The sequence below is a fragment of the Limnohabitans sp. Rim28 genome (genome assembly GCF_000293865.2).
In the GTDB taxonomy this organism is placed as follows: Bacteria; Pseudomonadota; Gammaproteobacteria; order Burkholderiales; family Burkholderiaceae_C; genus Limnohabitans_A.
The window spans coordinates 1-113835 of the sequence record NZ_ALKN02000009.1 but is presented as its reverse complement, the minus strand read 5'-3'; the positions used below and the strand labels follow the sequence as shown (position 1 = coordinate 113835).

At 58.7% G+C, this 113835-nt stretch carries 115 protein-coding genes (1 of these 115 only partly in view); 74 read left to right on the top strand and 41 right to left on the bottom strand.

The genetic code is table 11. From position 1 onward, the window contains the following. From B472_RS11670 to B472_RS17440, 6 genes are all read left to right on the top strand, one after another. A protein-coding gene (locus B472_RS11670) for a tripartite tricarboxylate transporter substrate binding protein (protein ID WP_019427110.1) crosses the window boundary here: on the top strand, positions 1-66 show its 3' portion. 915 nt of this gene lie to the left of the window's left edge; the window shows 66 of its 981 coding nt (coding positions 916-981); its start codon lies off the left edge, out of view; it ends in the stop codon at positions 64-66. Between the two features lie 9 nt (positions 67-75). Next, on the top strand, positions 76-1146 hold the full coding sequence (locus B472_RS11665) for an Ldh family oxidoreductase (RefSeq protein ID WP_040505944.1): 1071 nt from the start codon (positions 76-78) through the stop codon (positions 1144-1146). Positions 1147-1183: 37 nt separating this feature from the next. Beyond that, positions 1184-1582 carry a cupin domain-containing protein gene (locus B472_RS11660; RefSeq protein ID WP_019427108.1) on the top strand — a complete coding sequence of 133 codons (399 nt, stop codon included), beginning with the start codon at positions 1184-1186 and terminating at the stop codon, positions 1580-1582. Between the two features lie 107 nt (positions 1583-1689). Beyond that, positions 1690-2733 carry a tripartite tricarboxylate transporter substrate binding protein gene (locus B472_RS11655; protein WP_019427107.1) on the top strand — a complete coding sequence of 348 codons (1044 nt, stop codon included), beginning with the start codon at positions 1690-1692 and terminating at the stop codon, positions 2731-2733. A gap of 20 nt (positions 2734-2753) precedes the next feature. Then, a complete protein-coding gene (locus B472_RS11650; protein WP_019427106.1) occupies positions 2754-3725 on the top strand; it encodes a D-2-hydroxyacid dehydrogenase family protein in 972 nt (323 codons plus the stop codon). Positions 3726-3930: 205 nt separating this feature from the next. Then, the gene (locus B472_RS17440) at positions 3931-4059 is read left to right on the top strand and encodes a hypothetical protein (RefSeq protein ID WP_019427104.1); all 129 of its coding nucleotides are present in this window, start codon (positions 3931-3933) and stop codon (positions 4057-4059) included. 342 nt (positions 4060-4401) lie between these two features. Here B472_RS17440 and B472_RS11640 read toward each other — a convergent pair whose 3' ends face one another. The 3 genes from B472_RS11640 to B472_RS11630 are packed head-to-tail and all read right to left on the bottom strand — an operon-like array spanning position 4402 to position 8254. Then, positions 4402-6030, bottom strand: a complete 1629-nt coding sequence (locus tag B472_RS11640) for an acyl-CoA synthetase (protein ID WP_019427102.1) — start codon at positions 6028-6030, stop codon at positions 4402-4404. Positions 6031-6034: 4 nt separating this feature from the next. After that, positions 6035-7402: an APC family permease gene (locus tag B472_RS11635; RefSeq protein ID WP_019427101.1), complete on the bottom strand. Its 1368-nt coding sequence runs from the start codon at positions 7400-7402 to the stop codon at positions 6035-6037. A gap of 39 nt (positions 7403-7441) precedes the next feature. Continuing rightward, positions 7442-8254 carry a cyclopropane-fatty-acyl-phospholipid synthase family protein gene (locus B472_RS11630; RefSeq protein ID WP_238147438.1) on the bottom strand — a complete coding sequence of 271 codons (813 nt, stop codon included), beginning with the start codon at positions 8252-8254 and terminating at the stop codon, positions 7442-7444. A gap of 639 nt (positions 8255-8893) precedes the next feature. Here B472_RS11630 and B472_RS11625 point away from each other — a divergent pair. The 4 genes from B472_RS11625 to B472_RS11610 all read left to right on the top strand — a co-directional run bounded on the left by B472_RS11625 (position 8894) and on the right by B472_RS11610 (position 14668). Next, positions 8894-10936, top strand: coding sequence for a spermidine synthase (locus B472_RS11625; protein WP_133176088.1), 2043 nt, complete (start codon positions 8894-8896; stop codon positions 10934-10936). 148 nt (positions 10937-11084) lie between these two features. Beyond that, positions 11085-12071, top strand: coding sequence for a tripartite tricarboxylate transporter substrate-binding protein (locus B472_RS11620; RefSeq protein WP_026039563.1), 987 nt, complete (start codon positions 11085-11087; stop codon positions 12069-12071). Between the two features lie 292 nt (positions 12072-12363). Beyond that, the gene (locus B472_RS11615; protein WP_019427096.1) at positions 12364-13716 is read left to right on the top strand and encodes an amidohydrolase family protein; all 1353 of its coding nucleotides are present in this window, start codon (positions 12364-12366) and stop codon (positions 13714-13716) included. A 61-nt stretch (positions 13717-13777) separates the two neighbouring features. Continuing rightward, entirely contained in the window at positions 13778-14668 is an 891-nt protein-coding gene (locus tag B472_RS11610; RefSeq protein WP_019427095.1) for an NAD(P)-dependent oxidoreductase, read from the top strand. Between the two features lie 199 nt (positions 14669-14867). Here B472_RS11610 and B472_RS11605 read toward each other — a convergent pair whose 3' ends face one another. Beyond that, positions 14868-15797, bottom strand: a complete 930-nt coding sequence (locus tag B472_RS11605; protein WP_026039562.1) for a LysR family transcriptional regulator — start codon at positions 15795-15797, stop codon at positions 14868-14870. Between the two features lie 134 nt (positions 15798-15931). On the opposite strand from B472_RS11605, the gene B472_RS11600 reads away from it, so the two are divergent. The 9 genes from B472_RS11600 (at position 15932) to B472_RS11560 (ending at position 22866) form a co-directional block, all read left to right on the top strand. Then, positions 15932-16762, top strand: coding sequence for an intradiol ring-cleavage dioxygenase (locus B472_RS11600; RefSeq protein WP_019427093.1), 831 nt, complete (start codon positions 15932-15934; stop codon positions 16760-16762). 54 nt (positions 16763-16816) lie between these two features. Further along, entirely contained in the window at positions 16817-17911 is a 1095-nt protein-coding gene (locus B472_RS11595; RefSeq protein WP_019427092.1) for a C4-dicarboxylate TRAP transporter substrate-binding protein, read from the top strand. A 146-nt stretch (positions 17912-18057) separates the two neighbouring features. After that, a complete protein-coding gene (locus B472_RS11590) occupies positions 18058-18618 on the top strand; it encodes a TRAP transporter small permease subunit (protein WP_019427091.1) in 561 nt (186 codons plus the stop codon). Beyond that, positions 18611-19930, top strand: coding sequence for a TRAP transporter large permease (locus tag B472_RS11585; RefSeq protein ID WP_019427090.1), 1320 nt, complete (start codon positions 18611-18613; stop codon positions 19928-19930). The genes B472_RS11590 and B472_RS11585 overlap by 8 nt, the downstream gene beginning before the upstream one ends. A 17-nt stretch (positions 19931-19947) precedes the next feature. Next, positions 19948-20253: a YciI family protein gene (locus tag B472_RS11580; RefSeq protein WP_026039560.1), complete on the top strand. Its 306-nt coding sequence runs from the start codon at positions 19948-19950 to the stop codon at positions 20251-20253. 12 nt (positions 20254-20265) lie between these two features. Beyond that, complete coding sequence (locus B472_RS11575; RefSeq protein WP_019427088.1) at positions 20266-20568, top strand: Dabb family protein; 303 nt, start codon at positions 20266-20268, stop codon at positions 20566-20568. A 20-nt stretch (positions 20569-20588) separates the two neighbouring features. Further along, positions 20589-21206: a nuclear transport factor 2 family protein gene (locus tag B472_RS11570; RefSeq protein ID WP_019427087.1), complete on the top strand. Its 618-nt coding sequence runs from the start codon at positions 20589-20591 to the stop codon at positions 21204-21206. A gap of 35 nt (positions 21207-21241) precedes the next feature. Continuing rightward, positions 21242-22249 (top strand): tripartite tricarboxylate transporter substrate binding protein, encoded by a 1008-nt coding sequence (locus B472_RS11565; protein WP_019427086.1) that lies wholly within the window; start codon positions 21242-21244, stop codon positions 22247-22249. Between the two features lie 29 nt (positions 22250-22278). Then, positions 22279-22866: a malonic semialdehyde reductase gene (locus B472_RS11560; RefSeq protein WP_019427085.1), complete on the top strand. Its 588-nt coding sequence runs from the start codon at positions 22279-22281 to the stop codon at positions 22864-22866. A gap of 76 nt (positions 22867-22942) precedes the next feature. On the opposite strand, the gene B472_RS11555 is transcribed toward B472_RS11560, so the two are convergent. Next, the gene (locus B472_RS11555; protein WP_026039558.1) at positions 22943-23227 is read right to left on the bottom strand and encodes a hypothetical protein; all 285 of its coding nucleotides are present in this window, start codon (positions 23225-23227) and stop codon (positions 22943-22945) included. 74 nt (positions 23228-23301) lie between these two features. Here B472_RS11555 and B472_RS11550 point away from each other — a divergent pair, with 74 nt between their 5' ends. Further along, a complete protein-coding gene (locus B472_RS11550) occupies positions 23302-24021 on the top strand; it encodes a pseudouridine synthase (RefSeq protein ID WP_019427082.1) in 720 nt (239 codons plus the stop codon). Here the strand turns inward: B472_RS11550 and B472_RS11545 are convergent. Continuing rightward, positions 24011-24835: an alpha/beta fold hydrolase gene (locus B472_RS11545; protein WP_019427081.1), complete on the bottom strand. Its 825-nt coding sequence runs from the start codon at positions 24833-24835 to the stop codon at positions 24011-24013. The genes B472_RS11550 and B472_RS11545 overlap by 11 nt on opposite strands. Before the next feature lie 110 nt (positions 24836-24945). On the opposite strand from B472_RS11545, the gene B472_RS11540 reads away from it, so the two are divergent. The 6 genes from B472_RS11540 to ntrC all read left to right on the top strand — a co-directional run bounded on the left by B472_RS11540 (position 24946) and on the right by ntrC (position 31698). Further along, positions 24946-25884, top strand: coding sequence for an EI24 domain-containing protein (locus B472_RS11540; protein ID WP_019427080.1), 939 nt, complete (start codon positions 24946-24948; stop codon positions 25882-25884). 32 nt (positions 25885-25916) lie between these two features. Beyond that, positions 25917-26732 (top strand): molybdopterin-binding protein, encoded by an 816-nt coding sequence (locus B472_RS11535; RefSeq protein WP_026039557.1) that lies wholly within the window; start codon positions 25917-25919, stop codon positions 26730-26732. A gap of 273 nt (positions 26733-27005) precedes the next feature. Continuing rightward, the gene (gene glnA / locus B472_RS11530) at positions 27006-28421 is read left to right on the top strand and encodes a type I glutamate--ammonia ligase (RefSeq protein WP_019427078.1); all 1416 of its coding nucleotides are present in this window, start codon (positions 27006-27008) and stop codon (positions 28419-28421) included. A 122-nt stretch (positions 28422-28543) separates the two neighbouring features. Further along, on the top strand, positions 28544-29098 hold the full coding sequence (locus tag B472_RS11525; protein ID WP_019427077.1) for a hypothetical protein: 555 nt from the start codon (positions 28544-28546) through the stop codon (positions 29096-29098). After that, on the top strand, positions 29095-30156 hold the full coding sequence (gene glnL, locus B472_RS11520; protein ID WP_019427076.1) for a nitrogen regulation protein NR(II): 1062 nt from the start codon (positions 29095-29097) through the stop codon (positions 30154-30156). The genes B472_RS11525 and glnL overlap by 4 nt, the downstream gene beginning before the upstream one ends. Positions 30157-30192: 36 nt before the next feature. Continuing rightward, positions 30193-31698 carry a nitrogen regulation protein NR(I) gene (ntrC, locus tag B472_RS11515; protein ID WP_026039555.1) on the top strand — a complete coding sequence of 502 codons (1506 nt, stop codon included), beginning with the start codon at positions 30193-30195 and terminating at the stop codon, positions 31696-31698. Positions 31699-31739: 41 nt separating this feature from the next. Here ntrC and B472_RS11510 read toward each other — a convergent pair whose 3' ends face one another. Continuing rightward, complete coding sequence (locus B472_RS11510; protein WP_019427074.1) at positions 31740-32030, bottom strand: 2Fe-2S iron-sulfur cluster binding domain-containing protein; 291 nt, start codon at positions 32028-32030, stop codon at positions 31740-31742. A gap of 158 nt (positions 32031-32188) precedes the next feature. Here B472_RS11510 and B472_RS11505 point away from each other — a divergent pair, with 158 nt between their 5' ends. Continuing rightward, positions 32189-33088 carry a DMT family transporter gene (locus tag B472_RS11505; protein WP_192877867.1) on the top strand — a complete coding sequence of 300 codons (900 nt, stop codon included), beginning with the start codon at positions 32189-32191 and terminating at the stop codon, positions 33086-33088. 4 nt (positions 33089-33092) lie between these two features. Here B472_RS11505 and B472_RS11500 read toward each other — a convergent pair whose 3' ends face one another. The 4 genes from B472_RS11500 to B472_RS11490 form a co-directional block, all read right to left on the bottom strand. Beyond that, positions 33093-33770, bottom strand: a complete 678-nt coding sequence (locus B472_RS11500) for an RluA family pseudouridine synthase (RefSeq protein ID WP_019427072.1) — start codon at positions 33768-33770, stop codon at positions 33093-33095. 39 nt (positions 33771-33809) lie between these two features. Continuing rightward, complete coding sequence (locus B472_RS17230; RefSeq protein ID WP_019427071.1) at positions 33810-33950, bottom strand: hypothetical protein; 141 nt, start codon at positions 33948-33950, stop codon at positions 33810-33812. 115 nt (positions 33951-34065) lie between these two features. Further along, entirely contained in the window at positions 34066-34704 is a 639-nt protein-coding gene (locus B472_RS11495; RefSeq protein WP_019427070.1) for an NAD(P)H-dependent oxidoreductase, read from the bottom strand. An 89-nt stretch (positions 34705-34793) separates the two neighbouring features. Then, on the bottom strand, positions 34794-35324 hold the full coding sequence (locus tag B472_RS11490) for a pseudouridine synthase (RefSeq protein WP_019427069.1): 531 nt from the start codon (positions 35322-35324) through the stop codon (positions 34794-34796). Positions 35325-35413: 89 nt separating this feature from the next. Between B472_RS11490 and B472_RS11485 the strand changes: the two genes are divergently transcribed. After that, positions 35414-36130 carry an SOS response-associated peptidase family protein gene (locus B472_RS11485; RefSeq protein ID WP_019427068.1) on the top strand — a complete coding sequence of 239 codons (717 nt, stop codon included), beginning with the start codon at positions 35414-35416 and terminating at the stop codon, positions 36128-36130. A 41-nt stretch (positions 36131-36171) separates the two neighbouring features. Here B472_RS11485 and argH read toward each other — a convergent pair whose 3' ends face one another. Then, the gene (gene argH, locus B472_RS11480) at positions 36172-37620 is read right to left on the bottom strand and encodes an argininosuccinate lyase (protein ID WP_019427067.1); all 1449 of its coding nucleotides are present in this window, start codon (positions 37618-37620) and stop codon (positions 36172-36174) included. 23 nt (positions 37621-37643) lie between these two features. Beyond that, a complete protein-coding gene (locus B472_RS11475; RefSeq protein WP_019427066.1) occupies positions 37644-37913 on the bottom strand; it encodes a hypothetical protein in 270 nt (89 codons plus the stop codon). A gap of 130 nt (positions 37914-38043) precedes the next feature. On the opposite strand from B472_RS11475, the gene hemC reads away from it, so the two are divergent. The 4 genes from hemC to B472_RS11455 are packed head-to-tail and all read left to right on the top strand — an operon-like array spanning position 38044 to position 42181. After that, a complete protein-coding gene (hemC, locus tag B472_RS11470; protein WP_019427065.1) occupies positions 38044-38961 on the top strand; it encodes a hydroxymethylbilane synthase in 918 nt (305 codons plus the stop codon). A gap of 14 nt (positions 38962-38975) precedes the next feature. Then, positions 38976-39824 (top strand): uroporphyrinogen-III synthase, encoded by an 849-nt coding sequence (locus B472_RS11465; protein WP_019427064.1) that lies wholly within the window; start codon positions 38976-38978, stop codon positions 39822-39824. Next, positions 39821-40879 carry a uroporphyrinogen-III C-methyltransferase gene (locus B472_RS11460; RefSeq protein ID WP_019427063.1) on the top strand — a complete coding sequence of 353 codons (1059 nt, stop codon included), beginning with the start codon at positions 39821-39823 and terminating at the stop codon, positions 40877-40879. The genes B472_RS11465 and B472_RS11460 overlap by 4 nt, the downstream gene beginning before the upstream one ends. A gap of 6 nt (positions 40880-40885) precedes the next feature. Then, positions 40886-42181: a heme biosynthesis HemY N-terminal domain-containing protein gene (locus tag B472_RS11455; RefSeq protein ID WP_019427062.1), complete on the top strand. Its 1296-nt coding sequence runs from the start codon at positions 40886-40888 to the stop codon at positions 42179-42181. A 125-nt stretch (positions 42182-42306) separates the two neighbouring features. Here the strand turns inward: B472_RS11455 and B472_RS11450 are convergent, their stop codons facing one another. Then, on the bottom strand, positions 42307-45288 hold the full coding sequence (locus tag B472_RS11450) for an Rne/Rng family ribonuclease (RefSeq protein WP_019427061.1): 2982 nt from the start codon (positions 45286-45288) through the stop codon (positions 42307-42309). Between the two features lie 590 nt (positions 45289-45878). Between B472_RS11450 and B472_RS11445 the strand changes: the two genes are divergently transcribed. From B472_RS11445 to B472_RS11430, 4 genes are read left to right on the top strand one after another with little or no spacing between them, the layout of a single operon-like run. Further along, a complete protein-coding gene (locus B472_RS11445) occupies positions 45879-46895 on the top strand; it encodes an RluA family pseudouridine synthase (RefSeq protein ID WP_050995454.1) in 1017 nt (338 codons plus the stop codon). Then, entirely contained in the window at positions 46867-47535 is a 669-nt protein-coding gene (locus B472_RS11440) for an HAD family hydrolase (protein ID WP_019427059.1), read from the top strand. Before B472_RS11445 ends, B472_RS11440 begins: the two co-directional genes overlap by 29 nt. A 12-nt stretch (positions 47536-47547) precedes the next feature. Continuing rightward, positions 47548-47913, top strand: a complete 366-nt coding sequence (locus tag B472_RS11435; RefSeq protein ID WP_019427058.1) for a Rieske 2Fe-2S domain-containing protein — start codon at positions 47548-47550, stop codon at positions 47911-47913. A 2-nt stretch (positions 47914-47915) separates the two neighbouring features. Further along, positions 47916-48932 (top strand): S49 family peptidase, encoded by a 1017-nt coding sequence (locus tag B472_RS11430; protein WP_019427057.1) that lies wholly within the window; start codon positions 47916-47918, stop codon positions 48930-48932. Positions 48933-48951: 19 nt separating this feature from the next. Here B472_RS11430 and B472_RS11425 read toward each other — a convergent pair whose 3' ends face one another. Beyond that, a complete protein-coding gene (locus B472_RS11425) occupies positions 48952-49725 on the bottom strand; it encodes an SAM-dependent methyltransferase (protein ID WP_019427056.1) in 774 nt (257 codons plus the stop codon). Continuing rightward, positions 49722-50288, bottom strand: a complete 567-nt coding sequence (locus tag B472_RS11420; RefSeq protein ID WP_019427055.1) for a Maf family nucleotide pyrophosphatase — start codon at positions 50286-50288, stop codon at positions 49722-49724. The genes B472_RS11425 and B472_RS11420 overlap by 4 nt, the downstream gene beginning before the upstream one ends. A 104-nt stretch (positions 50289-50392) precedes the next feature. Between B472_RS11420 and B472_RS11415 the strand changes: the two genes are divergently transcribed. The 19 genes from B472_RS11415 to B472_RS11325 all read left to right on the top strand — a co-directional run bounded on the left by B472_RS11415 (position 50393) and on the right by B472_RS11325 (position 67213). Beyond that, positions 50393-50941, top strand: a complete 549-nt coding sequence (locus B472_RS11415; protein ID WP_019427054.1) for a DUF177 domain-containing protein — start codon at positions 50393-50395, stop codon at positions 50939-50941. 123 nt (positions 50942-51064) lie between these two features. Further along, a complete protein-coding gene (gene rpmF / locus B472_RS11410; RefSeq protein ID WP_005794249.1) occupies positions 51065-51247 on the top strand; it encodes a 50S ribosomal protein L32 in 183 nt (60 codons plus the stop codon). 108 nt (positions 51248-51355) lie between these two features. Then, positions 51356-52420 carry a phosphate acyltransferase PlsX gene (gene plsX / locus B472_RS11405; protein WP_019427053.1) on the top strand — a complete coding sequence of 355 codons (1065 nt, stop codon included), beginning with the start codon at positions 51356-51358 and terminating at the stop codon, positions 52418-52420. Continuing rightward, positions 52417-53394 carry a beta-ketoacyl-ACP synthase III gene (locus B472_RS11400; protein ID WP_019427052.1) on the top strand — a complete coding sequence of 326 codons (978 nt, stop codon included), beginning with the start codon at positions 52417-52419 and terminating at the stop codon, positions 53392-53394. Before plsX ends, B472_RS11400 begins: the two co-directional genes overlap by 4 nt. 77 nt (positions 53395-53471) lie before the next feature. After that, positions 53472-54422: an ACP S-malonyltransferase gene (fabD, locus tag B472_RS11395; RefSeq protein ID WP_019427051.1), complete on the top strand. Its 951-nt coding sequence runs from the start codon at positions 53472-53474 to the stop codon at positions 54420-54422. After that, entirely contained in the window at positions 54419-55162 is a 744-nt protein-coding gene (gene fabG / locus B472_RS11390) for a 3-oxoacyl-ACP reductase FabG (protein ID WP_019427050.1), read from the top strand. The genes fabD and fabG overlap by 4 nt, the downstream gene beginning before the upstream one ends. A 61-nt stretch (positions 55163-55223) precedes the next feature. Continuing rightward, the gene (gene acpP / locus B472_RS11385; RefSeq protein WP_019427049.1) at positions 55224-55460 is read left to right on the top strand and encodes an acyl carrier protein; all 237 of its coding nucleotides are present in this window, start codon (positions 55224-55226) and stop codon (positions 55458-55460) included. 6 nt (positions 55461-55466) lie between these two features. Then, positions 55467-56711, top strand: coding sequence for a beta-ketoacyl-ACP synthase II (fabF, locus tag B472_RS11380; RefSeq protein WP_019427048.1), 1245 nt, complete (start codon positions 55467-55469; stop codon positions 56709-56711). 14 nt (positions 56712-56725) lie between these two features. Continuing rightward, a complete protein-coding gene (locus B472_RS11375) occupies positions 56726-57220 on the top strand; it encodes a hypothetical protein (RefSeq protein WP_019427047.1) in 495 nt (164 codons plus the stop codon). Positions 57221-57298: 78 nt separating this feature from the next. Then, positions 57299-58771: a DegQ family serine endoprotease gene (locus B472_RS11370; RefSeq protein ID WP_040505954.1), complete on the top strand. Its 1473-nt coding sequence runs from the start codon at positions 57299-57301 to the stop codon at positions 58769-58771. 493 nt (positions 58772-59264) lie between these two features. Further along, positions 59265-61073, top strand: coding sequence for a translation elongation factor 4 (lepA, locus tag B472_RS11365; protein WP_019427045.1), 1809 nt, complete (start codon positions 59265-59267; stop codon positions 61071-61073). Continuing rightward, entirely contained in the window at positions 61073-62038 is a 966-nt protein-coding gene (gene lepB / locus B472_RS11360; protein WP_019427044.1) for a signal peptidase I, read from the top strand. Before lepA ends, lepB begins: the two co-directional genes overlap by 1 nt. A 1-nt stretch (position 62039) precedes the next feature. Then, positions 62040-62750 (top strand): ribonuclease III, encoded by a 711-nt coding sequence (gene rnc, locus B472_RS11355; RefSeq protein ID WP_019427043.1) that lies wholly within the window; start codon positions 62040-62042, stop codon positions 62748-62750. Between the two features lie 125 nt (positions 62751-62875). Continuing rightward, positions 62876-63802 carry a GTPase Era gene (era, locus tag B472_RS11350; protein ID WP_026039551.1) on the top strand — a complete coding sequence of 309 codons (927 nt, stop codon included), beginning with the start codon at positions 62876-62878 and terminating at the stop codon, positions 63800-63802. 12 nt (positions 63803-63814) lie between these two features. Next, positions 63815-64564 (top strand): DNA repair protein RecO, encoded by a 750-nt coding sequence (gene recO, locus B472_RS11345; RefSeq protein WP_019427041.1) that lies wholly within the window; start codon positions 63815-63817, stop codon positions 64562-64564. Next, a complete protein-coding gene (locus tag B472_RS11340) occupies positions 64561-65322 on the top strand; it encodes a pyridoxine 5'-phosphate synthase (RefSeq protein ID WP_019427040.1) in 762 nt (253 codons plus the stop codon). The genes recO and B472_RS11340 overlap by 4 nt, the downstream gene beginning before the upstream one ends. Next, positions 65319-65747, top strand: coding sequence for a holo-ACP synthase (acpS, locus tag B472_RS11335; protein WP_019427039.1), 429 nt, complete (start codon positions 65319-65321; stop codon positions 65745-65747). Before B472_RS11340 ends, acpS begins: the two co-directional genes overlap by 4 nt. 35 nt (positions 65748-65782) lie before the next feature. After that, positions 65783-66868: a beta-N-acetylhexosaminidase gene (gene nagZ, locus B472_RS11330; protein ID WP_019427038.1), complete on the top strand. Its 1086-nt coding sequence runs from the start codon at positions 65783-65785 to the stop codon at positions 66866-66868. An 18-nt stretch (positions 66869-66886) separates the two neighbouring features. After that, positions 66887-67213 carry a hypothetical protein gene (locus B472_RS11325; protein ID WP_019427037.1) on the top strand — a complete coding sequence of 109 codons (327 nt, stop codon included), beginning with the start codon at positions 66887-66889 and terminating at the stop codon, positions 67211-67213. Positions 67214-67272: 59 nt separating this feature from the next. On the opposite strand, the gene lysS is transcribed toward B472_RS11325, so the two are convergent. Together lysS and B472_RS11315 are read right to left on the bottom strand one after the other, a co-directional pair. Beyond that, complete coding sequence (gene lysS, locus B472_RS11320; protein ID WP_019427036.1) at positions 67273-68826, bottom strand: lysine--tRNA ligase; 1554 nt, start codon at positions 68824-68826, stop codon at positions 67273-67275. Positions 68827-68962: 136 nt separating this feature from the next. Beyond that, a complete protein-coding gene (locus B472_RS11315) occupies positions 68963-69610 on the bottom strand; it encodes an LON peptidase substrate-binding domain-containing protein (protein WP_040505953.1) in 648 nt (215 codons plus the stop codon). 60 nt (positions 69611-69670) lie between these two features. Between B472_RS11315 and B472_RS11310 the strand changes: the two genes are divergently transcribed. Then, positions 69671-70219: a YggT family protein gene (locus tag B472_RS11310; protein ID WP_019427034.1), complete on the top strand. Its 549-nt coding sequence runs from the start codon at positions 69671-69673 to the stop codon at positions 70217-70219. Positions 70220-70299: 80 nt separating this feature from the next. Here B472_RS11310 and accD read toward each other — a convergent pair whose 3' ends face one another. The 6 genes from accD to asd form a co-directional block, all read right to left on the bottom strand. Then, on the bottom strand, positions 70300-71172 hold the full coding sequence (gene accD, locus B472_RS11305; RefSeq protein WP_019427033.1) for an acetyl-CoA carboxylase, carboxyltransferase subunit beta: 873 nt from the start codon (positions 71170-71172) through the stop codon (positions 70300-70302). Positions 71173-71226: 54 nt separating this feature from the next. Then, a complete protein-coding gene (trpA, locus tag B472_RS11300; RefSeq protein ID WP_019427032.1) occupies positions 71227-72036 on the bottom strand; it encodes a tryptophan synthase subunit alpha in 810 nt (269 codons plus the stop codon). Between the two features lie 9 nt (positions 72037-72045). Next, the gene (trpB, locus tag B472_RS11295) at positions 72046-73329 is read right to left on the bottom strand and encodes a tryptophan synthase subunit beta (RefSeq protein ID WP_019427031.1); all 1284 of its coding nucleotides are present in this window, start codon (positions 73327-73329) and stop codon (positions 72046-72048) included. Between the two features lie 85 nt (positions 73330-73414). Then, positions 73415-74122 (bottom strand): phosphoribosylanthranilate isomerase, encoded by a 708-nt coding sequence (locus B472_RS11290; protein ID WP_019427030.1) that lies wholly within the window; start codon positions 74120-74122, stop codon positions 73415-73417. Beyond that, entirely contained in the window at positions 74119-74904 is a 786-nt protein-coding gene (truA, locus tag B472_RS11285) for a tRNA pseudouridine(38-40) synthase TruA (protein WP_026039549.1), read from the bottom strand. Before truA ends, B472_RS11290 begins: the two co-directional genes overlap by 4 nt. 78 nt (positions 74905-74982) lie before the next feature. Beyond that, positions 74983-76113, bottom strand: coding sequence for an aspartate-semialdehyde dehydrogenase (gene asd / locus B472_RS11280; RefSeq protein ID WP_019427028.1), 1131 nt, complete (start codon positions 76111-76113; stop codon positions 74983-74985). 310 nt (positions 76114-76423) lie between these two features. Between asd and B472_RS11275 the strand changes: the two genes are divergently transcribed. Then, positions 76424-77299, top strand: a complete 876-nt coding sequence (locus B472_RS11275; protein ID WP_019427027.1) for a bile acid:sodium symporter family protein — start codon at positions 76424-76426, stop codon at positions 77297-77299. Continuing rightward, positions 77280-79034 (top strand): amidohydrolase family protein, encoded by a 1755-nt coding sequence (locus tag B472_RS11270; protein WP_019427026.1) that lies wholly within the window; start codon positions 77280-77282, stop codon positions 79032-79034. The genes B472_RS11275 and B472_RS11270 overlap by 20 nt, the downstream gene beginning before the upstream one ends. Positions 79035-79115: 81 nt before the next feature. Here the strand turns inward: B472_RS11270 and leuB are convergent, their stop codons facing one another. The 10 genes from leuB to B472_RS11220 all read right to left on the bottom strand — a co-directional run bounded on the left by leuB (position 79116) and on the right by B472_RS11220 (position 88613). Then, positions 79116-80201 (bottom strand): 3-isopropylmalate dehydrogenase, encoded by a 1086-nt coding sequence (gene leuB / locus B472_RS11265; RefSeq protein ID WP_019427025.1) that lies wholly within the window; start codon positions 80199-80201, stop codon positions 79116-79118. Between the two features lie 17 nt (positions 80202-80218). Beyond that, positions 80219-80872 carry a 3-isopropylmalate dehydratase small subunit gene (gene leuD / locus B472_RS11260; protein ID WP_019427024.1) on the bottom strand — a complete coding sequence of 218 codons (654 nt, stop codon included), beginning with the start codon at positions 80870-80872 and terminating at the stop codon, positions 80219-80221. A 20-nt stretch (positions 80873-80892) separates the two neighbouring features. Further along, entirely contained in the window at positions 80893-82314 is a 1422-nt protein-coding gene (leuC, locus tag B472_RS11255; RefSeq protein ID WP_019427023.1) for a 3-isopropylmalate dehydratase large subunit, read from the bottom strand. 276 nt (positions 82315-82590) lie between these two features. Further along, positions 82591-83889 (bottom strand): citrate synthase, encoded by a 1299-nt coding sequence (locus tag B472_RS11250; protein ID WP_019427022.1) that lies wholly within the window; start codon positions 83887-83889, stop codon positions 82591-82593. A gap of 42 nt (positions 83890-83931) precedes the next feature. Next, a complete protein-coding gene (locus tag B472_RS11245) occupies positions 83932-84240 on the bottom strand; it encodes a succinate dehydrogenase assembly factor 2 (protein ID WP_019427021.1) in 309 nt (102 codons plus the stop codon). Then, positions 84240-84944, bottom strand: coding sequence for a succinate dehydrogenase iron-sulfur subunit (locus tag B472_RS11240; RefSeq protein ID WP_019427020.1), 705 nt, complete (start codon positions 84942-84944; stop codon positions 84240-84242). Before B472_RS11240 ends, B472_RS11245 begins: the two co-directional genes overlap by 1 nt. A 62-nt stretch (positions 84945-85006) precedes the next feature. Beyond that, a complete protein-coding gene (gene sdhA / locus B472_RS11235) occupies positions 85007-86812 on the bottom strand; it encodes a succinate dehydrogenase flavoprotein subunit (RefSeq protein WP_019427019.1) in 1806 nt (601 codons plus the stop codon). Positions 86813-86863: 51 nt separating this feature from the next. Beyond that, the gene (gene sdhD, locus B472_RS11230) at positions 86864-87232 is read right to left on the bottom strand and encodes a succinate dehydrogenase, hydrophobic membrane anchor protein (protein WP_019427018.1); all 369 of its coding nucleotides are present in this window, start codon (positions 87230-87232) and stop codon (positions 86864-86866) included. Between the two features lie 35 nt (positions 87233-87267). Then, positions 87268-87699 (bottom strand): succinate dehydrogenase, cytochrome b556 subunit, encoded by a 432-nt coding sequence (gene sdhC / locus B472_RS11225; RefSeq protein WP_019427017.1) that lies wholly within the window; start codon positions 87697-87699, stop codon positions 87268-87270. A gap of 128 nt (positions 87700-87827) precedes the next feature. Then, positions 87828-88613: a GntR family transcriptional regulator gene (locus B472_RS11220; RefSeq protein WP_026039547.1), complete on the bottom strand. Its 786-nt coding sequence runs from the start codon at positions 88611-88613 to the stop codon at positions 87828-87830. A gap of 236 nt (positions 88614-88849) precedes the next feature. Here B472_RS11220 and B472_RS11215 point away from each other — a divergent pair, with 236 nt between their 5' ends. The 9 genes from B472_RS11215 to B472_RS11175 all read left to right on the top strand — a co-directional run bounded on the left by B472_RS11215 (position 88850) and on the right by B472_RS11175 (position 100230). After that, positions 88850-89833, top strand: a complete 984-nt coding sequence (locus B472_RS11215) for a malate dehydrogenase (protein WP_019427015.1) — start codon at positions 88850-88852, stop codon at positions 89831-89833. Beyond that, a complete protein-coding gene (locus B472_RS11210) occupies positions 89830-90861 on the top strand; it encodes a CoA ester lyase (RefSeq protein WP_116798667.1) in 1032 nt (343 codons plus the stop codon). Before B472_RS11215 ends, B472_RS11210 begins: the two co-directional genes overlap by 4 nt. Continuing rightward, on the top strand, positions 90858-91622 hold the full coding sequence (locus B472_RS11205) for a hypothetical protein (RefSeq protein ID WP_238147436.1): 765 nt from the start codon (positions 90858-90860) through the stop codon (positions 91620-91622). Before B472_RS11210 ends, B472_RS11205 begins: the two co-directional genes overlap by 4 nt. Positions 91623-91654: 32 nt before the next feature. Further along, complete coding sequence (gene acnB / locus B472_RS11200; RefSeq protein WP_019427012.1) at positions 91655-94246, top strand: bifunctional aconitate hydratase 2/2-methylisocitrate dehydratase; 2592 nt, start codon at positions 91655-91657, stop codon at positions 94244-94246. Positions 94247-94421: 175 nt separating this feature from the next. Next, positions 94422-95444, top strand: coding sequence for a S9 family peptidase (locus B472_RS11195; protein ID WP_019427011.1), 1023 nt, complete (start codon positions 94422-94424; stop codon positions 95442-95444). 148 nt (positions 95445-95592) lie between these two features. Further along, positions 95593-96555 (top strand): MBL fold metallo-hydrolase, encoded by a 963-nt coding sequence (locus B472_RS11190; protein ID WP_019427010.1) that lies wholly within the window; start codon positions 95593-95595, stop codon positions 96553-96555. A gap of 163 nt (positions 96556-96718) precedes the next feature. Continuing rightward, positions 96719-97714 carry an aldo/keto reductase gene (locus tag B472_RS11185; RefSeq protein WP_019427009.1) on the top strand — a complete coding sequence of 332 codons (996 nt, stop codon included), beginning with the start codon at positions 96719-96721 and terminating at the stop codon, positions 97712-97714. A 54-nt stretch (positions 97715-97768) separates the two neighbouring features. Beyond that, the gene (locus B472_RS11180) at positions 97769-99004 is read left to right on the top strand and encodes an FAD-dependent monooxygenase (protein ID WP_019427008.1); all 1236 of its coding nucleotides are present in this window, start codon (positions 97769-97771) and stop codon (positions 99002-99004) included. Next, complete coding sequence (locus B472_RS11175; RefSeq protein ID WP_019427007.1) at positions 99001-100230, top strand: lytic murein transglycosylase; 1230 nt, start codon at positions 99001-99003, stop codon at positions 100228-100230. The genes B472_RS11180 and B472_RS11175 overlap by 4 nt, the downstream gene beginning before the upstream one ends. Before the next feature lie 28 nt (positions 100231-100258). Here the strand turns inward: B472_RS11175 and B472_RS11170 are convergent, their stop codons facing one another. After that, positions 100259-101188, bottom strand: a complete 930-nt coding sequence (locus B472_RS11170) for a LysR family transcriptional regulator (RefSeq protein ID WP_019427006.1) — start codon at positions 101186-101188, stop codon at positions 100259-100261. Positions 101189-101331: 143 nt separating this feature from the next. On the opposite strand from B472_RS11170, the gene B472_RS11165 reads away from it, so the two are divergent. The 6 genes from B472_RS11165 to B472_RS11140 all read left to right on the top strand — a co-directional run bounded on the left by B472_RS11165 (position 101332) and on the right by B472_RS11140 (position 106394). After that, positions 101332-102300, top strand: coding sequence for a tripartite tricarboxylate transporter substrate binding protein (locus B472_RS11165; RefSeq protein ID WP_019427005.1), 969 nt, complete (start codon positions 101332-101334; stop codon positions 102298-102300). A gap of 11 nt (positions 102301-102311) precedes the next feature. After that, entirely contained in the window at positions 102312-103013 is a 702-nt protein-coding gene (locus tag B472_RS11160; RefSeq protein ID WP_019427004.1) for an aspartate/glutamate racemase family protein, read from the top strand. Positions 103014-103025: 12 nt separating this feature from the next. Then, positions 103026-103985 (top strand): tripartite tricarboxylate transporter substrate binding protein, encoded by a 960-nt coding sequence (locus tag B472_RS11155; RefSeq protein WP_019427003.1) that lies wholly within the window; start codon positions 103026-103028, stop codon positions 103983-103985. Continuing rightward, entirely contained in the window at positions 103978-104871 is an 894-nt protein-coding gene (locus tag B472_RS11150; RefSeq protein WP_157951975.1) for an amidohydrolase, read from the top strand. The genes B472_RS11155 and B472_RS11150 overlap by 8 nt, the downstream gene beginning before the upstream one ends. After that, positions 104868-105575: an HpcH/HpaI aldolase/citrate lyase family protein gene (locus B472_RS11145; protein ID WP_019427001.1), complete on the top strand. Its 708-nt coding sequence runs from the start codon at positions 104868-104870 to the stop codon at positions 105573-105575. The genes B472_RS11150 and B472_RS11145 overlap by 4 nt, the downstream gene beginning before the upstream one ends. A gap of 132 nt (positions 105576-105707) precedes the next feature. Continuing rightward, a complete protein-coding gene (locus B472_RS11140; protein ID WP_019427000.1) occupies positions 105708-106394 on the top strand; it encodes a dihydrodipicolinate synthase family protein in 687 nt (228 codons plus the stop codon). A gap of 173 nt (positions 106395-106567) precedes the next feature. Here B472_RS11140 and B472_RS11135 read toward each other — a convergent pair whose 3' ends face one another. From B472_RS11135 to B472_RS11110, 6 genes are all read right to left on the bottom strand, one after another. After that, positions 106568-108835: a xanthine dehydrogenase family protein molybdopterin-binding subunit gene (locus tag B472_RS11135; protein ID WP_019426999.1), complete on the bottom strand. Its 2268-nt coding sequence runs from the start codon at positions 108833-108835 to the stop codon at positions 106568-106570. Continuing rightward, on the bottom strand, positions 108832-109299 hold the full coding sequence (locus B472_RS11130) for a (2Fe-2S)-binding protein (protein ID WP_026039544.1): 468 nt from the start codon (positions 109297-109299) through the stop codon (positions 108832-108834). Before B472_RS11130 ends, B472_RS11135 begins: the two co-directional genes overlap by 4 nt. Before the next feature lie 86 nt (positions 109300-109385). Next, positions 109386-110681 (bottom strand): kynureninase, encoded by a 1296-nt coding sequence (kynU, locus tag B472_RS11125; RefSeq protein ID WP_019426997.1) that lies wholly within the window; start codon positions 110679-110681, stop codon positions 109386-109388. A 24-nt stretch (positions 110682-110705) separates the two neighbouring features. Further along, positions 110706-111014 carry a YkgJ family cysteine cluster protein gene (locus tag B472_RS11120; protein WP_019426996.1) on the bottom strand — a complete coding sequence of 103 codons (309 nt, stop codon included), beginning with the start codon at positions 111012-111014 and terminating at the stop codon, positions 110706-110708. Position 111015: 1 nt separating this feature from the next. Further along, entirely contained in the window at positions 111016-111984 is a 969-nt protein-coding gene (gene argF / locus B472_RS11115; protein WP_019426995.1) for an ornithine carbamoyltransferase, read from the bottom strand. Beyond that, the gene (locus B472_RS11110) at positions 111981-113183 is read right to left on the bottom strand and encodes an aspartate aminotransferase family protein (RefSeq protein ID WP_019426994.1); all 1203 of its coding nucleotides are present in this window, start codon (positions 113181-113183) and stop codon (positions 111981-111983) included. Before B472_RS11110 ends, argF begins: the two co-directional genes overlap by 4 nt. A gap of 187 nt (positions 113184-113370) precedes the next feature. On the opposite strand from B472_RS11110, the gene B472_RS11105 reads away from it, so the two are divergent. Beyond that, positions 113371-113691 (top strand): DUF3579 domain-containing protein, encoded by a 321-nt coding sequence (locus tag B472_RS11105; RefSeq protein WP_026039543.1) that lies wholly within the window; start codon positions 113371-113373, stop codon positions 113689-113691. Positions 113692-113835 lie beyond the last annotated feature (144 nt).

Genomic DNA, 113835 nt, shown 5'->3' with positions numbered 1-113835 from the left:
GCGACCCGCACCCAATTTGAGTTGTACCGCAAACTGATCCAAGAAAAAGGCATCCGTGCTGAGTAAGATTTTTCAATGAGTTCTTCTGTTCATATTTCATTGAGTGCGCTTCAATCCTTTATTGAAGCCGTCTTTATCAGTCAAGGTATTCCCAATCAGGATGCCAGTTTGATTGCACAGCTGATGGCTGAGGCTGACTTGCAAGGATCAGACGGACACGGTGTCATCCGTTTGCCTCAATACATCAAGCGAATACGCGCAGGCGGCATCAATAAAAATCCCACCATTCGCGTGGTTCAAGAACGGGCTGCCATGGCCGTTTTGGACGGTGACAACGGCATGGGGCACTTGGTGGTTTCGCAGGCGGTTGATTTGGCCATCCAAAAAGCCCGCGAAACGGGTGTGGCATGGGTCAGCACGCGATTCAGCAACCATGCCGGCCCCGCTTCGATTTATTCGCGGCGCCCTCTGCAGCACAACATGCTGGGTCTGTACTTTGCCGTTGGCAACGCCAATCATTTGCCGCCATGGGGTGGTACAGACATGTTGCTGTCCACCAACCCTATATCTGCGGGTATTCCCGCTTCAGAGGAACCCCCCGTTGTGCTGGATATGGCGACCACGGTCGCCGCTTATGGCAAGGTGAAAGCCAAAGCCAAGCGCGGGGAAATGATGCCGCCAGGATGGATGATTGACCGTCAAGGTCAGCCCTTGTTGGACCCCAGCAAAGCAGGCGATGGTTTCTTGTTGCCCATTGGTGAACACAAAGGCTATGGTTTGGCCTTGGTGGTGGGCCTGTTGGCGGGCACCTTGGGCGGTGCCGCCATGGGGAAGGATGTCGTTGACTTCAACGCAGACCATGTCAGTGTGACCAACACAGGCCAAGCGATACTGGTGATCGACTTGTCCGCTTTCGGTGACCCCGAGCATTTCAAGCTGCAGGTCGATGCTTTGGTGCGCGATTTGCGAAACAGCGAAAAATTGCCGGGTGTTGAACGGATTTGGGTGCCCGGCGAGCAAAGCCACGACAAACGCGGGCGATACCAGCGTGATGGCATTCCATTGGCCCCTGCTTTGGTGGCCGATCTCCATGCATTGGCTGTGGAGTTGGGTGTTGCCCCCTTGAATCACGACGAATTGGCATGATTTGGCGCTGATCTGCGCATCTTTTAAAGGAGTCCCTGTGAAACACGCTGTTCTTCAACCTGATCAACTCAAAAGCCATGACCGTGGCGGTGGGGCGCGCACAACGCCATTGGTGCTGCCTTCTTTGGGGGCGACAACTTTCATCAACGGCATCACCGAATTTGCGCCCAACACTGCCATTCCCTTTCACTCACACAACTGTGAAGAAAGCGTGATGTTGCTGACGGGGCATGCTTTTCTGGACATTGATGGCGAGGTGCATGAACTCAAGCCGCATGACACCACATTCATTCCCCCCAACGTGCCACACCGTTTCCGCAACAAATCGGACACTGAGCCGATGAAGATTTTTTGGACGTATGCTTCTGTCAACGCCACGCGCACGTTGACTGAGAGCGGTGAAACTCGGCCTATTACCGCTGAGCACAACAAATAAACGCTTGTTTTTCAACGGCCAGCAGGTGGGCACAGGGGCTTGAATGGGTTTCAGCCATACATGCTTCTTCGGCCCACCCATGGATTTAAAAAAACGGAGACACCGTGATGCTTTTCTTTCCCCAAGGCCAGAGTGTTGGCTTACCCTTTGGTGCGCGTCGGTCGGATCGCTGGTTCGCTCGCGCTTTGTTTTTGAGCACGGTGATGGTGCTGGGCACTTTTGCACACAAGGCCCATGCCCAATCCAATGCCACTGATTTCCCGAACAAGCCGGTGCGTTTGGTGGTGCCGTTTGCGCCTGGCGGCCCCACTGACTTGATGGCACGAGCGATCAGTAAAAATATGGCGGTGTCTATGGGCCAACCCGTGGTGGTCGACAACAAGCCGGGTGGTGGGGGCTTGATTGGTTTTGGTGAAATCGTCCGGCAGCCCGCAGACGGTCACACGCTCATGTTCCCTTCTATCTTGGCCGTCACCAATCCGGCGCTGATGCCGAATTACCCCTACGACATTCCCCGAGATTTCAGTGCGGTCACGGTGGTTGGGTTTATTCCCCATGCGTTGGTGGTCAAGCCCGACTTTCCGGCCAAAGATCTGGCTGGCTTGGTGGCCCTTGCCAAAGCGAAACCTGGCACCATGGCTTATGCCTCTTCTGGCAACGGGACTTCAGCACACTTGGCTGGAGCCATGTTTGCCTCTCGTGCAGACATTCGGGTCACACATGTGCCCTACCGAGGTGCCGGTCCTGCATTGCAAGATTTGCTGGGTGGACAAGTGCAATTCATGTTCTTGGACATGAGTTCGGCCTTGTCCCAGATTCAAGCTGGAAAACTGCGTGCTTTGGCCGTTGCACCGGCGCGTCGCTTTGAAGGCTTGCCCGATGTTCCCACCATCGCTGAGCAGGGCTACCCCGGTTTTGATATCCGAGCTTGGTACGGTTTGATGGCCAAAGCTGGGACACCACCCTCGACTTTGGACCGATTGCATTCAGAGGTGAAAGCCGCATTGGCGACCCGCGAAGTGAGAGATCTTTTCAAAGCCCAAGGCATTGAGCCCGGCGGCATGCCCCCAGCTGAATTTCAGCAAATCATTCGCACTGACTTGCAACATTGGAAACGCACAGTTGAACAACTGGGTATCAAACTGGAATAAACAAACCCAAAGGCAAGACCATGCGTGTGGCGATTCTTGACGACTATCAAAATTGCATTCATCAACTGAACTGTTTTTCAAAATTGGCCAAGCACGATGTGGTGGTGTTTCAAGACACGGTCACAAACACCGAATTGGCCGCGCGTTTACAGGACTTTGATGCGGTGGTGCTGACGCGTGAGCGCACGGCCATCAGCGCAAGCTTGTTGGACCAATTGCCCACTTTAAAACTCATCAGCCAAACAGGAAAAATCGCGGGTCACGTTGACTTGGCGGCTTGCACGGCGCGGGGTGTGGCGGTGTCAGAGGGTCAAGGAACGGGTGCAGCGACAGCTGAGCTGACTTGGGCCTTGATCCTGGCCAGCCGACGTCACTTGTTGAGTGAAGCGCGACGCATGCAAGAAGGTCTGTGGCAAGGGCACTTAGGACAACAATTGTCCGGGCAGCGCTTGGGCGTGTGGGGTTATGGACGCATTGGTCGGCAAGTGGCCTCTTTTGGACGGGCTTTCGGCATGCAGGTTTGGGTTTGGGGTCGTGAGGGCTCCATGAGCAGAGCCCAAGCCGATGGGTTCGAGCTGGCCCCTTCACGCGCTGAATTTTTAGCCGCCAGCGATGTGCTCAGTCTCCACATCCGCCTGAACGATCAAACGCGCGGTTTGGTGACCGTGGATGACCTGACTTCCATGAAAACCAGCGCCCTATGGGTCAACACCAGCAGAGCAGAGTTGGTGGCCCCTGGGGCCTTGGTGGCGGCTTTGCAATCTGGTCGCCCGGGCTTTGCTGCGGTGGATGTTTATGAGTCCGAACCTGTTCTATCGGTTGACCACCCCATTCTCAAATTCCCCAACGCGCTGTGCACCCCTCACATTGGTTACGTTGAGCGTGACAATTACGAGCATTATTTTGGAATGGCTTTCGACAATGTGAATGCTTTCGCGCAAGGCAAGCCTCAAAATTTGGCCAATTCAGAGGTCGTACCGAGCTTTTCGTAGTCTGGGTCTTTTCGGTTTTGGGTCAGCTTTTGGGGGAAACGCCATTTCAAAATTGTGAGTGTTCCAGTTTGAAATGGGTATGTTTCAAATCGGCATCACCTTGATAGCCACCTTGCTTGGGTCAAATAAGCATATTTTGGATTTTTCCAAACAGTTGTATCCATAAGCCTTTGATGACTGTGTGGGTATCGTGCGAGAATGAGGCATGAACAAACTGCAAATCTCCAAAATTCGGAACATCTCTGCACGCTACTACGCAGTGGGCATATTGGTTTTTTCTGCTGTCCTGTGCGTCATTGCCGTGATTGTGGTGTTGGTCCACCGAAACAGTTGATCCGCCGGCGGGCGGTTTGCTCGGCGGGATCTCTGTCGCGCGCTGTGAGACCTTGTCTTTTGGGACAGACCGCTAAATAGGTGCTGTTATTCGTCTTTAAAAGCAGGCCCTTCATCAGCGGCGCAGCTCGGTGGTTCGAGCCTCTGCGCAAGCCCTGAATTTTCTGACCAATGATGGGCAACGCGACAGTGTGGCTGTGGTCCCTCGACCGTTTTTGTTGGACGCCACCGATCCAGCGCGTCAGCTCTTTGCATTCGCCCTCCAAGGGATCCACGGTCAGCACACCTTTGTTCAGCCCAAGTCGGGCATCCTCAAAAGATTGGGCGGCGCAAGCGCGTGAATTTAGCCCTCGCTGCGCAATTCCACCCGTCGAATTTTTCCGGAGATGGTCTTGGGCAGCGTGTCTCTGAATTCGATCTCTCTGGGGTATTTGTAGGGCGCGGTTTGTTCTTTGACGAAGTTTTGAATCTCCACAGCCAGCGCATCTGACGCGGTGTAACCCTTGGCCAAAATGATGAAGGCCTTGACGATTTCGCCACGCAATTCATCGGGTTTGCCAACCACGGCGGCTTCGGCCACGGCGGGGTGTTCGATCAGCGTGGATTCGACTTCAAAAGGACTGATCCGGTAACTGGAGGATGAGATGATGTCGTCCGAGCGGCCCACAAACCAGATGTAGCCGTCTTGGTCTCGCTTGGCGGTGTCGCCGGTGTAATACCAGCCATGGCGAAATGATTTCGCGGTGGTTTGAGGGTCACCGTAGTAGCCCCTGAAAAGTCCCGGCGGGTAAGGGTCTGTGACCTTCACCGCAATATGGCCCACCTCATCATCGGCCACCACTTGACCGTCATCGTCGATCACATCGACCTGCAAGCCTGGACAGGGTTTGCCCATCGAGCCGGGGCGGATGGCCATACCCGGAAAGTTGGCCACGATGTTGATGGTTTCCGTTTGGCCATAACCGTCGTAGATGTCGCAGCCTGTGGCCAGCTTCCAAGCCCGCATGGCTTCGGGGTTGAGGGGTTCGCCAGCACCAAAACAGTGGCGAAGCGAACTGAAATCAGCGCCAGATAAATCGGCCTTGGCCATCACGCGGTAAACGGTGGGCGGCGCGCAAAACGTGCTCACTTTGTATTTGGCAATGATGTCCAAATGCATTTGCAGATCAAATCCTTCTCCGTCGTACAGCACGATGGTGGCACCAGCTGTGAGCGGGGGGTAGAGCAGGCCCCAGGCGGCTTTGGCCCAGCCGGTATCGGTCAAGGTCCAGTGCACGTCACTTTCGCGCAAGTCTTGCCAGTAGCTGCCGGTGATCGAATGGGCCAAGGCATAGGCATGGTCTCTTTCGACCATCTTGGGCAGGGATGTGGTGCCCGACGTGAAATAAATCAGCATGGACTCTTCAGACCGCGTGGGCTCGATCTTGTCGCGGTCGATTTGGGCCGATTGCGCCGCGCACAGGTCTTCAAATGAATGCCAACCGGCTTGGCTGTCGCCCACCAGAATTTTGTGTTTGAGCGAGGGGCAAAATGATTCGATCGACTCCAGGGCTTGGGCGTGTGGGGTGCCCACCACGGCCACCGATGCGCCGGATCGGTTGACCCGGTACTCCAAATCTTTGGCTTTGAGTTGGTTGGTGCCAGGCATGGCAATGGCCCCGATTTTGGCGCAACCCAACAGCACAAAATACCATGCTGCGATGCGTGGGAGCACCACCAAAACCGAGTCACCTTTGCCAACACCCAATGCCAACAGGGCGTTGGCAAAACGATTGGACTCACGTTCAAGGTCGCTGTAACGGTAATGCGTGACGTTCTGGCCGCTTCGGTCGATGGCGATCAGGGCCAGCTTGTCACGGGTCTGTGCACGCTTGTCCACCACGTCAAAGCCAAAGTTGAAAAACTCTGGAACGGAGTAGGAAAAATTGGCGCGAGCGGCTTCGTAATCAAAAGCAGGAAATGGCGTTTTCATCGGATCAAGTGGGGCTTGAAAGTTTGTCGATAGAGTTCTCTCGGATTCGCAAAATCAGCAAGGCCACAACGCCGCTGGCAATGAGCCACATGGAGACATGGATGGCCTTTTGTGAAATGGCATACGTGATGCTGGAATAAGTGAGCCAGGCGCAAACGGTACAAAAAACCAGGGGCAAGATGGGGTAAAGGGGCACTTTGAAGGGCCTGGCGGTCTGGCGGTCTGTTTGCCTCAACCAGATCAAGGACAGACCCACCAAAAACAAGAAACCCCAAAAAACAGGGGCTGTGAACTCGACCATGGCAGAAAAGCCGTCGGCTTCTTGGGTGCCCAAAATGATCAAGCCCATGCTGATGAGGGCTTGCAGCAGCAAGGCTGGTTTGGGGCTGCCGATGTTCAATTGCCATTGCCCCAGTTTGCGCAATGCTTTCCAGTCGGTGCCAACCGCAAAATTGGTACGAGCGCCGACAAACATGGTGGCGTTGATGCTGGTCAGGGCAGCAATGGCCACGAACAAACCCAAAGCCTTTTGCGCCCAAGGACCGAAGGCCAAACCCAGCAGGTCGGCTGCTGCGGTTTTGCTTTGACTCAATCCATTCAAGCCGAGGCCAAAAATAAGTGCCACATTGACGAGCAAATAAATGGCGGACAAAGCGATCATGCTGGCCAGAATGACCCAGACCATGGTGCGCGGTCCACCTTGGAGTTCGGCTGAGATGTAAGCGGATTCATTCCAACCGCCAAAGGTCAGCAAGACAAAGACCAAACACAGACCCCATTGTGAGGCTGCGGGTGCTTGTGCGAACCATTGGATAGCGCCGGAAGCGGGCGCATCAACCCAAAAGCCCGCCACCACAATGGCCAGCAATCCCAGGATTTCGGTCGCAGTCAGCCAATTCTGAATTTTGGAGGAGGCGTGGATGCCCAGCAAATTGACAGCCGTCAGAAAGACCACGACACCCATCGCCCAGATGGCACTGGAAAAAGCACCCAAGGGCAACAGTGTGCTCATGTAATCACCGAAAACAAAAGCCAACAGAGCGATAGATCCCGTATTGATGATGGTGGCGCGAGACCATCCATAAATGAATGAAAAATCACGCCCAAAGGCGCGCTTTAAAAAATGGTAATCACCACCAGCACTGGGGTAAGCCGTGCACAGTTCTGCATAGCACAAGGCGCCGATGATGGAAATGAGTCCCCCCGCAACCCAAAGCACCAAGGCCCAGCCAGCATCGCCGCTGATGCCCGCCACCATCGAGGGTGTTTTGAAAATGCCGGCGCCAATCACGATGCCGACAATCAGGGCAATGGCTGACAAAGGATGAAGCAAGCGCAGCATGTTGACGGGAGCGGTGTTGTCAGCGTTCATGGTCTGAGAAAAAGTGAGAAAGTTCGGAAAAGCAATAGATTACTGACGAACGCCTTCAATGGAAGCGTTTGTGAAGCCTGAACTCACACTGCCGGTCATGCGCTTGCCCTCCACCTTCCCCGTGAATGTGTGGACAGTTTGGTCGGGCGTGCTGAAGCGGAATTTGAGTTCTTCGCCCTGAAGTCTTGCGCCCATCAGCGCTTGAGTCACGCCGCCACGGGTCATGGTGCCGCCAATGTGTTGAAAGGTTTGGTTCATTCTCAAGCGCACAGGGCCGCCTTCGAGGCCCGTGATGACCCAGTCACCTGCAACTTGCGCAGGCACCATCCAGTAATAGGCGCGTGAGTACTCGTGCTGCATGGTTTCGTCAGGCTCCCAATCGCCCATCGTGAAGGCGTGCGACACGACGCGTGTACCAGGCTTCATTTTGAGCAAAGTGGGTCGAAGCTGAAGGTTCAGATGTGGCATCAGGTAAAGCGTGACGACAGTCGCTGATGTGAAGTCTTCTTTGAAGATGTCGCCAGTGATGATGCGGACCTTGTTGTTCAGTCCTGCCTCATTGACCTTGCGACGGGCAAATTGGGCCATGTCGGGGTTGTACTCAATGCCCACCGATTGCGCGCCAAACTTGCGCGCAGCCGTGATGGCGATGATCCCGTCACCTGATCCCAAGTCGAACAAGCGGTCTTGTTCGGTGACTTTGGCGGCTGTCAGCATTTTGTCGATCAGACCTTCGGGTGTGGGGATCCAGATCACATCTTTGCCCGCTTGACCCCGAATGGGTTCATACGCGGTGTTGGGGCTTTTCGGGTCGGTTGATGCAGCTGTTGAAGAGGCTTGAGCCAGAGACATGGAACAAGCCATCAGTGTGGCCATAAAAAAACGCATCGTTGGCATTCAAAACTCCAGATGTTGAGATTCAGATTGGTGCTTCAACAAAATGCTGAAGCCCAACCCCATACGGTTGAATTAAACCATTTCAAAGTGCGACTTTGATGAGCTGCGCAAGACAGTGGCGTTCCGTATAAACCCTTGGTTTCAACGATTTTTTTCGTGAAAATTTTGCGGTGAGGCCGTGAATAAACAGGGCATGGACAAAACCTTTTTAAAAAAAGTTTATGCGCTTGCTCAAAGCGTACATGCCCTGATCTTTGGCTTGTAGAATCTGCGCCGTTTGGTATAAAAATCGAATCTTTTTGGCTGTCAGCATGAATCGGTGCGCACCATAAAACATGGATCAATCCAGCGGATCTCATTTTCGACGGTGCTTTTAAACCACCATTCTGATGTGCGAATTTTTATCGCACCTTTGTTGACATGATCAAAACCATGAATCCTCACGTTGCCCATCCATCTTCAAGCCCTTGGAGTTTTCTGCCATTCGCACTCACGATATTCACGAGCGCTTTTTTGCTGTTCCAAGTTCAGCCCCTGTTGAGCAAGCAAATACTTCCGTGGTTTGGTGGCAGTCCTGCTGTTTGGACCACAGCGATGCTGTTTTTTCAGACCTTGTTGTGCTTGGGTTATTTGTATGCACATGCCTTGGCCAAGGTGCCCTCTCGCCAGACACAGGCGCGAATTCATGTGCTTTTGTTGGTGATTGCTGCCCTGTTGGCCTCTAGGGTATTGCCCGGTACAGAGCTGCGGCCAGAATCCCCCGACTCGCCGGTCATGCAGGTGTTGTTGATTTTGGGCGCAAGTGTGGGTTTACCTTACTTTTGCTTGGCCACCACCGGACCCTTGGTTCAACACTGGTTCACCAGCACGGCACATGCATCGTCTGTTTTCCGCTTGTACGCATTGTCCAATGTGGGTTCATTTTTGGCTTTGTTGTCTTTTCCTTATGTGTTGGAGCCATGGCTCGAACAACAAGAAATGGGGCAACTTTGGACCGCAGGATTTTGGGTGTTTGCCCTGCTTTGTTTGCCGGTGGCTTTGGGGGCTTGGCAAAACAAGCCTGAGACCTCTCCTGCCGCCAAAGGGCAAGGCGAAGAAACCTCCATGCGCCAAGCCGCAGAACCCACCGAGACGCAACCCGCGTCATCGTTGGCACAGCGGTTTTCCTGGATCGCTTTGCCCGCATTGGCCTCATTGGTTTTCATTGCAGCCACCGATCAAATCAGCCACGACGTGGCGCCAGAGCCCAGGTTGTGGATTTCCACCTTGGGCCTTTATTTGGTCACGTTCATTTTGACCTTTGACCACCCCCGGTGGTACCGCCCCAAGTTGTTTGCCTTCTTGACCTTGGTGTTGCTGCTGGCCACCGCGGGTCTGAGTGACATACCGCGCTGGTTAGGCATTGAGTGGGACTATGGCGTCAACGAAGTGCGATGGTCGCATTTCGCACTGTTGTTTGTGGTGTGCATGTTGTGTCATGGTGAACTCTATCGCCGCCGGCCCGAGGACCCACGTCGCTTGACCGAGTTTTACCTGTGCATGTCCGTGGGCGGAGCGTTCGGTGGTTTGTTCGTGACCTTGGTGGCGACCCAATGGTTTGACGATTACCACGAGTGGTTGATGGCCTTGGTGTTGGTGGCCTTGTTGGCCTGCCAAGTGTTGTTTCGCTCAAACTCAAAGCGTCCTGGCTTGGGGGGGCGTCTTGTGGGCGTGTTCACGGCCATCGTCATGGTGGCTTTGTTGGTGGCCATGCAAAACCCGTGGTCTTGGCGCGAGGTGCGCAAAGCGGACCGCACAGAAGTGCTGTTGGACCAGGACAGAAATTTTTACGGCACGGTTTCCGTCAAGGAACGCCGATTTTTGAACGAGCCCGAGCGCAACGACAGGGTGTTTTTCAGTGGCAACGTCACCCATGGTCAGCAGTTCTTGTCGGAGTCCCTTCGCCATGTGCCCACCACTTACTACGCACGCGACAGCGGGATAGGCGAGACTTTGCTGTGGGCCATGTCGCAAAAGCCGAATCTTTCGGTCGCGCTCATCGGTTTGGGCGCTGGCACCTTGGCCAATTTTGCCCGGGAAGCCGATGCTTACGATTTTTACGAGATCAATCCTGCTGCCGTTCGATTTGCCCAAGAATGGTTTGACAACCTGTCGTCTTGCAAAGCGCGCGAGCAAAATATTTTGCTGGGTGATGCGCGTCTGCGCATGGAGCAGTTGCCCAAAGACAAGTTGTACGACGTCATTGTTTTGGACGCGTTCACCGGCGGATCGGTGCCCATCCATCTGCTGACGCGGGAAGCCTTTCAGATTTACCGCGATCACCTCCAACCTGACGGTTACATTGCCATCAACATCACCAACGCCTATCTCAACCTGTACCCCGTCGTGAAGGCGCAGTCAGAGGGCCTGGGCATGGCGTTTCGGCACAAGTCCCAAGCCGCTGACGAGGTTCGCAATATACGCAGAAACTTGCACTTCATCATGACCCAGGATCAGGCTTACTTGAAAGCCTACCCTTCTGTGAACCGAGAGGTGAGGGATGCTGCGGGCCGGTTCTTGCGGCATGAACCTCAAGACCAACCCGGTTTGAGGTTGTGGACCGACCAATTCAGCAGCATTGCACCCATTGCCAAATGAGGGCTTAAAGGCCGAATTCTCGTGTTTTATTTTTGCATCAAATGCTTATGAAATGTAAGGATTCGCCTTGATTTCACTTGGTTGATCGAACGTGCTCGCTTAACATGGATTGGTTTTCACCTTCAACATCAAAAACCAGGAGTCAAACATGAAAACCCGTCGTCAAGCCCTTATTCAGAGCGCCAGCGCTGTTGCCGCTTTAGGTTTGGGCCACTTGCCTGCATTTGCACAAGCCATCCCAGAGACTTTGCGAATTGTGGTGGGCTTTCCACCGGGTGGCACCACCGACGCGTTCGCGCGTCGCATTGGTGAGAAGCTGCGCGGCGTTTATGCCACCAACATCATCATTGAAAACCGCCCGGGTGCAGGCGGCCAAATTGGTGTCTCGACCTTGAAAGCCGCAGCAGGCGACGGTGCCACCATGCTGTACACACCTGCTTCCATGTTGACGGTGTACCCGCACTCTTACTCCAAGTTGCCTTACTCCCAGGCCGATGTGGCGCCCATCAGCATTGGCCACGCCACCGACCATGCTTTTGTGGTGGGCCCAGCAGTGCCTGCTGAAGTGACCAATTTGCGCCAGTATGTGGCCTGGGCCAAAGCCAATCCTGGCAAAGCCACTGTGGGTAACCCGGGCGCTGGCTCCATGCCGCATTTGTTGGCGGGCCGTTTTGCACAAATTGCCGACATCCAATCTTTGAACGTACCGTTTGCAGGCTCTGGCCCTGGCGTGCCTCAGGTTTTGGGTGGGCAAATCACGTCCATGTCATCACCATTGGGCGACTGGATCCAGCATCACGCCACAGGCCGCGCACGCATTTTGGCCACATCGGGCCCGAATCGCTCCACCTTTGTCCCCAATGTGGCCACTTACCGCGAGCAGGGTTTTGACGAACTGGTCATGCGTGAATGGTTCGGTTTCTTCTTGCCAGCCACGGCCTCAGCCGCTGTGCGTGACCGCGCCTCTAATTTGCTGCGCGCCGCCTTGTCTCAGCCCGATGTCGCTGAAGCGGTGGCACCTTTGGGTGTGCAGGTCACGCCCACCACGCAAGAGCAGTTTGCCGAACGCATGAAGGCCGACACCGAGTTCTCTGGCCGATTGGTCAGGGCGCTGGGTTTCCGCGCCGATTCCTGAGCCCACACCTTGAGCTTGAGTTAAAAAAGGGGCGCTTGTTTAAGCGCTCCTTTCTCATGAAAGAACAGGTTTTGGACCCATCCAAAGGGCCATCCTGAACGGCTCCGGGAATCGAGGAGGCTCCAGCAGCGACAATCTTGCGCAACGCCGCAGGGCAAGTTGTGACCGTCGCAGGTGCACGTTTTTTACGTTCGCTGGAAAACTGATTTTCCGCTTCTGTATTGTTGATCAAAGGCTTTTTCTAAATACTCATAGAAATCTAGTTCAACCATTGAATACAACACGTTTGTCCATGAACCGCACCCTGATTCGCGGCGCTACAGTGATCACCATGGACACCTTGGGTGATTTGCCTTGTGCCGATGTTCTTGTAACGGACGACAAAATCACACAGATAGCCACCAAAATCAATGCCGATGACGCACTGCTGGTAGATGCTGGAGGCTGCATCATGATCCCTGGTCTGGTCAACGCGCACATGCACACATGGCAAACTGCATTACGCGGTCTGGCTGCCAATTGGACACTGCTGGAGTATTTTAAAAAAATGCATGCCGGTTTGGCCACTGTGTTTGAGCCCGAGGATCTGCATATTGCAACGCTGGTGGGTGCGCTCAATCAGCTCAACTGCGGCACGACTACGCTGGTGGACTGGTGTCACAACAACAAGACACCGGCGCACAATGACGCAGCCATCTCTGCTTTACTGGAGTCTGGCATTCGCGCAGCCTTCTTTCACGGCACCCCAAAACCCGACCCCAAGCCGGGCGAACAACCATTTTGGGCAGTTCCTCATCCACGCACTGAACTTGAGCGTCTGCTCAATAAGTATCAAGGTCATGAATTGCTTAACGTGCACGCTGCTGTGCTTGGGCCGCACTATTGCACCCTGGCGGTAGCCCTCCACGACTTTCAAATGATCAAGGCGCTTGGAGTTGTGGGTTCCTTGCATCAAGGTGGAGGTGCTGCTCGCACGCCAGAGGGTTGGAATCAACTGGAAGCCGCTGGACTCTTGGGAGAGCAAATCAACATCGTGCACGGTCACGCACTCAGCGACGCGCAGCTTCAACGCTTTTGCGATTTAGGGATGAGTTTCTCTGTTGCGGCGGAAAATGAAATGACGCAAGGCCATGGTTATCCGATAACTGGGAGGCTGCGTCGTCTAGGCAAGGCCCCGTCCCTAGGTGTTGATCTGGAGAGTGTGATGGGAGGTGATATGTTGACCCAGGCCAGGGTGGCTTTAGGGATGCAGCGTAGTCTGGATAACTTTGAATACCGTCTCGTGCACGACAGCATCCCTCCAACATCCACTGTGAATACGCGTGAAGCGTTACGCTGGGTCACCGTGGAGGGCGCTCGCATGCTGGGACAACTCCATCGAATTGGCACGCTCGCAGTAGGCAAGCAGGCCGATCTGGTGCTGATTCGCTCCGATGATCTGAACATGCAGCCTATGCATGATCCCGTCAACACCGTGGTGATGCAGACCACGCTGGCCAACATAGACAGTGTGATGGTTGCAGGGCGCTGGAAGAAGCGCCAAGGTCGCTTGCTGGATGTGATTCTGGCGCCCAAACTCGCAGCTTTGCAGGCATCTGGAAAAAAGATCATGGCCGGACTGGGTTTGGTCGCCAACGGATTCTGAAAAATGAAACCAAGTGGTCGAGATTCATGAAATCACACAATTTTTGAAAGAGGTTCGCACCATGAAGATCCATTTTTTGGGAATCGGCAAGATGGGGCTACCCATGGCAATGCATTTGGCGGGTGCCGGTCATGCTCTAACGGTCAATGATCCCAGTGAGGGTCGCTTGGAACTGGCGATTGCGCAGGGCTTGACTGTTGTGAAAGACGGTGCGGCTGGAATAGGTGCTGCGGATGTCGTTTTCTCTTCGCTCCCCAACGACTCGGCGCTGTTGGCTGTAGGTGTTACTGTCGCAGGCAGTGCACGTTCAGGGACGGTTTTTGTGGACACCAGCACGGTCTCACCGTCTGCCTCGGCCAAGGTAGCCCTTCAGTTGGCGGTCCAAGGCATCGAGTATGTGCGTGTGGCGGTTTCAGGCAACAACAAGATGGCCGAAGATGCCCAGCTGACTGTTCTGGCGTCCGGACCCCGTTCTGCTTACACAAGGGTGCTGCCGCTGCTGGAGGCTTTGGGGCCCAACCATTTTTACCTTGGCGATGCCGAGCAGGCTCGCTTGATGAAGCTGGTCGTTAACCTCATGATCGCTCAAACAAGCGCCATGCTGGCAGAGGCGCTCACACTTGGGCAAAAAGGTGGATTGGAATGGCAGGACATGTGGAAAGTGTTGACAGTCAGCGCTGTTGCCTCTCCTATTGTCAAAGCTAAGGCTATGCAATTGGAAAATCGGGACTTCACGCCCACCTTCACAGTGGTGCAGATGATCAAAGATCTTGACCTGATTCTTGATGAGGCCGTTGCCCACAGCATGACGCTTCGGCAAACGGCGATGACGCAAGCCTTAATGCATTCGGCAGTAAACCAAGGCTTTGGCCAGGATGACTACGCGAGCATCATCCAAGTCCTGGAACGCGAGGTGGGCCTGGGGCCGGCCATAAAAGATCGATTCGACTGATCTCAAGAAATGCACCGATGCAATCATTGATGTACACCCCCCAGCCTGCTCGCGTTATTTTGGCAGAGGAGCGTTGAACCAGTTGGCGCAAGAAATTGACATCCTCGGCTCCAAAAAAGCTTTGATTCTTTCCACCTTGTCTAGAAAACGGAAGTGGGTCTAGGGTGTCGCAAGGGGTGGAACTGTCGGATTTTTTGCCTTAGCTACCGCCAAAGCGTCCGGACCATTTTTTCTCGTAATCCATTTGCTGGAAGTGCTCAACAATGAAGTCAATGAAGGTGCGCACTTTGGCTGATAGATGCTTGCGGCTGGGATAAGCCACATTCACCGTGAGGTGCGGTAAATCCCAATCGTCGAGTAAAGGAACCAATCGGCCGGCCACCATGTCTTCGTAGACGATGTAAGTGGGCTGGACCAGGATGCCCAAGCCGTCGAATGCGGCGGCGCGCAAAATCTGACCGTCGTTGGACTCAAGCAATCCCTTGACCTGCAATGTTGTGACATCACCATCGCGCGTGAAGCGCAGTTCATTGGGCTTGTTGGCATAGGTGTAGATCAGGAATTGGTGCTGCTGAAGATCATCCAATGTTTTAGGCTTGCCATTGCGCGCCAGATAACGGGGTGAAGCAACAAGTATCCGACGTGTTCGGGCGAGTCGCCTTACAGTGATGTTGGAGTCGGGCTCGTACTCCCGTGTGCGTATGGACACATCGATGTTGTTGTCGATGATGTCTAAGTAGCGGTTAGCTGCTTCCACATGAATTTTCACGTTGGGATAACGCTCGGTGTAGGCGCGCAGCAATGGCGCAATGTGTTGCATAGAAAAGGAGAGCGAAGCTGTTATCCGCAAAGTCCCTGAGGGGTTAAGTGCGCTGGCGTTGACGGCATCTTCAGCGTCCTGCAGATCGGCTAGCACTGCCTTGGTGCGGTTGAAGAAATCCTGTCCAGTGTCTGTTAAATAAAGACGCCGAGTATTGCGCTCAACCAGGCGAGAGTCCAGTCTGCTCTCTAAAGCCTGAAGGTGTCGGCTTGCCGCCGCATTGGACAAGTTAAGTGCTTCAGCGGCACGGCTGAGGCTTCCAGTCTCAGCAACCTGGATAAAGAGCTGGATTTCTACGAAGCGGTCCACACGTTCTCCTTTCTGGCACTTTAACTGGATTTTTTTCGCTAGGCGGAAAAGACATTTGCGTCAGCTAAGTTTTTTGAATCGCGTTGAGCGTTTAAAGTTCAATCACCCTAGTATAAAAAGCAGGAGACCGGCGCATGCGCAATCTCAACGAGGACACCATCACCCAAGCTGTGATCGAGCGTTTCTCGAAAACACCTGATCCTCGACTCAAGGAAATCCTGAGTAGCTTGATCCAGCACTTGCACGCCTTCGCGCGCGAAGTCAAGCTGACCGAAGAGGAATGGTTTAGGGGCATTGATTTTCTGACACGGACCGGCCAAAAGTGCGATGACAAGCGCCAAGAATTTATCCTTTTGTCTGACACCTTGGGGTTGTCCATGCTGACGGTGGCCATGAACAACAAGAAGCCCGTTGGATGTACAGAAGCGACCGTATTTGGGCCCTTCTATATTGAGGGCGCCCCTTCTTACCAAAACGGACAGGATGTTGCCAATGGCGCCAGTGGCATGCCTTGTTGGGTGCGTGGCCATGTCCTTGGGCTGGACGGTCAGCCAGTGGCCAATGCCACCATCGAGGTGTGGCAGGCCGATGCGGACGGCAATTACGATGTGCAGTACGCGGATTTGGCCCACCCTCAGGCACGTGGTGTTTTGCAATCGCGAACGGATGGTAGTTTCGACTTTAAAACCATTTTGGCAGAGGCTTATCCAATTCCAAGCGATGGGCCCGTAGGTGAAATGTTGCGTGCTAGCAATAACCACCCGTGGCGACCGGCACATTTGCATTTCATGATCAAAGCTGAAGGCTACGAGACTTTGATCACGCATGTGTTTCGCGATGGTGACCAATATCTGGATTCGGATGTCGTGTTTGGCGTACGGCATTCACTGGTGGTCAGTTGGAAGCAACAATCCAACGGTGACCATCTGCTTGAATTTAACTTTGTACTGAATCCACTGCAGTAGTTTTTGATACACGACCGGCGTGCGGATTTTTTCATAACAACCTAGGAGAGAGACATGCAAAAGCGAAAGTTAATCAAGACGGCCCTGTGCGTCACTGTGCTGGCTTCATCGGTGTTGATGCCGGTTCAGGCTCAGCAAACCTTCAAACTCACAATTGCCTCCAGCCATCCCACATCGTTGCCTTGGGTTGGTCTGATGAGCACACTCTTTGTACCAGAGGTGAACAAGCGAGTTGAGGCACTTGGCAAAGGCTACAAGATCGATTGGAAGGAATCTTACGGAGGGCAGCTTTATAAGATGAACGCTACCTTGTCCAGTGTAGGTTCGGGTATCGCCGATATTGGTTGGGTGTTTGCCAGCTTGGAGGCATCCAAGATGCCTTTGACGCAGTTTGGGACCGTCACGCCTTTTGCCACGGGTGATGTGAGAACTATCTTGCAAGTGGCAAACGAGATGAACGAAAAAGTTCCGGCCCTCAAAGCAGAATGGGATCGTAACAATATGGTGTTCCTCGGAGCATCTGGCGTAGACACTTATCACCTGTTCACCAAGACGCCCATCAATACCTATGCTGATCTGAACGGAAAAAAAATCTCTGCACCGGGCGCTGTTGGTGTTTGGCTGCGTGGTTCTGGAGCCGTACCAGTCGATGGATCGCTGACCAGCTACTACACCGACATTCAGACGGGGGTCAGTGAAGGCACCATTTCGATTTCAACGGGCATTTTGCCCAACAAGATTTATGAGGTTGCTCCCTTCGTGACCACTGTAGATATTGGCGCTTTGTACAACGGCGGTATGGCGATGAACAAAGACAGTTTCAATGCACTCCCACCCGAGATTCGAAAAATTGTCAAAGACGTTGGCCTTGAGTATTCGCGAGTTCTTGGCGATACGCTGATGCAGCGGTATGAAGCGGCACTCAAAGCCATCGGCGAACAAGGTGCCAAGCAAGCAGTTCCTGTAAAGATTGCGCCAATGGCCCAGGGCGAGCGGGAAAAATGGGCGAAAACCATGCCCAACATCACTGCGGATTGGGTAAAGGCCAATGCCTCACGGGGACCAGCTGCCCAGATCTTGAAGACCTATATGGAGGAGCTGCGCAAGCGCGGAGCCAAACCATTGCGTGACTGGGACAAAGAACTCTGACTTGACGTCAAAAACCAACGACGCTTTTCTGTTCAAGGTCGGGCACCCAAAGCGGGTGCCTGCCTGAAAAACCCTTGACTTTGGTTTTAAGTGCTCAGTTATAGCTGGTCGTGATCGGATCTGTTTTCCAATTACTGGAGTCTCTTTTGTCCTACGAAACCAACACGGATCTCGACTCCAGTCCTGCCTCATCTGCACAAGACAGCCTGTTTGGCAGATTGGTCGATGCCCTCAATGGACTGGGGTCCATTGTGATTGCTCTGGTCATGGTGCTCATGTGCTTGGACGTCTTCATGCGCAATGCGTTCAACCGGCCTATTGACGGCGTTGCGGAAATGGTGGCGGCATCTATCATCGTGATTGTTTTTCTGCAATTGCCAGCAACCTTGCGCCATGGCCGCATGAGCAGCGCCGATTTTTATCTCGGCCCCTTGCTCAGCAAGCGCCCGATTGCGGGCAAGTTTTTGCGCTGTTTGCTGTCACTTGCAGGCATTATTGCCTGTAGCTTGATTGCTTATGCCACCTGGCCATTGTTCACGCGTGCTTGGAACAACAGCGAATTTTTCGGCGTTGAAGGACTGTTTACTTTTCCCACATGGCCCATGCGCTTGGTTGTTTTTTGTGGCGCTACCTTGGCCGCGGTTCAGTACATGCTGCTGACCTTACAGGATTGGCGCGAGGCTCGCAAGGAGAGCATGCATGACTGATTTGGTTTTGGGGTTCATGGCCATATTTGCCATGCTCTGTTTCATTATTTTGGGCATGCACATCGGCATTGCATTGATTGTGACTTCCTTCGTTGCCGTTTGGCTCATGAAGTCACCTGAAATTGCTGCACGCTTTGTAGGTGCCGCGGCCAACGATGCCATTCGAGACTACCTTTTTGGCGTGGTCCCACTGTTTGTACTGATGGGCATGTTTGTCAGTATCAGCGGAGTTGGTCGGGATACTTTTGATGTGTTTCAGTGGGTGTTGCGCCGAGTGCGCGGTGGACTGGGTCTGGCCACGGTGGGTGCCAACGCTGTATTTGCCGCCATCACTGGAATTTCCATCGCCTCTGCCTCGGTATTCACCAAGGTGGCCACACCAGAAATGATTCGCCACGGATACACGCCTCGCTTCGCCGTGGGCGTTGTGGCAGGTTCATCGGTACTGGGCATGCTCATCCCACCTTCATTGCTGATGATCATTTATGGCGTCATAGCGGAGGAATCGATTGGCCGAATGTTCATGGCTGGCATCTTGCCGGGATTGCTCTTGGCCTTGCTTTTTTGCTTGCTGATCATTGCCATGGCATACCTGAGTCCAGCCAGGATTTTTACCTCAGGCAACTTCGACGCTACCGAGGAAAAAGACCTTGAGACTTGGGCCACTGCCGCTCAAAAATTTTTCCCTATTTTGATACTTGTTGTACTTGTTTTAGGAGGTCTTTACAGCGGCTTCTTCACGCCTACGGAGGCAGGTGCCGTTGGTGCTGCAGGCGCTTTTCTAATTGCCTTGCTGCGTCGACGTCTGGACTGGGTAAAGCTCTGGAATGTCTTAACTGAGACTGGGTACGTATCCGTTTCAGTGCTTTTTCTCATCATCGCAGCTTCACTCTACAGCCGCATGCTTGCCTTGACGGGTTTGCCAGCCGCTATCACCTCTAGCATCACCGACGTGGGGTTGGGTGCATGGGGTTTCCTCGTTGCATATTTGGTCATTGTGATTTTGTTGGGCTGCATCATCGATTCTGTATCCATCATGCTGATCATGCTGCCGATCGTATTGCCGATTGTCAGCGCATTCGGTATGGACAAAATCTGGTTCGGGGTACTCACCGTCGTAGCCGTTGAAATTGGCTTGCTGACGCCGCCATTTGGTGTATCTGTCTACACAGTTAAAAGTGCGCTGAACAATCCGTCTATATCTGTGAGAGATATCTTTGCTGGCGCATTTCCATTTGTGCTGGTGATGGTATTGGCGCTCGTGATTCTGGCCCTGTTTCCAAGTCTTTCAACTTGGTTGGCCCGCATGTAAAACAAGGAAAAAATCTCATGCTATTTGTATTTTTACTTGTGGATAAACCCGACTTTTCCGATTTGCGGCAACGTATCCGTCCGGAGCACAAGGCTTACTTGGCGGCCATGGCTGATCGCATCGCATTTGCAGGGCCACTGACCCACGATGATGAACGGACCATGCTTGGCAGTTTGTTGGTGATTGACTTTCACAGCCGCGAGGCAGCACATTCATGGTTGGCCGATGAGCCATTCACTAAGGCTGGACTTTATTCCAGTATGGCTGTTCACGCCTTCGTCAACCTCTGGCCTCAAAAAATTGGCTTTCCCCCTGAAGCTTGAGGCGTCTGATTAATGATCAAACACATCGTCATGTGGCATGTACGGGGCACATCTGATGCAGACAAAGCGACGGCCATCGCGCAGTTGAAAAGCAGTTTTGAAAGTCTGCGAGGCCAAATTCCCGGTCTCTTGCACCTTGAGTTGGGCATTGACACCAGCCGCATTGACTATGCCTGCGATGTGGTTTTGTACACAGAGTTTGACAGCCAGGACGCTCTGAATGCCTACGCCAGTCACCCAGAGCACTTGCGCGTGAAGCAAGAGGTGGCAGATTTGCGCACTTCCCGCTTCCAAGTGGATTACACCCCCCATTGATTTTTAACGGAGATAAAAGCATGACCCCTTCATTCAGTGACGAATTACGGGTGCGACAAATGGTCGAGCGTTGGGCGGTTTGGCGTGACGCGGGTGACTGGGATCGTTTCGCAACGGTTTGGCACCCCGAAGGCGTGATGATGGCCACTTGGTTTCAGGGTCCCTTCAGTGAGTTCATTCGCGTCACAAAAGAGGGTTGGGCCAAAGGGGTCAGCATTCTGCATTTTTTGGGGGGGTCGGCCATCGAGGTGGTGGGTGACCGTGCCATCGCGCAGACCAAAATGACCATCTCTCAGAGGGGCATGGTGGAGGGCGAAAATGGCCCTGTCATGTGCGATGTGGTGTGCACAGGTCGTTTTTACGACTTTGTCATCCGTCACGAAGATGAATGGAAGCTGCTGCACCGTCAGCCCATTTATGAAAAAGACCGCATCGACCCGGTTGACTCTACCGCGGTGCTCAAGCTGGACACTGCCGCGCTGGCCACTTTCCCTGAGGGTTACCGCCATTTGGCCTATATCCAAACGCGGATTGGTTACACGGTCAAGATGGACATGCCCATGCTCAAAGGGCCGGTGGTCGAAGAACTCTACCAACGTGGCGCACGCTGGTTGGCCGGTGGTGCTCTAGAGCGCTGAGCACATTGAGTCACACTTTTTTCAAGGAGACACGGATGAACAAAGAACCAATTTTTGGGGTGAATGCGGATCGTCGCGGCATCTTGCGGGCACTGCCAGCCATGGGCATGTTGGGCTTGGCGCCTGGTGTTTGGGCGCAAGGGGGATACCCTAACCGCCCCTTGAAGGTGATCGTGCCTCAGCCGCCCGGCGGTGGTTTTGATTTTGTGGCGCGCGCGCTGGCCGAGCGGTTGACCAAATCGCTGGGACAGAGCATCGTCGTCGAAAACAGGTCTGGTTCTGGCACCTTGGTCGGCACGGACGCTGCGGCCAAGGCCGATCCGGATGGTTATTCGATCTTGGTGGGTTCGGTCTCCAACATTGCGCTCAACATGGGCTTGTACGACAAACTGTCTTATGACAGTTTGCGCGACTTTGAGCCCGTGGGCCTGGCGGTGAGTTACAGCTACACGCTGATGGCGCGCAAGGACCTCCCCCTTAACTCGCTCAAAGATCTCGTGGCCTTCGCCAAAGCCAATCCTGGCAAGTTGTCTTACGCTTCAGCGGGTGTCGGATCGGGCCAGCATGTGCTGCCAGCGGCTTTGTGGCACTTGGCCGGTGCAGACTTGGTTCACGTTCCTTACCGAGGTGCGCAAGCCGCCTACCTCGATTTGTTGGGTGGCCGCGTTGACCTGTTCTTTGATCTGTCGTCCACAGCGCGTGTCCATGTGAATGCGGGCAGTGTGAAGGCCTTAGCGGTCTCAGGCGCTGAACGAAACCCCATGCACCCGGATGTGCCCACCATCGTGGAAAGCGGTGTTGCCAACCTGGACTTGGAGTCGTGGTTTGGTTATTTCGTGCCCAAAAGGACACCGATGGACATTCAAGACCGTTTGCGCAACGAACTGGCCAAGGTGATTGCGCAGCCCGATTTACAAGAAACTTTCCGCAAAGCGGGTGGCAAGCCACTGAGCCTGAACGCCGATCAAACGCGGGCCTTGGTTCGCAGAGATGTCGAGCGCTGGTCCAAATTGGTTCGCGACATCGGCATCAAGGCAGAATAAACACTTTACTTTTCACTCAGACCAGCCCCATGAAAATTGACAACGCCTCTCTTCAGCAGCTTTTTTTGAACGCTCGCACCGCCAATGGTTTTCTGGACAAGCCTGTACCCGCGGCTTTGCTGCAGGAGGTCTATGACATCGCCAAGATGGGGGCGACATCCATGAACTCTCAACCCGCGCGCTATGTATTCCTGACCAGCGACGCGGCCAAGCAACGACTCATGCCCGCCTTGAGTCCGGGCAATGTGGTCAAAACCCAATCGGCACCGGTGTGCGTGATTGTGGCAACCGACAGCCAGTTCTTTGAGCACATGCCGCTGGTTTTCCCGAGCAACCCGAATGCCAAAGCATTGTTTGAAGGCAATGCGGCAATGGCCCAAGGGACTGCATCACGCAACAGCACTTTGAGTGGTGCTTATTTCATGATCGCGGCGCGCGCTCTGGGTCTCGATTGCGGCCCCATGAGTGGCGTAGACCTGGCCAAAGTGAATGCAGAATTTTTCCCGGATGGCCGCCTCACCGCCAACTTTCTGATCAATTTGGGTTATGGCGACAGCAGCAAGCTGTTCCCTCGCCATCCCCGATTGTCATTTGAGCAGGCCTGCACCGTTTACTGACCCATGGAGGCGCAGGCAGCCAGCCTGCTGAGGTCGGTGGAGCCCGGTGATCGGTTGCGCGCGCAGGGCAAAGTTTTCAAGAGGCTTGCCGGCTCATTTGTTGGTGTGCTTTTTCAAGCCAAATTTTCAAAGCGTCCAGCTGGTCTTTGTGGCTGAAAGAACAACTTTCTTCGCTGAACAAAGCGCTGGATTCCATGCGATCGAGCTGTCCATTCAGCACTTCGCCGTATCTTGCTGGCAGGGGCAACTGAGCCGATTGTTCGCGCCAAATTTGCACCATGCGGGCGGTGGTTGTGTTGCCTTGCTCGCACTGCCTCAGGGCTTGCGTCATGGCGACCAGCGGGCTTGAGTTCTGGGTCATCTTCAAAAGGCTCTGGGTTGAAGTTGTTTTCGAAGCGACAATCATGCCCCATGAAAGTTCCAACTCTTAAACCCATGCGCCTAGAAGACATTTTGTTCAGTCAGGGCTTTGGTACCCGCCGGGTCTGCGCCGGACTGATCCAACAGGGGCATGTGCAAGTTCATGGCCAGACCGTGGTCGATGCGGGCGAATTCTTTGAGCTTGAGGGTCTGCGTTTCAAGGTGCAGGGGGAAGACTGGCCCTTTGCGGGTCAGGCCTATTTGATGCTGAACAAACCTGCAGGGACCGAGTGTTCACAAAAGCCGTCAACTTGGCCCAGCATTTACACCTTGCTTCCGGCGCCATTGCGCCAGCGCCCCCAAAAAGCCGCGGTTCAAGGTGTCCAGGCGGTGGGGCGGCTAGACCAAGACACGACGGGGCTGTTGTTGCTGACCGATGATGGCAAGTTCATCCACAAAATGAGCTCTCCCAAACACCATGTGCCCAAGGTCTATGAAGTCACCACCAAGCACCCCATCACCGCGGAGATGGTCGATCGGCTTTTGACGGGCGTGGTGCTGGATGACGATCCGCAAGCGGTCAAAGCAGCAGCCTGTGAGGCCGTAGGCGAGTTGCACCTCAGGTTGACCCTGACCGAAGGCAAATACCATCAGGTCAAACGCATGCTGGCGGCTGTGGGCAACCGGGTGGAAGGGCTGCACCGGTCACGCATTGGCGGTTTGGCGTTGAACGATTTGGCGCCGGGGCAATGGCGCTGGCTCACTGAAGAAGATTTGAGTTTGCTCAAACCTTGAGGTTTTTCAAAAAGCCCGCAATGGCTTGACTCACCGCCAAGGGTTGGTCACGGTGGGGGGAGTGGCCGCAGCCTGCCAGTTTGAGCCTTTGGGTCTGTGGGGCGTGGCGCGCAATGTCGTCAATTTGGGCCATGCTGCCATAGGGATCGTCCACCCCTTGTAGGGCCAACATGGGTGCGCTGACCGTGGCCAATGAGTCTCGAATGTCAAAGTTGCGAAAGCCCTCGCTCAGCCAGACATCGTTCCATTGCCAAAAGGCGCAGTCGACGTCTGCATGGAAGGGCTGGAGGCGTTCACGCAAAGTGCCCTTTTCAAACGCTTCGCGGGCCAATTGGATGGCCTGAATCGACATGTCTTCGACCATGACATGGGGCGCCATGGTGATGCAGGCGTGGACATCGTGATGGGCGGCGTGCAGCAAGGCAATGGTTCCCCCATCCGAATGGCCAATCAAAACCGGTTTTTGAATGCCCCATCGGTCCAGCAATTCGGGCAAGACCAGCTGGGCTTCGCGGTGCATGTAGTCTGGCTGGAGACGGCCGCTTCGAATGTGATCGTCCGGACTTTGCTGGGCAGGTCCCCGCACATCCGCCACAGCATCCGATAGGCCATAGCCTTGCCGAGAATAGACCCAGCCAGCGCAGCCGAGTTGTTGACACAGGCGTTGTGGCCAGTCACGCCACATGCGGACACAGCCAAGGCCTTCGTGCAAAAAAACCAGTACAGGGTGTTCTTGGCCCGCTGGCGCCGGGATGAACTGGGTCTCCAGCTGGATGCCGAACACGACTGTTTTTTCGCTCACGGGCAAAAGCATCTGAGGGGCTTTCAAATTCAATGGTGAGGCGCTATTTTGATCGCGTTTTGTAGCGGGCCGTGAAGCACCCGCAACGCGGTCGGCTGTTGTCAGCTGTTAAGCTTTGAGGCATGAAGTTGTTGATCGATTCGTTTTGGCGTGCTGGCGCGTATTGCCTTCATCCCCGTGTCATTGGCTTGTCGCTGCTGCCCTTGGTTTTGATGGTCGCCCTGTCCTGGTTGCTGGGCTACTTGTATTGGGATGCCGCCACCGCGCTGGTGCGCACGGGGCTTGATGCTTCCAGTTGGCTGGACACCGTGTGGCGCTGGTTGGAAGGGGTGGGCTTGCCCGATTTGAAGGCGGTCGTGGCGCCTTTGGTGGTGATTTTTCTGATCACCCCCGTGGTGGTGGTCGTTTGCCTGGTGCTGGTTTCTTGGCTGATGACGCCTGCCTTGTCTCGCATGGTCGCCCAAAGACGGTTTGCCGGACTTGAGCTCAAGCATGGCGGAAGTACGCTGGCGGGTTTGGGCTGGACCTTGTGGTCGGTCTTGTTGGCCTTGGGGGCCTTGTTGATCACCTTGCCCATGTGGTTGGTGCCGCCTTTGGCCATGTTGCTGCCCGCCTTGATTTGGGGCTGGCTCACTTACCGCATCATGGCTTTTGATGTGTTGGCCGAATTTGCCAGCGCCTCAGAGCGGCAAACCCTGTTGTCGCGCCACCGCATGAGCCTATTGGGCATGGGCGTGATCACCGGCATGATGGGTGCAGCACCCAGCTTGGTTTGGGCCTCAGGCGCGTTGTTTGTCGCTGCTTTTGTGATCTTGGTGCCTTTGGCGATCTGGATTTACACCCTGGTTTTCGCGTTTGCATCTTTGTGGTTTGCGCATTACGCCTTGAGTGCCTTGCACGACCTGCGCCTGGAGACACCGCAAGCTTTTGCCGGTGACATTTTTCCCACCCAGCCTGTCTCTCCGCATGCAGAGGCCCGCTTGGCCGCCGGTGTTGCGCTGGGGTTGAGCAACACCCCTAAAACCGATGTGACCGATGTTGATCCTCGGCGCGGCGCTTGATCCCCTTGTTTACCTTGACCTCACCCAGCACCATGACCCCTCAATTTGGACTCATCATCATTGGCGATGAAATCATGTCCGGCAAGCGCCAGGACAAACACTTGCCCAAAGTCATCGAGTTGATGACCGCCCGAGGCTTGAGCCTGGGTTGGGCCGAATACATCGGTGACGCCCCTGATCGCATTACCGCCACCTTGAAGCGGGCCTTCGAATCCAGCGACGTGGTCTTCAGCTGTGGCGGTATCGGTGCCACGCCTGATGACCACACCCGCCAATGCGCCGGACGGGCTTTAGGCCTGCCATTGGCCTTGCATCCAGAAGCCAAGGTCTTGATCCAAGAACGGATGCAAGATACTGCCAAAGAGCAGGGCGTCGCCTATGAGCCTGACCGCCCGGACAACATCCACCGACTCAACATGGGCGTTTTCCCGGAAGGCGCCGACATCATTCGTAACCCGTACAACAAGATTCCTGGGTTCAGCTGCGTGGGCGTGGCCGGTGGTCGTGTTCATTTTGTGCCCGGTTTCCCGGTCATGGCTTGGCCCATGATCGAATCGGTTTTAGACACCCAGTACAGCGCCCATTTCAGGCTGAACGCTTACATCGAGAAGTCGGTGATCATTTTGGGCGCGATGGAGGCGACTTTGACGCCGCTGATGGAAGCCATTGAAGCGGCGCACCCTGCGGTCAAGGTCTTCAGTTTGCCCAGTGTTGACCACCCCCAGTGGGGGCGTCACATCGAGTTGGGTGTCAAGGGCGAGCCAGCCGCGGCGCAGCTCGCCTATGCGGACCTGCGGCAAGGCTTGCAAGCTTTCTCGTTGCAATACGGCCCCGAATTGGTGCGTTGATTGATTCTGCACCAAAATAATGCAAAAAAGCACCATAATTGTGCGTAAATTCTTTTTTGGCGTCGAGCGCTGATCTGGTTTTTCTCGGTCGCTGGGGCTGCCATGGAGACTTGGCGCGGAACCTTGCTTTTTTTTCTGCAGTGCAAAGCCTGAAAAGGATGCGCTCAGGGCACAATCTCGGTCTGTTCGCAGTGTTTGAAAACGCCTGGTTGGCACAAAAACTGCAATGCACCTTAGTAAACTTTTCAATCCCTTTCTATTCAGGAGAATTTGATGGCCAAGACCGTCGCAGATGTGATGAACATGGTGAAAGACAACGAAGTCAAGTTCGTTGACTTCCGTTTCACCGATACCCGTGGCAAATGGCAGCACATCACTGCGCCCGTGTCGCAGTTTGACGAAAGCAAGTTCGAAGACGGTCAAGCGTTTGACGGCTCTTCCATTGCGGGCTGGAAAGGCATCGAAGCTTCGGACATGCTGTTGATCCCCGATGCCAACAGCGCCATCATTGACCCCTTCTTCGAAGAAGTCACACTGGTTTTGATCTGCGACGTGATCGAACCCACAGACGGCAAGGCCTACGAGCGTGACCCCCGTTCGATCGCCAAGCGTGCTGAAACTTACCTCAAACAATCGGGCCTGGGCGATACGGCCTACTTCGGTCCCGAGCCAGAGTTCTTCTTGTTCGACGAAGTGCGCTGGAGCACCGAACCCAACAACACGTTCTACTCGATCGACGAAGCCGAAGCCCCATGGAACAGCGGCTCCAAGATGGACGGCGGCAACAAAGGCCACCGCAACCGCGTCAAGGGCGGCTACTTCCCCGTGCCTCCAGTGGACAGCACACACGACATGCGCAGCGAAATGTCGCTGATCCTCGAGTCCGTGGGCATCCCGGTCGAAGTGCACCACCACGAAGTGGCAGGCGCCGGTCAGTGCGAAATCGGTACGCGCTTCTCGACCTTGGTCGAGCGCGCTGACTGGACACTGCTGCAAAAGTACGTGATCCACAACGTGGCCAATGCCTACGGCAAAACCGCGACCTTCATGCCCAAGCCCTACGCTGGCGATAACGGCTCTGGCATGCACGTTCACCAGTCCATCTGGAAAGACGGCAAGAACCTGTTCGCAGGCAATGGCTACGCTGGTTTGTCCGAATTTGCCCTGTACTACATCGGCGGCATCATCAAGCACGCCCGCGCCCTGAACGCGATCACCAACCCTGGCACCAACAGCTACAAGCGCCTGGTCCCTCACTACGAAGCGCCGGTCAAGTTGGCTTACTCGGCCAAGAACCGCTCCGCTTCGATCCGCATTCCCAACGTCGCCAGCGACAAGGGCCGCCGCGTGGAAGCCCGCTTCCCCGATCCATTGTGCAACCCCTACCTCGGCTTCGCAGCCTTGTTGATGGCGGGCTTGGACGGCATCGAAAACAAGATCCACCCCGGCGAAGCAGCGACCAAAGACCTCTACCACTTGCCGCCCGAGGAAGACAAATTGGTCCCCACCGTTTGCTCCAGCTTGGATCAAGCTTTGGACGCACTGAACGCAGACCGCGCTTTCTTGACCAAGGGTGGCGTGTTCACCGATTCGTGGATCGACGCTTACATCGACTTGAAGATGCAAGAAGTCAACCGCAGCCGCGTCGAAGTGTCGCCTGTCGAATACGACATGTACTACTCGCTCTGATCGGTATGGATGCCATTGCACGACCTGTGCAATGCGCTCAAAGGACGGCCTTGGCCGTCCTTTTTTTCTGGTTCAATGTGGTTTTGAGGGTGTCCACTGCCTGTTGGCACAGGAGTCCAATCATGCTCACGCTTCGACGTTATCAAAACGGCTTCACTTTTCGCCAACTTGGGGCCTTGGGGTTCGGTGTGTCGGTCGCTGCCATAGGCCTTGCCTCGGCGCAGGAGGCCATTTACCGTTGCGGACAGGAATACACCAACGCGCCCAGTGATGTTCGCCAATGCGAGCGCTTGGCCCCGCAGGCTGTCACGGTCATCACCGGAACCCGGCCTTCTCCTGCTCGGGCCCCGGCCTTTGCGCCCAGCGCCGTATCCAACGAAGGGCGCAGCACTGAGCCGGCGCGTGCATTGTCCCTACAACAAGCCGAACGCGACCTGCAGGCCCGCACCATTGTGGGTCATGAGTTGGACAAGGCTCGACAGCAACTCACCGTCTTGGTGCAGGAGTACAACGATGGCGAGCCGGTCAAATGGGCTTCTGAAAGCCGTCACCACCAAAGGTACCTGGACCGCGTGTCTTCGCTCAAGGCCGCCATCGAGCGCACGCAGCGTGACATTGACAGCTTGCAACGAGAGCTTGACCGCCGTCCGGCGGTGGTCAGCACCCGAAGCCCATGAATAAAGTTGCCCGTTTCCAATCTTTTGATTTATTGGCCACCCCTGTTGCAGTGATGCAAGGGCAGGGGAGAATCCGTTTTGTCAATGCGGCCTTGGAAGACGCTTTGGGCATGTCGCGCCGAACGCTTTACGACATGCACCTGCCTGATTTCTTTCTGGACCCCCAACCGCTGGTGTCTGCTTTGGTGGGGGCACAGTCCAACGAGTTTGCGGCCTTGCGTTATGAGGCGCAGTTGCGCCGCTTGCACCATGAAGATACTTTGCCTGTGCATGTGATCGTGGCGGCCACAGATGAGCCCGACGAAGTGATTGTGGAGCTCATGCCGGTGGAGCAGCAAACGCGGCAAGAACGCGAGGAGCGCCTGCTGGACCAGGCGCAAGCCAACAAGGAGCTGATCCGCAATTTGGCGCACGAGATCAAAAACCCCCTGGGGGGGATTCGGGGCTCAGCCCAGTTGCTGGAGATGGAGCTCAATGACAAAGAGTTGAGCGAGTACACACAAGTCATCATCCACGAGGCCGATCGCCTGCAAACCCTGGTGGACCGTTTGCTGGCGCCGCACCGCAGACCGCATGTGGTGGGTGACGTGAACATTCACGAGGTCTGCGAGCGCGTCAGAGCCCTGATATTGGCCGAATTCCCTCGTGGCCTGAAGGTGGTGCGCGACTATGACATCTCCATTCCGGAGTTTCGCGGTGACCGTGAACAGCTCATTCAGGCGGTGCTCAACATTGCGCACAACGCGGCCCAGGCGCTGCAAGAGCGCATCGCGCAGGGCGAGGGCCAGATCACACTGCGTACCCGTATCTTGAGGCAAGTCACGTTTGGCAAGCAGCGTTATCGCCTGGCATTGGAATTGCATGTGATGGACAACGGGCCTGGTGTTCCAGACTCGATCAAGGACCGGATTTTCTTCCCGTTGATTTCGGGGCGTGAAGGCGGCTCTGGCTTGGGGTTGACATTGGCGCAAACCTTTGTCCAACAGCACCACGGCATGATCGAGTGTGACAGCGAGCCCGGCCGGACGGATTTCAAAATTTTGATTCCGTTGCCCTGAAAGCCAATGCCCGTGAACACTGAAAGCGTTACGTTGATGAAGCCTATTTGGATCGTAGACGATGACCAATCCATTCGCTTTGTGCTTGAAAAAGCGCTTTTGCGTGAGGGACTGCCAACCCGCAGCTTTACCAATCCGCGCGAAGTGATGAAAGCCTTAGAGGCCGAAAGTGACGGGCCTCAGGTGTTGGTCAGTGACATCCGCATGCCCGGTGGCTCAGGTCTTGACTTGCTCACGGCCATCAAGCAGCGCATGCCCGGTTTGCCCGTCATCATCATGACCGCGTTCTCCGATCTGGACAGCGCCGTGTCGGCGTTCTCCAGCGGCGCGTTTGAGTACCTGCCCAAGCCTTTTGATTTGCCCAAGGCGGTTGAACTGATCCGCCGTGCCGTGGGCGAGAGCCAGCGCGAAGACGTGGCCGAAGAAAAGATGGCCGATGCGCCTGAAATGCTGGGGCAAGCCCCCGCCATGCAGGATGTGTTTCGCGGTATCGGTCGTTTGGCGCAAAGCCATGTCACGGTGCTCATCACGGGCGAGTCAGGTTCAGGCAAAGAGTTGGTGGCGCACGCGCTGCACAAACACTCGCCGCGGGCCAACCAACCCTTTGTGGCCATCAACACGGCGGCCATTCCCAAGGACTTGCTGGAGAGCGAGCTCTTCGGACACGAGCGTGGTGCGTTCACGGGCGCTCAAGCCTCGCGCCGAGGTCGCTTTGAACAGGCCGATGGTGGCACACTGTTTCTGGACGAAATCGGCGATATGCCTTTCGATTTGCAGACGCGTTTGCTGCGCGTGCTGTCGGACGGTAACTTCTACCGCGTCGGTGGCCACAGCGCCGTCAAAGCCAATGTGCGCGTGATTGCCGCCACGCACCAAGACCTGGAGCAACGTGTCAAAGAAGGCGTGTTCCGGGAGGATTTGTACCACCGGCTCAATGTCATTCGCCTGCGTTTGCCCGCACTGCGTGAGCGGCGCGAGGACGTGCCCGCTTTGGCCCGTCACTTTTTACAGCGCAGTGCCCAGCAGTTGGGTGTGGAGCCCAAACGCATGGACGACGCTGCGCTGGAGCGTCTGAGTCACTTTCAGTTCCCTGGCAATGTGCGTCAGTTGGAAAACATTTGCCATTGGTTGACCGTCATGGCGCCATCGCAGCTCATTGAAGTCAAGGACTTGCCACCCGAAGTGCTGGACATGGGCGGTGTGTCGGGCGTGACTGTGCTGCCTGCTGCTTTGACCGGTCATGATGACCCTGCCTTCAGCACAGATTTGGTGGCGACGGCAGGCTTGGATGGGCCCCCCATGGTTGGGGCCAGCACGGGTGCTGCTGTGTGGGATGCGGGCTTGGAGCAGGAAGCCTTGGCCATGTTGAACGCCGGGCGTACCGATGTGTGGGATGCCTTGACCCGACGTTTTGAGACCAGTTTGATTCAAGCGGCATTGGCCACCACGCGCGGTCGCCGAATTGAGGCCGCCCAGAAACTGGGCATTGGTCGCAACACCATCACCCGAAAAATTCAGGAACTGGGTATCGACGAGAGCTGAGGGATCAAGGCGAGGGCTGCCAACGAGGCCTTGCACTTTGATCAGGCGAAGGGGTCACGCAGCACCACATCGCTCAGGGGTTTTGCCACGCATGGCAGCACACAGCCCTCTGCTTTTTCTTCGGCCGTGAGGCCGGGCCATGCCATCTCATAATGCACTTGCCCAGAGACCAGTTGGCCGATGCAGGTGCGACAAGTGCCTGATCTGCAGGAGCTGGGCCACTGCAAGCCGCCTTGCTCAAGCGAGTCGAGCAGGCTTTGGGATTTCCAAGCGTCAAAACTGCCGCCATCGGGTGCGATGCAGGCATTGAAAAATGGGATTTCAGGGGACATGGTTGGCGAGTGTAGCGGTCAAAAACCTGTTTTTTCAAGCGCACCCAAAGACAGAACCTGCAAGGGATGCCCACCATGGTCGCTCGTCATGGGTTTGGGTGACAGTTTTCAATGACAAGCTGTGCCAAGATCATGTGGTACAGATTTGGAAGCCTCCAGTGACCCAGCCTTCGCCATTGACAGAGCCAGTCAACCCCACCCGTTGGCTGGGGCCCGCCATCGTTTTTGCGGTGCTGGCCATGGCCAGTCTGAGTTTCAGCGATGCCACCAGCCAATGGGTCTTGCTCAGCGTCTCTCCCGTGATGGTGCTGTGGTTTCGCTATGCGGTGCAGGCCCTGGGCACCACCTTGGTGCTGGCCCCACTGCGAGGCCGCGCCATGTGGCGCACGCACAGCCTGCGCTGGCAGTTGCTGCGCGGCTTGCTCATGGTGTCGTGCAGCCTGTTGGCTTTTTACTGTTTGCAGCGCATGCCTGTGGCCGAGTTCACCGCCACCGTCATGCTCACGCCCTTGGTGCTGACGGTGTTGGCCCGCTTTGTCATGAAGGAGAAGGTTTCAGCGCTGCGCTGGCTCATGGTGGTCGGGGGCTTGATCGGTGCCCTGCTGGTGATCCGCCCGGGTGGGCAAATCGACAGCGCCGTTGGCTGGATGGCGCTCACGGTGGTGGTGACTTACGCTGTGTTCCAGGCCGTGACCAGCCACATGACGCGCACCGAAGACCCCGCCGTGATGCAGCTCTACACGGGCTGGGTGGGTTGGGCTGTGAGCACGCTGCTGGTGCTCAATGCGTGGGTCACGCCAGAAAGTCTGAATGAATGGCTTCTGCTGCTCTTGGTGGGCTTGGCCGCCACGCTGGGCCAGTACCTCTTGATCGTGGCTTTTTCCAAAGCCCCGGCCTCCGTGGTCTCGCCTTTTTTGTACACCGCCGTCGGCTTTTCCACTTTGTTGGGTTGGTGGTTTTTCGACCACATGCCCGATGCATGGGCTTTCACGGGCATGGCCTTGGTGGTGCTGTGTGGCCTGGTGTCGAGCCGCATACAGGCTGCAAGCAAAACCTGATCGCTCAAGACCTTGCGGTGCTGTAAGGCGATGTGGCCGACCATGACACCGGTGCTTTGAAGTCCAGGGCCAAATCGGTGAAGGGGTGCACAAAGGCCAACTCCTGCGCGTGCAGCAACAGGCGAGGGCTCAGCGCTTTGATGTCGGGCGGTGCGTACAGCGAGTCACCCAGCATGGGGTGGCCAATGCTTTGCAGGTGCACACGCAACTGGTGGGTGCGGCCCGTGACGGGTTCCAGTTCAATCAGGCTGGCGCTGGTACTGGTTTCCAGGGTGCGCCATCGGCTGCGGCTCGCTTTGCCGTCAGCGTGAATGATGTGCAGTGGGCGGCGCTCCCAGTCGAGCAGGATGGGGCCGTCGATGGTGCGCCAACCGCCTTCATCTGGCGATGTGGCCGATTGGGTTTGCTCGGGTAAGCCTGCCACCACCGCCACATAGCGTTTTTTGACCTGGCGGGTTTCAAACAGTTTGCTCAGGCGGCGCTGGGCTTCAATGCCCCGGGCCATGAGCAGCAAGCCCGAGGTGTCTTGGTCGAGGCGGTGCACGATCAGGGCTTCGGGAAAGCGGTCTTGCACCCGCTTGGACAAGCAATCCTGCTTGTCCGGGCCGCGACCGGGCACGGACAGCAAGCCGCTGGGTTTTTCCAGCACCAGCAGGTGCTCGTCTTCGTGGATCGGGGTCATGCAGGGTGAGCCGAGCGGGCAGGCTGCTCGGCTGAAAAATCACTTGTCTTTGACTTTGCCGCGAGGCGCTACAAAGGTGGAGGGGGCCATGGGGCGGTCCGAGGTGAACGTCTTGGGGGGGGACGTGTCTTTCTTTGGCTTTTTGGCCATTTTGTTGCTGCGTTGTTCGCCTTTGGCCATGGTGTTTCCTTGGGTTGCATCCCGACTTGGGAAGGCTTGATGTTAAAGCACAAAGCCGCAGGATTTGCGGCTTTGTGGGGGTATGCAACGTGCCCGCCTTCGGCGGGAGCGGCCATTATTTGACTTCGGTCACAAACTGCGCGGTGGGTCGGCGAACCTTCTTCAAGTTGACCAACCAATCGCCCTCGCGGGCGCGGTAGCCCAGAGGCACGATGACCACGCTGCGCAGGCCGCGGGCGCTCAGACCCAAAATCTCGTCCACCGCTTTGGGGTCAAATCCTTCCATGGGCGTGGCGTCCACTTCTTCAAAAGCCGCAGCGATCAAAGAAGCGCCCAAACCGATGTAGGCCTGGCGAGCGGCATGCTCGTAGTTCACTTCCGGGGTGCGTGCAGGATAGTTCTTGAGCAACATCTGGCGGTAGTTTTCCCAGCCTTCGTTGGTGCCGCCGCGCTGGGCGTTGCTCATGTCAAACATCATGTTGATGCGCTCGGCGGTGTAGTTGTCCCAAGCCGCAAACACCAGCAGGTGCGAACCGTCGGTGATCTGGGCTTGGCCCCAAGCCTTGGGTTTGATTTTTTCACGCACTTCGGTGTTGGTGACCACAAACACTTCAAACGGTTGCAAGCCACTGGAGGTGGGGGCCAAGCGAGCCGCTTCCACGATGCGGTCCACTTTGTCTTGCGGCACGACCCGGGTGGGGTCCATTTTTTTGCAGGCGTAACGCCATTCGAGTTTGTTCAGCAAGTCAGACATGGGGGTTCCCTAGGGGTTTGAAAGATGCGCGATTGTGCAGGAAGACGCAGGACACCTGTGTTGCGTTGGCGCAAGCCAATGCCCTGGGCTCAGATTTGTTGCCAAGTGCCTGTGGGCAGGCCGTCGAGCTTGTAGGGCCCCACGGCGGTGCGTATCAAGCGCAGCGTGGGCAAGCCCACGGCGGCGGTCATGCGGCGCACTTGGCGGTTGCGGCCCTCTCGAATCACCAGTTCCAGCCAAGAGGTTGGAATTTTTTTGCGCTCGCGAATCGGTGGGTTACGCGGCCACAGCTCAGCGGGCGGCTGCACCGCGCTGGCGCGGGCGGGCAGGGTGGGGCCGTCGTTCAGCGTCACGCCCCGGGCCAAGGCGGTCAGCGCTGCGTCGCTCAACAAGCCCTCCACCTGCACCAGATAGGTCTTCTCCATCTTGAAACGCGGGTCGGCAATGCGGGCCTGCTCTTTCCCATCGTCGGTGAGCAGCAGCAGGCCTTCGCTGTCCGCGTCCAGACGCCCGGCCACATACACGCCGTGCAGGTCGATGTGGTCGATCAGCCCGGTCCAGCGCCCCTCGGGGGTGAATTGGCTGAGCACGCCATAGGGCTTGTTGAAACGGATCAGCATGTCAAAGCAGGTCTTGTCATCGAGCGCTGAGCGTATCAGGTCGCAGGGGCACGTCCGAGCCGCACCGCCCGTGGGTTAGCATCGACCGCATGAGCACCCAATACGAATGCCTGAAAAGCTCCGACCTGTACGCCGAGGCCTTTGGCATCGCCCCGCCCGCCGCCTTGCTGGGCAAAGAAGTCTGGCCGCGCCAGCCGGGTTTTTTCATCCGCAAGGCGATGTTGGAAGCTGAACAAGCCCAGCTGTCCGCACCTGAACCCGATGTTGAGCATGCAGCTGACGCAGCCCCCACACCAGCGCTGGTGATGGCGCTGGCCCAAGGCCAATTCGGTTTGGTGCCCACTTGGGTCAAGTCGGCGTCTGACGCCAAGCTGCGGTCCACCAAGTTGGCCGTGACCCGTTATGAGACCATGAGCACCGCCACGGCCACGCGCGAGACCTGGCTGAAAGGCCAGCGCTGCATCATCCCGATGCAAGCTTTTTTGGAAGACGATTGGCGCAGCCGCAAAGCCGTGCCCACTCGCATTGCAAGGGTGGACGGCAAACCCATGGGGGTGGCAGGCTTGTGGGAGCGCTGGTCACAGGGCGATGAGGACATCATCAGCTTCACACTGCTCACGGTGAACGCCAACAGCCACGCCTTGATGAACCGTTATGGCCAAAACGGCAATGAAAAACGCATGCCTGCCATTTTGAACGAGGGCGCCTACGGTGCCTGGTTGAGCGCGCCACTCGATAAGGCCCGCGAGTTCATGCGGGCCTACCCAGCCCACTTGCTGTTGGCCAACCCCGTTCAAAAGAAATAAGCAGCGTGGGGCAGCTCAGTGCCCCATGCTGAGGTGCAGGCTTAGCCCAAACGGCTGCGGTGGCGGGCAATTTGCAAGCGCACTTGGGCTGGCGCTGTTCCACCCAAGGTGTTGCGTGCGTTCAGAGAGCCTTGCAAACTGAGCGGCCCGAACACATCGGCTTCGATGCGGCTGTCAAACTTCTGCAGAGTCTCCAGCGGTAGTTCAGACAAGTCCACGCCCAAGCCTTGTGCAGTCTTGACCGCGTGCGCCACCACCTCATGGGCGTCACGGAAAGGCAGGCCTTTTTTGACCAAGTAGTCGGCCAAGTCGGTGGCGGTGGCGTAGCCTTTTTTCACGGCGGCTTCCATGGCGGCGGCATTGACGGTGATGCCGCCTTCTTTTTGACCCGTTGCAGGGTTCACCTGACCGCCCACCATTTCGCTGAAGATGCGCAGGGTGTCTTTGAGCGTGTCCACGGTGTCGAACAACGGCTCTTTGTCTTCCTGGTTGTCTTTGTTGTAGGCCAGGGGCTGACCCTTCATCAGGGTGATCAGGCCCATCAGGTGACCGACCACGCGGCCTGTTTTACCGCGCGCCAATTCGGGTACATCGGGGTTTTTCTTCTGCGGCATGATGGACGAGCCGGTGGTGAAACGGTCGGCGATCTTCACAAAGCCAAAGTTCTGGCTCATCCACAAAATCAACTCTTCGGAGAAGCGGCTGATGTGCACCATGCACAGACTGGCGGCAGCGGTGAATTCGATGGCGAAGTCACGGTCGCTCACGCCGTCCAGGCTGTTTTGGCAGACTTGGGGCTCGCCGTTTTCGTCGACCATGCCCAGGGTGCGGGCCACGCGTTCGCGGTCCAGCGGATAAGTGGTGCCAGCCAAGGCGGCGCTGCCCAGCGGCAGGCGGTTGGTGCGGCGGCGCACGTCGCTCATCCGCTCAGCGTCGCGTGAAAACATCTCGACGTAGGCCAGCAGGTGGTGCGCAAAGCTCACAGGCTGCGCCACTTGCAGGTGGGTGAAGCCGGGCATGATGACCTCGACGTTGCGCTCGGCCACATCGACGAGTGACTTTTGCAAATCGGTCAGCAGCTCGATGATCAGGTCCATCTCGCTGCGCAGCCACAGGCGCACATCGGTCGCCACCTGGTCGTTGCGGCTGCGGCCGGTGTGCAATCGCTTGCCGGCGTCGCCCACCAACTGGGTCAGGCGCGCTTCGATGTTCAGGTGCACGTCTTCCAGGTCGAGCTTCCACTCAAAAGCGCCGGACTCGATCTCTTGCGTGATCTGCGCCATGCCGCGCTGGATGTCGGCCAGGTCTTGCGCGGCGATGATCTTTTGCGCCGCCAGCATGTCGGCGTGGGCCAAGCTGCCGGTGATGTCGGCTTTCCACAGTCGCTTGTCAAAGAACACGCTGGCGGTGTAGCGCTTGACCAACTCGCTCATGGGTTCAGAAAAGAGCGCCGACCAGGCCTGGGATTTGGTGTCGAGTTGGTTTGTCATAGGTGGGAGATTTTATCGGGCGGTCAGCCGCGCCCAAAAACTGACGGTTGGCCGGTGTTGCGCAGCCCTGCCGCCATCCCCTTGATCGAGGTGTGGCTACCGCGCGGCACACACGGGTCCGTCTCGGGGCCCCCCTGCACCCGGCTCAAATCGCCCCCAATTCGGCCCAGCAAACCAATGTTTTCAAGCAGAGGGCGTTCGCGGTCTGGTTTGTCGCGCGGTGAACCGTGGGGGCTGCCATGGGGTGCCAAGGTGGGCGGAGAAGCAGCCTGTTTCAGGGTGAGCTGCGGCAAACAGCTTGTCAACAAAGAGCGTTCGGAAGGTGTCAATTTCCCTTGACGTCATGCTAGCATCGCCTGAACAGACAAATTGACCCTTTGATTTCATTTTGATGCGATCAAAATTTTTTTCAGGAAGCTTTCTGTGACCGAGTCCACCCAACCCGCTATCGTCATCGCCACCCGAGAGAGCCGTTTGGCCTTGTGGCAAGCAGAACACGTCAAATCCTTGCTCGAGGGGCTGGGCTGCACGGTCAAATTGCTGGGCATGACCACCCAGGGTGACCAAATCTTGGACCGCAGCCTGTCCAAGGTGGGCGGTAAGGGCTTGTTCGTCAAGGAGCTGGAGGTGGCGCTGCAAGAGGGCCACGCCGACATCGCGGTGCACTCGCTCAAGGATGTGCCCATGGACATGCCCGAGGGCTTTGAGTTGGCCTGCGTGATGGAGCGCGAGGACCCGCGGGATGCTTGGGTTTCGTCGCAATACGCGCGTTTGGAAGACTTGCCGCAAGGCGCTGTGGTGGGCACATCGAGCCTGCGACGCACCGTGTTGCTCCGTGCCTTGCGCCCCGATTTGAAAATCGAGCCCTTGCGAGGCAACCTGGACACACGCCTGCGCAAACTCGACGAAGGCCAGTACGCGGGCATTGTGCTGGCGGCTGCAGGACTCAAGCGTCTGGAGATGAGCGAGCGGATTCGCCACATTTTTGAAACCGATCAAATGCTGCCCGCCGCAGGGCAGGGTGCTTTGGGCATTGAGATCCGCAGTGACCGGGCCGATTTGCGCGCCCTGCTGGCGCAGCTGGCCGATGCACCCTCGTGGCGGCGCGTGGCGGCCGAGCGGGCCGTCAGCCGTGCCATGGGTGGCAGTTGCTCCATGCCTTTGGCCGCGCACGCCACCATCGAGGGCGGTGTGCTCAAGCTGCAAGCGGCCTGGGGTGACCCGGAGGGCAGCACCACCTTGGTCACAGCCGACGCGCATGCCAGCACAGATGGCCTAGAGGCCGCCGAGGCTTTGGGCCTGAGCGTGGCACAGGCCCTGCGCGACGGCGGAGCACATTGAAGCCGGGCGCTGACATGGCGCTGGCGCCCTTGCGTATGTCGGGCGATGCCCCTCGGGTGATCGTCACCCGCCCTGAGCGTGAAGCCCAAGCATGGGCGCATTCTTTGCAGGCTTTGGGGGTGCAATGCGAGTCTTTGCCTTTGATCGACATTGCCGGTTTGCAAGACCCATCGCCCTTGACGAGCGCATGGCAAGCCGTGCCCCATCATTTGGCGGTGATGTTTGTCAGTGCCAACGCCGTGCGTCATTTCATGGCCGCGCGACCGGCTGGCTGGCCGATTCAACCCTGCCGAGCTTGGTCAACGGGGCCGGGCACCCGGGCGGCTTTGCTGGCAGAGGGCTGGCCGGCCGAGTTGATCGACTCCCCTGATGAAACCGCGCCTCAATTTGACTCAGAAGCCTTGTGGGCCTTGGTTGCGCCACGTGTGATCGAGGCACGTCGGGGCATTGACTGTGCAGGCGGCAAGACCGCTGTGCAGGCGCCAGCGGTGGTGTTGATCGTGCGCGGTGCCGATGCAGATGGCCAGTTGGCTGGGCGTGACTGGCTCGCCTTGCAGATGGAATCTGCGGGCATTCAAGTGCTGCAGACGGTGGCCTATGTGCGCCGTGCCCCCCGGCTGAGCGAGGCGCAAAAAAACCGTGCAAGACAAGCCATGAGCGACGGCAGCTGGTGGTTGTTCAGCAGTTCAGAGGCAGCGCAGCACCTGCTGCAGGCCTGCCCAGATTTGAGTTTGGATCGGGCCAAAGCCTTGGCCACCCACCCGCGCATTGCCCTCAGGTTGAAGCAATGGGGTTGGATGTGTGTTGATTTGGTACCGGCTGGCCTTGAGGCGCAGGCGCTGTCTATAAAATCAATGGCATGACACCCCCCTCAGCCGACCTTCCAGACGCCCAGCCCGCCAGCGAGCCGATTGTTTCTGGTGCGCCCACCACGCAACGCTCTTCATGGGTTTTGTTTTTGATGGGCACTTTGGCCTTGCTGGCCTTGTTGTCTTCGGTTTTCTTGTGGCAAAAACTCTCACGCATTCAAGAGCAGTTGGCTCGCCAGAGCGCAGACTCTGGGGTTCAGGCCTTGGAGGCCAAAACTTGGGCCAAACAAGCCCAAGAAACCGTGAAAGACAGCGCGGCCAGAATCGCGCTCATGGAGGCGCGTCTTGCTGAAGTGGCTTTACAGCGCACCCAGTTGGAAGATTTGATGCAAAGCCTGTCGCGTTCGCGCGATGAAAATTTGTTGGTGGACCTTGAATCGGCTTTGCGCATTGCCCAGCAGCAAGCCTTGATGAGCGGCAGCACCGAACCCTTGCTCGCGGCACTGCAGTCGGCACAAAAACGGGTGCAGCGAACATCGCAACCGCGGCTCATGCCGCTGGCACGTGCCCTGGAAAAAGACTTGGATCGAATCAACAGCTTGCCAAGCTTCGATTTGCCGGGTTTGATGGCCAAGCTCGACGAAGGTGTTGCCTTGGTGGATGGCCTTGTACTGGCCAACGACGCCCATGCACAACAAAACAGGCTGCGCCGGCAGTCTGAACCTGCGGCCAGTGCTGCACCAACGACTTGGTGGATGGCCGGTTTGACCCGCATGGGAGATGAGTTCAAAAGTTTGTTGAGGGTCAGCCGCATTGACACGCCGGAGGCCGCCTTGCTGTCGCCTGAGCAAGCCTTTTTCGTGCGCGAAAACCTCAAGCTCAAGTTGCTCAATGCGCGCTTGGGCCTGTTGGCGCGTCAAAAGGACGGCGTGCGGGCCGACCTCAATGCCTCGGCCATTTTGGTGCGTCGCTACGCTGAGCCGCAATCCCGTCGCACCACGCAGTTGTTGCAGTTATTGGAGCAAACCACTGAACAAGTGCGAACGGCCGAAGTCCCCCGCATAGAGGCCACGCTGACGGCCCTCAGCACGGCTGCGGCTGGAAGGTAAATCAACATGCGTGCAGCTCTGTGGCTCATCATTTTGTTTGCCTTGGCGGCCGCTGGGGCTTGGCTTGCGGGAAATAACCAAGGCACGGTGAGTTTGTTTCTTTATCCGCACCGGGTAGACATCTCACTCAATCTCGCTTTCTTGATGGTTTTGTCGGTGATCTTGCTGGTGATCCTTGCCCAGCGGGCATTGGAGGCCTTTTTTTCGTTGCCCCAAAAAGCCCAGCGCTGGCGTTTGCAACAGAAAGAAAGAGCCAGCCACGCAGCTTTGCTGGATGCGATTGGACACTTTATGGCGGGCCGTTTTTTGCGAGCCCGCAAGTCGGCCGAGCAAACTTTGAACAAAGAGGCTTTGCTGGCGGCAGCGGGCGTTCATTTGGAGCATGCCGCTGCATTGCGAACGCTGGCACACATCATGGCGGCCGAGGCCAGCCACGCCCTGCAAGACAAAACACAGCGTCAACACCACCTGGATTTGGCTTTGGCACAAGCGGCCGAGAGCCAAGGCAGTGCGGGCCAAACCTTGTTGGAAGGTTCTTTGCTGCGGTCGGCGCGTTGGTTGTTGGACGACCGTGACGCAGCTGCCAGTTTGGCGCAAATCAAAGCCTTGCCGCCTGCTGCGGGTCGGCGGATGGTGACCATGCGTCTTCAGCTCAAAGCCGCCCGCTTGTCTGGTCAGCCCGCACAGGCGCTGGAGACGGCCACTTTGCTGGCCAAACACAAAGCATTTTCCTCTGCCGCCGCCGAAAGCTTGGTGTCTCGCTTGGTGTTGGAGTTGATCTCACACACGCACGACGCCGAGACCTTGCAGCGCACTTGGCTGCGCTTGACACCCGCGCAGCGCTTGATGCCCGAGGTGGCATCGCAAGCCGTTCTGCGTTGGTTGCAATTGGCGGGAGACCCTCAAACGGCGAGGTCCTGGTTGCAAGACCTGTGGGCACTGGTTCAGTCGTCAAACCGACCCTGGTCGTCGGATCAACTGCTCGGTGTGGTGCAAGCCTTAGACGCTTGTTTGCCAGGCGTCGACGCCCCAGACGCCCTGGTCTGGCTTAGCCGTTTAGAGAGTGCTCAGCAAGCCCAGCCCAGGGCTGCCCATTTGCAGTACTTGGCCGGCATGTTGTGCTTGCGCCATCGCCTTTGGGGCAAGGCGCAAGGGCTGTTGACCCAAGCCACCAAGAATCTGGAGAGCCCAGCGCTCAAGCGTAAGGCCTGGATGGGGCTGGCTGAACTGGCCGAGCAACGCCAAGACGCTTTCGAAGCTGCGGTGGCTTGGAAACAAGCCGCCCAGTGCGCTGCCCATTGATCTCAAATCGCTCTGGCCATTGATCTTGTCAATGCAAGCCTGAAGCTTGTGGGTTGAGGGACTTGCCAAAAAAAACGGGCCATTGAGGCCCGTTTTCATGTTGACTCAAGACGCCCGCGCCTGGATCAGAAGGGCACCTTCAGTGTGTTCAGGTCCTTGCGCGTTTCCACCAAGACCAAGGGACCTTCATCAAGGACCACCGCTGGAGGACGCTCGCGTGGCACGCGCACGGCTTGGGGTTCAGCCGCGATGGCCGCTTGTACTGCCGCTACTTTGGCCATGTCAGAGTTGACCCAAACCAAACCCGACGATTGGGCAATTTGAGCCAAGCTCTCGATGGGCAGATCGAAGCTGCTGACGGTCGGCAGTCCCTTGACGGGTGTTTCTGGCGTCGTTGCTGCAGTCGGTGCTGGTGCCAAGGTCGTTGCGGTTGCCACAGGCGCAGCGGTGACGGGTGCAGAGGCCGGCGTTGGTGCAGGCGCGTTGGCAGGTGTTTCTGCTGCCACGGCTGCTTCGGCCATCGGTGCAGCTTCGGGAATCACTGGGATGACACTGTCCGATGCTGCTGTGGATGGGGCCGCTGCTGGCGCCGCTGAAGCTTGTGCACGTTCAAAGTATGAACGGCCAGCCGGCCGCTCTTCGGCTTGGGCTGGTGCCGGCAGGTCTGTCGATGCGGCCAGGTCGGCCTGACCTTCTTCTGGCGCATTGTCTTGGCGGGTTTCAACGTTGCGTTCGCGGCGATCACGGCCATAACGGTCACGTGAACGGCGCTCACGGCGCTCACCGGTGTTTTCTGTGCTGTTGGTGCCTTCGGTCGATGGGTTGCCGACCATGGGATCCGCAGCGTTGGCTGCTGCTTCGGAAGCATTGAGTTCAGGTGCTGACGCGTCGGCTTGACGACGCTCGCCCCCCCGATCGCCGCGTTCACGACGGCCTTCACCGCCACGCTCACCGCGTTCGCGACGACCTTCACGTGGTGCGCGTTCTTGGCGCACTTCGGTACCGTCGGCATTCAGCTCTGCCGGTGCATCGGCGCGGGCTTCTGAGCGTGTATCGGAGCGACCTTCGCCACGCACTTCGGATCGGCCATCGCGGCGTCCCTCACGCGCAGGGCGCTCACCACGCTCAGTGCGCTCGCTGCGTTCTGTGCGTTCAGCACGTGCCGGCCGGGCTTCGCCTTCGCGGCCTTCAATTCGGCCTTCGCCTCGGCGACCGCCTTCGCGGGGTGCGCGGACTTCTCCTGTGGCAGATTCGCTGCGCTCGCCACGGCGACCATCGCGCCCGCCACGGCGGCCATCACGGCCGCCTTCACGGCGAGCATCGCGTGTCTTGTCGTCTTTTTTGTCTGTTGCAGGTGCAGGTTCAGAAGACGTGCCGCTGAACAAGTTTTTCAACCAAGCAAAGAAGCCACCGCTGGCTGCGGCCGCAGGCACAGGTGCAGGTGCGGGTACTTTGGTGGCTGATTTGGCGGCAGGGGCCTCGGCCTTGACCGGCGCCATGGGGGCGGGTGCATCCGGCAAAACGCCTTTGATGACAGGCGTTTGCTTGTTGGTGGGCTCTTGAGAGCGGCGTGTCACGGTGGTCGCGTCTTCGATCTCGTCCGCCATCTTGTAGCTGGCTTCGATGCGGTCCAGGCGCGGGTCGTCGTGTTTCAAGCGCTCCAGCTTGTAATGCGGCGTTTCGAGCGATTTGTTGGGCACCAACAGCACGTTGATGCGTTGCTGCAGTTCGATCTTCGCGATTTCGGAGCGCTTTTCGTTGAGCAAGAAAGACGCGACTTCGACAGGAACTTGGGCGTGCACCGCCGCGCTGTTGTCCTTCATGGACTCTTCTTGGATGATCCGCAAAATTTGCAGCGCCGAGCTTTCGGTGTCGCGGATGTGGCCAGCGCCACCGCAACGTGGGCAGGGGATGGACGCGCCCTCGCTCAAGGCAGGCTTCAAGCGTTGGCGGCTCATTTCCAGCAGGCCGAACTTGCTGATCGAGCCGAACTGCACGCGCGCACGGTCCTGGCGCAAGGCATCGCGCAAGCGGTTTTCCACTTCGCGGCGGTTCTTGGCCTCTTCCATGTCGATGAAGTCGATCACGATCAGGCCGCCCAGGTCGCGCAAACGCATTTGGCGGGCCACTTCGTCGGCAGCTTCCAGGTTGGTACGGGTGGCAGTTTCTTCGATGTCACCGCCCTTGATGGCGCGGGCCGAGTTGACGTCCACCGACACCAAAGCTTCGGTGTGGTCGATCACGATGGCGCCGCCGGACGGCAGTTGCACGGTGCGGGCATAAGCCGATTCGATCTGGTGCTCGATCTGGAAACGGCTGAACAGTGGCGCGTCGTCGCGGTAACGTTTCACACGAGGCGCGAATTCGGGCATGACGTGGCTCATGAACTGCTGAGCCTGGTCATAAATGTCATCGGTGTCGATCAGGATGTCGCCGATGTCATTGTTGAAATAGTCACGAATCGCGCGGATGACCAGCGACGATTCTTGGTAAATCAGGAAAGCGCCTTTGCCCTGCGTGGCGCCGTCAATTGCAGTCCAAAGCTTGAGCAAATAGTTGAGGTCCCACTGCAACTCGGGTGCAGAGCGGCCAATGCCAGCGGTGCGGGCGATGATGGACATGCCCTTGGGGTATTCCAACTGGTCCATGGCTTCTTTGAGCTCGGCCCGGTCGTCGCCCTCGATGCGGCGGCTGACGCCACCACCCCGGGGGTTGTTGGGCATGAGCACGACATAGCGACCAGCCAAGCTGACGAAGGTGGTGAGGGCAGCGCCTTTGTTACCGCGCTCTTCTTTTTCGACCTGCACCAACAGAGACTGGCCCTCTTTGATGACGTCTTGGATGCGCGCTTGGCTGACGGCAACGCCTTCAGCAAAGTATTGGCGCGAGATTTCCTTGAAGGGCAAAAAGCCGTGGCGGTCTTCACCGTAATCGACGAAGCAGGCCTCCAGTGAGGGCTCGACGCGGGTCACCACAGCTTTGTAGATGTTGCCCTTGCGTTGTTCGCGGCCTTCAATTTCGATTTCGTAGTCGAGGAGTTTTTGTCCATCGACGATGGCCAAGCGGCGCTCTTCAGCTTGCGTGGCGTTGATCAGCATCCGTTTCATGATGCATTCCTTCTCTGTTCAGCTTGGCTTTGGCGCAGAAAGTCACTGCACGCAAAACCTGTTTACACAACCGGCTTTGCGTTCTGGAGAACCGCAAAGCCCACGTTGCCGGAGCTGACGCCTGAAACGAATGGAATTGCCGAAGTTGACCGACCACTCAGCTGTGCGCGAGCACAGGAATGGGGGTCGTGGCGCGTGGATGGGGCGAGTCAAAAGGTGTGCAGAGATTCGTCCACTGCCGGAGGCTTCCCCCGGTGTCTAAGACAAACTGCCGGTCACAAGGCGTGACAAAGACGCATGGCTTCGTGAGCCATTTCATCCACATCAGCAAAGTTCCGAACAACACAACCATCTCGCTTTGATCCGTTGAGCAGCCTCGGGGGCTGCTCAACTTGGGGTATTCCGTATCTGGGTTTCTGGGCGTCGGCCCAACCTCCGGGGCGTTTTGCCACTGTCGGCAAGGGCCTTCAGTCTGCAAAATCGTGCCGAGGGTGGCATCGACCATCTGGTTTGGCGCGGTGGTGGTGGACTAAACTCCTGCCTACAGGAATTCATTTCCATTTGAATCAACCACTTACAGCCAATTGCCAGTGAATCACATTATAGGGTCCAAGACGGCTGATACCACACCTGTTGTCAAATGGTTGTTGGTGGACGAGGAGTCGGCGGGACAGCGATTGGACAACTTTTTGATGCGTCATCTGAAAGGTGTTCCCAAAACGCACGTTTACCGCATCATCCGCAGCGGTGAGGTGCGCATCAACAAGGGACGGGCTTCGGCCGAAACCCGTGTTGAAAGTGGCGACCAGGTGCGTTTGCCCCCTGTACGTGTTTCTGAAAAAGTGGCCGAGAAAGCCGCGCAACCTGCGCCTGGGCGTGAATTTCCCGTTTTGCTCGAAGACGACAGCCTGATGGCCATCGACAAACCCTCAGGCGTGGCGGTTCATGGCGGGTCCGGGGTGAGTTTTGGGGTGATCGAGCAGCTGCGCCAAGCTCGCCCGCAAGCCAAATTACTGGAATTGGTGCACCGTTTGGACCGCGACACCAGTGGCATTTTGCTGGTGGCCAAGAAACGCAGCGCTTTGAAGCACCTGCAAGACCAATTTCGGGAACGTGAGACCGGTAAAACCTATTTGGCGCTGGTCAAAGGGGATTGGCCCGCCAAGCTCAAGGTGATTGACCAGCCACTGCACAAATTCTTGTTGCCTGGCAAAGACGGTCAAGAAGGCGAGCGCCGCGTGCGCGTGACCACAGCCGATGACCCGGACGGCATGCGTTCCATCACCTTGGTCAAGGTGGCTCAGCGCCTGCCAGGTGCCAGCTTGCTGGAAGTGACCATCAAAACCGGCCGCACCCACCAGATTCGGGTGCATTTGTCTTCGCAAGGCCACCCCATTGCAGGGGACGACAAATATGGGGACTTTGACTGGAACCGCCAGTTGCTCAAGCCCAGCGCGGGCCCCGGCCTGAAACGCATGTTTTTGCATGCTTGGCGCTTGCAGTTCAATCACCCTGTAACCGCCGAGCGAGTGGCCTTGCAAGCCGATTTGCCCCCCGACTTGAAAGCCTACGTTGACCATGCCCAACACCAGACCCCGCCAGTTTGACCTGATCGCTTTTGATTGGGACGGTACTTTGTTCGATTCCACCGCCATCATCACCCGCTGCATTCAGCGGGCGGTGGTCGATGTGGGTGGGCAAGAGCCCACCCGAGAGGCCGCGTCGTATGTGATTGGCATGGCCTTGATGCCCGCTTTGGCCCACGCCGCACCGGATGTGCCCAAGGACAAATACCCGGCCCTGGGGGAGCGTTACCGCCACCATTACCTGCAGCACCAGCACGACATCAGCCTGTTCGATGGGGTATTGGGCATGCTGGACGAGTTGAAAGCCCGACACCACTGGCTCACGGTGGCTACCGGGAAAAGCCGTTCTGGCTTGAACGAGGCCCTGCAGGCGGTCGAGTTGCGTCACCGTTTTGACGGCTCACGCACGGCCGATGAGACGGCGGGCAAGCCCAGTCCCTTGATGCTCAACGAATTGATGCGCGAGTTTGGCGCCCGGCCCGAGCGCACCTTGATGATCGGTGACACCACGCACGACCTGCAAATGGCCCTGAACGCGGGCTGCGCCAGCGTGGGGGTGAGCTATGGCGCGCATGAGCCTGATGCCTTTCATGCTTTGAAGCCACGCCATGTGGCGCACAGTGTGCGCGATTTGCATGACTGGTTGCTGCAACACGCCTGATCAGGAGCGTCCATGGAACCCACAGTCCCTTTGTGCAACAGCGCCGACTTGGTCAATGGCGGACGGGCTGTGCCCTTTGACATTGTTTATGCCGGACAGACTTGTCGCGCCTTTGCCATCCGTTACCAGGGCCAAGTGCATGCCTACTTGAACCGATGTACCCATGTGGCCATGGAGATGGATTACCAACCGGACCGGTTTTTTGACGATACAGGCCGTTGGTTGATGTGCGCCACGCACGGCGCCACTTACCAGCCCGATACCGGTGCTTGCGCCGGTGGTCCGTGTCGAGGCGGCTTGGTCAAAATAGACTTGACAGAGCGCGAAGGCGTGGTTCACTGGCATACTGCTTACAACTTAAAACCTCTCGAATTTTGACCATGCAAGACCCCCAGGACAACACGTCCAAGCCCGTTGAAAATTCGCCTGTGAACTCGGCCGCCGCTGCCCATGTGCCCCCTTTGGCTGCACAAGAAAGTTGGGCGCGCGAAACCTTGGAAAAACTGGCTTTTGCCCACTTGAAAGAGCAGCAAAGCGATCGCCGCTGGAAATTGGGTCTGCGATTGGCTTGGATGGGTCTTGTTGTTTTTGTACTGTGGCAAGTCTTCAGCTTCGGCTCACCGGCGACCAGCACCAGCTTCCCGCACACAGCCTTGGTCACCATCGTGGGAGAAATTTCCTCAGACACGGAGGCCAGTGCAGAAAACATCATGTCCTCCATGCGCACTGCACTCGAAGACCCAGGATCTAAGGCTTTGGTGCTGTTGATCAATTCCCCGGGCGGCAGTCCGGTGCAAGCGGGTTTGATCAACGATGAGATCACCCGCTTGCGGGCTTTGCACAACAAACCCATTTACGCTGTGGTGGAAGAGTCTTGCGCTTCGGCGGCTTACTACATTGCCGCTGCTGCGGATCAAATTTTTGTGGACAAAGCCAGTTTGGTGGGCAGCATTGGCGTCCTCATGGATGGCTTTGGTTTCACAGGCTTGATGGACAAACTCGGTGTTGAGCGTCGCCTGATGACGGCCGGTCAGAATAAAGGATTTCTGGATCCTTTCAGCCCCCAAACCGCACCTCAGCGCTTGCATGCACAGGCCATGTTGGATCAAATCCACAAGCAGTTCATTGATGTGGTGAAAAAGGGCCGGGGTGATCGGCTCAAAGATAATCCAGACATGTTCAGTGGTTTGTTTTGGAGCGGACAGCAAGCGGTGGATCTGGGGCTGGCCGACAGCTTGGGCAGCATCGATGGCGTGGCCAGAGATGTGGTGAAAGCGCCGGATGTGATCGACTACACCCAGCGTGAAAATGTGGCCGAGCGCCTGGTCAAGCGTTTTGGCGTGGCAGTGGGCGAGGGCGCTGTTCGTTTGTTGAACAAGCCTGCGGTCTTGCGCTGAGCATCACGCTGCTCCAACATCAAGGCCCGATGGCGTAAACCGCGGGCGTATGACCATCAGGGCCTTGTCTGCCCTTTTTCCATTGTGCGACGCTGTGGCTTTGGATGTGGACCGTTGGCAAGGTCAAGCCGCTGGCAATGGCCAGCCTTGTTTGGGCTTGCAGGCTTTGCAGCAAACCGCTCAACATGGCGGCATTGCGGTAAGGGGTTTCGATCCACAACTGGGTTTGACCTGTTTTGAGAGCCAACGATTCCAGTTGTTTGAGGCGCGCCGATCGTTCTGCTGCGTCTTGAGGCAAGTACCCCACAAATGCGAAATTTTGGCCATTGAGACCACTGGCGGCCAGGGCCAGCAGCAGCGATACCGGACCCACCAAGGGCACCACAGTGATGCCCAGATCATGCGCGGCACGCACCACAGAGCTGCCTGGGTCGGCCACCGCAGGCATGCCTGCTTCGCTGACCAAACCCACATCGCGTCCTTGCAAGGCTGCCGCCAAGAGAGGCTTGCCGTCAAAACCAGATTGGTGATCGCCTTTTTTGTGCACATGGCGAGGCAGCTCGGTGATGGTCTGTTCGGGCAGGGGGGCGATCAAGGTGTGGGTTTCGCCGACGCGCTTCAAAAACGCCCGGGTGCTTTTGGCGTTTTCACACACCCAATGTTGGATGCCTGCTGCGCATGCCAATGTGCGGTTCGGCAACACATCCTGGATGGGGGCTTGCTCGGCACAACCGAAGTCGAGAGGGGTGGGCACCAAAAACAGGCGGCCTTTGTGCAGGGTGGGGGTGTTCACAGCAGTTTCACTCCGGCTTTGCGCAGCAGTCGGGCGGTGCGGATGAGCGGAAGCCCGATCAGGGCGGTGGGGTCATCGTTGTCGATGGACTCCAAAAGGGCAATGCCCAAACCTTCACTCTTGGCGCTGCCCGCGCAATCATAGGGTTGTTCGGCGTGCAAATAAGCCTCGATTTCGGCGTCGCTCAGGTCCCGAAAAACCACCCGCACCTCGGCCAAATCAACTTGCTCAAAGCCCGAAGCCAAACAAACCACGGCCAAAGCGGTTTGAAAAATCACGGTTTGGCCCCGCATTTGACGCAATTGGGCCACGGCGCGGGCGTGATCACCCGGTTTGCCCAAGGGTTGCCCCCCCAGATCGGCCACCTGGTCGGAGCCGATCACCACCGCTTCGGGGTGAAGTGCTGCGACTGCTTGGGCTTTGGCCAAAGCCAGGCGCAAGGCCAAAGCCTTGGGGGGCTCACCAGCCTGAGGTGTTTCGTCAACTTCTGGGGCTGTCACATCAAAAGGAATGCGCAGCCGCTCCAGCAATTCACGCCTGTAGCGCGAGGTCGAGCCCAGCACGACAGAACGGCTGACAGAGGTTTGAAGGGGTGAATTGGCAAAAGTCGTTGTCACAGCGCAGATCCCGGTGTGTGCAGAGGGGTGATTCTCTTACACTGCTGCCCATGGATAAAAAAATCGACCCCCAACACTTGGATTTGCAGTCGTTTGCGCGAGACGGCTTGGCGTTGCGCGGAGAGGGCGCTTTGACCGATTGGCCTCGTTTGGCTGTCGAGGAGCATGGACAGGAGCTCGCAGCAGGTGCCGTGCTCTGGCAGCTTCAGGGTCGCTGGGTCGAGCAAGCAGGTGGTGCAGACCAGATTTGGCTGGATTTGCGGGCTTCTGTGCAGTTGCCCATGCAATGCCAGCGCTGCCTGACACCTGTTTTGCAGGAAGTTTCAGCAGAGCGATCCTTTCGTTTTGTGGCCGATGAGGCGACGGCAGCGGCTTTGGATGACGAGTCGGAAGAAGACATTTTGGTGCTCAGTCGCGACTTTGATGCCCTGGCTTTGGTGGAAGATGAGTTGATCTTGGCCTTGCCTTTGGTGCCCTTGCACGAGGTGTGCCCAGAGGTTTTACCCATGTCCGTGGCCGATCCGGCGTTTGAGGCTGCCTCCGAGCGCCCCAACCCGTTTGGCGTCTTGGCGAGTCTCAAAACAGGTGTGTCCAAATAAGTTCCCTGCAGCTGACGCAGCTTGGGCTATAATCGTGAGCTTCGCTTGGTGCGCCAAGTGACATCCCTTCAACCAGAAGCTGCGTTCACATCGTCGCGGCCTCCAAGCTTTCAAGGAGCCACCATGGCCGTCCAACAAAACAAAAAGTCGCCTTCAAAGCGCGGCATGCACCGTTCGCACAACGCACTGAACGTGCCGGGTATCGCTGTGGAGCCGACCACGGGCGAAACACATCTGCGTCACCACATCAGCCCCAACGGTTTTTACCGCGGCCGTCAAGTGCTCAAAAACAAATCGGAAGCTTGATCGGCCCGCAGCCCTCAAGCCTCCAGAGGCCCGGCGCTACTTTTTGAGTAGCCTCGGGCTTTTTAGTTTATGGCTTGTATTTCTCCCGGTTTTGATCCGAAGGATGACATGACATCACCCAACCCGATCACTGTGTCTGTCGATTGCATGGGCGGTGACCACGGCCCTCGCGTCACGCTCGCGGCTTGCCGCCGATTCTTGACCGCTCACCCTGAAGCGCGCTTGATTTTGGTGGGCCGGGCTGAGGCCTTGGCGGGTTTTTCGGATCCGCGTGCGCAAGTGGTTGTGGCCACCGAAGTGGTGGAGATGGATGACCCTTTGGAAGTGGCTTTGCGCAAGAAAAAAGACTCTTCGATGCGTCTGGCCATAGAGCAGGTGCGCGATGGTCAGGCTCAAGTGGCCGTCTCTGCGGGCAATACCGGCGCCTTGATGGCCATCGCCCGTTATGTGCTCAAGACCATGGAAGGCATTGACCGTCCAGCGATTGCAGGTCAGATGCCCAATTTCAAGGGCGGTGGCACCACCATGCTGGATTTGGGTGCCAATGTCGATTGCACCCCGGAGCATTTGTTGCAGTTCGCTGTGATGGGCTCAGCCCTCGTATCGGTCTTGCAAAACAAAAACCAACCCACAGTGGGTTTGCTCAACATTGGCGAAGAGGCCATAAAAGGCAATGAAATCATCAAAAAAGCCGGAGAACTGTTGCGATCGGCTGCCAACTCGGGTGATTTGAACTTTCATGGCAATGTGGAAGGCAATGATATTTTCAAAGGCACGGTCGATATTGTGGTCTGCGATGGTTTTGTCGGCAATGTGGCCCTGAAGGCGAGCGAGGGCTTGGCGACCATGGTCAGCGGCTTTCTCAAGGCGGAGTTCTCGCGCAGTATCTTCACCAAATTTGCGGCCTTATTGGCTTATCCGGTCTTAACGGCATTTAAAAATCGAGTTGACCACCGTCGATACAACGGCGCTGCCTTGTTGGGTTTGCGTGGTCTGGTGTTCAAAAGCCATGGGTCGGCAGACGAGTTGGCCTTTGAGAATGCCTTGAACCGGGCTTATGATGCAGCCCGAAACCAATTGTTGGATCGCGTTCGAGAGCGAATTGCCCATGCAGCCCCCTTGTTGATGGGCGCTCAAGCAGAGCCTTCAGAGATCGCGGTCACCACTGTATGAGCATCTATTCACGCATTTTGGGCACGGGCAGCTATTTGCCCGAGCGACGCCTGAGCAACGCCGACCTTGCCGCTGAACTGGCACAGCAAGGTGTTGAGACCTCTGACGATTGGATCGTAGAACGCACGGGCATTCGCGCGCGGCACTTCGCTGCCGATGAGCAGGGTTGTAGCGACTTGGCCACCCATGCTGCGCGTCAGGCCCTGAGTGCAGCAGGCTTGACCGCACAAGACATCGATTTGATCATTGTGGCCACATCCACCCCTGACATGGTCTTCCCGTCTGTGGCGACCATGGTTCAGCACAAGCTGGGTGCGTCAGGTTGTCCGGCGTTTGATGTACAAGCCGTGTGCAGTGGCTTTATTTATGCACTCACCGTGGCCGATTCCATGATCCAGACCGGTTCAGCCAAGCGCGCTTTGGTGATTGGTTCCGAAATTTTCAGCCGCATCCTTGACTACAAGGACCGCACGACCTGCGTGTTGTTTGGTGACGGTGCAGGCGCTGTGGTGTTGGAAGCCTCGGACACCCCCGGTATTTTGGCCACCGATTTGCATGCCGATGGCAAGTACAAAGACATTTTGTGCGTGCCGGGTCATGTCAACCGTGGCGGTATTTTGGGCGACCCGGTGCTCAAGATGGACGGACAAGCGGTCTTCAAGCTGGCGGTGGGCGTGCTCGAAGAAACCGCTCGCGCCAGCTTGGCCAAGGCCCATCTGACCGATGCAGACATCGATTGGTTGATCCCTCATCAAGCCAACATCCGCATCATGCAAAGCACGGCCAAGAAACTGAAGCTGAGCCCCGACAAAGTGGTGGTCACCGTTGACCAGCACGGCAACACCTCGGCGGCCTCGATTCCGCTGGCGCTGGACACTGCTGTGCGCGACGGGCGCATCCGGCGTGGTCAGACCCTGATGCTCGAAGGCGTTGGCGGGGGCTTCACTTGGGGCTCAGTCCTCTTGCGTTACTGACCCAAGCGCCGCATGACAAATTGGGTCTGCGCTGCTTGTTGGCCAGACCAAGTTCATTCCAGATACCGAATTTGCACATGACCACATTTGCTTTTGTTTTTCCTGGCCAAGGTTCCCAATCTGTCGGCATGCTGGACGCTTGGGGCGACCACCCTGTGGTCCTTGAAACCTTGAAAGAAGCCTCAGACGCCTTGGGCGAAAACGTGGGCCAACTGATCCACGAAGGCCCCAAAGAAGCGCTGGCCATGACCACCAACACCCAGCCTGTGATGCTGGTGTCGGCTGTGGCGGCCTACCGTGCTTGGTTGGCCGAAGGCGGTGCCCAGCCCTCGGTGGTTGCCGGTCACTCATTGGGCGAATACAGCGCCTTGGTGGCTTCGGGGGTTTTGACCTTGGCCCAAGCAGCGCCGCTGGTGCGCCTGCGTGCCGCTGCCATGCAAGAAGCCGTGCCCGTGGGCGTGGGCGCCATGGCCGCGATTTTGGGCTTGGCCTCGGACAAAGTGATCGAAGGCTGTCAAGCTGCTCAAGCCACCTTTGGTGCTGGCAGTGCAGAAGTGGTGGAAGCCGTGAACTTCAACGATGCCGCACAAACCGTGATCGCGGGCAGCAAAGCGGCGGTGGACAAAGCCTGCGAAGTGCTCAAGGGCATGGGGGCCAAGCGAGCACTGATCTTGCCTGTGTCTGCGCCTTTCCATTCAAGCCTGATGAAACCTGCCGCCGAAAAGCTGCGTGACAAGCTGGCCACCCTCACTTTAGGCGTGCCGCAGATCCCGGTGCTCAACAACATCGATGTGGCCATCGAAACCGATGCGGACCGCATCCGCGATGCGCTGTACCGCCAAGCCTTTGGCCCAGTGCGTTGGGTAGAGTGCGTTCAGGCCATCAAAGCCCGGGGCGTGACCACGCTGGTGGAGTGCGGCCCGGGCAAAGTGTTGGCCGGCATGACCAAGCGCATTGACCCTGAATTGAACGGCGTGGCACTTTTTGACCCGGCCACGTTGGCTGAAGTGAAAGGACTGTTGGTATGAGCGAAGCACAAAAACAAGTTGCGCTGGTCACAGGCGCTTCTCGCGGCATCGGTGCTGCCATCGCGATGCAGCTGGCCCAGGCTGGTTATTTGGTCATTGGTACTGCAACCAGCGACGACGGGGCTGCCAAAATCAGCCAAGCGTTGTCGGCCTTTCCCGGCAGTCGGGGTGCCAATCTGAACGTCAACGACGCAGTCGCCAGTGAATCCCTGATCGACGCTATCGTGAAAGAGCACGGCGGTTTGCAGGTTCTGGTCAACAATGCGGGCATCACCCGTGACACCTTGGCCATGCGCATGAAGGACGACGATTGGGATGCGGTGATCGACACCAACCTCAAGGCCGTGTTCCGCATGAGCCGCGCCGTGATCCGCCCCATGATGAAGCAGCGCTATGGTCGCATCGTCAACATCACCAGTGTGGTGGGCGCTTCGGGCAATCCAGGCCAAGCCAACTACGCGGCGGCCAAGGCCGGTGTGGCGGGCATGACCCGTGCTTTGGCCCGCGAACTGGGCAGCCGCAACATCACCGTCAACTGCGTTGCCCCTGGTTTCATCGCCACGGACATGACGGCCAGCCTGCCCGAAGAACAACACAAAGCCTTGCTGGGCCAGATACCTCTGGGCCATCTGGGTCAACCCGATGACATCGCCCACGCGGTGGTTTACCTGGCCGGGCCGCAAGCTGGCTATGTCACCGGACAAGAATTGCATGTCAATGGTGGCATGTTCATGGCCTGATTCCCGGAACCCCTTCCGGACAGGTAAAATCTTCATTTTTCACAACCCTCAGAGGGACCCCATGAGCGATATCGAAGCACGTGTCAAGAAAATCATTGCCGAACAACTTGGCGTTGAAGAGTCACAAGTCACCAACGAAAAAGCCTTCGTGGCCGATCTGGGTGCCGACTCCTTGGACACGGTGGAACTGGTGATGGCACTCGAAGACGAGTTCGGCATCGAAATTCCTGACGAAGATGCAGAAAAAATCACCACGGTGCAAGCTGCAATCGATTACGCCCAAAGCAAGAAGGCCTGATCGACGATGACCCGGCGCCGCGTTGTTGTCACGGGTTTGGGATGCGTCAGCCCCGTGGGCAACACGGTCGCTGATGCATGGACCAACCTGCTTGCCGGTCAATCCGGTATCGGTCCCATCACCCGTTTTGACGCTTCGGCCATGTCTTGCCGAATCGTGGGTGAAGTCAAAAATTTCGACCTCGAGTCCTACATCAGCGCCAAAGAGGCGCGGACCATGGACCGGTTCATTCATTACGGCATTGCTGCAGCTGCCCAAGCGATCCAAGACGCCGGCTTGCCCACTGGCGATGCCTTGGGTGAAGAACAAGCTTGCCGCACGGGTGTGGTGATCGGTTCCGGCATCGGTGGTCTGCCGCTGATCGAAGAAACGCACATCGAATACACCGCACGTGGTGCACGACGCATCTCCCCGTTTTTTGTGCCCGCCTCGATCATCAACATGATCTCGGGTCACGTGTCGATGCGCCATGGCTACAAAGGCCCGAATCTGGCCGTGGTCACGGCTTGCACCACCGGTCTGCACAGCATCGGCGAAGCCGGCCGTTTGATCGAGTACGGCGATGCCGACGTGATGATCGCGGGGGGCTCCGAAGGCACCGTCTCGCCATTGGGTGTGGGCGGCTTTGCTGCGATGCGGGCTTTATCAACCCGCAACGACGACCCTGCAGCTGCTTCTCGTCCCTGGGACAAGGACCGCGACGGTTTTGTGTTGGGCGAAGGCGCTGGTGTGATGGTGCTCGAAGAGTACGAACATGCCAAAGCCCGAGGCGCGAAAATTTACGCCGAGCTGGGGGGGTACGGCATGAGCGCCGACGCTGGCCACATGACCGCGCCCAGCATGGACGGCCCACGCCGCGCCATGCTCAATGCCATGCGCAATGCGGGTGTCCGTGCCGACCAGATCGACTACTTGAACGCTCACGGCACCTCGACGCCGTTGGGTGATATCAACGAAACCCATGCCATCAAGGCGGCTTTGGGCGACCACGCTTACAAAACCGTTGTCAGCTCGACAAAGTCCATGACCGGACATTTGTTAGGGGGCGCTGGCGGTATTGAGAGCGTGTTCACTGTGCTGGCGCTGTACCACCAAAAAGTGCCGCCGACGATCAACCTGCTCAACCCCGATCCTGAGTGCGATTTGGACTACTGTGCCAACACGGCGCGCGACCTGAAAATCGATGTGGCCCTGAAAAACAACTTTGGTTTCGGGGGCACCAACGGCTCTCTGGTGTTCAAACGCGTCTGATCTGAGACAAGACCATGCACAACGCCCCACCAGTGGCTTTCCCGGTGGGGCGTTTTGTTTGGGGTCGATGGGTGTTGATGTTGGCCCTCGGCCTGTCAGCTGCGGGATTGATCGCTTGGCAAATCCAAAGCCAAGTGACCCCATTGCAGGTGACATTGGCATGGGGCGTCTGGCTGTTGTGTGGTGTGGCTGCTGCGTTTTGGGTCCCTAGACAAGGCATTTCAGGGGGCAGCTTGTTCTGGACCGGTGATGCATGGGTGTGGCAAGCCGAGCATGCTGTGTCAGGGTCATCTCAGGCCGTCCAATTGACGGTGGCGTGGGATACAGGCGCGGGTCTTTTGTTGTGGGTCAAGAAGGTGGACGATCAGGGCAGGGCGAAGGGACCCTTGACCAGTGCGTGGCTGCAAGCGGATGCGATGCCCTCAAAGTGGCATGGATTTAGATGCGCTGTATATTCGCGCCCAAAGACCAATGCGCTCAAAAATGACTTGGGGTTTGACCGCCACTGACCCACCTTGAATCGCTCGTTTTATGCCCCAAGTGATGTTGAATTGAATCCGCTTTTTAAAGACGACAAGGAGGCTTTCGTGATCAAAAGAAATTGGACCCAAGCTGCAGCAGCAGCCGTGTTGAGCAGTGCCTTGGTATCGGCTCTGGCCCTGATCCCCGCGGGCCCGGCTTGGGCGCAATCATCCAGTGCTTTGGTCAGAGGTTTGCCAGACTTCACGGAATTGGTTGAGCGGGTTGGCCCGTCGGTGGTGAATATCCGCACCCTTGAAAAAGCGCGAACCACAGCGCCCGCCCCGGGAGGGGCCGATGAGGAGATGCAAGAGTTGTTTCGGCGATTTTTTGGTGTGCCGATGCCCAATGCGCCAAGGCAGGCTCCAAGACCCAACCGTCCCTCACCCTCACCAGAGGCCCAACCTCGAGGCGTGGGTTCAGGTTTCATCTTGAGCGCTGACGGCTTCATCATGACCAACGCCCATGTGGTGGACGGCGCAGAGGAGGTCTTGGTCACCTTGCCTGACAAGCGTGAATTCAAGGCGCGCATTGTGGGCGCGGATAAAAGAACGGATGTGGCGGTCGTGAAAATCGAGGCTTCGGGCTTGCCGGCTGTGAAAGTGGGGGACGTCAGTCGCCTGCGCGTGGGTGAATGGGTCATGGCCATCGGTTCGCCTTTTGGCTTGGATAACACCGTCACCGCCGGCATCGTGAGTGCCAAACAACGTGATACGGGTGATTTTTTACCCTTCATTCAAACCGATGTGGCCATCAACCCTGGCAATTCGGGTGGACCATTGATCAACATGCGCGGTGAGGTGGTGGGCATCAACAGCCAGATCTATTCGCGTTCAGGCGGATTCATGGGCATTTCTTTCGCCATTCCCATGGACGAAGCCACCCGTGTGAGTGACCAGTTGCGCAAGAGCGGGCGTGTCACGCGTGGCCGAATCGGGGTTCAAATCGCGCCAGTGACCAAGGATGTGGCCGAATCTATTGGTCTGGGCAAGGCGCAAGGTGTCTTGGTCCGGGGCGTCGAGGAGGGCTCTCCCGCAGAAAAAGCGGGCCTGGAAGCTGGCGACATCATCCTGCGTTTTGACGGCAAAGCCATTGAGAAAACTGCAGATTTGCCTCGCGCTGTGGGCAATACACCACCCGGTAACCGCGTCACACTCACCGTTTTCAGGCGTGGCAGCAACCGCGACCTGTCTGTGACGGTGGCCGAGGTGGAACCCGAAAAAACCGCGGCTGTGGTGCCCGAGAAAAAGACGCCACCTGCGACGGTTGCGCATTTGGGCCTCACTTTGAGTGATTTGTCCGACGAACAGCGCAAAGAAGCCCGCGTTCGGGCGGGTGTCCGTGTCGATGCGGCGGTGGATGCCGCAGCCCGTGCGGGCATTCGAGAGGGCGATCTGATCTTGGCCGTTGCCAATGCCGAGGTGGCTTCGGTGCAGTCTTTGGAGACCTTGGTCGCCCGTATGGACAAGACCAAACCCGTCAGTGTGTTGATTCGCAGAGGCAATGCGGCTGACTTTGTCACCATTCGTCCTGCACCTTGAGGCCAACCCATGCCCCCACAAAACCTGACATCACGATGGGTTTTAGGCTTGTGGGGTCTTTCAGGTTTTTTTTAATTTTTTAACCTAATCATCATAATTTTAAATGTTCGTGCCTGCTAACATTTTTCGCCAGTCATGACGAATTTGGCTAAAATCACCCGTCTTGAACGACGATTCATGGCACTCAAAGCAGGTCTGGATTCACCATGCGATATTTCACACAGGTGTCCACCGATGATCCACAGACAGCCCACAAGTTGTTCACTTTGAAGCTCATCAAGTTGTGGATAAGTTGTGTGTAAATTCTGTGTTGCAAGTCTGCAACGTCCTGCTGAGCCCAGAGTTGGGGGTGTGCGAGTGGGCCAATTTGCCTACAATGAGGACCCAACTATCGCAGTTGCCATTGATTGTTGGTTCAGGGCGCGTCACCACCAGACGCGCCCTTTTTTCTTTTCCGGATCATTGATCCACTCCTACTTGCAGAACTTCGTTGATGAATCACATCAGAAACTTTTCGATCATTGCCCACATTGACCATGGCAAATCCACGCTGGCAGACCGGCTGATCCAACGCTGTGGCGGTCTGGAAGCACGCGAAATGGAAGCGCAAGTGCTTGACTCGATGGACATTGAGAAAGAGCGCGGCATCACGATCAAAGCGCAAACAGCCGCGCTGCAATACAAGGCCAAAGACGGACAGGTGTACAACCTCAATTTGATTGATACCCCCGGCCATGTGGACTTCTCCTATGAGGTGTCGCGTTCCTTGTCGGCCTGTGAAGGCGCTTTGCTGGTGGTCGATGCCAGCCAAGGCGTGGAAGCCCAAACCGTGGCCAACTGCTACACCGCGCTCGACCTGGGTGTGGAGGTGGTGCCCGTGCTCAACAAGATGGACTTGCCCAATGCCGACCCGGACAACGCCAGAGCCGAAGTGGAGGATGTGATCGGCATCGATGCCACCGATGCGATTCCCTGCTCGGCCAAAACCGGCATGGGCATTGAGGAAATCCTCGAAGCCGTGGTGGCCCGAATTCCACCGCCCAAGGGCAATCCCGATGCGCCACTGCGCGCCATGATCATCGACAGCTGGTTCGACAGCTATGTGGGTGTGGTCATGTTGGTGCGCGTGGTGGATGGACAGTTGCTTAAAAACGAGCGCATCAAAATGATGGCCAGCAATGCCGTCTACGAAGCGGGCAGCCTGGGCGTCTTCACACCCGCCAACGAGCCGCGTCAGTCTTTACGGGCAGGCGAGGTGGGTTACATCATCGCGGGCATCAAGGAGTTGCAGGCGGCCAAGGTGGGCGACACCGTGACCCTGGAAAAGAAGCTGCCCAACAATTTAGGGCCGGCCGCTGAGGCGCTGCCTGGCTTTAAGGAAATCCAGCCGCAGGTGTTTGCCGGTTTGTACCCGACCGAAGCCAACCAATACGACGGTTTGCGAGACGCTCTTGAAAAGCTCAAGCTCAACGATGCGTCTTTGCATTACGAGCCCGAAGTCTCGCAAGCGCTGGGTTTTGGTTTCAGGTGCGGTTTCTTGGGCTTGTTGCACATGGAAATCGTGCAAGAGCGCTTGGAGCGCGAGTTTGACCAAGACCTGATCACCACTGCACCCAGCGTGGTCTACCAAGTGGTCCAACCCGGTGGCGAAGTCCTCATGGTGGAAAACCCCTCCAAGATGCCCGACCAAGGCAAGTTGCAAGAAATTCGAGAACCCATCGTCACCGTTCACTTGTACATGCCGCAGGACTATGTCGGCCCCGTGATGACGCTGGCCAACCAAAAACGTGGCGTCCAGATGAACATGGCTTACCACGGCCGTCAGGTCATGCTGACCTACGAAATGCCTTTGGGCGAAATCGTGCTGGACTTCTTTGACAAGCTCAAATCGGTCAGCCGGGGTTATGCCTCCATGGACTACGAGTTCAAAGAGTTCCGCGCCTCGGATGTGGTGAAGGTCGACATCTTGCTCAACGGCGAAAAAGTCGATGCCTTGTCCATCATCGTGCACCGTTCCCAGTCTCAGTACCGGGGCAGGGCGGTGGTGGCCAAAATGCGCGAGATCATCAGCCGTCAGATGTTCGACGTGGCCATCCAGGCGGCCATTGGCGCCAACATCATTGCCCGAGAGAGCATCAAGGCCTTGCGCAAAAACGTTTTGGCCAAGTGCTACGGTGGTGACATCTCGCGTAAACGCAAACTGCTGGAAAAACAAAAAGCCGGTAAAAAGCGCATGAAACAAATTGGCTCGGTTGAGGTGCCACAAGAGGCATTCTTGGCCATTTTGCAGGTGGAAGATTGATGCAGTTCATCACGTCTATGGTCTTGGCCGCTTTTGTCGGCTATGCCGGTTCTTGGTACCTGGGGTTTTTGGAGGGTAACTTTGCCCTTCTATTGCTTTTGGCCACGGTGGTCACGGGCATTTATTGGCTGGCAGAGCGATTTGTCTTCTTGCCCCAGCGCCTGAAAGCCGTGGCGCATTTGGAGGCTGAAACGGCCCAGCGCCGTGCTGAGCTGGCCAAAATGGGCATCGACAAAGTGGACACGGACATCCGCGAGTCCCGCGAGAAGCTGCTCATGCAGCCCTGGTGGCTGGACTGGACAGCAGGCCTGTTTCCGGTGATTTTGGTGGTGTTTGTATTGCGCTCATTTTTGTTTGAGCCCTTCAAAATCCCCTCGGGCTCCATGATCCCCACACTGCACATTGGCGACCTGATTCTGGTCAACAAATTCCATTACGGCATTCGCTTGCCGGTGGCCAACAGCAAGCTGACCGAGGGCACCCCTGTGCAGCGCGGTGATGTGATGGTGTTCCGTTACCCGCCCAAGCCCAGTGTCGACTACATCAAGCGCGTGATCGCACTTCCGGGCGATGAGGTCGCCTACATCAACAAAACGCTCAGCATCAACGGCAAACCTGTTCCGACCGAAGTCTTGCCCGATTTCTTTGACGAATCCACCATGCGCTATCACAAGCACCGCCGTGAAACCTTGGATGCCAAGCCGTATCAGACCTTGCAAGACGATGACCGTCCGGCCTTTGTGCCCGGGGCTGACCAGTTTCCAGGGCGCGAAAACTGCAACTACACGGTCGAAGGCGTGACTTGCAAAGTGCCCGCAGGCCATTACTTCATGATGGGTGACAACCGCGACAACTCCTTGGATTCCCGTTACTTCGGCTTTGTGCCGGACGCCAACATCGTGGGCAAAGCCTTTTTTGTCTGGATGAATTTTGGCAACCTCAAGCGCATCGGCGCTTTCAATTGAGGTGAGTGTGAACACCTCCACCCCTGTCACCTTGTCTTTGTCGGAGTTGCAAACACGCCTGGGGTACGCATTCCGCCAGACCAGCTTGTTGCAACAAGCGGTCACTCACCGCAGCTTCAGCGCCGACCACAACGAGCGCCTGGAGTTCTTGGGTGACTCGGTGCTGAACCTCTCGGTCGCGCACCTGTTGTACACCCAATTGGCCAATTTGCCCGAGGGCGATTTGTCGCGGGTGCGGGCCAATTTGGTCAAGCAGGACACCTTGCACCAACTGGCCAAAACGCTGGATTTGCCTGCTGTGATGCGCTTGGGTGAAGGCGAGATGCGCTCTGGCGGTCAAGGTCGTCCCTCTATCCTCGCTGACGCGGTCGAAGCCGTCATCGGTGCGGTCTACCTCGACGGTGGTTATGCAGCAGCACAGGCCTTGGTCGAGCGCCTGTTTGCCAAAGTGGACATCAAGCCCGATATGCAGGCCGTGGGCAAAGACCCCAAGACGGAATTGCAAGAGTGGTTGCAGGGGCGCAAGCTCGCGCTGCCCAAATACACCGTGGTTGGTACATCTGGCGCGGCGCACCGCCAGCAGTTCGAGGTCTCTTGCGAAGTGACCGAATTGCGCCAAACCCAACAGGGCTCGGGCGCGTCGCGTCGCGCGGCCGAACAAGCAGCGGCCGCCGCCATGCTGCACCACCTGAAATCCGAAAGCGCCGCATGAGCACCGATAAAAAACCCGCCGAATCCGAACGCATGCCCCAAGAGCAAGCCATGCGCCGCCCCGTGCAAATCGCGGGTGTGACCATTCAGCCACGCTCCTCCTCTGAAGACGCTTCTTTGCCCCCGATGCCTGCTGCACCGGCCCCCTTGCCGGTCGCAGGCCAACACTGCGGCCTGGTCGCCATTGTGGGCAAGCCCAACGTGGGCAAGTCCACTTTGCTCAATGCCTTGGTGGGTCAAAAGATCAGCATCACCTCACGCAAAGCCCAAACCACGCGCCATCGCATCACCGGCATCCGCACCGAAGGCGCCTCTCAATATGTGTTTGTGGATACACCCGGTTTTCAAACCATCCACGGCACTGCACTCAACAAGTCGCTGAATAAAACAGTGGTGGGCGCCGTGACCGACGTGGACTTGGTCTTGTTTGTGGTGGAGGCAGGCAGCTTCACCACGGCCGATGCCAAAGTGCTGGCCTTGCTCAAGCCCGGCATTCCGGTCTTGTTGGTCGCCAACAAACTCGACAACGTCCACCGCCGAGGCGACATCGCGCCTTGGCTGCGCGAGATGCAAGAGCGCCATGCTTTCACCGAGTTTTTCCCCATGTCGGCCAAACAGCCCAAAGACATTGAGCGTTTGCTCGATGTGTGCGAAAAATACCTGCCCGAGCAGCCTTGGTGGCATGCCGAGGACGAACTCACCGACCGCAGCGAAAAATTCTTGGCCAGTGAAATGGTGCGCGAAAAACTCTTTCGCCTGACGGGCGACGAGCTGCCTTACACCTCCACGGTGGTGATCGACAAGTTCGAAGAAGAAGCCGGTCGTACCGCCAAGCGCATGCTCCGCATTGCCGCCACCATCGTGGTCGAGCGCGAAGGGCACAAGGCCATGGTGATCGGTGACAAGGGCGAAAAGCTCAAGCGCATCGGCACCGAAACCCGCGTCGAGCTGGAAAAGCTGCTCGACGCCAAGGTCTTCATCGAGCTGTGGGTCAAAGTGCGTTCGGGCTGGGCCGACGACGAAGCCCGAGTGCGCAGCTTCGGCTACGAGTAAGTCTCGGCGTTCATGGCCACCAAGCGGATTGCAGACGAGCCAGCCTATGTGCTGCACCGCTACGACTGGAGCGAAACCAGCCTGATTCTGGAAGTGTTCACGCGCCACCATGGCCGGGTGGCTTTGGTGGCCAAAGGGGCCAAGCGGCCCTCATCCAGTTTTCGCCCGGTGTTGCTGCCCTTGCAGCCTTTGTCGCTGGCCTTTGGGGGCGATGGCGACATCCGCACCCTCAAGTCGGCCGAATGGGTGGGCGGGCACGTCATGCCCACGGGTGAGGCGCTGTTGTCGGGCTACTACCTCAATGAGTTGCTGATGCGCCTGACGGCACGCGACGACCCGCACCCAGCTTTGTTCGAGGTGTATGCCGCTGCCGTGCGCCTGCTGGCCAGTGGCGACCCTGAAGCCTTGCAATGGGCATTGCGCGGCTTTGAGCTGCTGCTGCTCAGAGAAATGGGTCTCTTGCCGGCCCTGAACCTGCAAACGCTGACACTCAAGCCTTTGTCCCCCCTGGACTGTTATGCGCTGGTGCCAGAGGCGGGGCTGCAGTGGGTCAACGATGACCCGCGCCACGCCTTGCGCGGCGAGCAGTGGCTGGCGCTGCATGCGGCGCTCGCGTCCCCCAGCCCTTTTGCCGCGTTGCTGCGCGAGTGCGCCGACCTGCTGGTCCAGCTGCAACGCCCCTTGCGCCTGTTGCTCAACTACCATTGCGGTGTGGGCGCATTGCGCACCCGCCAAATGATGCTGGACTTGCAAACTTTATGAACACCTCCATGCCCACATCTTCCCAACGCGTGGCCCTGTCGGTCAACGTCAACAAAGTCGCCTTGTTGCGCAACTCGCGTCACCTGGGCATTCCCAGCGTCACGCGCGCTGCTGAGCTGTGCCTCCAAGCGGGTGCCAGCGGCATCACCATTCATCCCCGTCCGGACGAGCGCCACATCCGCGCCAGCGACGTGCCCGAGCTGACCGCCTTGATGAAAGCCTGGGCCGAGCGCGAGTTCAACATCGAAGGCAACCCCTTCCACAACCTGATGGACCATGTGCGTGCCGTTCGGCCGCACCAGGTGACCTTTGTGCCCGACAGCGAAGGCCAGTTCACCAGCGACCATGGCTGGGCCTTCCCGCAGGACGCCGAACGCCTCAAACCCCTGATCGACGAATGCAAGGCCCTGGGCGTGCGAGTAAGCCTTTTCATGGACCCCATCCCTGAGCAAATGGCCGCCGCCCGCGCCGTGGGCGCCGACCGGGTGGAGCTGTACACCGAGCCCTATGCCGCCGCCTTTGGCACGCCAGAGCAAGGCCTGCAGCTGCAGCGCTACGCCGATGCCGCAGTGGCCGCCACCCAGGCGGGCCTGGGCCTGAATGCCGGCCACGACCTCAACCGCGACAACCTGCCCGCCTTTGTGGCGGCCGTCAAAGGCCTGCAAGAAGTCTCGATTGGCCACGCTTTCATGGCCGACGCGCTGGAAATGGGCTACAGCGCCACTGTGCAGGCTTACCTCGCTTGCTTGAAAACATGATCTACGGCATCGGCACCGACATTTGCGACATCCGCCGCATCCGGGCCAGCCTGGACAAGCATGGCGAACGTTTTGCCGCCAAGGTGCTGTCAGACGCCGAGTTGACAACCTGGAAGGCCCGCAGTGCCCGTTGGCCCGAGCGGGGTGTGCGCTATCTGGCCACGCGCTTTTCTGCCAAAGAGGCCTTCAGCAAAGCGATTGGTCTGGGCATGCGCATGCCCATGACTTGGCGCTTGTGCGAGATCGGCAAACTCCCCAGCGGCCAGCCGGTCATCGTGCTGCACGGCGGCCTGAAAGACTGGTTTGAGGCCAAAAATCTCAGCGCCCACATCACCGTGACCGACGAGTCCGAGTACGCGGCCAGCTTTTGCGTGGTCGAGACCTTGGCGCCGGTGGCGCTATCGTCAGGCGCCTCACCCACTTGAATTTCTTTTGTTCACCCTGAACTGCTGACACACGCATGCGCATCCACGCCCCCTTGATCATCGACATCGCTGGTACCACATTGACCAAGGTGGACCGCCGCCGCTTGGCCCATCCGCTGGTGGGCGGCATGATTTTGTTTGGCCGCAACTGGCAAAGCCGTGCGCAGCTGACCGACTTGTGCGCCGAGATCAAAAGCATCCGACAAGACCTCTTGATCGCGGTGGACCATGAAGGTGGCCGAGTGCAGCGCTTTCGCACCGATGGCTTCACCCACTTGCCGCCGATGCAAGCCTTGGGTGAGCTCTGGGGCAAGGATGACAAAGCTCAGCCCGGCTCGGGTGTGCTCAAAGCCTGCGAAGCGGCCACCTCGGTGGGCTTTGTGCTGGCCAGCGAGTTGCGTGCCTGCGGCGTCGACTTCAGCTTCACGCCGGTGCTTGATCTTGATCATGGCGAGAGTGGCGTGATCGGCGACCGCGCTTTTGCCCGCGACCCGCGTGAGGTCAGCCTGCTGGCCCGCAGCCTGATGCAAGGCCTGCTGCAGGCGGGCATGGGCAACTGTGGCAAGCATTTCCCGGGCCACGGCGCGGTCAAGGCCGACTCGCATGTGGCGCTGCCGGTCGATCAGCGCAGTCTCAAAGCCATCCTGGCCGACGATGCGCAGCCTTACCGCTGGCTCACCAGTGTGCTCACGGCCGTGATGCCTGCCCATGTGATCTACAGCAAGGTGGACAGCCGCCCAGCTGGTTTTTCTTCACGTTGGTTACAAGATATTTTGCGGGGTCAGTTGGGCTTTCAAGGTGTGATTTGCACCGACGACTTGTCGATGGCCGCCGCACGCCAGATGGATGGGCGCACGCTCAGCTATGCCGAAGCGGTGATCACCGCTTTGCAGGCGGGGTGTGATTTGGCCTTGCTGTGCAACCGTTCGGCGGTGAACGGCGGTGCTGAGTTGGACGAGGTGCTGGCTGCACTGACCGAGGCTGCCGTCAAGGGGAACTGGATGCCCAGCGACATCAGCGAAGAGCGGCGCCTGAACCTGTTGCCCACATCGCCCGCTCGCCCCTGGGACGAGCTGGTGCGCTCGGCCGACTACATGCAAGCGCTCGATCGCCTGCCTTGACCTGAACAGGACACTGTCATGAACTGGATTGCGCGCATTGTCATGGGTTTGTTGGGGCTCTTGTTTCTGGGCATCTTGTTGTTTGGCTTGGCTTGTTACGTGGTTTATGCCACCCTGCGCTGGCTCTTGACGGGCCGCAAGCCTCAGGTGGTGATGGTTTGGCAGCAATTCAGCGCCATGCGCCAAAATTTCAGACAAGGTGGCTTTCGTGCCGCATCCAGGCCAGATTTTGAGCAACACATGGGCAAAGGGACCCCGTTTTCGCGCAAGGACCAAGTCGTGGATGTGGAGGCCCGCGAGGTGGTCGAAGACGCGCCGCGCTTGCCGTCCGACCGACGCCCCTGAATGCATTGGGTGAACAAAAAACCCGGCCTAGGCCGGGTTTTTTCATGGGGTGCTAGAGATTATTCTTGCACGTGGCGCAGGGCAGGGAACAGGATCACGTCGCGGATGCTGGCGCTGTCGGTCAGCAGCATCATCAGACGGTCGATGCCAATGCCGCAGCCGCCTGCGGGGGGCATGCCGTATTCGAGGGCACGCACAAAGTCGTGGTCGTAGTACATGGCTTCGTCATCGCCGTCGTCTTTGGCGGCCACTTGCGCCTGAAAGCGTGCGGCTTGGTCTTCGGCATCGTTGAGTTCTGAAAATCCGTTGCCGAACTCGCGGCCGGTGATGTAGAGCTCAAAGCGCTCGGTCACTTCGGGTCGGCTGTCGTTGGCGCGGGCCAGCGGGCTGATCTCGGTCGGGTGTTCCATGATGAAAGTGGGCTCCCAGAGCTTGTCTTCCACGGTTTCTTCGAAGTAGAACACCTGCAAGCTGGCCAAGCTGCGGGTGGACAGCTTGTTTTTTTCTTCGTTCATGCCCAGCTTTTTGAGGGCCTTGATCAACCATTCCGTGTTGTCTACATTCTCACCAGCCTCCGTGTGTTTCAGGATGGCTTCGCGAATGGTCATGCGGGCAAAAGGCTTGTTCAGATCGACGGGCTTGCCGTTGTACGTCAAGTCCAGCGTGCCTGCCGCGGTCATGGCTGCGTCGCGGATCAGGCTTTCCGTGAAACCCATCAGGTCCTGGTAATTCCAGTAGGCCGCATAGAACTCCATCATGGTGAACTCGGGGTTGTGGCGCACCGAGATGCCTTCGTTGCGGAAGTTGCGGTTGATCTCGAACACCCGCTCAAAGCCACCCACCAGCAAGCGCTTGAGGTAGAGCTCGGGCGCTATCCGTAAGAACATCTCTTGGTCCAGCGCGTTGTGGTGCGTCACAAAGGGCTTGGCGTTGGCACCCCCGGGGATGGGGTGCAGCATGGGTGTTTCGACTTCCAAAAAGCCGTGCTGGACCATGAACTCACGGATACCGCTGACGGCCTTGCTGCGGACCGCAAAACGCTTGCGGGCGCTTTCGTCGGTCATCAGGTCCACATAGCGCTGACGGTACTTGACCTCTTGGTCGGCAATGCCATGGAACTTGTCGGGCATGGGGCGCAGGCTCTTGGTGAGCATGCGGATGCGGGTCGCGTGGATGGACAGCTCGCCCGTGCGGGTTTTGAACAGGTGGCCTTCCACGCCCACGATGTCCCCCAAATCCCAATGCTTGAACAGCGCGTACAGGTCTTCACCCACATCGTCGCGGGTCACATAGACCTGGATGCGGCCCGTGGCGTCTTGCAAGGTCGCAAAGCTGGCCTTGCCCATCACGCGCTTGAGCATCATCCGGCCCGCCACTTTGGCGCTGGTCTTGGCCACGCCTTCGCCGTTCAGGGATTCTGCGTCTTTGGTGCCATGCGCCTCATGCAAGTTGGCGGCATGGTGCTCGGGCTTGAAGTCGTTGGGAAAAGCCACGCCTTTGCCGTCGGCCTGCGCTTGGCGCATGGCCTTGAGTTTTTCGCGGCGCTCGGCGATCAGCTGGTTTTCATCTTGTGGGGCGGGTGCGGCTGCGTCGGTGGCGTTCTTGTCGGACATGGCGGGTAGGGGTTGGGATCAGGGGCCTGGGCGTGCCTGAACCTGGTTGGCGGGAAAAGCTTGGATCAGCACAATTGCGCCAAAGCGCAAAACCCACTATTTTAAGAGTTAGCGAGGGCTTGGGCTTGGCGCTGCCTTAAGGCCTGGACGCAGGCGGCGGTGATGGCTGAGATGGCGGCGCTGAGGGCGATACCATGTCGCCGATCAACTCCAAGCGCATCAAGGGTTCTTGCAGTGCAAACAGGCGGTACTTCATTTGCAAAGGCAAGGGCAGCAATTCGCCCCAGCGGTTGGACAACCAGCTGCAGTCTTGCAGACGCCAAGCCTCTGGCCAGTGGGGCACCTCGCTGGGCTGGGCGCTCAACTGGGTCAGGGCCTCGTGCATTTGCACCGACAGGTGTTGCAGGTCTTCAGGTACTTGAACGGCAGGCTCGGGCGACAGGGCTTGTACTTGGCCGGTCCACAAGCCGTCGCTGCGTTGCTGCGTGTTTTGAATGCTGATTTTTTCGATGCCTCGGCACCAGACCCTGACCAGCCCAGCTTGGGGCCTTTCCAAGCGCTCGATGCGGACCCGCGTGCCCAGGGCTTCAAATTGCGCTGTGGGCCCCCCAGGGCGGTGCACTTCACGGCCTTGGGTGAGGGTGACCACGGCAAAGTCAGTGCCATGCCGTTCACAGTCACCGATCATTTGCAGGTAACGCAATTCAAACAATTGCAGGGGCAACAAAGCGCCGGGAAACAGCACCGTCCCCAATGGAAAAAGGGGCAGATCGATCGGGGTCATGGGCTTGGGGGGAGGGCTTGGAGGCATCTGGGTATCATCGCACGAGCAGGAGAAAAATCGATGTGGTTTCAAATGGTCAGTCTGGTTTTAGACGTGGTGGCAGGCTTGTTGGCAGGCACGTGCCTGCTGCGTTTACTCATGCAGCGCCAACGCATTTCATTTCACCAGCCCGTGGGCCGATTCGTGTTTGCATTGAGCGATTGGCTGGTCCTGCCTTTGCGCAAAGTGATGCCGTCTTGGTCGGCATGGGACTTGTCCAGCCTGGCAGGGGCTTGGCTGATCAAGTTGGCTCAGGTGTCCTTGTTGTGGCTGGTGTCTGGAGGCCATGCACCCTGGTGGTTATTGCCGTGGTTCAGTGTCTTGAGTTTGCTTCAGTTGGTGGTCTCGGCACTGAGCGCTTTGGTCTTGATCTACGCGGTCATGTCGTGGATCAGCCCTCACTCCCCCTTGAATGACTTGGTATCGAGGCTGGTTGAGCCGATTTTGCGTCCATTCCGGCGCTTGGTACCGCTCATCGGTGGCATTGATTTATCGCCCTTGGTGCTGCTGCTGGCGCTGCAAATGGTGGGCATTGTTTTGATGGGCCTGCAAATGGGTGGCTTGCGCTGAAGGGCTGAATTGGCGGTGAGCGCTGCGCCACGCAAAAGGCCCTCTGAGGAGGGCCTTTGCATGTGGAAATGGGTGTTTGATCAACTGACGGCATCGGCTGGCTGGCGCTGAAGCATGGCCAACGTGTTGGCGATGGTCATGCGCAGCTCACGGCGGTCGCAGATGAAGTCCACCGCGCCCTTGCTTTGCAAAAACTCCGCACGCTGGAAGCCTTCGGGCAAGGTCACGCGCACGGTGCTTTCGATCACGCGGGGGCCAGCAAAACCGATCAGGGCTTTGGGCTCGGCAATGACCACGTCGCCCAAAAAGGCAAAACCGGCTGACACGCCGCCCATGGTCGGGTCGGTCAGCACGCTGACGTAGGGCAGCCCTTTTTTGGCCAAACGGGTCAAGGCGGCATTGGTCTTGGCCATTTGCATGAGTGACAGCAGGCCTTCTTGCATGCGTGCACCACCCGTGGCGGTAAAGCAAACAAAAGGCACTTTTTGAGCGATGGCGGTTTCGACGCCGCGCACAAAGCGCTCACCGACCACCGAGCCCATGGAGCCTCCCATGAAGTCGAACTCAAAGCAGGCCACCACCAAATTGATGCTGTGCACCGAGCCGCCCATGACCACCAGAGCATCGGTTTCGCCCGTATTGTCCATGGCCTCTTTCAGCCGTTCGGGGTATTTGCGGCTGTCCTTGAACTTGAGTGGGTCCACCGGGACGACTTCTTGGCCAATTTCGTATCGGCCTTCGCCATCCAGAAAACCGTTCAAGCGTGCACGGGCGCCAATGCGCAGGTGGTGAGAGCAACCTGGGCAAACATTTTGGTTTTCTTCCAGGTCGGTTTTGTAGAGCACCGTCTCGCAACTGGGGCACTTGACCCACAAGCCTTCCGGCACGGTGCGGCGGTCGGCCGGGTCGGTGTGCTGGATTTTGGGGGGAAGCAGTTTTTCGAGCCAACTCATGAGGGTTCTCCTTCAGCGGCAAATTATCGTTGAAACGGGCTCGGGCCTTTGGGTTTAAGCGTCCAGCGCTTGCCGAATCCCCGAGAGGAATTCACCCGCCACGGCGTTGATCCGGTCTGCCGGGGCCGCGTCGATCAGCTGGATCAGGCGCGAGCCAATCACCACCGCGTCGGCCACTTTGCCGATGGCTTGCGCCGTGGCAGCGTCGCGGATACCAAAGCCCACGCCGACTGGCACGCTCACGTGCTGGCGGATGCGTGGCAGCATGGCCTCGACCGCGTCGGTGTCGAGCGTGCCCGAACCGGTCACGCCCTTGAGCGAGACGTAGTACACGTAGCCGCTGGCGACCTTGGCCACTTGCTGCATGCGTTCGTCGGTGCTGGTGGGGGCCAGCAAAAAGATCAGATCCATGCTGTGAGCGCGCAACTTGGCCGCAAATTCTACGCATTCTTCGGGTGGGTAGTCCACGATCAGCGCACCGTCCACCCCGGCAGCCGAGGCGTCGCGGATGAAGCTGTCAGCACCGTGTTTTTGGTCGTAGCGCTCGACGGGGTTGGCGTAACCCATCAGCACCACCGGGGTGGTGCTGTTGGTTTGGCGAAACTCGCGCACCATGGCCAGCACCTGGACGGTGCCAATGCCCAGCGCCAGGGCTTTGTCGCCCGCTTTTTGGATGACCGGACCGTCGGCCGAGGGGTCAGAAAACGGCACCCCCAGCTCGATGATGTCGGCCCCGGCCTCGGCCATGGCGTGCATCAAGGGCACTGTGGTGGTTTTTTGGGGAAAGCCTGCCGTGACATACGGGATCAGGGCTTTGCGGCCTTGGGTTTTCAGGGCAGAGAGGGTGGCGTCGATGCGGCTCATGTGGGGCTCTTATTTCACGAAGTTCACAGGCTGCTCGCCGCCTTTGACCGATTGGCCTTGGCAGCTGGGGCGGCAGTAGAAATCGGCGTTCGACAAGTCGGCCACGGTGCCGATGTCTTTGTCGCCACGGCCCGAGAGGTTGACCAAGACCGATTGGTCGGAGCGCATGGTTTTGGCCAGTTTCATGGCGTAGGCCACAGCGTGACTCGATTCCAGCGCAGGGATGATGCCTTCGGTGCGGCACAGGTAGTGGAAGGCTTCGAGCGCTTCCTTGTCGGTGATGCCCACGTACTCGGCGCGGCCGATGTCCTTCAAGAAGGCGTGTTCGGGGCCCACGCCGGGGTAGTCCAAGCCCGCGCTCACGCTGTGGGTTTCGGTGATCTGGCCGTTGTCATCTTGCAAGATGTAAGTGCGGTTGCCGTGCAGCACGCCGGGTGTGCCCAGTTGCAGCGAAGCCGAGTGCTTGCCGGTTTCCAGGCCTTCGCCAGCGGCTTCCACGCCAATCAGGCGTGTTTTGTCGTGTGGGATGTAGGGGTAGAAGATGCCCATGGCGTTGCTGCCGCCGCCCACACAGGCCAGCACCGCATCGGGCTGTTCGCCCTGGCAGCCAGCCTCGACCAGCATTTGTGGCATTTGTTTCAAGCACTCTTCGCCGATCACGCTCTGGAAGTCGCGCACCATCATGGGGTAGGGGTGGGGGCCGGCCACGGTGCCGATGATGTAAAAAGTGTTGTCCACGTTGGCCACCCAGTCGCGCATGGCTTCGTTCAGGGCGTCCTTGAGGGTCTTGCTGCCCGACTCGACGGGCACCACGGTGGCGCCCAAGAGCTTCATGCGGTAGACATTGGGGCTTTGGCGTTTGACGTCTTCGGCGCCCATGTAGACCACGCATTCCAGGCCGTAACGGGCGCAGATGGTGGCGGTGGCCACACCGTGCTGGCCTGCGCCGGTCTCGGCAATGATGCGCGGCTTGCCCATGCGCTTGGCGAGCATGGCCTGACCGATGGTGTTGTTGATCTTGTGCGCACCGGTGTGGTTCAGGTCTTCGCGCTTCAAGAAGATTTGCGCGCCGCCCATTTCACGGCTCATGCGGGCCGCATGGTAAACGGGCGAGGGGCGGCCCACAAAGTGCGCCAGTTCAGACTTGAATTCGGCGATGAAGGCCGGGTCGTGCTGGTATTGGGCGTAGGCGGCTTTGAGCTCGTTGATGGCGTGCGTCAGGGTTTCACTGACGAAGCTGCCGCCATACACGCCGAAATGGCCTTTGACATCGGGTTGTTGGTAATCGAACATGGTGTGGTGCTCAGTTGGGGCGGAACTGCTGGGGGTTTGCAAGCCAGAGGGGGCTGCAAGCGGTACCTCAGCGAGCCGAAAAGGATCAGGTGTGGAGGGTGCTGTCTGCGGTGCGCACCGCTTGGACAAACTGCCGCATTTTGTCGGCATCTTTCAGGCCCTTGCCTGCTTCGATGCCCGAGCTCACGTCAACGGCCAGAGACAGGCCATGCGTGCGCAAGGTCCGCATGCCATCGCCCACGTTTGCAGGTGTGAGTCCACCAGACAAAACGAGGTGAGCATTGACGTTTGGTGGCAGGAGTGACCAATTGAATGTTTGTCCGCCGCCGCCGTACCCGTCGACATGGGCGTCGAGCAAGAGGGCTTGGGCTGCTGAATGAATGAGTGCAAATTCTAGCAAGTTGAAGTTTTGCACCTCGGACAAGGGGATTCGGGCCGCTTTGAGGTGCGGGCGGCCGGTGAGCCGCGTCATGGCCTCGCAAAATTCAGGCGACTCGTCGCCATGAAACTGCAGCAAAGCCCCCGGTACGGCCGAGCAGGCGGCCTCGATGCGTTCGGGCGTGTCGTTGACGAACAGCAGCACGGGCGTCACAAAGGTGGGCAGCCAACGGGCCAGATCGGCCGCACGTTCGATGCTCACGCTGCGCGGGCTGGGTGGGTACAGCACAAAACCGATGGCGTCGGCCCCTGCGGCGCAGGCGGTCAACACGTCAGATTCGCGGGTGAAGCCGCACATTTTGATGCGGGTGCGTTGCTGCAGAGGCGTGTTTGAGGGCGTGTTGGCGAGGCTCATGGCAACCAATCAAAAGCAGGGGTGGTGTCGGGCAAACCCCACTCGGGGCTGTAGATCGGGCCCGCAAAGTACAGGCCGTCGGGCGAAAAAGTAGGGGCAGCAGCATCTCGGCTTTGGGCTTGCAGCACCTCGCGCATCCAGTCGGGGTGCTGGTTGCCTTGGCCAATCGTCACCAGACAGCCCATGATGTTGCGGATCATGTGGTGCAAAAAGGCGTTGCCTTCAAACTCAAAGCGCCAATAGGCGCCGTGCCTTGAAATCCGGATATGCCTCAGCGTCTTGACAGGTGACTGGGCTTGGCAGCTGCTGGCCCTGAAAGATGAAAAATCGTGTTCGCCCAGCAAATGCTGGCTGGCTTCTCGCATGCTTGCCTCGGCCAAGGGGCGGTACACCCAGCCAACACGGCCGCTTTCTAGGCTGGGCCGCACAGCCGAGTCGAGCAGCACATAGATGTAGCGTCTGCCGGTGGCGCTGGCTCGGCAATGAAAACTTTCTGGCACGACATGCGCCCATTGCACGGCGATGTCAGAGGGCAAGTAGCGGTTGGTGCCGCGCACCCAAGAATGGGTGTCGCGGTCCAACTCTGTGTCAAAGTGCACCACTTGCATCAGGCCATGGACACCCGCATCGGTGCGGCCAGCGCACAAGGTGCTCACGCGGGGCACATCGGCAAATTGGGACAAGGCTTTTTCCAGCTTGTCCTGAACCGTCAGACCCGTGGATTGACTTTGCCAACCTTGGTAAGCCGTGCCCGCGTAACAAATGCCCAATGCCAGTCTCACAAGCGAAACCCCTTGGTCTGGACAGGGTGGGGTGGTTGCATCAAGATGGTCAGGCAGATGGGCACTGGCGGCTGTGTATCAAGCGTCAAGCAAGATCCTCAGCATGCGGCGCAGCGGTTCGGCTGCACCCCACAGCAATTGGTCACCGATGGTGAATGCGCCCACGTACTCGGGGCCCATGGCCAGCTTGCGCACTCGGCCCACGGGGATGGTCATGGTGCCGGTCACGGCCACGGGGGTCAGGTCACGTATGGTGGCCTCCCGGGTGTTGGGCACCAGTTTGACCCACTCGTTGTCCGCGGCGATCATGGCTTCGAGGTCGGCCACAGGCACGTCTTTCTTGAGCTTGAAAGTCAGGGCCTGGCTGTGGCAACGCATGGCGCCCACACGCACGCAGAAACCGTCGACCGGAATGGCCGCAGAGCCAAAGCCCTCGCCCATGCCCAAAATCTTGTTGGTTTCAGCCATGCCTTTCCATTCTTCCTTGGACATGCCGTTGCCCAGATCCTTGTCGATCCAAGGGATCAAGGAGCCACCCAGCGGCACGCCAAAGTTGGCGGTCTCGGACGCGGTGAGGGCGCGTTGCTTGGCCACCACCAAGCGGTCAATTTCGAGGATGGCGCTTTTGGGGTCGTCCAGAAGGGCTTTGACTTCGGCGTTCAATGTGCCGTATTGGGTCAGCAGCTCGCGCATGTGTTGCGCACCGCCGCCAGAGGCCGCCTGGTAAGTCTGGGTGCTCATCCACTCGACCAAACCGGCTTTGTACAGGGCGCCCACACCCATCAACATGCACGACACGGTGCAGTTGCCGCCCACCCAGTTCTTGCCACCGTGTGCCAGCGCGTTCTTGATCACGGGCATGTTGACCGGGTCCAGGATGATGACCGCATCTTTGTCCATGCGCAGGGTCGAAGCGGCATCAATCCAGTGGCCGTTCCAGCCCGCAGCCCGCAGCTTGGGGAAGACTTCAGAGGTGTAGTCGCCGCCTTGGGCGGTGATGATGATCTCGCAGCGTTTGAGCTGCTCGATGTCGAAAGCGTCTTGCAGCGTGGTCTCGTTCTTGGCCATCGAGGGGGCTTTGCCGCCTGAGTTCGATGTGGAGAAGAACAAAGGCTCGATCAGGTCAAAGTCTTTTTCCTGAGTCATGCGGTCCATCAACACCGAGCCGACCATGCCGCGCCAGCCAACCAAACCTACTAACTTGCTCATTTCAACGCCCTTTCAGTTTTTAAAACAGTGTCAGACCAGACTGTTTGCCCGGCTCGTCTGGCCGGGGGGCGCGCGACGAACCAGACTGGATCAGCCCTTAATGGTCGTGGTTTTTGTGGAAATAGCACCCACATCTGCAAGTACCAGGGTGGTGGTTGCAGGGCTCCAAGAGAACGCACATGGGTTAAACATAGCCTCAGATTGTAGCGGATGGCCTGTTGCGGACCTGACAAAGCGTGGCTTGATCTGCGCGTAAACCCTTTGTCTTCAGCTTGTAGGCGCTGTCTATACTTTTCGCAAGGAAAAATGCATGACTTCACAACAATTGATCTTGAGCTTGGTGCTGGCCACCATGGTGTTTTCGGTGTCGCTGGAGCTTCGGATCGAGGACTTCAGGCGGGTCGCCCAAGCCCCCCGAGCGGTCTTGTGCGGCTTGATTCCCCAGTTCATTCTCTTGCCGGTGGGCACTTGGCTGGCCACGCTGGCGCTGGATCTGCCCGCCAACGTGGAGGCGGCCATGATTTTGGTGGCGGCCTGCCCCGGCGGCAGCTTGAGCAACGTCATCACCCACATGGGACGGGGCAACACGGCCTTGTCGGTCAGCATCTCTGCCGTGGCCAGTTTGATTGCGCTGTTTGCGACGCCTTTCAACTTCAGCTGGATGATTGCTGCCAACCCTGAAACCGCATCCTGGTTGCGTGAGTTGTCCATCGATCCGTCCGGCATTTGGCTGAGTTTGTTGATGGTCTTGGGCATTCCGCTGGCGCTGGGTCTGCTGTTCTCGCACCGCTTGCCACTGCTGACCCAGCGCATCCGCAAGCCCATGGGCAACTTTGCTGTGGGCGCTTTGATCTTGTTCATCGTGGCGGGTCTCATCAAGGAACGGCAGTTGCTGACGCTGGGCCTCTTGCCCACCTTTTTGATTGTGGTGTTGCACAACGCCAGCGGCCTGTTTTTGGGCTGGGCCACCGCCAAGTCCATGGGCATGACCGAGCGCGACCGCAGGGCCATCATGATTGAAGGCGGCATGCAGAACTCGGGCCTGGCGCTGGGCATCATTGCCTTGCAGTTTGGCAGCGATCTGGGCATGGTCACCTTGGCCAGCCTTTGGGGCATTTGGCACATCGTCAGCGGCCTGGGACTGGCTTTTTATTGGAAGAGAAAAGATGCTCGATTGCTTGATTAAGAACGGCACCGTGGTGGACGGCACGGGTGCGCCGGCCTTTGTGGCCGATGTGGGGGTGAAAGGCGGCCGCATTGTGGCGGTGGGCCAAGTGGACCAACCCGCCTTGCAAACCGTGGACGCCCATGGCCTGTGGATCACGCCCGGTTTTGTGGACATTCACACTCACTACGACGGCCAAGTGACCTGGGACGAGTGCTTCACACCCAGTATTTACCACGGTGTCACCACGCTGCTCATGGGCAACTGCGGTGTGGGTTTTGCGCCCAAACGCCCGGGCCACGAGGGCGACCTGATCAAGCTGATGGAGGGCGTTGAAGACATTCCTGGTGCCGCGCTGCACGAGGGCATCCGCTGGAACTGGGAAAACTTTCCGCAGTACATGGACGCGCTGGCCGCCACGCCGCGCAGCCTGGACTATTTGGTGCAGGTGCCGCACGACCCCTTGCGCATGTATGTGATGAAGGAGCGCGCCCTGGCCCACGAAAAGGCCACTCGGCAAGACATCGAGGCCATGCGCGCCCTCTTGCGCGAAGCCCTGCAGGCCGGTGCCGCCGGTTTCAGCACCGGGCGCAGCGACAACCACCGCACCTCCGAGGGCAAGGACACACCTGCCGCGAATGCGGGCAACGACGAGTTGACGGGCCTGGCCCAGGCCTTTGAGGGCTTGGGCCACGGTGTCGTGCAGATCGTGAGTGACTTCAACCTGCTGAACGGCCCCGATCAGTTTGACGCCGAGTTCGACAGCGTGGAGGCGCTGGCGCGGGCCAGCGGCAAGCCGGTGTCCATGACCTGGCTGCAACGCGACCCGGGTGGCGAGCAATACCTGAAGATCCAGCAGCGGGTCGAAGCGGCGGTGCAAGCGGGTCTGCCGCTGTTCATGCAAACGGCGGTTCGGGGCATTGGCGTGCTCAATGGGCTGGACGCGAGCTTTCACCCTTTCATGGGTTTCCCGTCTTACAAAGAAGTGGCGCATTTGCCTTTGCCAGAGCGCGCCCAGGCGCTGCGCGATCCGGCGCGCAAGGCCCGCATCTTGTCGGAAAAGTCCGAGCGTCTTGCTGGAGACGGCAGCGCCATCCCGCCGCTGGTGGACATTTTGCTGGCCAAAATTGAGATCATCAGTGGGCGCATGTTCGCGCTGGAGGACACCCTCAATTACGAGCCCTCGGTCATGCAGAGCTTTCTGGTGCGGGCCAAGCAGGCGGGCATCACGCCGCTGGCGGCGATTTACGACCACCTGAGTGCGGGCACCGGCGAAGGCCTGATTTACTTCCCGATCTTCAATTACAACGAGGGCTCGCTCGACGCGGTGCGCCGCATGCTGGCCCACCCCAGAGCGCTCAGCAGCCTGAGCGATGCAGGCGCCCACGTGGGCACGGTGTGCGATGCCAGCTTCCCGACCTTCATGCTCACACACTGGGTGCGCGATCGGGGGCGCGAATCCCTACCCCTGGAAACCGCGATCGAAATGCTCACGAGCCGCAATGCCCGGTACCTAGGCTTGTCCGACCGTGGCGTGATCGCGCCGGGCATGCGTGCCGACCTGAATGCCATCGACCCCAAGCGTTTGAGCGTGGGCCTGCCGAAACTGGTGCGTGACCTGCCTGCAGGCGGCAAGCGCTTTGTGCAAAAGGCTGAGGGTTATGTGGCCACTTGGGTGGCGGGTGAGCAGGTGCAGCGCGAAGGTGAGATCACCGCGGCTCGCCCGGGGCGCTTGGTGCGCATGGGCCAAAACTGACGCGCTTCATTTTTGAAACGTCTGACGTAAAAAGCCCGACCACCATGGCAGGTGCCGGGCTTTGTCCTTCGCGCAGTTTGATCAGCCCAGGGCTTTGACGACCGCATCACCCATTTCGCGGGTGCCCACCTTGGTGGTGCCTTCGCTGTAAATGTCGCCAGTGCGAAGGCCTTGGGCCAGCACTTTTTGCACTGCGGCTTCGATGCGCTCGGCGGCTTCGCCTTGGTTCAAGCTGAAGCGCAGCATCATGGCTGCAGACAAGATGGTCGCCAGTGGGTTGGCCACGCCTTTGCCGGCGATGTCAGGGGCGCTGCCGTGGCTGGGTTCGTACAAACCTTGGTTCTTGGTATTCAGGCTGGCCGAAGGCAGCATGCCGATCGAGCCGGTGAGCATGGACGCTTCGTCAGACAAGATGTCGCCAAACATATTGCCGGTGACCACCACGTCAAAGCGCTTGGGTTCTTTGACCAGTTGCATGGCGGCGTTGTCCACGTACATGTGGTCGAGCGCGATGTCGGGGTATTGCTGGCCCACTTCGGTGACCACGTCTTTCCAGAACTGGAAGGTCTCGAGCACGTTGGCTTTGTCCACGCTGGTCACGCGGCCCTCAAAGCCTGCGGCTTTGCGCTTGCGCGCAGCCTGGAAGGCCACATGGGCGATGCGCTCGATCTCTGGCTTGGCGTAGCGCATGGTGTCGAAGGCTTCTTCGGCGCCGGGGAAGTGGCCGTCGGTGGCCACACGTCGGCCGCGTGGCTGGCCGAAGTAAATGTCGCCCGTGAGCTCGCGGATGATCAGGATGTCCAGACCCGAAATCAGCTCAGGCTTGAGGCTGGAAGCGCCCACCAGTTGTTCGTAGCAGATGGCAGGGCGGAAGTTGGCGAACAGGCCCATGTTTTTGCGCAGGCCCAAAATGGCTTGCTCGGGGCGCAGAGGCCGGTCGAGTTTGTCGTACTTCCAGTCGCCCACCGCGCCAAAAAGCACGGCGTCAGACGCCATGGCCAGCTTGAGCGTCGCCTCAGGCAGGGGATGGCCAAACGCGTCGTAGGCCGCGCCGCCGACCAAGGCGGTTTCCATCTCGAACTTCAGGTCGAGCGTGTTCAAAACTTTGACGGCTTCGGCGACGATTTCGGTGCCGATGCCATCACCGGGGAGGACTGCGATTTTCATGAAAGTTCCAGAGTTCTTTAGGCGTTGACGGCGGTGTGAGCCAACCAAGGCTTGGTGGCCAGGCGTTCGGCTTCAAAGGCCTTGATTTTGTCGGCATGGCGCAAGGTCAAGCCGATGTCGTCCAGACCGTTGAGCAGGCAGTACTTGCGGAAAGCCTGCACTTCGAAGGGGATCTCTTCGCCTTGGGGGCGCACGACCACTTGACGCGCCAGGTCGACCGTGAGTTCGTAGCCGGGGAAGGCGGCCACTTCATTGAACAGGAGGTCGACGGCGGCTTCGGGCAGCACGATGGGCAACAGGCCGTTTTTGAAGCAGTTGTTGAAGAAGATGTCGGCAAAGCTGGGTGCGATCACGCAGCGAAAGCCGTATTGGTCGATGGCCCAGGGGGCGTGTTCGCGGCTGGAGCCGCAGCCAAAGTTCTTGCGGGCCAACAGAACTTTGGCGCCTTTGTAGCGCGGCTGGTTCAGCATGAAGTCGGGGTTGGGCTTGCGGTCGGACTCGGGCACGCCGGGCTGACCGACATCGAGGTAGCGCCATTCGTCAAACAGGTTGGGACCAAAGCCAGTCTTGCGGATCGACTTGAGGAACTGCTTGGGGATGATGGCATCGGTGTCCACGTTGGCGCGGTCCATCGGGGCCACGATGCCTTTGAGGAGGGTGAATTTCTGCATGTTGTGGTTCCTCGAGCGCTTCAGGCGAATTTGCGGATGTCAACAAAGTGGCCATGCACAGCCGCAGCGGCGGCCATGGCGGGGCTGACCAGGTGGGTGCGGCCACCCGCACCCTGACGGCCTTCGAAGTTGCGGTTGCTGGTCGAGGCGCAGCGCTCACCGGGCTCCAGGCGGTCGGCGTTCATGGCCAGGCACATGGAGCAGCCTGGCTCGCGCCATTCAAAGCCTGCAGCCTTGAAGATCTCGTGCAGACCTTCGCGCTCGGCTTGTTCTTTGACCAAGCCCGAGCCGGGCACGACCATGGCCAGTTTGACGTTTTTGGCCACTTTTTGGCCGAGCTTTTTGACCACCGCAGCGGCTTCGCGCATGTCTTCGATGCGGCTGTTGGTGCACGACCCGATGAACACCTTGTCGATGGTGATGTCGGACAGTGCTTTGCCGGGCTGCAGTCCCATGTAAGTGAGTGCACGTTCAATGGCGTCGCGCTTGACGTCGTCTTTTTCTTTGTCGGGGTCGGGCGTGTGGCCGTCGATGCCCAGCACCATTTCAGGCGAAGTGCCCCAGGTGACTTGCGGCACGATGGCGCTGGCGTCCAGCTCGACCACGGCATCAAAGTGCGCGCCCGGGTCGGACTGCAGGGTCTTCCAGTAGGCCACGGCCTGGTCCCACTCCACACCCGTGGGCGAGAGCAAACGGCCTTTGACGTACTCGATGGTTTTCTCGTCCACGGCCACCAGACCAGCCCGCGCGCCGCCTTCGATGGCCATGTTGCAGACCGTCATGCGGCCTTCCATGGAGAGGCTGCGGATGGCCGAGCCTGCGAATTCAATGGTGTAGCCGGTGCCGCCCGCAGTGCCGATCTTGCCGATGATGGCCAGCACGATGTCTTTGCCGGTGATGCCTTTGGCCAGGTTGCCCTCAACCTTGATGAGCATGTTCTTGGCTTTTTTGGCCAAGAGTGTTTGCGTGGCCATGACGTGCTCGACCTCGGAGGTGCCGATGCCGTGGGCCAAAGCGCCGAATGCGCCGTGGGTGGAGGTGTGCGAGTCGCCGCAGACCACGGTCATGCCGGGCAGGGTGGCGCCGTTTTCAGGGCCAATGACGTGCACGATGCCCTGTCGCTTGGACAGGAATGGGAAGAAGGCGGCAGAGCCGAACTCCTTCATGTTGGCATCCAGCGTGGTGATTTGTTCTTTGCTGATCGGGTCGGTGATGCCGTCGTAGCCCAGTTCCCAGCCGGTGGTGGGGGTGTTGTGGTCGGCAGTCGCCACGATGGAGCTGACACGCCAGACTTTGCGGCCCGCTTGGCGAATGCCTTCGAAGGCTTGGGGGCTGGTGACTTCGTGCACCAAATGGCGGTCGATGTAGAGGACGGAGGTGCCGTCTTCTTCGGTGTGGACGACGTGTTCGTCCCAGATTTTGTCGTAAAGCGTGCGTGCCATGGGGTTTCCTTGCTGTGCAGCCTGCCATTTTATGCGGTTCGCATGCTTGCCTTGTCACTCTTGCTCTTCACATTTACAGCTTTGCGCAGGCAGAGTTCACGAAGTATCAGCCTAGCAAGGACTGGAGCGACCGTATCCGTGGCCTGCCAGGCCTCATCAGTCGCTTCGCGCCAGCAAATCGGCCTGGCAGCCCCGGACCGCAACCGACCAAGTGGTTAATTTCCCCATGAAAAAAGCCCGCACAAGGCGGGCTTTCGGGGCTCGGGTGTTGACCGATCAACGCTGCACGTCGCGGCGGGGTGAGCCAGTGAACAACTGACGTGGGCGGCCGATTTTGTATTCTGGGTCGCTGATCATTTCGTTCAGTTGGGCGATCCAACCGACGGTGCGGGCCAAGGCGAACACGCCCGTGAACAGGTTCACGGGGATGCCGATGGCGCGCTGCACGATGCCGGAGTAGAAGTCCACGTTGGGGTAGAGCTTGCGGCTGACGAAGTAGTCGTCTTCCAAAGCGATTTTTTCCAGAGCCTTGGCCAACTTGAACAGGGGATCGTTTTCGAGACCCAGTTCTTTCAACACTTCATCGCAAGTTTCTTGCATCAGCTTGGCGCGGGGGTCGTAGTTTTTGTAAACGCGGTGACCAAAGCCCATGAGCTTGACACCGGAATTTTTGTCTTTGACCTTTTCCATGAACTCACCCACTTTGGTGATGCCACCCATCTTCTGGATGTCTTCCAACATGTTCAGGCAAGCCTCATTGGCGCCACCGTGGGCAGGGCCCCAGAGGCAGGCCACACCGGCAGCAATGGCGGCAAATGGGTTGGTGCCGGAAGAGCCGCACAGGCGAACGGTGGAAGTCGACGCGTTTTGCTCGTGGTCTGCGTGCAAGGTGAAGATGCGGTCCATGGCGCGTTCGAGCACAGGGTTGACCACGTAGTCTTCGCACGGAACGCCAAACATCATGCGCAAGAAATTACCGGAATAGCTCAGGTTGTTTTGCGGGTACATGAAGGGCTGACCCACGCCGTATTTGTAGGCCATGGCCACCAGGGTGGGCATTTTGGCGATCAAACGGATCGCTGCAATGTGGCGGTGCTCAGGGTTGTTGATGTCGGTGCTGTCATGGTAGAAGGCCGATAAAGCGCCGATCAGGCCTGTCAACACGGCCATCGGGTGCGCATCACGGCGAAAGCCACGCAGGAAGAACTGCATTTGCTCGTTGACCATGGTGTGCTGATTCACCAGCTTGTGGAAGTCCTTGCTTTGCTGACCCACGGGCAATTCGCCGTTCAACAGCAAATAGCAGGTGTCCAAGAAGTCGGCTTTGTGGGCCAGCTGTTCAATGGGATAGCCGCGGTACAGCAGCTCGCCCTTGTCGCCGTCGATGTAGGTGATGGCCGATTGGCAAGAGGCGGTAGACAGGAAACCCGGGTCGTAGGTGAACATGCCGCTTTGACCATACAGCTTGCGGATGTCGATGACATCCGGGCCGATGTTGCCCGAATACACGGGCATGTCGATGCTGGGGCTGCCATTGGAGAACGACAGGGTGGCTTTGTTATCGGCAAGTTTCATGGTGGGTTTCCTCTAAGTTTCCAGGTGCGAACCGATCAGGGTTCACGCTCTCAGCATGTTCAGGACTTCAAGCACCTCTTCGGTGCTGATCTCGGTTTGCAGTTCCTTTCGGCGCAGCAACAAGTCCATGAGATCGTTGTCAGACAAGTCCATCAGCACGTACATGCCCCGGGCCTGACCAACCGTCAAGCTTTGGGCGTGACGGTTGAAGAAGCGCTCGATGAACAAATCGTTCTCGAGCAAACCGCGTCGGCTGCGCCAGCGCAGCTTGCTGAGCGAGCGCTCGCTCAACGGTGAGAGGCGCTCAGCGCCGACCAGCGACGCGTCTTCCAGGATGGGGGTGACGGTCATCAGACAGCGCGGCGAACCATCATCTCTTTGATCTTGCCAATCGCCTTGGTGGGGTTCAGACCCTTGGGGCAGACATCGACGCAGTTCATGATGGTGTGGCAGCGGAACAAACGGTAGGGGTCTTCCAGGTTGTCCAGGCGCTCGGCGGTGGCTTCGTCGCGGCTGTCGGCGATGAAGCGGTAAGCCTGCAACAAACCAGCGGGGCCGACAAACTTGTCGGGGTTCCACCAGAAGCTGGGGCAGCTGGTCGAGCAGCTGGCGCACAAGATGCATTCGTACAAGCCGTTCAGCTCGTCACGCTCTTCCGGGCTTTGCAGGCGCTCGGTTTCGGGCGGGATGGTGCTGTTGATCAAGTAAGGCTTGATCGAGTGGTATTGCTTGAAGAACTGGGTCATGTCCACGATCACGTCTCGGATCACGGGCAGGCCGGGCAGGGGCTTCAAGACGATGGTGCCCGGCAAGGTGTTCATGTTGGTCAAACATGCCAAACCGTTTTTGCCGTTGATGTTCATCGCGTCGGAGCCGCACACGCCTTCGCGGCAAGAGCGGCGGAACGAAATGCTGGGATCCACAGCTTTGAGCTTCATCAGGGCGTCCAGCAACATGCGCTCGTTGCCGTCCAGTTCGACCTGGATGGTTTGCATGTAAGGCTTGGCGTCCTTGTCGGGGTCGTAGCGGTAGATTTGGAAGGTGCGTAGGGTCATGAAAGAACTCCTGGTGTATTCGGGGGTGGACCGCCACCCAAGGTGTGCGGTCCCAGCAACGTTTAGAAAGTGCGAACCTTGGGTGGCACGGAGTCCACAGTCAGGGGCTTGAGCTTGACCGGCTTGTAGGTCAGGCTGTTGTCGGCGCTGTGCCACAGGGTGTGCTTCATCCAGTTGGCATCGTCGCGTCCCAATGGGGCCACGGCGTCGTCCACTGGGCGCTCGTAATCGCTCACGGTGTGAGCACCACGGCACTCACGGCGGGCAGCGGCAGACACCATGGTGGACTGCGCGGCTTCGATCAGGTTGTCCACTTCCAAGGCTTCGATGCGGGCGGTGTTGAACACTTTAGAGGTGTCCTTCAGACCGATGGCATTGACGCGCTCGCGGATGGCGGCGATCTTTTGAACGCCTTCGTCCATAGAAGCTTGGGTGCGGAACACGCCAGCGTGCAACTGCATGGCGGCACGCATGTCGTTGGCCACGTCTTGGGCGTATTCGCCGCCACGGCCTTCGAGCTTGTTCAGTCGGCCCAATGTGTAATCCGCGGCATCGGCGGGCAATGGCTTGTGCGACTTGGTTTTGGAGGCGAAGTCGACAATGTGGTTACCCGCTGCGCGGCCAAACACCAGCAGATCGAGCAGCGAGTTGGTGCCCAGGCGGTTGGCGCCGTGCACCGACACACAAGAGCATTCACCGACGGCGTACAAACCATTGACCACGGCGTTGTGGTCGGTGGCGTTTTGCGTCACAACTTGGCCGTTGATGTTGGTGGGGATGCCGCCCATCTGGTAGTGGATGGTGGGCACCACAGGGATGGGTTCTTTGGTGATGTCGACGTTGGCGAAGTTGACGCCGATTTCGTACACCGAGGGCAGGCGCTTGTGGATGGTTTCGGCGCCCAGGTGGTCGAGTTTGAGAAACACGAAATCCTTGTTGGGACCGCAGCCACGGCCTTCCTTGATTTCCTGGTCCATGCAGCGCGACACGAAGTCGCGTGGGGCCAGGTCTTTCAGGGTGGGTGCATAGCGCTCCATGAAGCGTTCGCCATTGCTGTTGAGCAAGATGGCGCCTTCACCACGGCAGCCTTCGGTCAAGAGCACGCCAGCACCCGCCACGCCTGTGGGGTGGAATTGCCAGAATTCCATGTCTTCCAAAGGAATGCCAGCGCGCGCTGCCATGCCCAAGCCGTCACCGGTGTTGATGAAGGCGTTGGTGGAAGCGGCATAAATGCGGCCTGCGCCTCCGGTGGCCATCAGCACGGTCTTGGCGTGCAAGACGTGCAGGTCGCCGGTTTCCATCTCCAAGGCTGTCACGCCCACCACGTCGCCTTCGGCGTCGCGGATCAGGTCCAGCGCCATCCACTCCACAAAGAAGCTGGTTTTGGCCGCGACGTTTTGCTGGTACAGGGTGTGCAGCATGGCGTGGCCGGTGCGGTCAGCGGCAGCGCAAGCGCGTTGCACAGGCTTTTCACCGTAGTTGGCGGTGTGGCCGCCAAATGGGCGCTGGTAGATGGTGCCGTCGGGGTTGCGGTCAAACGGCATGCCCATGTGCTCCAGGTCGTACACGACCTTGGGCGCTTCGCGGCACATGAATTCGATCGCATCTTGGTCGCCGAGCCAGTCGGAGCCCTTGATGGTGTCGTAGAAGTGGTAGTGCCAGTTGTCGTCGGACATGTTGCCCAAGCTGGCACCGATCCCGCCTTGGGCGGCCACGGTGTGTGAACGTGTTGGGAACACTTTGGACAGGACAGCTACATTGAGGCCAGCACGGGCCAGCTGCAGCGAGGCACGCATGCCCGAACCACCGGCGCCGACGATCACGACGTCAAACTTGCGGGTGGTGATTTTGTCTTTGGTATAGCTCATGGGTAAATGGGTAGGTGTGGTTTCAGCGCAATGAAAATGAGGGCTGACGCATCAAAGGCGCCACAGGGCCTGAACAGACCAACCAGCACAGCCGATCAGCCAAACCAGGGTGAAAACATGCAAAACCAGGCGCACAGCCAAGGGTTTGACATAGTCCATCCAGATGTCGCGCATGCCCACCCAGACGTGGTAGAGCAAAGCGATGATCACGGAGAAAGTGAGGACCTTCATCCACTGTGAGGCAAAAATACCTGCCCATTCTTCGTAGCCGATGGGGCCGGAGGTGAAGATCACTTGGGCCAGCAAGACCACAGTGAACAAAGCCATCAGGGCGGCAGTCACTCGTTGGGCCAGCCAGTCACGAAAGCCGTAGCCAGCACCGGTCACGATGCGTTTGGAGCCGTAGTTCACAGACGACATGTTGCAATTCCTTGTTGTTATGGTGGGGTGCGAGATCAGTACAAGCCGAACAGCTTGGCCGCCAACACGGCGGTCAAGCCCAGACTCAACACCAATGTGGCCACGGCTGAAGATTTACCGAATTCCTTGCTCACGGCATGGAATGCGTCCATGTAAATGTGGCGAATGCCCGCGATGAAGTGGTGCAAATAAGCCCAGATCAGTGTCAGAGCCACCAATTTGAAGAACCAGCCAGGCACAAAGCCGAAGCCCAGACTGAAGGCGGCGGAGAGCTTGGCGAACGAAATTTCTGAAGTGATGGAATGGTCAAACATCCAGATGATCAAGGGCATCAGCACAAACATCAAAAAACCACTGATGCGGTGCAAGATGGACACGATGCCGGCGGCAGGCAGGCGGTAAGTAGGCAGGTCTTTGAGGGCGTTGATGTTGCGGAATTCAGGCCGCTTGCGGGCGAGTTCAGTCATGTGTGTACTTTCTGGGTGTAACGCGTTCGTGACATGGATAACAAACCGATGGATTCTATTGCAACGCAGCAAACTGACATGAGCATTTCAGTGACAGTTTGAACATTTTTGTGGGTCGTGTGCTGCTTTCAATTCAATGCGTTGTGATAGTGGTGTGTGTCGGTGCGGTAAAAGCCGCGTCGCAACTCCATCGGCGTGTCGTTGTAGGTGTAGGCTATGCGTTCCACGCTCAAGAGGGGCGTGTGGGTCGATAAATGCAGCAATTCCCTTTGCGTTTTGTCAGGTAAAACGGCCCTGATTTTTTCATCGGCCCGCACCATGCGGACACCAAATTCGGTTTCAAAAAGCGCGTACATCGGGCCGTTGTAACCCGACAGTCTTTCGGCGGTCAAACCTTTGAAGGGCGCGCCGGGCAGCCACAAATCTTCCAAGATGGTGGGTACATTTGCAAACGAAAGAACACGCCTGACTTGCAGCACGGTATCCCCCGAGCGCAGCGCCAAAGCTCGGGCGATCTCGGCCGTGGCTCTCAGGCGCTTGCAGTCCACGATGTGGCGTTGGGCGGGCCCTTCGGTGTTCAGGTCGCCTTGGTCGGGAACCAGTTTCAAAAAACGGTACTGCACCTGATGCTCGGCATGGGTCGCCACAAAGGTGCCCTTGCCCTGTTTGCGGATCAGCAGGTGTTCGCTGGCCAATTCATCGATGGCTTTTCGCACCGTGCCTTGGCTGACGCGGTAGCGCGTTGCCAATTCCATTTCGCTGGGGATGGATTCGCCGGGCTTCCATTCACGGGCTTGGAGACTTTGCAGGATCAAACCTTTGATCTGCTGGTAAAGCGGGCTGAAAGCAGGGGTGGCCAGCGATGGTTCGGTCGCTCCAGCGGGTGCTTCGTTCAAAGTCATGGGGTTGTTCATGGAAAAAGCAAGGCGTGCGTGCCGGTTGCAAATCAAGTGAAGCATCATATCTTATATAAGACATAAGACAAATTGACGATTTGGAGTTTTCGCGGGTACACTCAGCGGCTGTTTGCTTGCGCCGTGACCTCTTTCAATGGATCACTGGCGTGTATCCGGTCTGCCGGATGGCCCTGCCGACACGATTGTTGGCAATGGACTGCAACCCTTGTTTTCAACCTCTCGGAGTTCTCCACATGAAAAAGCCCGTCCGCGTTGCCGTTACCGGCGCAGCAGGTCAAATCGGTTACGCATTGTTGTTCCGCATCGCCTCCGGCGAAATGCTGGGCAAAGACCAGCCCGTCATCCTGCAATTGCTGGAAGTGCCTGTTGAAGGCCCGCAAAAAGCGCTCAAGGGCGTGATGATGGAACTGGAAGACTGCGCCTTCCCATTGCTCGTCGGCATGGAAGCCCACGGCGACCCGATGACCGCTTTCAAGGACGTGGACTACGCTTTGCTGGTCGGTTCGCGCCCACGCGGCCCCGGCATGGAGCGTGCCGAGTTGCTGGCCATCAATGGCGCCATCTTCACCGCGCAGGGCAAGGCCTTGAACGCCGTGGCTTCGCGTGACGTCAAAGTGCTGGTCGTGGGCAATCCCGCCAACACCAATGCCTACATTGCCATGAAAGCCGCGCCCGACCTCAAGCCCGGCAATTTCACCGCCATGCTGCGTTTGGACCACAACCGTGCTTTGTCGCAAATCGCTGCAAAAACCGGTAAAGCCGTGGCCGACATCGAAAAACTGTGCGTCTGGGGCAACCACTCGCCCACCATGTACGCCGATTACCGTTTCGCCACCATCAAGGGCGAGTCGGTCAAGGCCATGATCAACGACCAGGAATGGAACGCCAACGTGTTCCTGCCCACCGTGGGCAAGCGCGGCGCGGCCATCATCGAGGCGCGTGGCCTGTCTTCGGCCGCATCGGCTGCCAACGCCGCCATCGACCACATGCGCGACTGGGCTCTGGGCACCCACGGCAAGTGGGTCACCATGGGCATTCCGTCACAAGGCTGGTATGGCATCCCCAAGGACGTCATGTTCGGCTTCCCTGTCACTTGCGAAAATGGCCAGTACAAAGTGGTGGAAGGTCTGGACATCGACGCTTTCAGCCAAGGCTGCATCGACAAGACACTGAAAGAGTTGACCGACGAGCAAGCTGGCGTGGCCCACTTGATCTGATCGCCATTCTTCAGAGACCCTCAGTGAGCCATCCTCGCGACGTCCTGTTGGGAGCACAAGCCGGAAGCGTTCAGCTGCCGGTTTGTGACCATTACAGCGGGGTGGAGGCGAGGATGCGTAAAAGCTTGCAGCTGCAAGCCGACATGACGCAAGAGTTTGGCACTTGCGTTTTTGATGTCACTTTAGATTGTGAAGACGGCGCGCCTGTGGGCGCAGAAGCCGAGCATGCTGCGCTGGTCACTGAGTTGGCTGCAGGCGCAGCACCCAAGGCCCGCGTGGGCGTTCGCGTCCATCCCGTTGATCACCCCAGTTTTCAGGCCGACATGGCCACCATTGCAGGCCGCGCGGCCAACCGCTTGACGCACATCATGGTGCCCAAAGTCGAGTCGGTGGCCGATGTGCACACGGCCGAGCAGGCTTTGACAGCGGCAGGAGCCGTTGATTTGCCCTTGCATGTGCTGATCGAATCGCCCGCTGCCGTGCACCGTGCTTTTGACATTGCGGCCCATCCCCGTGTGCAGTCCATCAGTTTTGGTTTGATGGACTTTGTGTCTGCGCACGGTGGTGCCATCCCAGCCGATGGCATGGGCATTGAGGGGCAATTCACCCATCCGCTGGTGCTGCGCGCCAAGCTCGAGATCGCCAGCGCCTGCCATGCCCATGGCAAAGTGCCCTCGCATTGCGTGGTGACCGAATTCAAGAACACCGATGCGGTTCGCGTGGCTGCTCAAAAAGCAGCCCGAGAGTTGGGTTACACCCGCATGTGGAGCATTCACCCCGATCAGATACGCCCCATTCTGGAGGCCATGGCACCCAGTGAGGCGCAGATTGAGCAAGCTTGCCGGATCATCTTGGCCGCCCAAGCGGCAGATTGGGCCCCGATCAGCCACGCGGGTCAATTACACGACCGCGCCAGTTACCGATTTTTTTGGCAACTGATCACCCGCGCTCACCAGACAGGTTGTTCTTTAGCGCCTGAGGTGCAGATGTTTTTTGATGCTTCTTCGGCCAGCGGGGGTGCAAAATGAGATGGCACTCCTGGGTTCGTGGGTTTGGCTGCATGCTCTCTTGGGTGGTGGTTTTGACCCTTCCCGCTGGGGCGCAGAGTCCATCTCAGGCGCAGGCCAAGTCCAATTCCAAACCTCAAGCCAAAGCCCACAGCAAGCCATCGACGGCGGCACCCCAAAACAAGCTTTTGCCACGTGCCGTTTCCGCGGACACCACAGCCCAATTGCAAGCCATGGCGGCGGCCCAAGCTGCGGCCCAAGCTGCAGCCCGTTCTGCCGCTTTGCTGGTGTCAAACACCCCTGCGGGCGCTGACATTGCTGTGCCCGCAGCGGTTGCGCAGCCCGATGCTGTGGTTCACCCGCAGCCAGCGCATGCCATCGAATTGACGCCTGCAACACCCCCAGAAACAAAGGTGTTGCCCGCCGTCGCCCCCGAGTTGTTGATCGCTCAGCAAATTCACCAAGGCCACTTGCCCTGCGAGCTGGGTGCCAGCGTTCGCATCGAAGCCGATGCGACCCAGCCTGGTTTTTTCCATGTGCATGGCAAAGGCTTCAGGTACCGGATGTTCCCTGTTCAAACCAGCACTGGAGCCTTGCGACTGGAAGACAAAAAAGCAGGTGCTGTTTGGCTCCAGTTGGCCAACAAATCCATGCTGATGGATCAGAAAAGGGGCCGACGTTTGGCGGATGAGTGCGCTCATCCTGATCAATTGGCCTATGCCGAAACCATGAAAACCAATCCCCCGCCCAGCCTGATCGACACCAAAGGCTTGGGGCGATAACCCTTGAAACCTCGACTTACCGGAGAAAAACCATGTTGAAAGCCTACCGTGAACACGCCGCCGAACGCGCTGCTTTGGGCATCCCGCCCCTGCCTTTGGATGCCAAGCAAACCGCCGAATTGATCGAGTTGATCAAGGCGCCCGCTGCTGGCGAAGAGGCGTTTTTGATGGACTTGATGACCCACCGCGTGCCACCGGGCGTGGACGACGCTGCCAAGGTCAAGGCCTCCTTTTTGGCCGCTGTGGCCCATGGCGAAATCAAGGTGGGCTTGATTTCCAAAGCCAAGGCCACCGAGTTGCTCGGCACCATGGTGGGCGGCTACAACGTGCACCCGCTGATCGAGTTGCTCGACGATGCCGAAGTGGCCACTGAAGCCGCTCAAGCTCTGAAGAAAACATTGTTGATGTTCGACTTTTTCAACGACGTCGCCGAAAAAGCCAAGGCCGGAAACGCCAAGGCCCAAGAAGTCATGCAAAGCTGGGCCGAGGCCGAGTGGTTCACGAGCCGCCCTGAAGTCGAGAAAAAAATCACCATCACCGTGTTCAAGGTGCCGGGCGAGACCAACACAGACGACCTGTCGCCCGCGCCCGACGCCTGGAGCCGCCCCGACATCCCGCTGCACTACCTGGCGATGTTGAAAAACACCCGCGAAGGCGCACCGTTCAAGCCCGAAGAAGACGGCAAGCGTGGCCCCATGGCCATGATCGAAGAGCTCAAGAAAAAAGGCCACTTGCTGTCTTACGTGGGTGACGTGGTCGGCACAGGTTCCAGCCGCAAGTCCGCCACCAACAGCATCATCTGGGGCTTTGGTGAAGACATTCCCTTTGTGCCCAACAAGCGCTTTGGCGGTGTGACTTTGGGCGGCAAAATCGCCCCCATCTTTTTCAACACCCAAGAAGACTCCGGCGCATTGCCCATCGAAGCCGACGTGTCGGGCTTGAACATGGGCGATGTGGTTGACGTCTTGCCCTACGAAGGCAAGATCGTGAAGAACGGCGAGACCGTGACCACTTTCCAGCTCAAGAGCGATGTGCTGTTTGACGAAGTGCGCGCTGGCGGCCGCATCAACTTGATCATTGGCCGCTCGCTCACCGCCAAGGCGCGTGAGTTCTTGGGTCTGCCCGCTTCCACCGTGTTCCGCTTGCCCACCGTGCCCACATCGACCAAGGCCGGTTTCACCTTGGCCCAGAAAATGGTCGGCCGTGCGGTCGGTTTGCCAGAAGGCCAGGGCGTGCGCCCCGGCACTTACTGCGAACCCAAGATGACCACCGTGGGTTCACAAGACACCACCGGCCCCATGACCCGCGACGAGTTGAAAGACCTGGCCTGCCTGGGCTTCAGCGCCGACATGGTCATGCAGTCCTTCTGCCACACCGCCGCTTACCCCAAGGCCGTGGACGTCAAGACCCACCGCGAACTGCCGGCCTTCATCAGCAACCGCGGCGGCGTGTCCTTGCGCCCCGGTGACGGCGTGATCCACAGTTGGCTCAACCGCTTGCTCTTGCCCGACACCGTCGGTACCGGTGGCGATTCGCACACCCGTTTCCCCATCGGTATTTCCTTCCCAGCAGGCTCGGGCTTGGTGGCCTTTGGCGCGGCCACGGGCGTGATGCCTTTGGACATGCCTGAGTCTATTCTTGTGCGCTTCAAAGGCGACATGCAGCCCGGCGTGACCCTGCGCGATTTGGTGCACGCGATTCCTTTGTACGCCATCAAGAAGGGTCTGCTGACCGTGGCCAAGTCCGGCAAGATCAACGAGTTCTCGGGTCGCATCTTGGAAATCGAAGGTCTGCCCAACCTGAAGGTCGAGCAAGCGTTTGAATTGTCCGACGCCTCCGCCGAGCGCTCGGCCGCGGGTTGCACGATCAAGCTGAACAAAGAGCCGGTTCAGGAGTACCTGAAGTCCAACATCGTGCTCATGCAAAACATGATCGCCAACGGCTACGAGGACAAGCGCACGCTGCAGCGCCGCATCGAGAAGGTCCAGGCCTGGCTCGACGCGCCCAACCTGCTCGAAGCCGACAAGGACGCCGAGTACGCGCACGTCATCGAGATCGACATGAACGAGATCAAAGAGCCGATCCTGTGCTGCCCCAACGACCCGGACGACGCCAAGTTCTTGTCCGATGTGGCCGGCACCAAGATCGACGAAGCCTTCATCGGTTCGTGCATGACCAACATCGGTCACTTCCGCGCAGCTGCCAAGCTGCTCGGCGGCAGCCGCGACATCCCGGTCAAGCTGTGGGTCGCCCCACCGACCAAGATGGACGAGAGCGAGTTGATCAAGGAAGGCCATTACGCCAACTTCGGCGCCGCCGGTGCCCGGACTGAAATGCCCGGCTGCTCGCTGTGCATGGGCAACCAAGCCCAAGTGCGCGAAGGCGCCACGGTGGTGTCCACCAGCACCCGCAACTTCCCCAACCGTTTGGGCAAGAACACCAACGTGTTTTTGGCCTCCGCCGAGTTGGCGGCGATCGCGTCCAAGCTGGGCCACATCCCGACTGTGGCCGAGTACCACGAAGCCATGGGCATCGTGAACAAGGACAACGCGGCGATATACAAGTACCTGAACTTCAACCAGATTGAAGAGTACGTGGAGAACGCCAAGGGTGTGACGGCGTAAGCGAAGGTCCCACGCTGAGCGCACAAACGGCCCTTCGGGGCCGTTTGCGTTGGTGAGCACAGTGGGGACGACCTCTGGATCAATGACCAGTGTTCCTCCACTTGGGCTACGCTGTATTCTTTGACCAGTTTCCTCCCTCTTTAGGGGGGCACAAGAACACCTTGGAGACTTCTCAATGGCTTTTGCTTTTCATGGCCTCAGGGTCTGCGCTTTCCTCACAGCCATGGCCTTGATGGCCTCTGCGCAAGCTCAATCCGATTGTCGGCCAGCGCCCGCGGGCGTGGCCCAGTTGCTTGAAATTCGACCCGGCTTTCATCGGGTCCGAGGGCCATTGGCCGAGTTCGATCCCTGCCACCGTTCCGTTCAACTGTCGATGCCAGGTCTTTTTGCGGACAAGCTGGCCGACAAGCCGCCTTTGATGATCATTGCCCACGGGGGCAATGGACCCGGATCTGCCGAGCAGGAAATGGTTCGGCGGATGAATGCGCGCGGTGTGGCCACCTTGTTGTTTGATGCCTATGAGATGAACGGCTTTCAGTACCGTGGCACCGCGCTGTTTTTGACGGGCGCCACCAATGAATCGCGCCAGCGCATGATCTTCAAAGCCACCCTTGGGGCTTACCACTGGATTCGTCAAAACGCCCGCGTTGATACCACGCGCCTGTACATCCACGGCTTGTCCAACGGCGGCAGTGTGGCGCTGAACATGGCCGCTGTGGTGGATCCGGCGCATGTCCGGATGGTGTTTTCTGAAGGGGCGCCTTCGGCAGGCATTGGCATGCCGGATCAGATCCGGGTGCCCCTGAAAATGGTGTTCGGCAAGATCGACAATTACGGCGGCAGAACGGCAGACGACTGGATGCACCTGCGTACCGACCCCTGTGTGGTGAATCTGCCCGCCGAAGGCGCGGCGCCAGGCACGGCCCAACGCTGTAGCCTTCAGGTCCATCCAACGGCGCAGGGGCTTTCGCCTTTCCAATGGGGAGAGCAGCTCCAGTCCGAGGGACAGCCGGTGGAGTTCTGGTTCTACGACGAAGCGGCCCATGGTTTGTTAGCGGGACCGATCGATCGAGGTATGCGCACTTACGGTTCCGGCCCCACGGCTTCGCAACGCTTTGGTTGGATTGGCGCGAGTTCCAATGCAGCCAACCGTTTTGTCGCTGACCTGATGAAGGCCATCAAAGCGAGTTACCTCTGAATCTTGAGCGCTTGTAGACCCAGAAGGCTGAGTCAGGGTGCGTCTTTGACCCACCGATGCATGTCCGAGCACAGACCATGGTCAATCTGCGGGCTTTGGGGCGGGGGCCAAGTAAAGCGTAAGGTAGAAGCACTTTTTTGGAGAACACATGCTTAACCGCCGCCATTTTCTGGGTACAGGCCTGGCCAGTGCCACCGCCTTGACCTTTTCTTCTGTTTGGTCCCAAAACACACCCCAGTTCGGCGCACCCGACTTGCCCTCGGTGGGCTTTCGGCGCATGAAATTGGGGGCCATGGAGGTCATTGCCCTGAACGATGGCGCGGTGCGCCGCCCACTGGGCCAAGAGTTTGTGCCTGCTGTACCCCTCGACCAAGTCAAGGCGCTGCTGGCTTCGCAAAACCTGCCCACCGATTACATCGATGTGCCGTACACCCCGTTCTTGTTGATCAACGGCAACCAGCGTTATTTGTTTGACACCGGTTTTGCCGACAACGGCCCCCCCACCACGGGCAAGTTGCTGGGCAACCTGGCCGCAGCGGGTTTCAAGCCTGAGGACATCAACAACGTGGTGTTGAGCCATTTTCACGGTGATCACATCAACGGCTTGCGCTTCAAAAACGGCAATTTGGTCTACCCCAACGCCCGCGTGCATGTGCCGGCGCCCGAACACGCATTTTGGACGGACGAAGCCCGCATCGCGGCAGCGCCTGCCCAGATGCAAGGGGCCTTTGGGGCCGTCAAGCGTGCCTTGACGGGCTTGACGCCAGACCAATTGGTCAAGTTCGAGCCGGGCAGCACCTTGGCCCCCGGCATCCAGTCGGTGGCCGCCTTTGGCCATACCCCTGGCCACACTTTGTTCACGGCACGTTCTGAAGGCCAGTCGTTTGCCTATGTGGCCGACATCACCAACGTGCCATCCTTGTTTGCCCGCAACCCTGATTGGGCAGTGCTCTTTGACATGAACCCTGAAATGGCCCGCCAAAGCCGCCGCCGCATTTTTGACATGTTGGTCAAAGACAAAATGATGGCCGGTGGTTTTCACTTCCCATTCCCGGCCTTTGGTTCCATCACCCCATCGGGCAATGGTTACCAGTTTGTGCCGGTGGCCTGAGCCCATCTCAGAAGCGGCATCCCCCAAAGCCCGCGCCCAACAGCGCGGGCTTTTTTGTGTCCGTTTTGAACAGTCACATGCCATGCGCTTGGCTAATATGGTTGAAGTACCGAAAGTTTGAGCCTATGGCGCAAGCGGTACGCCTTGTTTTGTCGGAGAAACCATGCAATTCACCACCTTAGGCCAAAGTCCCCTGAAAGTTTCCCGCCTGTGCTTGGGCACCATGATGTTCGGTGACCAAACGCCGCTGGAAGATGCCCGCGCCATCGTGGCCGATGCCTACGATAAAGGCTGCAACTTCATCGACACCGCTGACGTGTACACACGGGGCATGTCCGAGGAGATGGTGGGCCAAATCCTCAAGGGTCAGCGCCAGCACTGGGTCTTGGCCAGCAAGGTCGGTAACCCGATGTCGGACCATCCCAACCAGCAAGGCTACTCGCGCAGTTGGATGCTGCGTGCTTGCGAAGACAGCTTGCGCCGCTTGGACACCGATCACTTGGACATTTATTACCTGCACCGCGACTACAACGGCATGCACTTGGAGGAGCCGTTGCGGGCCATCGAGGCCTTGTTGCGCGACGGCAAGATTCGATATTGGGGTGTCTCCAACTTCAGGGGGTGGCGCATTGCCGAGATGGTGAACATGGCGCGCCAGATGAACATGCCGGGTCCTGTGGTGTGCCAGCCTTATTACAACCTGCTCAACCGCTTGCCCGAGGTGGAAATTTTGGAGGCCTGTGGTCACTACGGCTTGGGCGTGGTGCCCTACAGCCCGATTGCGCGCGGCGTGTTGACGGGCAAATATGCCCCCGGTCAGACGCCTGCAGAGGGCAGTCGCGTCGCTCGGGGTGACAAACGCATTTTGGAGACCGAGTTCCGCGAGGAGTCCTTGCAGGTGGCCCAAGTTTTGTTGCAGCATTGCAAGCGCAAAGGCGTGTCTTTGGCACACTTTGCAACGGCTTGGGTCTTGGCCAACCGCCATGTGAGTGCGGTCATCGCAGGCCCGCGCACCTTGGACCAGTGGCAAGACTACGCCGGGGCGCTGCAGGTGCAGATCACCGCCGAAGACGAAGCCTTGGTGAACAGCTTGGTGGCTCAGGGTCATCCGTCCACGCCAGGTTACAACGATCCTTCCTATCCCATGAATGGGCGCTGAAACTGCCTGATGCTTTGCAGCAGGCCAAACTTGGGTTTGCCGCACAATCCAAGCATGGCAAGCCAAGAGCATAAACAGGTGGTGATCGCGGGCGGCGGCATAGGCGGCTTGGCCGCTGCCGTGGCGTGTGCCCAAAGCGGCGTGCAGGTGAAGTTGCTGGAACACGCACCGCAGCTGAGCGAGGTGGGCGCGGGCATCCAGATCGGGCCGAATGTGACGCGCATTTTGCAGGTGTGGGGCTTGGGCGCAGCGCTGTCGCAAGTGGCCGCTTTCCCGGAGGCTTTGCAAGCGCGTGATGCCCAAACCGGGCGGGTGCTGGGCACGCTGACTTTGGGCGCACGGGCGCAGGCCAGGTATGGCGCGCCTTACGCCACCCTCCACCGGGCCGATTTGCAGGGCTTGTTGCACCGGGCGGCGCAGAGCGCTGGGGTGGACATGCTGCTGGGTCAGACCGTGAAAGGTTGGCTGGACAGCGAAGCGGCTTTGCAAGTGAACACGGCGCAAGGCCTCAGCCTGCAGGCCAGCGCCTTGATCGGGGCCGATGGCGTGTGGAGCAGGGTGCGCCAGCAGATGCTGGGCGACGTCCCGCCAAGCTTTACCGGGCACCTGGCGTATCGGGCACTTGTAGCCCAGGCCGATTTGCCCGGGCACTTGCGCAGCGACCAGGTCACCGTGTGGATGGGGCCGCGGCTGCATGTGGTGCATTACCCGGTTCGCAGCGGGCAGTGGCTCAACCTGGTAGCCATCGTGCATGGCGTCAAGCCAGAACAAGCCCAAGAAGCTCAAGGATGGGACCAGGTCGGGCATACCTTGGCGCTGATGCAGGCCATGGGCGCGGTAGGGCGCGATTTGCACGAGCGTTTGGCATCGGTGCCCGCTTGGCGGCAGTGGGCGCTGCACGACCGTGCGCCCTTGAGTGCTGCTGGCCAAATGGCCCAAGGCCGCGTGGCTTTGTTGGGCGACGCGGCGCACCCCATGCGACCGTATTTGGCCCAAGGCGCTGGCATGGCCATCGAAGACGCACAGGCCTTGGCGCAGAACTTGAGCAAGCGCAGCGCGGCGGTGCCCGACAAGCTGCAGGCCTATGCCGATCAACGCTGGGCGCGCAACGCACGGGTGCAAGCGCGTGCCATCCGCAACGGCCGCATCTTCCATGCTCAAGGTGCGCTGGCGCTGGGGCGCAACCTGTCGATGCAGCTTTTGGGCGAGCGGGTGATGGATGTGCCTTGGTTGTATGGCGGCGGGCCAATTTCGGACAGTCAATCCACTTTCAGGGACTTTTCTTCATGACGCCACGTCCATCCCATCCATGCGCCACAGCCTTGGTGCGTGCTGCAGCCATGAGCGCGGTGTTGGCCGCCTTTGGCTTTGGCCCTACAGCCTGGGCGCAAAGCACCGATTTGTCAGCTTGCATGGCCGAGTTGCGTCCGGCCGCCCGCACGGGAAAGGTGAGTGACGCCACTTGGGCGCGTCACACGGCGGGGCTGCAGGCCGACTTCAGCGTCATCGAAAAGCTGAATTTCCAGCCCGAATTTCGCATGCCCATTTGGGATTACATGTCGGCCTTGGTCGATGACGAGCGTGTGGCCGATGGCGCTGCGCGTTTGGCTCAGCACCGCCAGGCGCTGGCGCGTGCCGAAGAGCGCTTTGGTGTCGACCCGGCCACCGTGGTGGCGGTGTGGGGCGTGGAGAGTAATTTTGGTCAGACCTTTGGCAAATACCCGCTGGTACAAGCACTGGGCACGCTGTCGTGTCATGGGCGGCGTCAAAGCTTTTTCAGGGGCGAATTTTTCGCGGCGCTGCGCATTTTGCAAGCCGGACACATCGCACCCGAGCGCTTGGTGGGCTCTTGGGCAGGGGCCTTTGGCCACACCCAATTCATGCCCACCACGTTTGAACGCTTGGCGGTGGACTTTGACGGCGACGGTCGCGCCGACCTGATGGACAGCCCTGTGGATGCGCTGGGCTCAACCGCCAACTTTTTGGCCCGTGCCGGTTGGCAAAGTGGCTTGACGTGGGGCATCGAGGTGAAGCTCCCCACGGGCATTTCTTGGGCAGGGGAGGGGCGTCGAACCAAACGCCCAGTGGCCGATTGGACAGCTCGGGGCGTTCGGCGCGCCGATGGTTCAGCCTTGCCAGAAAGCTTGGGTTCAGTGGGCTTGCTGACCTTGGCCGGTGCCAACGGCCCAGCGTTTTTAGTGACGCGTAACTTCGATGCGCTTTACAGCTACAACGCGGCCGAAAGCTATGGATTGGCGATTGCCCACCTGAGTGACCGCCTGCGCGGCGCAGGCCCATTCGCCACGCCATGGCCAACCGACGACGCAGGCCTGTCGCGGGCCGAGCGACGTGAGTTGCAGGGCCTGCTGACCCTGCGCGGTCACGACATTGGCCCCATCGACGGGATGCTGGGCGACAAATCGCGCCAGGCGATTCGCGCCGAACAGCAACGCCTGGGCCACGAGGCCAATGGCCGTGGTGGCCAAAAAATCCTCAGGGCTTTGCGTGGGGGTTGAGTGCCCGCTGGGTCGTCTATCGCCAGACTCATGAAATTTCCAGGCGTGCGTGCAACCAGCCCCCGCTGTTCACCAAATCTTGGACAACGTGGCCAATGGTGGTGATCACTTCCTCCGTGGCCCGAGAAAGCGGGCGCTCAGCGGCACGCGCGAGGAATCTGCGCAGGTACAGGCCCCGGATCGGCACGGCGACCAAGTGGCCTTCGTCCAGATCAGGCTGAACGGGGGCGGCGAAGTGAACGGTGTAGCCGACACCGGCCATCACCAAGCGTTTGGCCACGTCGAGTGTGGCCACTTCGACGGTTTGATTCAGGCTGATACCCGCGTGGGCGGCGGCCAGGTCCAGCTCCATGCGCACCCCCGACTTGGCCAGACCTGTCATCACCAGCGGCAGGCCCGCCAGTTTGGCGGGGGAGATGCTGCGGACCTTGAGTTTCGGATCACCGCCACGGCCAATCAGGCAGATCTGCTCCGTGAGCAGGGGCGCGCCCAGCAGCTTGGTCGGCTCGTAAGGGGGGTTGAGGATGGCCACGTCCACGCCGCCTTCGAGCAACAGGGTGCGCAGGGTGGGCGGGAAGCCCTCGACGATCCGCAGCCGCACGCCGGGCAGGCGTTGCTCGATGGCCTGCGTCAGGGGCAGTGTGAGCAGCAGCGCCAAGCCAGGCGTCAAACCGACCGACACCGAGCCGCTCGGTTCGCGTTGGCGGGCACCCATGTCTTGTTTGATCTGCTCGGCGTAACGCACCAGGAAAGAGGCGCGCTCCAGCAAAAAGAGAGCCTCCTCGGTGGGCGTGGCGCCACGGGCATGGCGCACAAAAAGTTGTACGCCAAATTCCTCCTCCAGCAGCCGGATCTGGCGGCTGAGCGCAGGCTGGGCCACGTGAAGAACGCTGGCGGCCCGTCCGAAATGTTGGTGCGTGGCCAAGGCGATGAAGTAACGCAGTTGTCTGAGGTCCATGTCAAAAGGGCTAGGGTGGGTTGCGCCGATAACGAATTGTTATGGAATTACTCTAAAAATGCTATTGGACCTTACCCTTGGGCGCTTCCTAGACTAGGGGTCGTGCAGCGCTTTTTGCCCCTTTTTTCAGGACCGGACATCTCATGAAACTTTTGTTTTTGCGCACTGTTCTTCTTTGCTTGGGCCTGACTGCGCCTTTGGCTCAGGCACAGACTTTCCCCAACAAGCCCATTCGCATCGTGGTGCCCTTCGCACCGGGCGGCAACGTGGACGTCACTGCCCGGGTGGTTGGCGCGTCCATGTCGCGACTGCTCAATCAGCCGGTGGTCATAGAAAACAAGGTGGGCGCCGGCGGCAAGGTGGGCGCGGAGTTTGCGATGAAGTCGCCGGCCGACGGCTACACCTTGATGATGGGCTCCAACAGCTCTCTGAGCGTGGCGCCCAACCTGTTCAAGGATTGGCCTTACGACCCCCAGTCGGGGATTGCCCCGGTGAGTCAGCTGGCCCGCGTGCCCTTCGTTCTGGTCACCCGGTCTGGCCTCGGGCCCAAGAACGTGCAGGAACTGGTTGCTTTGGCCAAACAAAAACCCGGAGGGCTCACCATGGCCTCCGCCGGCAGTGGCACCTCCAACCAACTGGTGGGCGAGTACTTCCAGGCGCTGACGGGCACCAACCTGTTGCATGTGCCATACAAAGGGGCGGGCCCGGCCCTTCAGGATGTGATCGCCGGCAGGGTGGATGTGCTCTTTGACCAGGTCACTTCGTCGCTGGCCTTCATCGAGCAGGGCAAGGTTCAAGCCCTGGGCGTTTCTTCAGCAGAGCGCTGGAAGGCCATGCCTGGGGTGCCTACTTTTACGGAAGCCGGGCTCAAGGAACTGGTGTTGAGCAACTTCACCGGTCTGGTGGCCCCAGCGGGTACGCCGCCTGAGGTGATCGCTGTGCTGCAACGTGCGGCCACGCAGGCCCTGCAAGACGAAGCTGTGCTCAAGTCCTTCGGCACCATGGGCGTCGAGGCGGCCGCCAGCACGCCGACACAGTTCTCACAACTGATTCGTGAAGACCTACAGCGCTGGGCGAAGGTCGTTCGTGACAAGAACATCAAACTCGACTGAAGGACCACCCTGTGAACTGGCAACACAAGCTCGGCATCATCGTTCCTTCCTGGAACACGGTCATGGAATACGAGTTCCAGCGCATGGCCGACCCCTCCTTGTCCATCCATGCCCAGCGCATCAAGCACACCGACGACGCCGAGAGCAGTTTGAAGTGGCTCAGCACCCAAGCCCCGGCGGCTGCAACGCTGCTGTCGCATGCCAAGGTTCACGCGATCTGCCACGGCTGCACCGCCAGCGGCTTTCTCAAGACGCCGCAGGAAGACCTGGCTCAGGCCCAGGAGTTGAGCGAGCTGACAGGCGTGCCGTGCACCACTTCGTCGTCGTCGATTGCCAAGGCCTTGCGTGCCGTGTCGGCCCGCCGCATCAGCGTGGCCTCGCCCTATGAACCTTGGCTCAATGAACGGGTAGCGCAGTACTTGCAGGCCGACGGGTTCGACGTGCTGGCCATCAAGGGCCTGGGCACACAATCGCACGCGGCCATCTCGACCGAAGCTGTCAAGGCGCTGGCGCATGAAGTGATGCGCCCTGAGACCGAGGCCCTCTTCATCAGCTGCTCGAACTTCCGCACGCTGGACATCATCTCATCGCTGGAAGCCGAAACCGGAGTACCCGTCATCACCAGTAACCAGGCCGCTCTGTGGGGGACTCTGCGAAGCCTCCGTGATATGCGGGTGGTACTTGGGGCTGGTCGCCTCTTCCAAAATTCTTGAAAGGTCTACCGCATGTCGTTCCGTCGCCTTTTCGTTCTTGCCGCCACCTGCCTGACCTTTGCCGCTCAGGCGCAGGACTACCCGAACCGACCGGTGCGCATCGTTGTCCCCTTTCCAGCCGGCGGTACAACCGACATCATCACCCGCGCGCTGGCCCAAAAGCTCTCGGAAGAATGGAAGCAACCCGTGGTGGTTGACAACCGACCCGGTGGCGGCGCCAACATCGGCGCCGAGCATGCGGTGCGTTCTGCGCCCGACGGCTACACCCTGCTGATGGCCTCCACCGCGCACAGCATCAACGCCACGCTGTATCCCAAGATGACGTATGACCCCCTGAAGGACTTCACGCCCCTCACTCTGGTGGCCGAGACCGCCCAGGTGCTGGTGGTGCATCCCTCGGTTCCGGCCAACACCACGCGCGAACTGATTCAATACCTGAAGACCACGTCTGCGCCGGTGAGCTACAGCTCTGCCGGCAACGGCAGTCAGCCCCACCTGTCTGCCGAGATGTTCAAGACCATGAGCGACACCAAGATGCTGCACGTGCCCTACAAGGGCGGACCCCAGGCCATGACCGATCTGGTCGCCGGCCATGTGCAGGTCTCCTTGGCCACCGCCCCCTCGGCTGTGCCCTTCATCAAGAGCGGCAGGATCAAGGCCTTGGGCGTGAGCTCGCGCCAACGCATCCCGGCGCTGCCGGAGGTGCCCACCATCAACGACTCGGGCTTGCCGGGTTATGAGGCCAGTGGCTTCTTTGGCCTGGTGGGCCCGGCCAATTTGCCGCCGGCCATCGCAGCCAAGATCCACACCGCTGTCGTGCGCATCGTCAAGGAGCCCGCCATGAGCAAGTACCTGAGCGAGCAGGGCGCCGATGCCTACACCAGCAGCCAGGCCGAATATGCTGCCTTTTTGCGTGACGAAGTCGCCAAATGGGGCAAGGTCGTTAAGGAAACAGGAGCCAAGATTGACTGACACGAACCTCGACGACCTGCCCGAATGTGAGGCACACGATCCGCACCCCCAAAAGCCGCGGATCCAAATTCCGGCCCATGCTTGCGACACACATGCCCATGTCTGCGGGCCTCGTTCGCTCTTTCCTCTGGTGGCCAATCGTCTGTACAACCCGCCGCAGGCGCCGTTGCATGAATTTCGGCACATGCTCGATACTCTGGGCATCGAGCGCGCGGTCCTGGTGCAGCCCAGCGTCTATGGCACCGACAACAGCGCCATGCTCGAAGCCTTGGCGCAAGACCCGGTGCGTCTTCGCGCCGTGGCGGTGGTGCCTTTTGACGTGGACACCCAGCGCGTGCGCGAGCTGCATGCCCTGGGGGTGCGCGGCGTGCGCTGCAACATCGTCGACCTCAAGGACGGCAAAGGGCAGTTGCCGATGGAGGGGCTGCGCCGCTTGGCGGCCACCATCGCGCCGTTGGGCTGGCATATCGAATTTTTGATGCACGTCAACGAATTCCCCGACCTCGCGCAGCAACTGGGTGACCTGCCGGTCCAGTTGGTATTCGGCCATCTGGGCTATGTGCCCACGCAGTTGGGATTTGGCGCCGGGTTTGAAGGTTTGGTCGAACTGGCGCGTGCCGGTCGCGCCCTGATCAAGCTGACCGCGCCCTACCGACTGACGACAGAAGCCAGCCCCTACCCCAGTGTGCACCCCGTCGCGACGCGTCTGCTGCAAGAGGTGCCTCAAAGCCTGATGTGGGGCAGCGATTGGCCGCACGTCTTCATCAAAAGCGCAATGCCCAACGATGGTGATCTGTTCAACCTTTTTCTGGACTGGTTGGGCACGCCGGAGTTGCTCCAGTCCATTCTGGTCGATAACCCAGCCCGACTCTACGGATATCCATGACCTCAGCTCCCCCCTCTGCTTCTATTTACCCTGGCCAACAGCGACTGCGCGAAGGCCAGTCCGTGATCGCCGTCAACGTGGGCGGTCGCAACCCCGACATCCTCAAGGCCCTGGCGACATCTGGCGCCGACTTTGCTTTCATTGATTGTGAACGCTCCGGCATCGGCCTGGACGTTGCGACCGACATGATCCGCGCCGCCCAAGTGGCGGGTCTGGCGCCCATTGTGCGCAGCTGGTCCAAGGACCCACAGGTCCTGGTGCAGTACCTGGATCGGCAAGCCTGTGGGCTGGTGGTGCCGCACATCAACACTGCCCAGGACGCGGCCGATGTGGTCGAACTCATGCACTACGCTTGCGGCGAGCAGGCGCTGAAAAAATCGGTGATCGTGCAGATCGAGACTGTGGACGCGGTGCGTAACCTGGATGCGATCATGGCCGTGCCGGGCGTGGATGCTTACTTGGTGGGCCCCAACGACCTGGCCTACAGCATCATGGGCAAGCGCGGCGCGCAGACGCCCGAAGTGATGGCCACGATTGCCGAGGTCAGCCAGCGGCTGAAGCAGGCGGGCAAGGTGTTTGGCATGCCAGCCAATTGGGCGCAGCTCGAGGGCTTCAAGCAGGCGGGGGCGACCTTGCTGTACTTCCCGGTCGAGTGGCTGCTCGATCGCGCCCTGCGCGAGCTCAATGCTGTGATGAAGAAGTGATCAAGCCATCCAACAGTTTGGACAGACACCACGGCACAACCCCTTCGAGGCGTCTATGCGCCTGTCATCACGCCCTTTGACCGCGCGCTCGCGTCCGACGCTGAGCGCTTCACGGCCCACTGTCGTTGGCTGGTGAACCATGGTGCCGGGCTTGCTATTTTTGGCACCAACTCTGAAGCCGCATCGCTGTCGGTGGATGAGTGCCTGCACCTGACCGACCACCTGTTGGAAAAAGGTGGGTCTGAAGAGGGGGTGTTCACGTATTACAGCGAGATCATCGAGCGGGTGGGCAGCGACAAGCTGGGCATTTACCTTTATCACATCCCGCAGATGACGCAGGTGCCGCTCACGATGTCCTTGATTGAGCGGCTGATCAAACGGTATCCGCACACCATCATGGGCGCCAAGGATTCGTCGGGCGATTGGGCCAACTCGCGTGCCATGATCGAAGCTTTTGCACCCATCGGCTTTGCGGTGTTTCCGGCCAGTGAATCCCTTTTGACCGCTTCCTTGGCCCTTGGCGGGGCAGGCTGCATCAGCGCCACGGTGAGCGTGAACCCGTCGGGCATCAAGGCTTTGTTTGACCGCTGGAACATGCCTGATGGGATGATGCTGCAGGAGCAGGCCGATCAAATCCGCAAAATCTTCCAAGCGACGCCCAAGATTGCCGCCATGAAACGCACAGCCGCAGAACACTCGGGCCATGCGGATTGGGCGAGGGTGCGCCCGCCTTTGTGCGGGCTCGACGAGGAGGCGGCTGCGTCGCTACGGCGTGCGTTGGGTGCTGTGGGCTTTGGGATGGAGGGGTATCCGCGCTGAGGGGCATCCCCAAAACTGATCATCAGTTTGCCAACGGCCGAGCAGCTGCAAACTGAACTCCTGGATGACCTGTTGTAGGGCGGAGCTTGAGCTTCAACTTGCGGGCCTTTGGTTTGCCTTCCTGTCTGGGCCAAAGCCACCGATCTCCATACCAGAGAGCGCCGATGTGGGGATCACGCCATCAACGGCAAAGCCCTTTGCCTTTTGCCTGTTAAAGCAAACAGCGCATTGGCCACTGCCGGTGCCAGTGGCGGCACCGCCGGTTCGCCCACGCCAGCCGGGTGGCGGGTGCTGGGCACGATGTGGGTTTCCACCACAGGGGTCTGGCTGAGCGTGAGCATGGGTGCATCCCCAAAGTTGCTTTGTTGCACCACGCCGCCCACGATGTCGATCTTGCCGAAAAGCGCGGCGCTCAGGGCATAGACCACGCTGCTTTCCATTTGTTGGGCCACCGTGCCGGGGTTGACCACGGTGCCGCAGTCGATGGCACAGACCACACGGTGCACGCGGATCTGACCCTTGGCCAGGGACACTTCGGCCACTTGCGCCACGATGGCGCCAAAGGATCTGTGCAGCGCGATGCCCCGCGCAAGGCCTGCGGGCAAGGGCTTGCCCCAGCCCGCTTTGTCGGCCGCCAACTGCAGCACAGCGGCGTAGCGCGGCACGTCTTTCAACAGCTTCAGGCGGAAGGCCAGCGGGTCTTGTTGGGTGGCAACGGCCAGCTCATCAATGAAACTTTCCGAGAAAAAGGCGTTGTGCGAATGGCCAACCGAGCGCCAAAAGCCGACGGGCACGCCGGACTTGGTGGCCACATGGCTCATGTGCTGGCTGGCAAAACCGTAGGGCAAATCGAACAGGCCTTCCGAGGTGGTCTTGTCGGGCATGTCGATGGGGCCTGATAAGTGGGGCGCTGCACGCGCCATCCAGCGTGGGGTGATGGCGTCACCGGCCGACTTGATGCGCAAGCTGCTGACTTCGCCTTTGTCGTCGAGCGAGGCCTGGAACTTGGCCAGGTGCATGGGCCGGTAAAAGTCGTGCTTCATGTCTTCTTCGCGTGACCAACTCAGCTGGACCGGCTGCCCCTCACAGGCCATGGCCACTTGCACGGCTTGGCCGACAAAGTCGACGTCCAGACGACGCCCGAAACCACCGCCCAGTTGCGTGACGTGAACGGTGACTTGTGTCACATCGACCTTGGCCACTTTGGCCGCCATGTCACGGGCCATTTGCGGCACTTGCGTGGGCACCCAGATCTCCACCTTGCCATCTTTGACTTGCGCGGTGCAGTTCATGGGCTCCATCGTGGCGTGAGCCAGATAGGGCGCTTGGTACAGCGCATCGATGCGGTTGGCGGCGGCTTTTTCGGCCTGTGTGGGTAAGCCTTGCTCGTGGAAGGTGAAGCCGCTGTCTTTGTTCAAGGCCTTGAGCAAGTCGGCCTGGATGCGTTGGGTGTCCACCGCGCCCGTGGCCGGGGCCTGCCACTTCACTTTCACGACCTGCGCGCCTTGGCGGGCGTGCCAAGTGGTTTGACCCACCACGGCCAAGCCCGCGGTACCGCCGCCCCAAGCGTCCAGCGGCACGACTTTGGAAACGCCCTTCAGGGCCAAAGCATCTTTGGTGTCCATGGACGCAGCGCTGCCGCCCAGCATGGGGCACATCTGCACGGCGGCAAACAGCAAGCCGGGTAGGCGCACATCGGCACCAAACTGGGCTTGACCTGTGACTTTGGCCGGGATGTCGGTGCGCGGCGCGGGTTGACCGATGAGCTGCCACTTTTCACGCGATTTGGTTTGGATGCCCGAGGGCGTGCTGCCTGAAGCAGCGGCCACCATCTGCCCGTAGTGCGCAGATTGACCCGAAGCGTGTTGCATCACACCTGAGGCCACGGTGATTTCGCTGACGGGCACTTGCCACGCCGCCGCAGCGGCTTGCAGCAAGCTGGCGCGTGCTGTGGCAGCGGCCATGCGCAAAGGGTCCCACAGGTCAGCGATGGAGGACGAGCCGCCGGTGGCGTTGATGCCCAATTCGCGGGCGATTTTTCCCACCAGCCATTCGCCCATCTTGATCTTGGTGGGCTTGTGCTCGCCCTCGCTGTCCAGCGGGTGAAAGGGCAGGCTGGCCACCAGCATGGCCACGTTGCCATAAATGCTGTCGGCGCCGGCTTGTTCCAGGCGCACGCGGCCCAGTGGCATGTCCAGTTCTTCGGCCACCAACATGGCCAGCGCCGTGTGCACGCCCTGACCCATTTCGCTGCGCGGCATGGCCAGCACCACGGCGCCGTCGGCAGCGATTTTGATCCAGCCGTTCAGGGCGACATCGCCTTGGGTTTGGCGCATGAGTTCGGGTGCGCCCAAGCGCGAGCGTGCGGGCATGACGCCCCAGCCGACGATCAATGCGCCGGTCGCGCCCAGGGCGCTGAGTAACCAGGTGCGGCGTTTCATGCGGCACCGCCTTTTTTCATTTGCACCGCTGCCCGGTGGATGGCGGCGCGCACGCGCTGGTAGGTGCCGCAGCGGCACAGGTTGGTCATGGCGGCGTCAATGTCGGCATCGCTGGGCTGGGGGTTTTGGTCCAGCAGGGCGGCAGCGGCCATCAGCATGCCGCTTTGGCAGTAACCACATTGCGGCACCTGCTCGGCAATCCACGCGGCTTGTAAGGGGTGGGGCTTTTCTGCCGTGCCCAAGGATTCGATGGTTTTGATTTTTTGAGATGCAACAGCAGACACGGGCATCACGCATGAGCGCACAGGCTGACCGCCCACGTGCACTGTGCAGGCCCCGCAAGCGGCGATGCCGCAGCCAAATTTGGTGCCCGTCAGGTTCAGTTCGTCGCGCAGCACCCAGAGCAAGGGCATGCTCGGGTCGGCGCTTGTGGTGTGGCTTAGGCCGTTGATGTTCAGTTGCAAGGTGTTTTTCCGGTGAATGATGTCGTCATAGGACAAATGAGCTCATTTTTATGCCTGCATCAGGTGAAGAACACATGGCGTACCTTTCAAGTCACCGCATTTTTGAGTGCAAAGCCGGCATCTTGCCATTCGCCACTTTGCATGACTTGGCGTAAATGCTCTGCGGCCTGCCACACATCGGCATAGCCGATGTAAAGCGGCGTGAAGCCAAAGCGCAGGATGTCGGCGTGCAAGCCGCCATCACCAGCCCTGAAGTCACCGATGACGCCACGCGCGATCAGGGCTTGCACGATGGCGTAGGCGCCCTCGGCGCGGGTCAGGCTCACTTGCGAACCGCGCAGCGCTTCCTCAGCCGGTGTGGCGATGCCAAAGCCGTGGTTGTGCAAGCGCGAGCGCACAAGCTGCATGAAAAGGCCTGTGAGTGCCAGCGATTTTTGGCGAAGTGCGGCCATGCCGCCCAGTGGCTCGGCGGCCAACAGGGTGTCCAGTCCGCAGTCGAGCGCGGTAAGGCTCAGAATGGGCTGTGTTCCGCATTGGAAGCGCGTGATGCCTTTGGCGGGTTGGTAATCAGGGGTGAAGGCAAAGGGCGCGGCATGGCCCCACCAACCGGCCAGCGGTTGCATGAATGGCAGGTCGCGGCGGTCGCTGTGCTGCGGGTGCACCCACACAAAGGCAGGTGCTCCGGGGCCTCCGTTGAGGAATTTGTAACCGCAGCCCACGGCAAAGTCGGCCCCCGAGCCGTTCAGGTCGACCGGCACCGCGCCCGCGCTGTGCGCCAGGTCCCAAACCGTCAGGATGCCTTGCGCGCGGGCCTGCGCGGTGAGGGCCTGCATGTCGTGCATGGCGCCGGTGCGGTAGTTCACATGGGTGAGCATGAGCACCGCCACATCGGCTTTCAGGGCCGCGGCGATCTCGTCAGCTTCGACCAATTGAAGCGTGTAGCCGCGTTCATGGCACAAGGCTTCGGCGATGTAGAGGTCCGTAGGGAAGTTGCTGCGTTCGCTGACGATCTTCTTTTTATGCGGGTGGTCGGCGGCGGCGATGTGCAGTGCGGCGGCCAGCACTTTGAACAGGTTGATCGAGGTGCTGTCGGCGGCAATCACTTCGCCTGCTTGCGCGCCGATGACGCGGGCAATTTTGTCGCCTACGCGCTGGGGCAGGGTGAACCAGCCTGCGCTGTTCCAGCTTTTGATCAGGTCGTGGCCCCATTCATGGGTGATGGCCTGTGCCACGCGCGCCGGGGCGTTTTTGGGCAGTGCGCCCAGCGAGTTACCGTCCAGGTAGATCACGCCTGCAGGAAGGTCAAATTGGTGGCGCAGGGACCGCAGTGGGTCTTGTGCGTCCAGCAGTTCGCAGTCTTGCAAGGTGGGGGTGAAAATCATGGTGGGCTAAATTGAAGCACGACATCAAGCGTTCAGTGAGGGCAAGCCGTGGCGTCGTCGTGCTTGTTCGCAGGCCGGACTGCCTTCTTCAAACTCACGGCAGGGCGAGGGCCGCCATTCGTAGATGCCGCAAATGGCTTTTTCCCCCGTCTTTCCGTATAACGCTGCGCAACGGGGTGGACTGTGGTCGGTGCCACGCATGCGGCAGGTGTGCTCGGTGATGGGCGAGGCCAGGCCTGCAGGCACATGGCCGCCGCCTTCTTCGTATTCGCAGACCGAGAAGTCCACCCGGAAACTCACGCAGCATGCGCCGCAGGTGGTGCAGACAGACATGTCAGGCCTTCACGCGGCCCAATAGCAAAAACTCCATGAGCGCTTTTTGCACATGCATGCGGTTTTCGGCTTCGTCCCAGACCACCGACTGTGGGCCGTCGATGACTTCGGCGCTGACTTCTTCGCCGCGGTGCGCGGGCAAGCAGTGCATGAACAGGGCGTCGGGCTTGGCCACTTGCATCATGGCTTCGTCCACGCACCAGTTGGCAAAAGCTTTTTTACGGGCCTCGTTTTCAGCCTCATAGCCCATGCTGGTCCACACGTCGGTGGTGACCAAATCAGCGCCTCGGCAGGCGTCTTCGGGGTCTTTGAAGATTTTGTAGCTGTCGGCGCTGCGCAAACCGGCCACGGCTTGGTCCACTTCGTAACCGCTGGGCGTACTCAGGTGCACCGTAAAGCCCAGCAATTCGGCCGCTTGCAGCCAGGTGTTGGCCATGTTGTTGCCGTCGCCCACCCAGGCCACCACTTTGCCCTTGAGATAAGACGGATCGGGCAGCCCTTGGGCATCGAGGCCCCGGTGCTCGAGCAGCGTGAACAGGTCGGCCAAAATTTGGCAGGGGTGAAACTCGTTGGTCAGCCCGTTGATGACGGGCACGCGCGAGTGAGAAGCAAAGCGCTCGATCTTGTCTTGGCCGTAGGTGCGGATCATGACGATGTCGGTCATGCGGCTGATCACTCGGGCGCTGTCTTCAATCGGCTCGGAGCGGCCGAGTTGGCTGTCGCCGGTGGTCAGGTGCACCACCGAGCCGCCCAGTTGGTACATGCCGGCTTCAAAACTCACCCGGGTGCGGGTGCTGGCTTTCTCAAAAATCATGGCCAGTGTGCGGTCGGCCAGCGGGTGGTACTTTTCGTAGGCCTTGAACTTGCGCTTGATCTCGGCTGCGCGGGCAAACACATGCCCATATTCATCGGCTGTGAGGTCGGTGAACTGCAGGTAGTGCCGAACTGGCACCGGTAGGGTCAGACTCATGCGGTTTCTGCCAAAAAGGTTTTGATCAGCGGCACCAAAATGGCGACCACTTCGTCGGCCTCGGCCTCGGTCATGATCAATGGGGGCACCAGGCGGATCACGCTGTCGGCCGTGACACTCAACAGCAAACCGGCTTCGGCGGCCCGTGTCCATATGGCGCCGCAAGGCCGGTCCAGCTCAATGCCCAGCATCAGGCCTTGGCCGCGCACTTCTTTCATGCCTTGAACCCCTGCCAGGGCTTTTTCAAGGGCAGCGCGCAGATGGTCACCAACCCGTGCTGCATGGGCCATCAGGCCGTCTTTTTCCATGATCCGGATGGTCTCCACGCCGGCGCGCATGGCCAGTGGATTGCCGCCAAAGGTGGTGCCGTGGTTGCCGGGCTGAAAGATGTGGGCGGCCCTGGGGCCCGCCACCACCGCGCCGATCGGCACGCCCGAGCCCAAGCCTTTGGCCAGCGGCATCACATCCGGCACGATGCCCGCCCACTGGTGGGCAAACCACTTGCCGGTTCGGCCCATGCCGCACTGCACCTCGTCGATCATCATGAGCCAGTCTTTCTGGTCGCACAGGGCGCGCACTTGCTGCAGGTATTCGATGCGCATGGGGTTGATGCCGCCTTCACCCTGGATGGTCTCCATGAACACCGCCACCACATTGGGGTTGCCTTCGGTGGCTTTTTTCAGGGCGTCGATGTCGTTGACCGGCACCCGCAAAAACCCGTCGAGCATGGGGCCGAAACCTTTTTTCAGTTTCTCGTTGGCGGTGGCGCTCAGGGTGGCGATGCTGCGGCCGTGGAAGGCTTTTTCATAGACCACGATTTCGGGCTTTTCGATGCCCTTGTCGTGACCGAACTTGCGCGCCAGTTTGATGGCCGCTTCGTTGGCTTCCAAGCCCGTGCAGCAGAAAAACACGTTGGTCATGCCCGACAGCTCGACCAGCTTGGCCGCCAGCACTTCGGCGTTGGGCACATGGAAGTAGTTGCAACTGTGGATCATCTTGCCCAACTGGTCTTGCAGGGCGGGCACCAGCTCTGGGTGGTTGTGACCCAGGGTGTTCACGGCAATACCCGCCAATGCGTCGAGGTACTCCTTGCCATTGACGTCCCAGACACGGCAACCTTGACCATGGCTGAGTGCGATCGGCAGTCGGCCATAGGTGTTCATGGTGTGCGGTGAGGCGGCTTCAATGTGAGCGGACATGCGTGAACTCCTGAAATAAAAATCGGCCCAATGGTGTGGGGCCGTTGAGTGAATATTTTAGAGGCAGATGCCTGCGGCTTCTGGGGTCTTGAGGATAGGCTCAAGTCTTATATAAGATATAATACTGATTCAACTCAAACAGCGGTGATCCTGGTGTTTTTGGCGTCCACTTCAACCCTTCTATCCGATGGTTTCTAACTCCGTTAAAGAAGTCTTTATCCAGGGCATTACCCATGACGGAAAGACCTTCAGACCCAGTGATTGGGCTGAGCGTTTGGCAGGGGTGATGAGCCAGTTTCGCCCCGGCGGCGCTGTTCCAGGCAGCCACTTGAGCTATTCGCCCTGGTGCATTCCCACCACCATGGGCAACGTGAAATGCGTGGTGGTCCACCATGACCTGCGTGACCACGATGTCATGGCTTGGGACTTTGTGATGAACTTCGCCAGAGACAATGGCCTGCAAGTGGCAGAAGCCTGTTTATTGCCCGACCCACCCCCCAAAAAATAAGAGCCGAGAACCGACCTCCCAAGGGCGGTTTTTTGTTGCCAGCGCGATTAGATTCGACAGATTGCAATGCCTCTCGCTGAGTTGGGGCCATCGCCGGGTGACGATTTCTGCGAGCGAAGCGAGTCATGAGGAGCCCGGCGATGG

Coding starts and splice junctions, on each gene's coding strand:
- nagZ (WP_019427038.1), top strand. CDS start 65,783: ATGCGCATCCACGCCCCCTTGATCATCGACATCGCTGGTACCACATTG.
- B472_RS11625 (WP_133176088.1), top strand. CDS start 8,894: ATGCTGTTTTTTCAGACCTTGTTGTGCTTGGGTTATTTGTATGCACAT.
- B472_RS11665 (WP_040505944.1), top strand. CDS start 76: ATGAGTTCTTCTGTTCATATTTCATTGAGTGCGCTTCAATCCTTTATT.
- B472_RS11455 (WP_019427062.1), top strand. CDS start 40,886: ATGCGTGCAGCTCTGTGGCTCATCATTTTGTTTGCCTTGGCGGCCGCT.
- B472_RS11550 (WP_019427082.1), top strand. CDS start 23,302: ATGCGCCTAGAAGACATTTTGTTCAGTCAGGGCTTTGGTACCCGCCGG.
- B472_RS11465 (WP_019427064.1), top strand. CDS start 38,976: ATGGCGCTGGCGCCCTTGCGTATGTCGGGCGATGCCCCTCGGGTGATC.
- B472_RS11610 (WP_019427095.1), top strand. CDS start 13,778: ATGAAGATCCATTTTTTGGGAATCGGCAAGATGGGGCTACCCATGGCA.
- B472_RS11145 (WP_019427001.1), top strand. CDS start 104,868: ATGACCTCAGCTCCCCCCTCTGCTTCTATTTACCCTGGCCAACAGCGA.
- B472_RS11630 (WP_238147438.1), bottom strand. CDS start 8,254: ATGTCTCTGGCTCAAGCCTCTTCAACAGCTGCATCAACCGACCCGAAA.
- plsX (WP_019427053.1), top strand. CDS start 51,356: ATGACATCACCCAACCCGATCACTGTGTCTGTCGATTGCATGGGCGGT.
- B472_RS11555 (WP_026039558.1), bottom strand. CDS start 23,227: ATGACCCAGAACTCAAGCCCGCTGGTCGCCATGACGCAAGCCCTGAGG.
- sdhD (WP_019427018.1), bottom strand. CDS start 87,232: ATGTCGTCTGTGAACTACGGCTCCAAACGCATCGTGACCGGTGCTGGC.
- B472_RS11545 (WP_019427081.1), bottom strand. CDS start 24,835: ATGCTTTTGCCCGTGAGCGAAAAAACAGTCGTGTTCGGCATCCAGCTG.
- B472_RS11215 (WP_019427015.1), top strand. CDS start 88,850: ATGAAAAAGCCCGTCCGCGTTGCCGTTACCGGCGCAGCAGGTCAAATC.
- B472_RS11170 (WP_019427006.1), bottom strand. CDS start 101,188: ATGGACCTCAGACAACTGCGTTACTTCATCGCCTTGGCCACGCACCAA.
- argH (WP_019427067.1), bottom strand. CDS start 37,620: ATGACAAACCAACTCGACACCAAATCCCAGGCCTGGTCGGCGCTCTTT.
- B472_RS11640 (WP_019427102.1), bottom strand. CDS start 6,030: ATGAAAACGCCATTTCCTGCTTTTGATTACGAAGCCGCTCGCGCCAAT.
- B472_RS11375 (WP_019427047.1), top strand. CDS start 56,726: ATGCACAACGCCCCACCAGTGGCTTTCCCGGTGGGGCGTTTTGTTTGG.
- fabD (WP_019427051.1), top strand. CDS start 53,472: ATGACCACATTTGCTTTTGTTTTTCCTGGCCAAGGTTCCCAATCTGTC.
- acpS (WP_019427039.1), top strand. CDS start 65,319: ATGATCTACGGCATCGGCACCGACATTTGCGACATCCGCCGCATCCGG.
- argF (WP_019426995.1), bottom strand. CDS start 111,984: ATGAGTCTGACCCTACCGGTGCCAGTTCGGCACTACCTGCAGTTCACC.
- B472_RS11340 (WP_019427040.1), top strand. CDS start 64,561: ATGAACACCTCCATGCCCACATCTTCCCAACGCGTGGCCCTGTCGGTC.
- acnB (WP_019427012.1), top strand. CDS start 91,655: ATGTTGAAAGCCTACCGTGAACACGCCGCCGAACGCGCTGCTTTGGGC.
- B472_RS11575 (WP_019427088.1), top strand. CDS start 20,266: ATGATCAAACACATCGTCATGTGGCATGTACGGGGCACATCTGATGCA.
- trpB (WP_019427031.1), bottom strand. CDS start 73,329: ATGTTCGATTACCAACAACCCGATGTCAAAGGCCATTTCGGCGTGTAT.
- B472_RS11635 (WP_019427101.1), bottom strand. CDS start 7,402: ATGAACGCTGACAACACCGCTCCCGTCAACATGCTGCGCTTGCTTCAT.
- B472_RS11190 (WP_019427010.1), top strand. CDS start 95,593: ATGCTTAACCGCCGCCATTTTCTGGGTACAGGCCTGGCCAGTGCCACC.
- B472_RS11155 (WP_019427003.1), top strand. CDS start 103,026: ATGTCGTTCCGTCGCCTTTTCGTTCTTGCCGCCACCTGCCTGACCTTT.
- B472_RS11270 (WP_019427026.1), top strand. CDS start 77,280: ATGCTCGATTGCTTGATTAAGAACGGCACCGTGGTGGACGGCACGGGT.
- B472_RS11315 (WP_040505953.1), bottom strand. CDS start 69,610: ATGACCCCGATCGATCTGCCCCTTTTTCCATTGGGGACGGTGCTGTTT.
- B472_RS17440 (WP_019427104.1), top strand. CDS start 3,931: ATGAACAAACTGCAAATCTCCAAAATTCGGAACATCTCTGCACGCTAC.
- B472_RS11595 (WP_019427092.1), top strand. CDS start 16,817: ATGCAAAAGCGAAAGTTAATCAAGACGGCCCTGTGCGTCACTGTGCTG.
- trpA (WP_019427032.1), bottom strand. CDS start 72,036: ATGAGCCGCATCGACGCCACCCTCTCTGCCCTGAAAACCCAAGGCCGC.
- B472_RS11450 (WP_019427061.1), bottom strand. CDS start 45,288: ATGAAACGGATGCTGATCAACGCCACGCAAGCTGAAGAGCGCCGCTTG.
- B472_RS11185 (WP_019427009.1), top strand. CDS start 96,719: ATGCAATTCACCACCTTAGGCCAAAGTCCCCTGAAAGTTTCCCGCCTG.
- B472_RS11565 (WP_019427086.1), top strand. CDS start 21,242: ATGAACAAAGAACCAATTTTTGGGGTGAATGCGGATCGTCGCGGCATC.
- accD (WP_019427033.1), bottom strand. CDS start 71,172: ATGAGTTGGCTCGAAAAACTGCTTCCCCCCAAAATCCAGCACACCGAC.
- B472_RS11240 (WP_019427020.1), bottom strand. CDS start 84,944: ATGACCCTACGCACCTTCCAAATCTACCGCTACGACCCCGACAAGGAC.
- fabG (WP_019427050.1), top strand. CDS start 54,419: ATGAGCGAAGCACAAAAACAAGTTGCGCTGGTCACAGGCGCTTCTCGC.
- B472_RS11415 (WP_019427054.1), top strand. CDS start 50,393: ATGGATAAAAAAATCGACCCCCAACACTTGGATTTGCAGTCGTTTGCG.
- era (WP_026039551.1), top strand. CDS start 62,876: ATGCCTGCTGCACCGGCCCCCTTGCCGGTCGCAGGCCAACACTGCGGC.
- leuD (WP_019427024.1), bottom strand. CDS start 80,872: ATGCAGAAATTCACCCTCCTCAAAGGCATCGTGGCCCCGATGGACCGC.
- ntrC (WP_026039555.1), top strand. CDS start 30,193: ATGAAGCCTATTTGGATCGTAGACGATGACCAATCCATTCGCTTTGTG.
- B472_RS11290 (WP_019427030.1), bottom strand. CDS start 74,122: ATGAGCCTCGCCAACACGCCCTCAAACACGCCTCTGCAGCAACGCACC.
- B472_RS11250 (WP_019427022.1), bottom strand. CDS start 83,889: ATGAAACTTGCCGATAACAAAGCCACCCTGTCGTTCTCCAATGGCAGC.
- lysS (WP_019427036.1), bottom strand. CDS start 68,826: ATGTCCGACAAGAACGCCACCGACGCAGCCGCACCCGCCCCACAAGAT.
- B472_RS11120 (WP_019426996.1), bottom strand. CDS start 111,014: ATGTCTGTCTGCACCACCTGCGGCGCATGCTGCGTGAGTTTCCGGGTG.
- leuB (WP_019427025.1), bottom strand. CDS start 80,201: ATGAAAATCGCAGTCCTCCCCGGTGATGGCATCGGCACCGAAATCGTC.
- lepB (WP_019427044.1), top strand. CDS start 61,073: ATGCAGTTCATCACGTCTATGGTCTTGGCCGCTTTTGTCGGCTATGCC.
- B472_RS11105 (WP_026039543.1), top strand. CDS start 113,371: ATGGTTTCTAACTCCGTTAAAGAAGTCTTTATCCAGGGCATTACCCAT.
- B472_RS11490 (WP_019427069.1), bottom strand. CDS start 35,324: ATGCTGATCCGTTTCAACAAGCCCTATGGCGTGCTCAGCCAATTCACC.
- glnA (WP_019427078.1), top strand. CDS start 27,006: ATGGCCAAGACCGTCGCAGATGTGATGAACATGGTGAAAGACAACGAA.
- fabF (WP_019427048.1), top strand. CDS start 55,467: ATGACCCGGCGCCGCGTTGTTGTCACGGGTTTGGGATGCGTCAGCCCC.
- B472_RS11485 (WP_019427068.1), top strand. CDS start 35,414: ATGAGCACCCAATACGAATGCCTGAAAAGCTCCGACCTGTACGCCGAG.
- acpP (WP_019427049.1), top strand. CDS start 55,224: ATGAGCGATATCGAAGCACGTGTCAAGAAAATCATTGCCGAACAACTT.
- B472_RS11430 (WP_019427057.1), top strand. CDS start 47,916: ATGCAAGACCCCCAGGACAACACGTCCAAGCCCGTTGAAAATTCGCCT.
- B472_RS11535 (WP_026039557.1), top strand. CDS start 25,917: ATGACCCCTCAATTTGGACTCATCATCATTGGCGATGAAATCATGTCC.
- B472_RS11195 (WP_019427011.1), top strand. CDS start 94,422: ATGGCTTTTGCTTTTCATGGCCTCAGGGTCTGCGCTTTCCTCACAGCC.
- recO (WP_019427041.1), top strand. CDS start 63,815: ATGGCCACCAAGCGGATTGCAGACGAGCCAGCCTATGTGCTGCACCGC.
- B472_RS11245 (WP_019427021.1), bottom strand. CDS start 84,240: ATGACCGTCACCCCCATCCTGGAAGACGCGTCGCTGGTCGGCGCTGAG.
- B472_RS11110 (WP_019426994.1), bottom strand. CDS start 113,183: ATGTCCGCTCACATTGAAGCCGCCTCACCGCACACCATGAACACCTAT.
- glnL (WP_019427076.1), top strand. CDS start 29,095: ATGAATAAAGTTGCCCGTTTCCAATCTTTTGATTTATTGGCCACCCCT.
- B472_RS11220 (WP_026039547.1), bottom strand. CDS start 88,613: ATGAACAACCCCATGACTTTGAACGAAGCACCCGCTGGAGCGACCGAA.
- B472_RS11325 (WP_019427037.1), top strand. CDS start 66,887: ATGAACTGGATTGCGCGCATTGTCATGGGTTTGTTGGGGCTCTTGTTT.
- lepA (WP_019427045.1), top strand. CDS start 59,265: ATGAATCACATCAGAAACTTTTCGATCATTGCCCACATTGACCATGGC.
- B472_RS11275 (WP_019427027.1), top strand. CDS start 76,424: ATGACTTCACAACAATTGATCTTGAGCTTGGTGCTGGCCACCATGGTG.
- B472_RS11650 (WP_019427106.1), top strand. CDS start 2,754: ATGCGTGTGGCGATTCTTGACGACTATCAAAATTGCATTCATCAACTG.
- B472_RS11560 (WP_019427085.1), top strand. CDS start 22,279: ATGAAAATTGACAACGCCTCTCTTCAGCAGCTTTTTTTGAACGCTCGC.
- B472_RS11540 (WP_019427080.1), top strand. CDS start 24,946: ATGAAGTTGTTGATCGATTCGTTTTGGCGTGCTGGCGCGTATTGCCTT.
- B472_RS11600 (WP_019427093.1), top strand. CDS start 15,932: ATGCGCAATCTCAACGAGGACACCATCACCCAAGCTGTGATCGAGCGT.
- asd (WP_019427028.1), bottom strand. CDS start 76,113: ATGAGCAAGTTAGTAGGTTTGGTTGGCTGGCGCGGCATGGTCGGCTCG.
- sdhA (WP_019427019.1), bottom strand. CDS start 86,812: ATGAGCTATACCAAAGACAAAATCACCACCCGCAAGTTTGACGTCGTG.
- kynU (WP_019426997.1), bottom strand. CDS start 110,681: ATGATTTTCACCCCCACCTTGCAAGACTGCGAACTGCTGGACGCACAA.
- B472_RS11570 (WP_019427087.1), top strand. CDS start 20,589: ATGACCCCTTCATTCAGTGACGAATTACGGGTGCGACAAATGGTCGAG.
- rpmF (WP_005794249.1), top strand. CDS start 51,065: ATGGCCGTCCAACAAAACAAAAAGTCGCCTTCAAAGCGCGGCATGCAC.
- B472_RS11175 (WP_019427007.1), top strand. CDS start 99,001: ATGACGCCACGTCCATCCCATCCATGCGCCACAGCCTTGGTGCGTGCT.
- B472_RS17230 (WP_019427071.1), bottom strand. CDS start 33,950: ATGGCCAAAGGCGAACAACGCAGCAACAAAATGGCCAAAAAGCCAAAG.
- leuC (WP_019427023.1), bottom strand. CDS start 82,314: ATGGCACGCACGCTTTACGACAAAATCTGGGACGAACACGTCGTCCAC.
- sdhC (WP_019427017.1), bottom strand. CDS start 87,699: ATGACTGAACTCGCCCGCAAGCGGCCTGAATTCCGCAACATCAACGCC.
- B472_RS11500 (WP_019427072.1), bottom strand. CDS start 33,770: ATGACCCCGATCCACGAAGACGAGCACCTGCTGGTGCTGGAAAAACCC.
- B472_RS11440 (WP_019427059.1), top strand. CDS start 46,867: ATGCCCAACACCAGACCCCGCCAGTTTGACCTGATCGCTTTTGATTGG.
- B472_RS11525 (WP_019427077.1), top strand. CDS start 28,544: ATGCTCACGCTTCGACGTTATCAAAACGGCTTCACTTTTCGCCAACTT.
- B472_RS11510 (WP_019427074.1), bottom strand. CDS start 32,030: ATGTCCCCTGAAATCCCATTTTTCAATGCCTGCATCGCACCCGATGGC.
- B472_RS11655 (WP_019427107.1), top strand. CDS start 1,690: ATGCTTTTCTTTCCCCAAGGCCAGAGTGTTGGCTTACCCTTTGGTGCG.
- B472_RS11460 (WP_019427063.1), top strand. CDS start 39,821: ATGACACCCCCCTCAGCCGACCTTCCAGACGCCCAGCCCGCCAGCGAG.
- B472_RS11135 (WP_019426999.1), bottom strand. CDS start 108,835: ATGAAACGCCGCACCTGGTTACTCAGCGCCCTGGGCGCGACCGGCGCA.
- B472_RS11310 (WP_019427034.1), top strand. CDS start 69,671: ATGTGGTTTCAAATGGTCAGTCTGGTTTTAGACGTGGTGGCAGGCTTG.
- B472_RS11205 (WP_238147436.1), top strand. CDS start 90,858: ATGAGATGGCACTCCTGGGTTCGTGGGTTTGGCTGCATGCTCTCTTGG.
- B472_RS11615 (WP_019427096.1), top strand. CDS start 12,364: ATGAACCGCACCCTGATTCGCGGCGCTACAGTGATCACCATGGACACC.
- B472_RS11495 (WP_019427070.1), bottom strand. CDS start 34,704: ATGTCTGACTTGCTGAACAAACTCGAATGGCGTTACGCCTGCAAAAAA.
- B472_RS11180 (WP_019427008.1), top strand. CDS start 97,769: ATGGCAAGCCAAGAGCATAAACAGGTGGTGATCGCGGGCGGCGGCATA.
- B472_RS11435 (WP_019427058.1), top strand. CDS start 47,548: ATGGAACCCACAGTCCCTTTGTGCAACAGCGCCGACTTGGTCAATGGC.
- B472_RS11585 (WP_019427090.1), top strand. CDS start 18,611: ATGACTGATTTGGTTTTGGGGTTCATGGCCATATTTGCCATGCTCTGT.
- B472_RS11620 (WP_026039563.1), top strand. CDS start 11,085: ATGAAAACCCGTCGTCAAGCCCTTATTCAGAGCGCCAGCGCTGTTGCC.
- B472_RS11400 (WP_019427052.1), top strand. CDS start 52,417: ATGAGCATCTATTCACGCATTTTGGGCACGGGCAGCTATTTGCCCGAG.
- B472_RS11165 (WP_019427005.1), top strand. CDS start 101,332: ATGAAACTTTTGTTTTTGCGCACTGTTCTTCTTTGCTTGGGCCTGACT.
- B472_RS11580 (WP_026039560.1), top strand. CDS start 19,948: ATGCTATTTGTATTTTTACTTGTGGATAAACCCGACTTTTCCGATTTG.